At 39.4% G+C, this 89,511-nt stretch carries 104 protein-coding genes, 1 tRNA gene, 1 other RNA gene and 1 pseudogene; 13 read left to right on the top strand and 94 right to left on the bottom strand.

Translation table 11 applies throughout. The features are described from left to right. Positions 1–12: 12 nt before the first annotated feature. Positions 13–492, bottom strand: coding sequence for an RNA polymerase sigma factor FliA (locus HMPREF9180_RS02355; RefSeq protein ID WP_006144748.1), 480 nt, complete (start codon positions 490–492; stop codon positions 13–15). Positions 493–675: 183 nt separating this feature from the next. Then, positions 676–2,901, bottom strand: a complete 2,226-nt coding sequence (gene pbp2a, locus HMPREF9180_RS02350; RefSeq protein ID WP_006144747.1) for a penicillin-binding protein PBP2A — start codon at positions 2,899–2,901, stop codon at positions 676–678. Positions 2,902–2,989: 88 nt separating this feature from the next. On the opposite strand from pbp2a, the gene HMPREF9180_RS02345 reads away from it, so the two are divergent. After that, positions 2,990–3,865: an RluA family pseudouridine synthase gene (locus HMPREF9180_RS02345; protein WP_006144744.1), complete on the top strand. Its 876-nt coding sequence runs from the start codon at positions 2,990–2,992 to the stop codon at positions 3,863–3,865. 68 nt (positions 3,866–3,933) lie between these two features. Here HMPREF9180_RS02345 and gap read toward each other — a convergent pair whose 3' ends face one another. The 55 genes and pseudogenes from gap to apf form a co-directional block, all read right to left on the bottom strand. Further along, entirely contained in the window at positions 3,934–4,944 is a 1,011-nt protein-coding gene (gene gap / locus HMPREF9180_RS02340; RefSeq protein ID WP_000260673.1) for a type I glyceraldehyde-3-phosphate dehydrogenase, read from the bottom strand. Between the two features lie 154 nt (positions 4,945–5,098). Continuing rightward, positions 5,099–6,400: an ABC transporter permease gene (locus HMPREF9180_RS0101650; protein ID WP_006144741.1), complete on the bottom strand. Its 1,302-nt coding sequence runs from the start codon at positions 6,398–6,400 to the stop codon at positions 5,099–5,101. Then, on the bottom strand, positions 6,369–7,052 hold the full coding sequence (locus HMPREF9180_RS02335) for an ABC transporter ATP-binding protein (RefSeq protein ID WP_006144740.1): 684 nt from the start codon (positions 7,050–7,052) through the stop codon (positions 6,369–6,371). The genes HMPREF9180_RS0101650 and HMPREF9180_RS02335 overlap by 32 nt, the downstream gene beginning before the upstream one ends. A 177-nt stretch (positions 7,053–7,229) precedes the next feature. Beyond that, entirely contained in the window at positions 7,230–8,150 is a 921-nt protein-coding gene (locus tag HMPREF9180_RS02330) for a helix-turn-helix domain-containing protein (RefSeq protein WP_006144735.1), read from the bottom strand. Positions 8,151–8,274: 124 nt separating this feature from the next. Next, complete coding sequence (gene adhE / locus HMPREF9180_RS02325) at positions 8,275–10,926, bottom strand: bifunctional acetaldehyde-CoA/alcohol dehydrogenase (protein WP_025168565.1); 2,652 nt, start codon at positions 10,924–10,926, stop codon at positions 8,275–8,277. Positions 10,927–11,213: 287 nt separating this feature from the next. Then, positions 11,214–11,627, bottom strand: coding sequence for an MORN repeat-containing protein (locus tag HMPREF9180_RS02320; RefSeq protein ID WP_025168564.1), 414 nt, complete (start codon positions 11,625–11,627; stop codon positions 11,214–11,216). After that, positions 11,620–12,057, bottom strand: coding sequence for a low molecular weight protein-tyrosine-phosphatase (locus tag HMPREF9180_RS02315; RefSeq protein WP_025168563.1), 438 nt, complete (start codon positions 12,055–12,057; stop codon positions 11,620–11,622). Before HMPREF9180_RS02315 ends, HMPREF9180_RS02320 begins: the two co-directional genes overlap by 8 nt. Positions 12,058–12,105: 48 nt before the next feature. Then, positions 12,106–12,426 (bottom strand): preprotein translocase subunit YajC, encoded by a 321-nt coding sequence (gene yajC, locus HMPREF9180_RS02310; RefSeq protein WP_006144731.1) that lies wholly within the window; start codon positions 12,424–12,426, stop codon positions 12,106–12,108. A gap of 115 nt (positions 12,427–12,541) precedes the next feature. Continuing rightward, a complete protein-coding gene (tkt, locus tag HMPREF9180_RS02305) occupies positions 12,542–14,518 on the bottom strand; it encodes a transketolase (RefSeq protein WP_006144729.1) in 1,977 nt (658 codons plus the stop codon). 118 nt (positions 14,519–14,636) lie between these two features. Then, complete coding sequence (locus tag HMPREF9180_RS02300) at positions 14,637–15,257, bottom strand: hypothetical protein (protein WP_006144728.1); 621 nt, start codon at positions 15,255–15,257, stop codon at positions 14,637–14,639. Between the two features lie 54 nt (positions 15,258–15,311). Beyond that, positions 15,312–16,268: an RNA-binding cell elongation regulator Jag/EloR gene (gene jag, locus HMPREF9180_RS02295; RefSeq protein WP_006144727.1), complete on the bottom strand. Its 957-nt coding sequence runs from the start codon at positions 16,266–16,268 to the stop codon at positions 15,312–15,314. Positions 16,269–16,282: 14 nt separating this feature from the next. Further along, the gene (locus HMPREF9180_RS02290; protein WP_006144726.1) at positions 16,283–17,098 is read right to left on the bottom strand and encodes a YidC/Oxa1 family membrane protein insertase; all 816 of its coding nucleotides are present in this window, start codon (positions 17,096–17,098) and stop codon (positions 16,283–16,285) included. Continuing rightward, on the bottom strand, positions 17,073–17,444 hold the full coding sequence (gene rnpA / locus HMPREF9180_RS02285; RefSeq protein ID WP_006144724.1) for a ribonuclease P protein component: 372 nt from the start codon (positions 17,442–17,444) through the stop codon (positions 17,073–17,075). The genes HMPREF9180_RS02290 and rnpA overlap by 26 nt, the downstream gene beginning before the upstream one ends. Before the next feature lie 299 nt (positions 17,445–17,743). Next, the gene (locus HMPREF9180_RS02280) at positions 17,744–19,081 is read right to left on the bottom strand and encodes a PFL family protein (RefSeq protein ID WP_006144722.1); all 1,338 of its coding nucleotides are present in this window, start codon (positions 19,079–19,081) and stop codon (positions 17,744–17,746) included. Between the two features lie 9 nt (positions 19,082–19,090). After that, positions 19,091–19,357, bottom strand: coding sequence for an ACT domain-containing protein (locus HMPREF9180_RS02275; RefSeq protein WP_006144721.1), 267 nt, complete (start codon positions 19,355–19,357; stop codon positions 19,091–19,093). A 261-nt stretch (positions 19,358–19,618) separates the two neighbouring features. Further along, entirely contained in the window at positions 19,619–20,005 is a 387-nt protein-coding gene (gene rplQ, locus HMPREF9180_RS02270; protein WP_004251124.1) for a 50S ribosomal protein L17, read from the bottom strand. An 11-nt stretch (positions 20,006–20,016) separates the two neighbouring features. Then, positions 20,017–20,952, bottom strand: a complete 936-nt coding sequence (locus HMPREF9180_RS02265; RefSeq protein WP_006144719.1) for a DNA-directed RNA polymerase subunit alpha — start codon at positions 20,950–20,952, stop codon at positions 20,017–20,019. Between the two features lie 43 nt (positions 20,953–20,995). Continuing rightward, entirely contained in the window at positions 20,996–21,379 is a 384-nt protein-coding gene (gene rpsK / locus HMPREF9180_RS02260; RefSeq protein WP_001118385.1) for a 30S ribosomal protein S11, read from the bottom strand. Positions 21,380–21,396: 17 nt separating this feature from the next. Further along, entirely contained in the window at positions 21,397–21,762 is a 366-nt protein-coding gene (gene rpsM / locus HMPREF9180_RS02255; protein WP_004251117.1) for a 30S ribosomal protein S13, read from the bottom strand. A gap of 17 nt (positions 21,763–21,779) precedes the next feature. Then, positions 21,780–21,896: a 50S ribosomal protein L36 gene (rpmJ, locus tag HMPREF9180_RS10070; protein ID WP_001808836.1), complete on the bottom strand. Its 117-nt coding sequence runs from the start codon at positions 21,894–21,896 to the stop codon at positions 21,780–21,782. A 24-nt stretch (positions 21,897–21,920) separates the two neighbouring features. Next, a complete protein-coding gene (infA, locus tag HMPREF9180_RS02250; RefSeq protein ID WP_001029883.1) occupies positions 21,921–22,139 on the bottom strand; it encodes a translation initiation factor IF-1 in 219 nt (72 codons plus the stop codon). 117 nt (positions 22,140–22,256) lie between these two features. Further along, on the bottom strand, positions 22,257–22,895 hold the full coding sequence (locus HMPREF9180_RS02245) for an adenylate kinase (protein WP_025168562.1): 639 nt from the start codon (positions 22,893–22,895) through the stop codon (positions 22,257–22,259). A 155-nt stretch (positions 22,896–23,050) separates the two neighbouring features. After that, positions 23,051–24,361, bottom strand: coding sequence for a preprotein translocase subunit SecY (secY, locus tag HMPREF9180_RS02240; RefSeq protein WP_006144715.1), 1,311 nt, complete (start codon positions 24,359–24,361; stop codon positions 23,051–23,053). Positions 24,362–24,373: 12 nt separating this feature from the next. Continuing rightward, complete coding sequence (rplO, locus tag HMPREF9180_RS02235) at positions 24,374–24,814, bottom strand: 50S ribosomal protein L15 (protein ID WP_025168561.1); 441 nt, start codon at positions 24,812–24,814, stop codon at positions 24,374–24,376. A 145-nt stretch (positions 24,815–24,959) separates the two neighbouring features. Beyond that, positions 24,960–25,142, bottom strand: a complete 183-nt coding sequence (gene rpmD, locus HMPREF9180_RS02230) for a 50S ribosomal protein L30 (protein WP_000057241.1) — start codon at positions 25,140–25,142, stop codon at positions 24,960–24,962. 13 nt (positions 25,143–25,155) lie between these two features. Further along, entirely contained in the window at positions 25,156–25,650 is a 495-nt protein-coding gene (rpsE, locus tag HMPREF9180_RS02225; protein ID WP_004251100.1) for a 30S ribosomal protein S5, read from the bottom strand. Positions 25,651–25,667: 17 nt separating this feature from the next. Then, positions 25,668–26,024, bottom strand: coding sequence for a 50S ribosomal protein L18 (gene rplR, locus HMPREF9180_RS02220; RefSeq protein WP_025168560.1), 357 nt, complete (start codon positions 26,022–26,024; stop codon positions 25,668–25,670). A gap of 83 nt (positions 26,025–26,107) precedes the next feature. Then, on the bottom strand, positions 26,108–26,644 hold the full coding sequence (rplF, locus tag HMPREF9180_RS02215) for a 50S ribosomal protein L6 (RefSeq protein WP_006144712.1): 537 nt from the start codon (positions 26,642–26,644) through the stop codon (positions 26,108–26,110). Between the two features lie 188 nt (positions 26,645–26,832). Next, on the bottom strand, positions 26,833–27,231 hold the full coding sequence (gene rpsH, locus HMPREF9180_RS02210) for a 30S ribosomal protein S8 (protein ID WP_006144711.1): 399 nt from the start codon (positions 27,229–27,231) through the stop codon (positions 26,833–26,835). Between the two features lie 213 nt (positions 27,232–27,444). Further along, positions 27,445–27,630 (bottom strand): type Z 30S ribosomal protein S14, encoded by a 186-nt coding sequence (locus tag HMPREF9180_RS02205; protein ID WP_001085699.1) that lies wholly within the window; start codon positions 27,628–27,630, stop codon positions 27,445–27,447. 17 nt (positions 27,631–27,647) lie between these two features. Next, positions 27,648–28,190 carry a 50S ribosomal protein L5 gene (gene rplE, locus HMPREF9180_RS02200; RefSeq protein ID WP_000013542.1) on the bottom strand — a complete coding sequence of 181 codons (543 nt, stop codon included), beginning with the start codon at positions 28,188–28,190 and terminating at the stop codon, positions 27,648–27,650. Between the two features lie 23 nt (positions 28,191–28,213). Next, complete coding sequence (rplX, locus tag HMPREF9180_RS02195; protein ID WP_000497691.1) at positions 28,214–28,519, bottom strand: 50S ribosomal protein L24; 306 nt, start codon at positions 28,517–28,519, stop codon at positions 28,214–28,216. A 71-nt stretch (positions 28,520–28,590) separates the two neighbouring features. Next, positions 28,591–28,959, bottom strand: coding sequence for a 50S ribosomal protein L14 (rplN, locus tag HMPREF9180_RS02190; RefSeq protein ID WP_000616547.1), 369 nt, complete (start codon positions 28,957–28,959; stop codon positions 28,591–28,593). 25 nt (positions 28,960–28,984) lie between these two features. After that, positions 28,985–29,245 (bottom strand): 30S ribosomal protein S17, encoded by a 261-nt coding sequence (gene rpsQ / locus HMPREF9180_RS02185; protein WP_000440801.1) that lies wholly within the window; start codon positions 29,243–29,245, stop codon positions 28,985–28,987. A 23-nt stretch (positions 29,246–29,268) separates the two neighbouring features. Then, a complete protein-coding gene (gene rpmC, locus HMPREF9180_RS02180) occupies positions 29,269–29,475 on the bottom strand; it encodes a 50S ribosomal protein L29 (RefSeq protein ID WP_000772918.1) in 207 nt (68 codons plus the stop codon). A 9-nt stretch (positions 29,476–29,484) separates the two neighbouring features. Further along, the gene (gene rplP / locus HMPREF9180_RS02175) at positions 29,485–29,898 is read right to left on the bottom strand and encodes a 50S ribosomal protein L16 (RefSeq protein WP_000960948.1); all 414 of its coding nucleotides are present in this window, start codon (positions 29,896–29,898) and stop codon (positions 29,485–29,487) included. 3 nt (positions 29,899–29,901) lie between these two features. Further along, on the bottom strand, positions 29,902–30,555 hold the full coding sequence (rpsC, locus tag HMPREF9180_RS02170) for a 30S ribosomal protein S3 (protein WP_000529936.1): 654 nt from the start codon (positions 30,553–30,555) through the stop codon (positions 29,902–29,904). Positions 30,556–30,567: 12 nt separating this feature from the next. Then, positions 30,568–30,912 (bottom strand): 50S ribosomal protein L22, encoded by a 345-nt coding sequence (gene rplV, locus HMPREF9180_RS02165; RefSeq protein ID WP_000818137.1) that lies wholly within the window; start codon positions 30,910–30,912, stop codon positions 30,568–30,570. A gap of 11 nt (positions 30,913–30,923) precedes the next feature. Further along, on the bottom strand, positions 30,924–31,205 hold the full coding sequence (gene rpsS / locus HMPREF9180_RS02160; protein WP_000533766.1) for a 30S ribosomal protein S19: 282 nt from the start codon (positions 31,203–31,205) through the stop codon (positions 30,924–30,926). Positions 31,206–31,307: 102 nt separating this feature from the next. After that, entirely contained in the window at positions 31,308–32,141 is an 834-nt protein-coding gene (rplB, locus tag HMPREF9180_RS02155; protein ID WP_006144707.1) for a 50S ribosomal protein L2, read from the bottom strand. A 17-nt stretch (positions 32,142–32,158) separates the two neighbouring features. Then, positions 32,159–32,455 carry a 50S ribosomal protein L23 gene (locus HMPREF9180_RS02150; protein ID WP_001055347.1) on the bottom strand — a complete coding sequence of 99 codons (297 nt, stop codon included), beginning with the start codon at positions 32,453–32,455 and terminating at the stop codon, positions 32,159–32,161. Further along, entirely contained in the window at positions 32,455–33,078 is a 624-nt protein-coding gene (gene rplD, locus HMPREF9180_RS02145; protein ID WP_006144704.1) for a 50S ribosomal protein L4, read from the bottom strand. Before rplD ends, HMPREF9180_RS02150 begins: the two co-directional genes overlap by 1 nt. Before the next feature lie 24 nt (positions 33,079–33,102). Then, on the bottom strand, positions 33,103–33,729 hold the full coding sequence (gene rplC / locus HMPREF9180_RS02140) for a 50S ribosomal protein L3 (protein ID WP_000160197.1): 627 nt from the start codon (positions 33,727–33,729) through the stop codon (positions 33,103–33,105). An 82-nt stretch (positions 33,730–33,811) separates the two neighbouring features. Continuing rightward, on the bottom strand, positions 33,812–34,120 hold the full coding sequence (gene rpsJ / locus HMPREF9180_RS02135; protein WP_001284513.1) for a 30S ribosomal protein S10: 309 nt from the start codon (positions 34,118–34,120) through the stop codon (positions 33,812–33,814). A gap of 249 nt (positions 34,121–34,369) precedes the next feature. Next, a complete protein-coding gene (locus HMPREF9180_RS02130; protein WP_006144661.1) occupies positions 34,370–35,008 on the bottom strand; it encodes a uridine kinase family protein in 639 nt (212 codons plus the stop codon). Then, positions 35,005–35,601: an anaerobic ribonucleoside-triphosphate reductase activating protein gene (nrdG, locus tag HMPREF9180_RS02125; protein WP_006144660.1), complete on the bottom strand. Its 597-nt coding sequence runs from the start codon at positions 35,599–35,601 to the stop codon at positions 35,005–35,007. The genes HMPREF9180_RS02130 and nrdG overlap by 4 nt, the downstream gene beginning before the upstream one ends. Positions 35,602–35,605: 4 nt before the next feature. After that, positions 35,606–36,106: pseudogene (locus tag HMPREF9180_RS09970) on the bottom strand (GNAT family N-acetyltransferase). 38 nt (positions 36,107–36,144) lie between these two features. Beyond that, positions 36,145–36,285, bottom strand: coding sequence for a hypothetical protein (locus HMPREF9180_RS10255; RefSeq protein WP_000521625.1), 141 nt, complete (start codon positions 36,283–36,285; stop codon positions 36,145–36,147). Between the two features lie 15 nt (positions 36,286–36,300). After that, a complete protein-coding gene (gene nrdD / locus HMPREF9180_RS02115) occupies positions 36,301–38,502 on the bottom strand; it encodes an anaerobic ribonucleoside-triphosphate reductase (protein ID WP_006144658.1) in 2,202 nt (733 codons plus the stop codon). Between the two features lie 125 nt (positions 38,503–38,627). Beyond that, positions 38,628–40,181: a hypothetical protein gene (locus tag HMPREF9180_RS02110; RefSeq protein WP_006144657.1), complete on the bottom strand. Its 1,554-nt coding sequence runs from the start codon at positions 40,179–40,181 to the stop codon at positions 38,628–38,630. Between the two features lie 44 nt (positions 40,182–40,225). After that, positions 40,226–40,360, bottom strand: a complete 135-nt coding sequence (locus HMPREF9180_RS10475) for a hypothetical protein (RefSeq protein WP_257364500.1) — start codon at positions 40,358–40,360, stop codon at positions 40,226–40,228. Positions 40,361–40,447: 87 nt separating this feature from the next. Continuing rightward, on the bottom strand, positions 40,448–42,364 hold the full coding sequence (mnmG, locus tag HMPREF9180_RS02105; RefSeq protein ID WP_006144655.1) for a tRNA uridine-5-carboxymethylaminomethyl(34) synthesis enzyme MnmG: 1,917 nt from the start codon (positions 42,362–42,364) through the stop codon (positions 40,448–40,450). Positions 42,365–42,373: 9 nt separating this feature from the next. Further along, positions 42,374–42,829, bottom strand: coding sequence for an NUDIX hydrolase (locus tag HMPREF9180_RS02100; protein WP_006144654.1), 456 nt, complete (start codon positions 42,827–42,829; stop codon positions 42,374–42,376). Positions 42,830–42,968: 139 nt separating this feature from the next. Continuing rightward, positions 42,969–44,090 carry a tRNA 2-thiouridine(34) synthase MnmA gene (gene mnmA / locus HMPREF9180_RS02095; protein ID WP_025168559.1) on the bottom strand — a complete coding sequence of 374 codons (1,122 nt, stop codon included), beginning with the start codon at positions 44,088–44,090 and terminating at the stop codon, positions 42,969–42,971. 350 nt (positions 44,091–44,440) lie between these two features. After that, positions 44,441–45,073: an aggregation-promoting factor gene (gene apf / locus HMPREF9180_RS02090; protein WP_006144652.1), complete on the bottom strand. Its 633-nt coding sequence runs from the start codon at positions 45,071–45,073 to the stop codon at positions 44,441–44,443. A gap of 242 nt (positions 45,074–45,315) precedes the next feature. On the opposite strand from apf, the gene sdaAB reads away from it, so the two are divergent. From sdaAB to HMPREF9180_RS02075, 3 genes are read left to right on the top strand one after another with little or no spacing between them, the layout of a single operon-like run. Next, positions 45,316–45,987 carry an L-serine ammonia-lyase, iron-sulfur-dependent subunit beta gene (sdaAB, locus tag HMPREF9180_RS02085; RefSeq protein ID WP_006144651.1) on the top strand — a complete coding sequence of 224 codons (672 nt, stop codon included), beginning with the start codon at positions 45,316–45,318 and terminating at the stop codon, positions 45,985–45,987. An 8-nt stretch (positions 45,988–45,995) separates the two neighbouring features. Further along, the gene (gene sdaAA / locus HMPREF9180_RS02080) at positions 45,996–46,868 is read left to right on the top strand and encodes an L-serine ammonia-lyase, iron-sulfur-dependent, subunit alpha (RefSeq protein ID WP_006144650.1); all 873 of its coding nucleotides are present in this window, start codon (positions 45,996–45,998) and stop codon (positions 46,866–46,868) included. 23 nt (positions 46,869–46,891) lie between these two features. Beyond that, positions 46,892–47,524: an HAD-IA family hydrolase gene (locus tag HMPREF9180_RS02075; protein WP_006144649.1), complete on the top strand. Its 633-nt coding sequence runs from the start codon at positions 46,892–46,894 to the stop codon at positions 47,522–47,524. A 105-nt stretch (positions 47,525–47,629) separates the two neighbouring features. On the opposite strand, the gene HMPREF9180_RS02070 is transcribed toward HMPREF9180_RS02075, so the two are convergent. The 4 genes from HMPREF9180_RS02070 to HMPREF9180_RS02055 form a co-directional block, all read right to left on the bottom strand. Beyond that, positions 47,630–48,070: a DUF805 domain-containing protein gene (locus HMPREF9180_RS02070; protein ID WP_006144648.1), complete on the bottom strand. Its 441-nt coding sequence runs from the start codon at positions 48,068–48,070 to the stop codon at positions 47,630–47,632. 177 nt (positions 48,071–48,247) lie between these two features. Beyond that, positions 48,248–48,601, bottom strand: coding sequence for a DUF805 domain-containing protein (locus HMPREF9180_RS02065; protein ID WP_006144647.1), 354 nt, complete (start codon positions 48,599–48,601; stop codon positions 48,248–48,250). A gap of 154 nt (positions 48,602–48,755) precedes the next feature. After that, positions 48,756–50,606 carry a polysaccharide biosynthesis protein gene (locus HMPREF9180_RS02060; RefSeq protein WP_006144646.1) on the bottom strand — a complete coding sequence of 617 codons (1,851 nt, stop codon included), beginning with the start codon at positions 50,604–50,606 and terminating at the stop codon, positions 48,756–48,758. Positions 50,607–50,654: 48 nt separating this feature from the next. Continuing rightward, positions 50,655–51,689: a glycosyltransferase family 2 protein gene (locus HMPREF9180_RS02055; RefSeq protein WP_006144645.1), complete on the bottom strand. Its 1,035-nt coding sequence runs from the start codon at positions 51,687–51,689 to the stop codon at positions 50,655–50,657. 212 nt (positions 51,690–51,901) lie between these two features. Here HMPREF9180_RS02055 and HMPREF9180_RS02050 point away from each other — a divergent pair, with 212 nt between their 5' ends. From HMPREF9180_RS02050 to HMPREF9180_RS02030, 5 genes are all read left to right on the top strand, one after another. Then, entirely contained in the window at positions 51,902–53,068 is a 1,167-nt protein-coding gene (locus HMPREF9180_RS02050; RefSeq protein WP_006144644.1) for a CynX/NimT family MFS transporter, read from the top strand. A gap of 137 nt (positions 53,069–53,205) precedes the next feature. Continuing rightward, positions 53,206–53,532 carry a PadR family transcriptional regulator gene (locus tag HMPREF9180_RS02045; protein WP_006144643.1) on the top strand — a complete coding sequence of 109 codons (327 nt, stop codon included), beginning with the start codon at positions 53,206–53,208 and terminating at the stop codon, positions 53,530–53,532. Further along, positions 53,519–54,112, top strand: coding sequence for a DUF1700 domain-containing protein (locus tag HMPREF9180_RS02040; RefSeq protein WP_006144642.1), 594 nt, complete (start codon positions 53,519–53,521; stop codon positions 54,110–54,112). The genes HMPREF9180_RS02045 and HMPREF9180_RS02040 overlap by 14 nt, the downstream gene beginning before the upstream one ends. After that, positions 54,105–55,013, top strand: a complete 909-nt coding sequence (locus tag HMPREF9180_RS02035; RefSeq protein WP_025168558.1) for a DUF4097 family beta strand repeat-containing protein — start codon at positions 54,105–54,107, stop codon at positions 55,011–55,013. Before HMPREF9180_RS02040 ends, HMPREF9180_RS02035 begins: the two co-directional genes overlap by 8 nt. A gap of 88 nt (positions 55,014–55,101) precedes the next feature. Continuing rightward, on the top strand, positions 55,102–56,058 hold the full coding sequence (locus HMPREF9180_RS02030) for a DUF6574 domain-containing protein (protein WP_006144640.1): 957 nt from the start codon (positions 55,102–55,104) through the stop codon (positions 56,056–56,058). 85 nt (positions 56,059–56,143) lie between these two features. Here HMPREF9180_RS02030 and HMPREF9180_RS10250 read toward each other — a convergent pair whose 3' ends face one another. From HMPREF9180_RS10250 to HMPREF9180_RS01965, 14 genes are all read right to left on the bottom strand, one after another. Further along, entirely contained in the window at positions 56,144–56,362 is a 219-nt protein-coding gene (locus HMPREF9180_RS10250; RefSeq protein ID WP_006144639.1) for a hypothetical protein, read from the bottom strand. A 90-nt stretch (positions 56,363–56,452) separates the two neighbouring features. After that, positions 56,453–56,824 (bottom strand): TM2 domain-containing protein, encoded by a 372-nt coding sequence (locus HMPREF9180_RS02025; RefSeq protein WP_025168557.1) that lies wholly within the window; start codon positions 56,822–56,824, stop codon positions 56,453–56,455. A gap of 205 nt (positions 56,825–57,029) precedes the next feature. Further along, the gene (locus HMPREF9180_RS02020) at positions 57,030–57,488 is read right to left on the bottom strand and encodes a TM2 domain-containing protein (RefSeq protein ID WP_006144637.1); all 459 of its coding nucleotides are present in this window, start codon (positions 57,486–57,488) and stop codon (positions 57,030–57,032) included. Between the two features lie 159 nt (positions 57,489–57,647). Beyond that, positions 57,648–58,634 (bottom strand): oxygen-dependent tRNA uridine(34) hydroxylase TrhO, encoded by a 987-nt coding sequence (gene trhO / locus HMPREF9180_RS02015; RefSeq protein ID WP_006144636.1) that lies wholly within the window; start codon positions 58,632–58,634, stop codon positions 57,648–57,650. 217 nt (positions 58,635–58,851) lie between these two features. Continuing rightward, positions 58,852–60,246 (bottom strand): hypothetical protein, encoded by a 1,395-nt coding sequence (locus tag HMPREF9180_RS02010; protein WP_006144635.1) that lies wholly within the window; start codon positions 60,244–60,246, stop codon positions 58,852–58,854. A 534-nt stretch (positions 60,247–60,780) separates the two neighbouring features. Continuing rightward, on the bottom strand, positions 60,781–63,414 hold the full coding sequence (gene polA, locus HMPREF9180_RS02005; RefSeq protein WP_025168556.1) for a DNA polymerase I: 2,634 nt from the start codon (positions 63,412–63,414) through the stop codon (positions 60,781–60,783). A gap of 64 nt (positions 63,415–63,478) precedes the next feature. Then, complete coding sequence (locus HMPREF9180_RS02000; RefSeq protein ID WP_006144633.1) at positions 63,479–64,600, bottom strand: SH3 domain-containing protein; 1,122 nt, start codon at positions 64,598–64,600, stop codon at positions 63,479–63,481. Between the two features lie 95 nt (positions 64,601–64,695). Continuing rightward, on the bottom strand, positions 64,696–64,962 hold the full coding sequence (locus HMPREF9180_RS01995) for a Veg family protein (RefSeq protein ID WP_006144632.1): 267 nt from the start codon (positions 64,960–64,962) through the stop codon (positions 64,696–64,698). Beyond that, positions 64,959–66,317 carry a replicative DNA helicase gene (gene dnaB / locus HMPREF9180_RS01990; protein ID WP_006144631.1) on the bottom strand — a complete coding sequence of 453 codons (1,359 nt, stop codon included), beginning with the start codon at positions 66,315–66,317 and terminating at the stop codon, positions 64,959–64,961. Before dnaB ends, HMPREF9180_RS01995 begins: the two co-directional genes overlap by 4 nt. A gap of 42 nt (positions 66,318–66,359) precedes the next feature. Continuing rightward, positions 66,360–66,812 (bottom strand): 50S ribosomal protein L9, encoded by a 453-nt coding sequence (gene rplI, locus HMPREF9180_RS01985; RefSeq protein ID WP_006144630.1) that lies wholly within the window; start codon positions 66,810–66,812, stop codon positions 66,360–66,362. Then, positions 66,809–68,782 (bottom strand): DHH family phosphoesterase, encoded by a 1,974-nt coding sequence (locus HMPREF9180_RS01980; RefSeq protein ID WP_025168555.1) that lies wholly within the window; start codon positions 68,780–68,782, stop codon positions 66,809–66,811. The genes rplI and HMPREF9180_RS01980 overlap by 4 nt, the downstream gene beginning before the upstream one ends. Before the next feature lie 151 nt (positions 68,783–68,933). Continuing rightward, positions 68,934–69,482 (bottom strand): ribosome hibernation-promoting factor, HPF/YfiA family, encoded by a 549-nt coding sequence (hpf, locus tag HMPREF9180_RS01975; protein WP_006144626.1) that lies wholly within the window; start codon positions 69,480–69,482, stop codon positions 68,934–68,936. Positions 69,483–69,560: 78 nt separating this feature from the next. Next, entirely contained in the window at positions 69,561–70,223 is a 663-nt protein-coding gene (locus HMPREF9180_RS01970) for a ComF family protein (RefSeq protein WP_006144624.1), read from the bottom strand. Continuing rightward, positions 70,220–71,518: an ATP-dependent helicase ComFA gene (locus HMPREF9180_RS01965; RefSeq protein WP_006144623.1), complete on the bottom strand. Its 1,299-nt coding sequence runs from the start codon at positions 71,516–71,518 to the stop codon at positions 70,220–70,222. The genes HMPREF9180_RS01970 and HMPREF9180_RS01965 overlap by 4 nt, the downstream gene beginning before the upstream one ends. Positions 71,519–71,573: 55 nt before the next feature. On the opposite strand from HMPREF9180_RS01965, the gene HMPREF9180_RS01960 reads away from it, so the two are divergent. Continuing rightward, on the top strand, positions 71,574–72,209 hold the full coding sequence (locus HMPREF9180_RS01960; protein ID WP_006144619.1) for a YigZ family protein: 636 nt from the start codon (positions 71,574–71,576) through the stop codon (positions 72,207–72,209). A 109-nt stretch (positions 72,210–72,318) separates the two neighbouring features. Beyond that, on the top strand, positions 72,319–73,245 hold the full coding sequence (gene cysK / locus HMPREF9180_RS01955) for a cysteine synthase A (RefSeq protein WP_006144618.1): 927 nt from the start codon (positions 72,319–72,321) through the stop codon (positions 73,243–73,245). 51 nt (positions 73,246–73,296) lie between these two features. Here cysK and HMPREF9180_RS01950 read toward each other — a convergent pair whose 3' ends face one another. Genes HMPREF9180_RS01950 through HMPREF9180_RS01935 form a run of 4 tightly spaced genes read right to left on the bottom strand, consistent with a single transcriptional unit; the run spans position 73,297 to position 76,470 of the window. After that, positions 73,297–73,533 (bottom strand): acyl carrier protein, encoded by a 237-nt coding sequence (locus HMPREF9180_RS01950; protein WP_006144617.1) that lies wholly within the window; start codon positions 73,531–73,533, stop codon positions 73,297–73,299. An 11-nt stretch (positions 73,534–73,544) separates the two neighbouring features. Next, positions 73,545–74,537, bottom strand: a complete 993-nt coding sequence (gene plsX / locus HMPREF9180_RS01945; protein WP_006144616.1) for a phosphate acyltransferase PlsX — start codon at positions 74,535–74,537, stop codon at positions 73,545–73,547. Further along, positions 74,534–75,304 (bottom strand): DNA repair protein RecO, encoded by a 771-nt coding sequence (gene recO, locus HMPREF9180_RS01940; protein WP_006144614.1) that lies wholly within the window; start codon positions 75,302–75,304, stop codon positions 74,534–74,536. Before recO ends, plsX begins: the two co-directional genes overlap by 4 nt. Next, on the bottom strand, positions 75,301–76,470 hold the full coding sequence (locus HMPREF9180_RS01935; protein ID WP_006144613.1) for a pyridoxal phosphate-dependent aminotransferase: 1,170 nt from the start codon (positions 76,468–76,470) through the stop codon (positions 75,301–75,303). The genes recO and HMPREF9180_RS01935 overlap by 4 nt, the downstream gene beginning before the upstream one ends. 154 nt (positions 76,471–76,624) lie before the next feature. Between HMPREF9180_RS01935 and HMPREF9180_RS01930 the strand changes: the two genes are divergently transcribed. Further along, positions 76,625–77,635, top strand: a complete 1,011-nt coding sequence (locus tag HMPREF9180_RS01930; protein WP_006144612.1) for a YeiH family protein — start codon at positions 76,625–76,627, stop codon at positions 77,633–77,635. Positions 77,636–77,769: 134 nt separating this feature from the next. Here HMPREF9180_RS01930 and HMPREF9180_RS01925 read toward each other — a convergent pair whose 3' ends face one another. The 12 genes from HMPREF9180_RS01925 to tadA form a co-directional block, all read right to left on the bottom strand. Next, entirely contained in the window at positions 77,770–78,207 is a 438-nt protein-coding gene (locus tag HMPREF9180_RS01925) for a CoA-binding protein (protein ID WP_006144611.1), read from the bottom strand. Between the two features lie 133 nt (positions 78,208–78,340). Then, a complete protein-coding gene (srtB, locus tag HMPREF9180_RS01920; RefSeq protein WP_025168554.1) occupies positions 78,341–79,186 on the bottom strand; it encodes a class B sortase, LPKTxAVK-specific in 846 nt (281 codons plus the stop codon). 78 nt (positions 79,187–79,264) lie between these two features. Beyond that, on the bottom strand, positions 79,265–79,690 hold the full coding sequence (locus HMPREF9180_RS01915) for an LPKTxAVK-anchored surface protein (protein WP_006144608.1): 426 nt from the start codon (positions 79,688–79,690) through the stop codon (positions 79,265–79,267). 323 nt (positions 79,691–80,013) lie between these two features. Next, positions 80,014–80,982, bottom strand: coding sequence for a ribose-phosphate diphosphokinase (locus HMPREF9180_RS01910; RefSeq protein WP_006144606.1), 969 nt, complete (start codon positions 80,980–80,982; stop codon positions 80,014–80,016). A 205-nt stretch (positions 80,983–81,187) separates the two neighbouring features. After that, positions 81,188–81,682 carry a beta-class carbonic anhydrase gene (locus HMPREF9180_RS01905; RefSeq protein WP_006144605.1) on the bottom strand — a complete coding sequence of 165 codons (495 nt, stop codon included), beginning with the start codon at positions 81,680–81,682 and terminating at the stop codon, positions 81,188–81,190. A gap of 161 nt (positions 81,683–81,843) precedes the next feature. After that, on the bottom strand, positions 81,844–82,539 hold the full coding sequence (locus tag HMPREF9180_RS01900; RefSeq protein WP_006144603.1) for a TIGR00266 family protein: 696 nt from the start codon (positions 82,537–82,539) through the stop codon (positions 81,844–81,846). A gap of 68 nt (positions 82,540–82,607) precedes the next feature. Beyond that, positions 82,608–83,972, bottom strand: a complete 1,365-nt coding sequence (gene radA / locus HMPREF9180_RS01895) for a DNA repair protein RadA (RefSeq protein WP_154645136.1) — start codon at positions 83,970–83,972, stop codon at positions 82,608–82,610. Between the two features lie 42 nt (positions 83,973–84,014). After that, on the bottom strand, positions 84,015–84,503 hold the full coding sequence (locus HMPREF9180_RS01890; protein WP_006144600.1) for a hypothetical protein: 489 nt from the start codon (positions 84,501–84,503) through the stop codon (positions 84,015–84,017). Positions 84,504–84,519: 16 nt separating this feature from the next. Continuing rightward, positions 84,520–85,059: a histidine phosphatase family protein gene (locus tag HMPREF9180_RS01885; protein WP_025168553.1), complete on the bottom strand. Its 540-nt coding sequence runs from the start codon at positions 85,057–85,059 to the stop codon at positions 84,520–84,522. Position 85,060: 1 nt separating this feature from the next. Then, positions 85,061–85,504 (bottom strand): dUTP diphosphatase, encoded by a 444-nt coding sequence (locus HMPREF9180_RS01880; RefSeq protein WP_006144598.1) that lies wholly within the window; start codon positions 85,502–85,504, stop codon positions 85,061–85,063. 54 nt (positions 85,505–85,558) lie between these two features. Continuing rightward, positions 85,559–85,657: signal recognition particle sRNA small type (ffs, locus tag HMPREF9180_RS10060), an RNA gene on the bottom strand. Positions 85,658–85,689: 32 nt separating this feature from the next. Further along, entirely contained in the window at positions 85,690–86,157 is a 468-nt protein-coding gene (gene tadA / locus HMPREF9180_RS01875) for a tRNA adenosine(34) deaminase TadA (RefSeq protein WP_025168552.1), read from the bottom strand. Between the two features lie 301 nt (positions 86,158–86,458). On the opposite strand from tadA, the gene HMPREF9180_RS01870 reads away from it, so the two are divergent. Then, entirely contained in the window at positions 86,459–86,998 is a 540-nt protein-coding gene (locus tag HMPREF9180_RS01870) for a hypothetical protein (RefSeq protein ID WP_006144596.1), read from the top strand. Positions 86,999–87,478: 480 nt separating this feature from the next. Here HMPREF9180_RS01870 and HMPREF9180_RS01865 read toward each other — a convergent pair whose 3' ends face one another. The 3 genes from HMPREF9180_RS01865 to HMPREF9180_RS01860 all read right to left on the bottom strand — a co-directional run bounded on the left by HMPREF9180_RS01865 (position 87,479) and on the right by HMPREF9180_RS01860 (position 89,507). Next, on the bottom strand, positions 87,479–88,765 hold the full coding sequence (locus HMPREF9180_RS01865; protein ID WP_025168551.1) for an adenylosuccinate synthase: 1,287 nt from the start codon (positions 88,763–88,765) through the stop codon (positions 87,479–87,481). A gap of 239 nt (positions 88,766–89,004) precedes the next feature. Then, entirely contained in the window at positions 89,005–89,238 is a 234-nt protein-coding gene (gene comW, locus HMPREF9180_RS10405) for a sigma(X)-activator ComW (RefSeq protein WP_025168550.1), read from the bottom strand. A 195-nt stretch (positions 89,239–89,433) separates the two neighbouring features. After that, positions 89,434–89,507 (bottom strand) — tRNA-Asn (locus tag HMPREF9180_RS01860). Positions 89,508–89,511 lie beyond the last annotated feature (4 nt).

Genomic DNA, 89,511 nt, shown 5'->3' with positions numbered 1-89,511 from the left:
GGAATGTTTTTGCTACTTTGGTTCGAAATCTTTTAGAATAAATCGCAGTTCTTTAAGCATTGCTTTTCTACCTTTAAAGCGTTCATCTGCTAACAATCGCTCGAAATGCTCCAGTTTCTCTTTTCCTAATCCAGCTTGATAGCTCTTCAGCATATCTTGGAGGGCGTAGGAATCATCCAACAATAGCCCCCCTTCACCTAACCGGTGACTAATCTCACTCACTTCTTCATAAACTTGCCGATCCAATTTTCTTTTATGACTTTCTTGCTTTCGAATAGCATCTAAAATTCGATTTCGGAATTTTGTTTTAAAGTAGATATAGAATTGTTTATCTTTTTTCTTCTTGAATTCTGGATAGTTTTCCAATAATTCATGAAGACAAATCATTCCTTCCTGATCCCAATCTTCTATTTCCCATAAATGAAGATAGTACTCTTTTCGACACTTGTGTACGATAGCTTTTACTTCTTGGTAACTTTTTTCTAACATCATTACTCTCCTTTTCTACATACAGTATAGCAGAGTTATATATTGTAGAGATCTTTACTTTTATTTTGTTGTTTTACTTATCTAAGCTCAAACTTTTGGAATGGTTACATGCCTTTTAGATACATTTTCAGTCATTTCAGGATACAAAAAACGGCAAGATATTATTCTTGCCATTTCATATAAGGATTATTGGAACAAGTTTACTATTGTGTCCCAGATTGTTTGTGCTTTTTCTTTAATCTTAGCATCTGAAATTGCTCGTCCCGCCTCATCGATGAGATTCTGAGCCCGGCCTCGAATGTCAGCAATGTTATCACTTGATTGTGTATTACCTCTTTCATTTGCTTGATTTCGAACATTTTTAGGTGCAATACCATTTTGCTTATAAGCATTTTCAACAGTAAAAGTGCTTCCTGGGGTATAGGGGAGAAGTGTTTCAGCCATACTTCTAAAAATATGCGCCGCACCATCCGAAGTCGATCCTGCTAGATGATGGTTCTCGTCCGTAGTTGGGAAACCAAGCCAATGGCTAATTACTACATCAGGCGTATACCCTATTACCCATTGGTCACTTGTATACACTGGATTAAATGCTGCTTCCGTTGTCCCAGTCTTCCCAGCCATAACATAGCCATCAGGCGAAGAACTAACTCCTGTACCATTTGTAAAAGTTCCTAGCATCATACTGGTCATTTTGTCAGCTACTGACTTGTCAATTACTCGTTTTTGAGAATTTTTATGGGTAGCAATTACTTGCCCACTAGCATTTTCAATTCGAGTAATAAAATGCGCTTCAGGCATCAAACCTTCATTTGCGAATGCTGCATAAGCCTGTGCCATTTGTAGCGGGTTTGTTTCCACACCACCACCCAGAGCTACTCCTAACACACGATCAACATTTGCCAAGTCAAGCCCAAATCTTTCGCCTGATTCAAAAGCCTTATCGATACCAAGTTGCTTGACCGTTGCTACTGCAGGAAGGTTTAAAGATTGAGCTAAAGCTTGATACATTGGAACTTCTGGTGACGTTTTAATTCCTGCGTAGTTGTCAACTTTATAGTTCCCATATTCCATAGTATGATTATCCAACTCTTTATTTAAAGCCCACCCTGCTTCGACTGCTGGTGTGTATACAACTAAAGGTTTAATAGTGGAACCTGGACTTCTTTTGGATTGGGTTGCATAGTTGAAATTTCGGAAACCAGGTTTGTTAGCACCTGCCACACGGCCAACAACTCCACGTACTCCTCCTGTTTTTGGTTCCAAAGCTACACTACCAGACTCGGCATGAGTTCCATCTTCTGCCGTCGGAAAGAGAGAGGTGTTTTGATAGATGACCTGCATATTAGCTTGGTAATTTTGGTCCAATTCCGTATAAATTCGATAACCGTTATTAACGATTTCTTCTTCAGTTAGATTATACTTTTCAATTGCTTCATTAACGACTGCATCAAAATAGGAAGGATAACGGTAGTCTGAAATTTTCCCTTCATAAGCATCCTGAAGTTGAGATGCCATATCAACACCCGCAGCTTCTGCTTCTTTATTCTTATCAATATAGCCAGCTGCTACCATATTTTGCAAAACAGTATCCCTGCGATTAGTAGAGCCTTCAATTGAATTCAAAGGGTTGTATAGCTCTGGTCCTTTAAGCATACCTGCTAAAGTGGCGGCTTCATCAAGCGTTAATTGAGAAGCTGAAACTCCAAAGTACTTTTTACTAGCATCTTCAACACCCCAAACTCCATTTCCAAAGTAGGCGTTGTTCAAATACATGGTTAGAATTTCTTTTTTACTGTATTTTTTGGTTAATTCTAAAGCAAGAAAGAATTCTTTGGCCTTTCTCTGCACAGTTTGATCTTGTGAAAGATAGGCATTCTTTGCCAACTGCTGAGTAATTGTAGAACCACCACCTGAACGACCACCTGTTAGAATAGCTAGGAAAAAACGGCCATAGTTTATTCCACTATTTTTATAGAAGCTTCTATCTTCTGTCGCAATAACAGCATTCTGCAAATCTTCACTAATTTCAGGAAGTTCGACATAGGTCCCTTTTTGCCCTGACAGGGCTCCTGCCTCTTTTTCTTCTCTGTCAAAAATCAGAGTACGAGTTTTTAAAGCGTTTTGTAAGTCTGTAACATTTGTCGATTTTGCTAGGGCAAATAAATAGACTCCAACAAACAGGCTTGCACTGAGCCCAAGAATCAAAAAGATTTTTGTCAAATGATATCGGCGCCAGAATTTTCGAATAGGACCAACCGAACCACCTTTCTTGCGTCCTGCTCTTGAACGTCGTAAATTACCAGACTCACTATCTTCATATTCAACATCATCAATCTCTGTTTCTTCAATTTCGGATTCTTCTTTTTTAAATAAAGAAAGAAATTTTTCAAATAATGTATCTAATTTCATGCGTTTATTTTATCATCTTCCCCATAGGAAGACAAGAATTTAGCTAATTCCCCTGTCCAAATAAACTAATTTTTGTTACAATATCTGTATGAAATTTACCTTTACTATACCTGATGCTTTGCCTGAAATGACAGTCAAATTTTTTCTGGAAGAGCAATTGTTAATCCCTCGAAAAATACGTCATTTTTTGAGGGTTAAAAAAAACATCCTCGTCAATCAAGAAGAAGTTCACTGGCACCAAACCATTAAAGCAGGAGACGAATGTCAATTGATTTTTGACGAGGAAGATTATCCTGTAAAAGAAATTACTCCGGGAGACCCCAAACTTGTAAAAGAAATCTATCAAGACCAACATTTAATTGTCGTCAATAAACCCGAAGGTATGAAAACACATGGAAATCAACCTGATGAGATTGCCCTTCTTAATCATGTCTCCGCCTATGTCGGGCAAACCTGCTATGTTATTCATCGGCTAGATAAGGAAACGAGTGGTCTCGTACTATTTGCTAAAAATCCATTCATACTCCCCATCCTAAACCGATTATTAGAGAAAAAAGAAATTTCCCGAGAATACTGGGCTCTAGTGGATGGAAAAATAGAGGCTAAAGAACTTATCTTTCGAGACAAACTCGGTCGCAATCGCCATGATCGTAGAAAACGGATAGTTGACCCGAAAAACGGTCAATGCGCTGAAACCCAAGTAACTCGGTTAAAGCAATTCCAAAACAAAACCAGTCTCGTTCGCTGTAAATTGAAAACAGGACGAACTCATCAAATTCGAGTTCATCTATCTCACCACGGGCACCCAATCCTCGGAGACCCCCTCTACAACCCACATTCCAAAACTAGCAGACTGATGCTTCACGCATTTAAGCTATCCTTTATCCACCCTCTAACTTTAAAAAAATTAAGTTTTACTGCGCTATCAGATACATTTGAAAGAGAATTAAAACAAAATGGATGATTTCATCATCCATTTTTATTATAAGCAAAAAGCAAGGCCAGTCGGCCTTGCTTTAATTGACTCAGGAATTATTTAGCGATTTTAGCGAAGTATTCAAGAGTACGAACAAGTTGTGAAGTGTAAGACATTTCGTTGTCATACCATGAAACAACTTTAACCAATTGTTTACCGTCAACATCAAGGACTTTAGTTTGAGTTGCGTCAAACAATGAACCGAATGACATACCTACGATATCAGAAGATACGATTGGATCTTCAGTGTATCCGTATGATTCGTTAGAAGCTGCTTTCATAGCTGCGTTTACTTCATCAACAGTAACGTTTTTGTCAAGAACTGCTACCAATTCAGTTACTGAACCAGTTGGTACAGGAACACGTTGAGCAGCTCCGTCCAATTTACCGTTCAATTCAGGGATAACCAAACCGATTGCTTTAGCAGCACCAGTTGAGTTAGGAACGATGTTAGCTGCAGCAGCACGAGCACGGCGAAGGTCACCTTTACGGTGTGGTCCGTCAAGAACCATTTGGTCACCAGTGTAACCGTGGATAGTAGTCATCAAACCTTCAACGATACCGAAGTTGTCATGAAGAGCTTTAGCCATTGGAGCCAAACAGTTTGTAGTACATGAAGCACCTGAGATAACTGTTTCAGTACCATCAAGAATATCGTGGTTAGTGTTAAATACGACTGTTTTAACATCTGATCCACCAGGAGCAGTGATAACAACTTTCTTAGCACCACCAGCATGCAAGTGTTTTTCAGCAGCTGCTTTAGTAGCAAAGAAACCAGTTGCTTCAAGAACGATTTCTACACCGTCGTTAGCCCAGTCGATTTGTTCTGGATCGCGTTCAGCAGAAACTTTAACGAATTTGCCGTTAACTTCGAATCCACCTTCTTTAACTTCCACAGTACCGTCGAAACGACCTTGAGTTGTGTCGTATTTCAACAAGTGTGCAAGCATAACTGGATCTGTAAGGTCGTTGATGCGAGTAACTTCAACACCTTCTACGTTTTGGATACGACGGAAAGCAAGACGTCCGATACGACCGAAACCGTTAATACCAACTTTAACTACCATTAGTGATTTCCTCCTTATGAAAATCATGAAAATTTTATTGTGAAAAGAGTAACTTGAATCACTACAAATCACCTTTCAACGTTTTTATTATATAACTATTTAAGCTAAATTGCAAGCGCTGGCCTTGATTTTCTATGTTAGTTTCTTTTTACACTTATTCATAGCGTAGAGATTCTACTGGATCCATTTTACTAATCTTACGGGCTGGAAAGTAAGCTGAAATATACCCAAGTAGTAAAGCAAAAACTAGTGTGCTAAAAATAGAGAGGAAGTTCAATTCAAAAACTTTAGAGATAGACGGATAGAAATGATTCACAACTACATTCGCTATACTTCCTAAACCTTGCGCAATCACAAATGCTATAAACAAGGCAATCATAACAATCCACAGTGCCTCATAGATAAAAATTCCTTTCACATCTCTATTTTGATAACCAACTGCCTTCATGACACCAATTTCTTTAGAACGTTGCATAATATTGATGTAAATAATGATCCCTATCATAACTGCAGCCACCACAATAGCTTGTGAAGAAAGTACAATCAAGAGCCCCTGAATAACACGAATAAAAGTAATCACAATATTAAGAACTGCCTGTTGAGAAAGAACTGTATACTTCTTATTTTTCTGCAATTCTTCTATTGCTGTTTTCGTACGAGAAGGATCTTTAAGTTCCAGAATAAAATAGGATACAGCCTTTGTAAATCCAGCTTCTTTTAAGATCGTTTCCATCTGGTTAGAAGCCATAAAACTATTGCTTTCCTCTGCATCATCTTCGTCATTGATGACACGCACAATATGAGTTTGAAAATCTGCCAACTTGCTACCTTCAGCAGCATTTTCTACAATGGTTGCTGAGACTGGCTTGCCAATAACATCACTAGCTGTTAGATTTTTCCCTGTTTGTTCATTCCAATTTTTGAGCAAACTCATCGGAATCGTCAATCCCTGCTCGTTAACATCCGTATAAAGAGTGCCTGCTAGCACTTTTTCTTTTTCATTGCTACTAACAGAAATACTTGTATCTTCATACAAACTCACGACTTGAGCATAAGAAGGCATGGATTGGCTAAAATCTACTTCGTGTCCGTCTATGCTAATCTTTGACATGGTCATGCTAAAAGGACTTTCTAGATATTTAATATTTTCTTTCCCAATCGTGTCTGTGATGTAGTTCTTATCATCTTGGTTTAGAAAACCTCTGCCAGCAACGCTGGAATTCAGTGCAATCTGAGCTTGGGAAGGGAGCTTGCCACCATTGGTATTTTCATCAATCATCGAAATCAAGGCATTTCCTAGACCAAAAGAAATCAACACGCCTACAAAACCAATCGAGGTTGCTACTGCAATCAACAAGTTACGCCACTTTCTTTCCATAAAGTTACTTAAAGAAAGTTTGAATTTGTTTTTAAAGGACAATCCTTTATTTTTTGACTTCTTCAACGATTTCACCATCCTTCATTTTGATAATCACATCTGCATATTCAGTAACCTCCGGGTTATGAGTAACAATCAGTACTGTTTTCCCAGCTTTGGCTAAACTTTTAAATACTTCTAATACCATTTCTTGGGATTGGGAATCCAGTGACCCAGTTGGCTCATCAGCTACAATCATATCTGGTTGGTTTACCAGAGCACGTGCAATGGCTACACGTTGCTTTTGCCCACCAGAAAGTTGTTTTACATTCTTGGCCATAAAAGGCTCCATCCCTAGACTGATAAGTTGTTCCTGAGCGATCCTTGTCATTTCTTTATCCGATAAATCTTTGACATAGAGAGGCAACTTAACATTGTCCAAAACAGACTGGTGGGGAATAAGATTGAAGTTTTGAAAGACAAATCCAATATTATCTTTGCGAAATTGAGTTAGTTCAATCTCTGATAGCTCACGGAGTGAGGCTCTTTTAAATTCTAAAACTCCCTCATACTCTCTATCAAGACCACTGATGATATTCAATAGACTGGTTTTTCCACAGCCTGACGGACCATAAATCGCAGTGATTTTCCCTTCAGCAATTTGCAGGTTAATATTCCTTAGAGCCTGTTCTTGATTATTACCATCCAAGGCGTAAAATTTTGAAATATTTTTAATGGATAAAATGGACATTATAATCTCCTTTAATCACTTGTGTTATCGTGTACCGATACAAACTAAAATAAACAATACTAATATAAATTAATCTAACAGAATCAGATTCAAAAAAATTCCTTCTTTTTTTCGAATTCATTGTAACAAAAAAGCGACATTTCTCCAATGACAGAAATGTCACTCTTATTAACCTATTTAACGATATTTTTCTAGATCCTCCGTCCATTCATTATCTAAACTAACGATTAACTTCTCATTGTCAAACATTTTCGCCATCATTTTTGCTTCTTCATACTTTTGTTTGGCTGTTTCATAATCCGTCTGAATATAATATTTCCACTCCACCATCAAGACAATCGGTTGTTTTTGAAAATCTCGTGTTTTTTGCCCTATTTTATTTAACGTTTCAACTGCCCTCTTAAAATAATGAAACAGTCCCATAATTTCTATACAAGCTAAAGAAGCTAACAAGGAATCTCTAAGCAAGTCCAAACAATCGAACTCTATCTTATCAACCTGAGAACTTAGTTTGTCATGAAAACAAAGAATGGTTTCATGCTCAGATTCTTTTATCTCACCCACATTTAAACCATCCATTAACTGACAGTTGAAATACAGTCTCAATTTCAAAAGGTCCTCAACTTTATATACATCTCTGGATAGTAAGTCTTGAAGACCGTCTTCCATCACACTGCTTCCGTATAAGGAATTACTAGTCGCTCTCACTTCATCTATAGCTTGAAGACAATCCACTAGTACTTTCTCATCACGTGGCAAATCATCATAAAAACATTCAAAAATCTCATCAAAATATTCTTCCTTCTGTTCCTGTAACTCTTTGTCTCCATAGTCAGGATGATGAAGAAGAAAGTATTTTAATTCTTGGTAACGCTTGGGTAATTCCTTATAGTCTGGCATCAAGACATAAGATGGAATGCCTAGCCTATCCGCAATGTATTCTAGTGTTTTTATCGTAGGACGAAATTCTCCTTTTTCGATGCGGACCAACTGACGAACTGACAGTTCTGACTCATCTCCACAAAAAACTGGACGACTAAGTCCTTTCTCTTCTCTAAGTAGCCGTACCTTATCTCCTAATTCATTCACTGCTCGCACTTACCCTCACATCATTATAAAAACTTTGAAATTCAAATCAACTTACATGCTCATTCTAACATTTTTCAATTAATTTTACAAAAAATAGAGACAGGATTTCTCCTGTCTCTAGGCTGATAAACGATTATTTACGACGTCCTGGACGTTCTGCATAACCATAGTAAGCATCTGCCATGATTTCTTCCATATCAGCTACCATCGGTAAACGTGGGTTTGCTGGTGAACATTGGTCTTCGTAAGCAAGCAAGGCAATTTCATGCAAGCTGTCTTTCCAAGTTTTTTCATCAATTCCTTGATCCTTGAAGTTCATCTTGATTCCTACTGCAACACCAAGTTCGTAAACTGCTTTGGCATAAGCTTCAACTGCTTCTTCTGGAGTTGAGTGAGGCAAACCAAGCATTTTAGCGATATCTTGGAATTTTTCATCAGCTTTCCAGTAGTTGTATTTAGGCCATGTAGTCGTCTTAGATGGACGAGTTCCGTTGTAACGGATAACGTATGGAAGTAAGATTGCATTTGTACGGCCGTGAACAGTATGGTGAACACCACCAATCTTGTGAGCCATTGAGTGGCTCATACCAAGGAAGGCGTTGGCAAAGGCCATACCAGCCATTGTAGAAGCATTATGCATTTTTTCACGAGCTTCTGGGTCAGCTGTTTTAACAGATTTTTCTAACCATTCAAAGACAAGTTTGATTGTTTGAAGAGCGATACCATCTGTATAATCGTTAGCAAAGTTTGAAGTATAAGCTTCAGTCGCGTGTGTCAACACATCCATACCTGTATCTGCAGCGATAAAGTCAGGAACTGATTCAACCAAAGCTGGGTCAACAATCGCAATAGTTGGCGTCAATGAGTAGTCAGCCAATGGGTATTTGCGGTTGTTTTTCTTGTCAGAGATAACGGCAAACGGTGTTACTTCTGAACCTGTACCTGAAGTTGTTGGAATACCGATGTATTTCGCTTTCTTACCAAGTGATGGGAAGCGGAAGGCACGTTTACGGATATCCATGAATTTTTGAACCAAATCACGGAAGTCAATTTCTGGTTGTTCGTAGAAGAGCCACATTACTTTAGCAGCATCCATTGGAGAACCACCACCAAGCGCGATGATTGTGTCTGGTGCGAATGCTTTCATCACTTCGGCACCGCGTTCTACAGTTGTGATATCCGGATCTGGTTCAACATCTGAGAAAACTTCGATAGTTACACGGTTACTACGTTTGTTCAACTGATCAATAACACGTTGAACGAAACCGAGTCTTTCGATAGATTTATCTGTAACAATCATCACGCGCTCAATATCTTCACATGTTTGAAGGTATTGGATAGAATTGCGTTCGAAGTAAATTTTTGAAGGAACTTTAAACCATTGCATATTATTTCTACGTTTCCCTACTTTCTTGATGTTTAGAAGGTTGATTGCACTCACGTTATCACCAACTGAATTGTGACCATATGAACCACATCCAAGTGTCAATGAAGGAATGAAGGCATTGTATACGTCACCGATACCACCGAAAGTAGATGGAGAGTTCCAGATAATACGCATTGCTTTGATTTCTGTACCAAAGCGTTTAGCAAGAGCTTCATCTTTTGTATGGATAGCTGCTGAGTGGCCAAGCCCGTTGAACTCAACCATTTGACGTGCTTTTTTAAGACCATCTTCAGTATCTTTAGCTTTTAGAACTGCAATAACTGGTGACAATTTTTCACGAGTTAATGGTTCTTTTGGTCCTACTTCTGCACATTCTGCAGCCAAGATATTTGTTCCTTCTGGAACACTGAATCCAGCTTGTTCCGCAATCCATGCAGCTGGTTTACCAACGATGTTTGCGTTTAGTTTAGCACCCGCACAGTTTTTGCTGTTAGCTTTCACACCAAAACAGAATTCTTCAAGAAGAGCTTTCTCTTTCTTGTTTACAAAATAAGTGTGATATGACTTGAATTCTTTTACAAATTCATCGTAAACTTCTTTATCGATAATAACTGCTTGTTCTGACGCACAGACCATACCGTTATCAAATGATTTAGACATAACGATATCATGAGCAGCTTGACGGAGGTCAGCTGATTTTTCTACATAGGCTGGAACGTTCCCGGCACCTACCCCTAGAGCTGGTTTCCCACATGAGTATGCAGCTTTAACCATAGCATTCCCACCAGTTGCGAGAATAGTTGCAACACCTTCGTGGTTCATAAGTGCTCCAGTTGCTTCCATTGAAGGCTTTGTAATCCATTGAACACAGTTTTCAGGAGCACCAGCTGCAATTGCTGCATCACGAACGATTTGTGCTGCGTGAGCTGATGATTCTTGCGCTGATGGGTGGAAGGCAAAAACGATTGGGTTACGTGTTTTCAAAGCAATCAATGATTTGAAAATAGCTGTTGAAGTTGGGTTTGTTGTTGGAGTGATACCGCAGATAACACCTACAGGTTCAGCAATCTTAGTCAAACCTGTAACTGGATCATCTTCGATAACTCCAACTGTTTTGACACCACGCATATTGTTAACTACGTGTTCGCAGGCAAATAAATTTTTTGTTGCCTTATCTTCAAACACACCGCGTCCAGTTTCTTCTACTGCGTGCTGAGCAAGAATTCCGTGCGCATCAAGGGCAGCTACAGATGCTTTTGCTACGATGTAGTCAACTTGTTCTTGATTTAATTTACGCATTTCTTCTAGCGCAACTAAAGCTTTTTGTACTAAACCATCTACATGCTTTTCAGCAGCAAGTTTCTTTTCTTCAGGTGTTACGGTTTTTTTATCAGCCATATTTTCCTCCATTGTCTTTAAGGGAAAACCCTTTGTTAATTTTTTCACAAGTTCATTATAACAATTTTTTTATACTTTGTAAACAGTTTCATAGGTATTTCACAAAGAATTTTCATTTTATTGTGAATTTTTTATTAAGTTACTGTTTTTATGCACTCTTTTACTAATCTTTGTGAAAATGTTATTGAAATTATTTTATTTCACAAACTTTTTTAATGATGTTTCCAATAGCAAATTTGAGAAAACGTTTACTTTTCTTCTTAATAAAAAACCTCCGAGTTAGGAGGTTATTGTGCTTGTTGGAATAGTCCTTGCTTGAAGTCACCTTCATAAACAACTTCTTGCTCAGTAGTTAATTTCCCTTTACCTTCGGCTTGACCATTAACAAAGTGGCCTTCATAAACCCAACCATCCTTAGCTTGGTAGGTCCCCTGCCCGTTAAATGCTCCGTTTTTAAATTCCCCAGTGTAGGTATCGCCATTTGAGAAGGTCATTGTTCCTTGACCATTCATTTTCCCACGGACGATGCTCCCATCATATACAAGTGAATCACCATCTAGCTTTAAGACTCCTTGTTTTGGCATATTCCCTACAAATACAAAAATTGCACAAAGGACTATGACTACTACTGTCGCAATTTCTAAACGAGGACGTGTTATATAGACACTGTATTTATCATAGAGTTTCTTTAGATTATCCATTTTTTGCCTCATTTTCTAAACGAGTTAGCCATGCTCTGCAGCCATCTAAAACTCGATGATAAGTTTCATCAAAATCACCTGTATACCATGGATCTGGAACACTTTCAGAAGCAAATGCCTCTATCTTATGATGATGTTCCTGAGGACACATCTTTGTCAAGTCAAGAAGATTGGATTCATCCATTCCGATGATATAGTCAAAATATTCAAAATCAGCCTTAGAGATTTGTTGTGATGCTTTTGATGAATTATAAGGAATATCATGAGTTTTAAAGATTTCCTGAGTTCCTTTGTGAATTGGATTGCCGTGCTCCCAAGAAGAAGTTGCTCGACTTTCAATCTCATAATCATCAGTTAAAGATTTCATTACAAATTCTGCCATAGGGCTACGGCAAATATTACCAAGGCAAACAAAAACAACCTTTTTCATCATTGTTCCTCATCTTCATAGAAAAACGGGAATGAGATCCACCCCGTTTTATTCTTCAATCGCGCTTTCGCCGTCAACAACTGTACCTTCAGGTGTGACAGCTTCTTTCAGTGGCAAGACAGACTTGATTGCTCCAAGTTCAAAAGTCAAGTATACTCCGTCTACATCTAGTACGATCGTTTTATTTTCAGTATCAACTTCATCAACTGTACCGTATAAACCACCAATGGTAATGACTTCATAGCCTTTTTGAAGTTTGTTGAGACTCTCCATGCGTTTTTCAGCTTGTTTCTTTTGAGAACGTTGCATAAAGAACATCAATCCAAACATGACTACAAGCATAATCACAAATGTTAAATTGGGATTCATAGTATTTTCTCCTTTGTAATTCAGATAAAACTACTATATCAGATTTCACTATTTTTTACAAGATTGCACCTTAGTTTTAGGTCAATAAAAAACCAGAGCAAAGCTCTGATTTTTCTTATTTCAAGTTGTTTACAATTTTCACCAAGTTTTCAACTGTAAATCCATACTCTGCTAAAACTTTTGAAGCTGGGGCAGATGCTCCAAAGGTATCAATACCAAGAACTGCTCCATCAAGGCCAACGTATTTATACCAGTTTTGGGTTGCTCCCATTTCGACAGCTACACGGCGACGAACTGCATTTGGTAATATTTCTTCTTTGTAGGCTGCATCTTGTGCATCAAAGACATCTGTAGATGGCATGCTGACCACGCGGACTTTCCCACCTTGACTTGCTAATTCTTTAGCGGCTGCAACAGCTAAGTTCACTTCTGAACCTGTTGCAATCAAGATAGTGTCGAAGTCTGCTGCATTTTCATAGACAACATAAGCCCCTTTTGCAACCTTCTCAAAGTCTGTTCCTTCTTCAACAGTCAAGTTTTGACGAGTCAAGACAAGGGCAGTTGGTGTCTTTTCACTCTTCACTGCTAGGTACCAAGCTGCTTGAGTTTCACGCGCATCTGCTGGGCGGAAAACATTAAGGTTTGGAATCGCACGAAGTCCTGCCAAGTGTTCGACTGGTTCATGAGTTGGTCCATCCTCACCAACAGCGATTGAATCGTGGGTAAAGACATAAGTTACAGGAAGACCTTGCAGAGCTGACAATCGAACCGCTGCCTTAAGATAGTCTGAGAAGACGAAGAATGTTCCACCATAAACACGAAGTCCGCCATGAAGAGCCATTCCGTTCAAAACTGTACCCATTGCAAATTCACGAACACCAAATTGGATATTACGGTTCAAGCGATTTGCATCGTCCTGAAGTCCGTCAGTTTTGATGTAAGTCATATTTGAATGAGCAAGGTCAGCTGATCCACCCAAGAAGGTTGGCAATTTAGCAGCCACTACATTCAAGGCATCCTGACTTGAGTTACGAGTTGCTTGAGAGAAGCCATTTTCTAAAGCTGGGAAGTCTTCTGGAGTCAATTCAACTGGATCGCGTCCGTCGATGATTGCTTCCACTTCTGCAGCAAGTTCTGGGTGAGCTTTTTTATAATCTGCAACTAGTTTTGTCCATGCTTCATATGCTGATGCACCTCGGTCTGCCACATTTTCTTTGAAGTCAGCATAAACTTCCGCTGGGATTTCAAATGGTTCATAGTTCCAACCAAGTACTTGGCGAGTTGCTGCAGTTTCGTCTGCTCCAAGAGGGGCACCGTGTACGGCATTAGTTCCTTGTTTGTTTGGAGAACCATAACCAATGACAGTTTTCACTTCAATCAAAGATGGTTTCCCTGAAGCCTTAGCTTCTTCAATAGCCGCATGAATTGCTTCCAAGTCTGTTCCGTCTTCAACCAAGGCTGTATGCCAACCGTAGGCATTGTAACGGTCACGAACACTTTCTGTGAATGAATCTTTTGTCTCACCATCCAAGTTGATATCATTTGAATCATAAAGAACAACCAGCTTGTCAAGTTTTTGCAAACCTGCATAAGATGCAGCTTCACTTGAGACACCTTCCATCAAGTCACCATCTCCACAGATAACATATGTGTAGTGGTCAAAGATGTTATAACCTTCGCGGTTGTACTTAGCTGCAAGGAAACGTTCTGCTTGTGCAAAACCTGTCGCAGTCGCAATCCCTTGTCCTAGAGGACCTGTTGTTGCATCAACTCCTGCTGTATGACCAAATTCTGGATGACCTGGTGTTTTAGAACCCCATTGACGGAAGCTCTTCACTTCATCCATACTCACATCTTCAAATCCAGAGAGATGAAGAAGAGCATAGAGGAGCATTGAACCATGACCAGCTGAAAGAATAAAGCGGTCGCGGTTGATCCAGTTTGGTTGAGCTGGATTGATACGAAGTTCTTTAGTAAATAGGCTGTAAGCCATCGGTGCAGCCCCCATAACCACTCCTGGGTGACCTGAGTTCGCTTTATTGATAGCGTCAATACCTAAAAAACGAATCGCATTAACAGATTGATTTGACATAGAATTTCCTTTCTCTTTGATGTGATAAGTATACCACGTATCCTATTCTTCTATTATATGAAAAAATGGCTAGAATAGCAATATAACAATTTACTATAAAATGCCTCAGCCGATTAGGCTAATTTCTAGTTGCTAAGTAGTAAGGTAATAATGTTTCAAAAGCTCTATCTAGTCCTTCTAAGACTTTATCCATACTTTCCTCATCAGTTACTGAAACATCAGCTTTTATTAATACCTTGCGAATCTCCTGATTAGATAATTGTCGTCTCAACAGTTGTCTATTCTCCTCGGTAGCCTGCACTCTATAACTCTCATCGTTTTTCTGAACCCAATAATAGATTCCCTCAACCACTGGCACATCCAAAACTTTAGCCTGTTTTGATAAGGTAGCTTCATCTTTCTTTCTCTCTATAAAACTAACTTCTAAAGAGATTCCCCAATTATTCTGACTTCCATACAAACGAAGAGCCATCATGGGTTCCGTAATCTGCCCCTCTCTCTGTAAATAAGCCCAAAAGTGAGGCCGTAATCTCTGCGCTTGATTCATCCATTGGCTAGTTGGATGTAAATTCCAATCAGAATGCTTCGTTTGAAAACACTCAGCTAGATGAGTAAATCCCTTTCGTGCTTCCTGCCCTTTTTTACGCAAGGTTAGCATTTTATCCTTTTCATCTCCAGCTTTATCTGGATTTCGATACTGTTCCCCTTGATAAGCAAGATAATTCTTTATTTCGTTCATATGGCTCCTTTATTAGCTAGAAAAAAATCAGGAAAAACCTGATTTTTCATTTTTTTATTCTGTGTCAACGACAACGTAACGATTTGGTTCGTCACCTTCAGAGTAACTCGTTACCCCTTCCATTCGCGAAATGATACGATGGATAATTTTACGCTCGCTACTTGACATTGGGTCTGTCATCTGACTACGGCCTTCTTCCAATACACGTGTAGCTAATTTTTGCGCATAGCTCTGCAAAACTTCTGCACGGTGTTCCACATAGTCATTTACGTTGATAGTGATATAGAAAGTTTTTGAATAACGATTGTAAAGGTAATTTTGCGCTAGAAGTTGAAGAGATTTCAAAACCTTACCGTGGTAACCGATAATACGACCAGGTTCGTTAGTGTCAATTTGCATATTAATGGAGCGACGGTTAGATGTGCTAGAGATGGTTCCCTCAACATCCATATCATCAACGATTGCTTGAACATAGTTGGTTACTTCTTCAACAACCTTTTCAGTGTCATAAGTTGGTTCAACTTTCAAACCAAGATTATCTAAATCGCTACTTTGCTCTTCGTCAGTATTTTCTTGTGTTTCCTCAGGTTGCAATTCCTTTAAAACTGCAATATGCCCTGTTTCCTCTAAAATCGTGCTAGCTTCTTTATCATTCTTAAGAATTTCAGCCTTGACATCTTCAGAAATTTCTTGGCCTTCTTCTTCAATCTTCTTGATAGCTGCAACTACATGTCCCAAATCAACTGTTGCTTCGCTGACTGTTTTAACTGGATCATTTTGATCATTAATTTCTTTTGGGACACCTTTGATCGCTTGCTGATTTGCTTTTACAACTGTTGTCTCACTAATTGCTTCGATATCAACTTGAGCTGGTTTCTTACCAAAAAGTCCAAAGAAACCTTTTTTCTCTTTTGAAATAACCTTGATATGAGCTTTCATTCTTGAAATATTTAATTCATTCAATCCTTTTTGGATTGCTTCTTCAACTGTTGAACCTGTAAATAATACCATTATCAGATTCCTCCTTACTTTTTCTTTTTCTGTGCTTTCTTTAGAGCTTTTCTTTTCTTAGATTCCAGATCCTTCTTAGCTTGCAAATCTGCTTCACGCTCTGCAATGATTTTGAAAGGGTTGTTCAAAAGGTAAGTCTGCAATACTTGATAAGCATTTGAAACCGCCCAGTAAAGTGCAACACCACTTGGTGCAGAGATTGCAAAAAAGAAGATAATAACAGGCATTCCATACATCATTCCTGTCATGGCAGCATTTTTCTCAGGTAAGGCTTTGTTTGAAAGCCAACTACTAAAGAATGTGAACAAGGCAGCCAAAATAGGTAGTACAAAAGTTGTATCAGCTCCACCTAGATTGAACCACAAGAAATGTCCGGTCTTCAGAAAATCTACGTTTGACAAAGCTTGGAAAAGAGCCAACAGAATTGGCATTTGAATCAATAGTGGCCAAAATGTTGCAGATTGTTTAATCCCTAATTCTTTAAATAGTTTACGTGTTTCCTGATCTAACTTAGTGCGACTTTCCATATCACGACCTGGATAACGCTCGCGCAATTCTTTTATACGAGGTTGGGCTTCTTGCATTTTTCTGGATGCCACCATTTGTGTTTGAAAGACCGGTAAAAGTATTGTTCTAATCAAAACTGTGAAAAGGATAATTCCTAAACCAATGCTGATATCAAATGACAAAAAACGAATGGTTACGGCAAAAAAATAAACAAGTTTACTCCAAAAATCTGCTGAATCAGCAGAGACTTCACTAGTTGCACAAGCAGTCATTACCAACAAGGACAAACCTATCAAACTAGTCAATTGTAATTTTTTCTTCACTCCTATTTCCTTCCTGGAATATCTTTGCTAATTTCAAAACATGAAGTAAGTTTTGTTCGATTTCTGCATATTCTAAAGTTTCAACGCCTTTTCGAGCAATAACAACAAAGTCCACATTATCAACTATCTGGTTACTATTTTCAATCAAAACATGACGAATTCTTCTCTTGATTTGATTCCTTGTCACAGCATTTCCTAACTTCTTGCTAACTGACAAACCTACTCGAAAATGTTGTTGCTGGTTCTCTAATCGATAAATAACAAATTTTCGATTAGCTACACTTTCTCCCTCTTTAAATATGGCATCGAAATCTTTCTCTTTTTTTACACGAAAGCTTTTTCTCAAAAATCATACTCCATCTAATAAAACTACTACTATTATACCATAAATTTTCAAAAATCCAATTATAGCAAGGTTTTAAGCTATTTGTACTGTAAAAAAGTCATTAAAAAAATAAATAACCAAATTTTATGAAAATTTACTACTGTTCCCCAAATATAAAACAAAAGCCACTCATAAGAATGGCTTTTGTCGGAGATTATTATGAAAAAAGTTTAGGATTCTATTAAATAAAGTTAGGAGGTCTTTATTTAATGATTAGAGTATACACACTTATCCTTAAATTGAACTTAAATTATTTTTTATTAATTTTTAAAACTATGAATGGGAGCTGGAATCTGACCTCCACGAGCAATGAAATCAGCTGAAGAAGCACCATTGACTTTCATAACTGGAGCTGTTCCCAAAAGGCCACCAAACTCAATCATATCCCCCTCTTTGCCTTTAGGAATAATACGAACTGCAGTTGTTTTCATATTGATAACTCCTATAGCAGCCTCATCTGCAATCATAGCTGCAATCGTTTCAGCAGGGGTATCCTCAGGAATGGCAATCATATCTAAACCTACGGAACAGATAGCGGTCATAGCTTCTAATTTTTCAAGATTTAGAGAACCATTTTGCACGGCTGCAATCATCCCCTCATCTTCTGAAACTGGGATAAAAGCACCGGATAGACCACCAACTTGGTTACAAGCCATTACTCCACCCTTTTTCACCTGATCATTCAAAAGAGCTAGGGCTGCAGTCGTCCCGTGAGTACCAACAGTTTCTAGCCCCATTTCCTCAAGAACGCGAGCCACAGAATCTCCAACTGCAGGGGTTGGTGCCAAACTCAGATCTACAATCCCAAATTTCACACCAAGCCGTTCACTAGCCATTTGACCAACAAGTTGTCCGATACGAGTAATCTTAAATGCTGTCTTTTTGACGGTTTCTGCAACTACATCAAAACTTTCACCACGTACCTTTTCAAGGGCACGTTTGACGACGCCCGGACCAGAGACACCGACATTGATGATAACATCTGCTTCACCAACACCATGGAAGGCTCCCGCCATAAAAGGATTGTCTTCGACTGCATTCGCAAAAACAACTAACTTAGCTGCGCCAAGATCCGATAAAACAGCCGTCTCTTTAATAATACGTCCCATATCAGCTACAGCAGTCATGTTAATTCCTGACTTAGTCGAACCAATATTGACAGACGAACAAACCTTATCTGTCTCAGCCAAAGCGCGAGGAATAGAGTTGATCAAGATTTCATCTCCTTTTTGGTACCCTTTTTGTACCAAGGCAGAAAAACCTCCAATAAAATCCACACCAATTTCCTTGGCAGCCTTATCCAAAGCCTTTGCCAAAGGAAGATAATCTGTTGCATCAGTGGCTGCTCCAATCAGAGAAATCGGGGTTACAGACACCCGTTTATTCACAATAGGAATCCCAAGTTCCGCAGCAATTTCATCACCGACCGTTACTAAATTGGCAGCTTTGCTAGTTATTTTATTATAAATTTTATCCGCAGCCTTATTGATATCTGGGTCAATACAGTCTAAAAGAGAAATCCCCATAGTAATAGTTCTGATATCAAAGTTTTGCTCTTCAATCATGGCGATTGTTTCAGTAACTTGTCTAATATCCATAATCGCCTCCTAGATATTATACATAGCATCAAAAATAGCCGCACTCTGAATATTGATTTTAACATTCAAAGTCTGACCAAAATCCTCAAATTCATTTCTCAAATGAGTAAAATCTTGTTTTTCATCACTAGATACAATAGCCATCATTGTGAAGAACTCATCCAAAACTGTTTGCGAAATATCATCAATATTTAATCCTAATTCAGCAATCTTAGTTGCAACACCTGCAACAATTCCACCCTTATCTTTTCCAACTACAGTTATAATAGCTTTCATATTGGACCTCCATTCTTGAAATCATAAGAATTTCTAGTTTTATGATTTTCTTTTTTCTCAGTATAGCACATTTACAACAAAAAAACTAAAAAACGCCTGCTTACGAAATTGTTCTTAATAGAAAAACAATTTCGTAAACAAGCGTCTACCCTACCATCTTATGATGAGTGTTCCCGCTAGGACATGAGTCCTAGCGGTAGACCAGAGCTAGACTAAGAGCACAGGGCTCCATCATCATAACACTCAACAAAATTGATGATTTTATACTAATTCGATGATCGCCATTGGCGCTGCATCACCACGACGTGGTTCAGTTTTAAGGATACGAGTGTATCCACCGTTACGGTCTGCGTAACGAGGTGCAATTTCTGAGAACAATTTTTGAAGAGCTGTAGTAGAAGTGTACTTGTCAGTTGCTTCATCATAGTTTTCAGATGCGATTTCATTACGTACGAAAGCAGCAGCTTGACGACGTGCATGCAAATCACCACGTTTACCTAGAGTAATCATTTTTTCAACAGTTTTACGGATTTCTTTAGCACGAGCTTCAGTTGTCACGATTGATTCGTTGATCAAAAGATCAGTTGTCAAATCGCGAAGCATTGCTTTACGTTGTGAGCTAGTGCGTCCTAGTTTACGGTAAGCCATGTATTCCTCCTTTATTTATCTTTTAATCCAAGACCCAAATCAATGAGTTTGAGTTTCACTTCTTCCAAACTCTTGCGTCCAAGATTTCTTACTTTCATCATCTCTGCTTCAGATTTTTCTGTTAAATCATGCACAGTATTGATACCGGCACGTTTCAAACAGTTGTATGAGCGCACAGATAAATCCAGTTCTTCAATCGTACGTTCCAAAATGCGGTCGTCCGATTCAGTATCAGCTTCTTTCATTACTTCAGTTGACTTAGCAATCTCTGTAAGATTTGTAAACAAATCAAGATGTTCAGTCAAGATACGTGCTGAAAGCCCTAAAGCATCTTCTGGAATGATTGTTCCATTTGTCAAGATTTCAAGGGTTAATTTGTCGAAACCATCATTGCTTCCTACACGAGCAGGTTCAACTTGATAGTTAACTTTTGTAACTGGTGTATAAATAGAATCTACAGCAAGTGTTCCAACTGGGGCATTATCTTTTTTATTTTCATCTGCAGGTACATAACCACGACCAGTGTTTACAGTCATAGTTGCTTTAAATGAAGCACCTTCTCCGATTGTAAAAAGATAATGATCTGGATTTACGATTTCAATATCACTGTCCGTTAAAATATCTCCGGCTGTCACTTCAGCAGGACCTTCAACATCAAGTTCAATAGTCTTTTCGTCTTTTACATATGATTTAACTGCAATACCTTTAATGTTCAGAATGATTTGCATCACGTCTTCGCGAACACCAGGAATTGTATCAAATTCATGTAATACTCCATCGATATCGATAGATGTAACAGCTGCTCCTGGAAGAGAAGCAAGAAGTACACGACGAAGAGAGTTACCAAGTGTTGTACCGTATCCACGTTCTAGTGGTTCGATTACAAACTTGCCATAATCTTTATTTTCATCAATTTTTGTTATATTTGGTTTTTCAAACTCGATCATTTAGTTACTCCCTCTTAAACGAAAAGCAGTGTAAAGGTAATGATTATACACGGCGACGTTTTGGAGGACGAGCACCATTGTGTGGCACTGGAGTCACATCACGAATTGCTGTTACTTCAAGACCAGCGGCAGCAAGAGCACGAATAGCTGACTCACGACCAGAACCTGGACCTTTTACAGTAACTTCAACTGATTTAAGACCGTGTTCTTGTGCAGATTTAGCAGCAGCTTCTGAAGCCATTTGAGCAGCAAATGGTGTAGATTTACGAGAACCTTTGAAACCAAGAGCACCAGCTGATGACCAAGCGATTGCATTACCATGCACATCAGTAATCATAACAATAGTGTTATTAAATGTAGCGTGAATATGAGCAATACCAGATTCGATATTCTTTTTCACACGACGTTTACGTGTTGGTTTAGCCAAGACTTTTACCTCCTATATTATTTTTTCTTACCAGCAATCGCAACAGCTTTACCTTTACGAGTGCGAGCGTTGTTTTTAGTGTTTTGTCCACGGACAGGAAGTCCACGACGGTGACGGATACCACGGTATGAACCGATTTCCATCAAACGTTTGATGTTCAAGTTCACTTCACGACGAAGGTCACCTTCAACCTTAATTGCATCCACTTCACGACGGATAGCATCTTCTTGATCTGATGTAAGGTCACGAACACGAATATCTTCTGAAACTCCAGCAGCTGCCAAAATCTTTTGAGATGTTGCAAGTCCGATACCATAGACATAAGTCAATGAGATAACTACGCGTTTGTCATTGGGAATATCAACTCCAGCAATACGAGCCATGTTTTCTCCTTTCTATCTTATCCTTGACGTTGTTTGTGTTTTGGATTTGCTGGGCAAATTACCATAACACGACCATTACGACGAATTACTTTACAGTATTCGCAAATTGGTTTGACCGATGGTCTTACTTTCATTTCTTATCCCTCCAAGTTTTTCGATTATTTAAAGCGGTAAGTGATACGTCCACGTGTCAAGTCATATGGACTCATTTCAACAGTAACACGATCTCCCGCTAAAATACGAATATAGTTTTTACGAATTTTACCAGAAACTGTTGCTAAAATCTGATGTCCATTTTCAAGTTCAACCGTAAACATTGCATTCGGCATCGTATCGACTACTTTGCCTTCAACTTCAATCACATCGTCTTTTGCCACGCAAAAGTACCTCCCTAAATTTCGATTTGATGCCTCTAGACACAGAGACAACAATTATAAGTCAGACTAACTCAGTATAACATTTGTCAAGACATTTTGCAAGCCTGAAAAACGCTTTTATTTCAAATTTATCAATACCTTTTCGATATCTTTAAAGACATCATTGATATCTTGGTTGCCTTCGATATCATGTACTAGACCTTTAGCACGATAGTGAGCAATGATTGGTTCACCTTGAGCAATATTGACATCCAAACGACGCTTAACTGTTTCAGGTTTATCATCTTCACGTTGGTAATAATCTTCCTCTTTGTAATCAACTGGTGGGTTGAATACTTTATGGAAAGTTTCGCCAGTTTCACGATGAATGATACGACCACTCAAACGTTCAAGTAGGCAAGATGGATCTACTTCGATGTTGATAACACCTTCAAGTTTAATTCCAAGTTCAGCCAATGTTTTATCTAAGGCATGAGCTTGCTCAATTGTACGTGGGTATCCATCCAACAAGAAACCAGTTTCTTTAATATCATCTTGAGAAAGACGTTCTTTAACAATTCCATTTGTAACTTCATCTGGAACCAATTCGCCTTTGTCAATATACGACTTAGCTAACACACCCATTTCAGTTTGGTTAGCCATTGCTGCACGAAACATATCACCTGTTGAGATGTGGGCAACGTGAAATTCTTCAACAATTTTTGCTGCTTGTGTTCCCTTACCTGCTCCAGGCAAACCCATAATCAAAAGATTCATGATCCAATCTCCTTTTTTATTTTTAAATAGAAGCAAAAATTCATTTCAACTCCTATTTAAAAACAAAATAGAAGAGGGGAGTTAAAAATCTGACAAGGTCTTTGATTTTTACACTCCACTCTCTGAGCAATAGTGAATTTTATTTTCTATTACAATTATTCTGTTGTATCTAAGAAACCAACATACTTACGTTTCAATAGATAACCTTCCAATTGTTTTATTCCTTCAATACCTGTAGAGATAATGATTAGCAAACTTGTTCCCCCAAAAGCAACAACCTCTGAAAGCCCAAATAAATCTTTCGCTACAATAGGTAAAATAGAAATAACACCTAGGAAGAGGGATCCGACAGTTGCGAGACGACGAAGAAGTTTTGACATATATTCTTCTGTCCCTTTACCAGGACGGACACCATGGATATAAGCTCCACTCTTTTGTAAATTTTCTGCCGCTTTCTCTGGATTGATCTGTACAAATGTATAGAAGAATGTAAAGAGAATAATCAACAGAGCATACAAAGCAACACCTGAAGGCGTCGATGTAGATACCAACTCTTGAGCTGTTTTTACCCACTCCCAGTTAAGACCAGATGCACTTACAAATTGTAGAATTGCTGCCGGTGCTGCTGTAATGGAGCTGGCAAAGATAACCGGGATAACCCCAGCAGGGTTAATCTTCAACGGAAGATAAGAACTTGATGGTGCACCTTGAGCTACCTTTGTATACTGAATTGGAATCTTGTATTTAGCTTGTTCAACGTAAGTTGTAAAGTAAACAATCAACAAAACAGCGATGATTAAGATAGCAACAAAAATGAGAGACGATGTCAAGCGACTACTTGGAACGTTGACAAAGTAATCCACATAGATGCCTTTAACCATATCAGGAATTGAAGCAACAATCCCTGCAAAGATAATCATTGAAACACCATTCCCATATCCCTTATCTGTGATTTGCTCTCCAAGCCAGGTCACAATCATGCTTCCTGCTGTTAAGATGGCTCCAATCACAAGGAAAACTTGTGGTGTAAGTGGTACAGTCAAAAGTTTAGCTCCAGATAGAGCATTAAAACCGGCAGTAATCCCAACTGATTGCACAAATGCAAGCACTAATGCAATGTATCGAGTTGCTTGGTTTAACTTTCTACGACCAACTTCCCCTTGTTTGCCCCACTCTACAAATTTTGGTAATAAATCCATCTGCAAGAGTTGGACGACGATTGAGGCTGTAATGTAAGGACTAACTCCCAGAGCAAAAACTGAGAAGTTTTTCATGGCATTCCCTGACACTAAGCTCAACATATTTAAAAAGGATAGTCCACTCAAAGCGTTCAAGCTATTTGCATTTACCCATGGCACAGTGATACTAGTACCAATTCGAAATACAAATACGATAAAAATTGTAAATAAAATTTTTGATCGAACTTGTTTAACTTTGAATGCTTCTCTCAATAATTTAAAAAACATAGGTCACCTCTCTTAGATGACTTCAACAGAACCACCTTTAGCAGTGATAGCTTCTTCAGCTGATTTAGAGAATTTAGCAGCTTTAACAGTCAATTTCTTGGTTAACTCACCGTTACCAAGAATCTTGATACCTGATTTTTCAGCTTTAACAATTCCTGATTCTACAAGTACAACTGGAGTTACTTCTGCACCATCTTCAAAGATGTTCAATTGGTCAAGGTTTACAATAGCATATTCTTTAGCGTTGATGTTTGTAAATCCACGTTTTGGAAGACGACGGAACAATGGAGTTTGTCCACCTTCAAAACCAAGACGTACACCGCCACCACTACGAGCCTTTTGCCCTTTTTGACCACGTCCTGATGTTTTACCATTACCTGATGAAGTACCACGACCAACACGGTTACGAGTTTTACGAGAACCTTCTGCAGGTTTCAATTCATGAAGTTTCATTGTATATTTTCTCCTCTTTTGTAAAATGCTAGCGCCGATAAAGGAGAAAAGGTTGTCTCCTTTATCAACTCGCCTATACTGTGTCATCTATGATGACTATATCTAGTTTTAGGGGATGGTCATATGCACATCCCCTAAACAATCATTAGTTTACTTCTTCAACTGTTACCAAGTGAGATACTGCAGTAATCATACCACGGATAGCAGCGTTATCTTCTTTAATAACAGAGCTGTTCAATTTGCCAAGTCCAAGTGCTACAACAGTTTTACGTTGTGATGGAATGCGTCCGATTGGAGACTTAGTCAAAGTAATTTTAATTTGAGCCATTTTATCCCCTTTCTTATGCCAAATCAGAAACTGAAATACCACGAAGGGCAGCAACTTCTTCAGCGCGTTTCAATTGTTTCAAACCTTCAACAGTTGCGCGAACAATGTTGATTGGAGTGTTAGAGCCAAGTGATTTAGATGTAATATCTGCCACACCTGCCAATTCCACAACGGCACGAACTGCACCGCCAGCGGCAACTCCAGAACCTTCCACAGCAGGTTTCAACAATACTTTAGCTCCACCGAATTCTGAAAGTACTTCGTGTGGAATTGTTGTCCCAACCATAGGAACTTCGATCAAGTTTTTCTTAGCATCTTCTACTGCTTTGCGGATTGCTTCTGGAACTTCTTGAGCTTTACCAGTACCAAATCCTACACGACCATTGCGGTCACCAACAACTACAAGAGCTGCAAAACGAAGACGACGTCCACCTTTAACAACTTTTGTAACACGGTTAACGGCAACTACGCGTTCTTCAAGTTCTACTGCATTGTCTTTAAATGCCATTTTCTAGTGTCCTCCTATTAGAATTTCAATCCGTTTTCACGAGCTGCATCAGCCAAAGCTTTCACACGTCCGTGATATAGATATCCACCGCGGTCGAACACCACTTCTGAAATACCTTTAGCATTTGCACGTTCTGCAACGAGTTTACCGACAGCAACGGCTTGTTCAGTTTTAGTTCCTTTTGAAACTTCTTTGTCAAGAGTTGAAGCACTTGCGAGCGTTACACCCGCTACGTCATCAATCACTTGAGCGTAGATGCCTGTATTAGAACGATAAACGTTCAAACGTGGGCGATCAGCAGTTCCAGAGAGTTTTCCGCGAACGCGACGGTGGCGTTTTTGGCGGAGTTTGTTTTTATCTGGTTTAGAAATCACAGTTTTCACCTCTTTAATTTTTAATTATGTGCTATGCACAAAGTTGGTAATGAGTTTGTCGGTTGACAACCAACCACTCAACATTATTTACCAGTTTTACCTTCTTTACGGCGAACATATTCACCAACGTAACGGATACCCTTACCTTTATAAGGTTCTGGTGAACGAAGGCTACGTACATAAGCAGCTGTTTGACCAACTACTTCTTTTGAAATTCCGTGAACAACGATTGTTGTTGGGTTTGGTAGTTCAAAAGTAATTCCTTCTGGAGCTTCAACTTCGTCTGGATGAGATTTACCAACAGCCAAAACAAGTTTAGATCCTTGAAGTTGTGCACGGTATCCAACCCCGCGCATTTCAAGTTCTTTCTTAAATCCTTCAGATACTCCAACAACCATGTTGTGCAAAAGAGCACGAGTTGTTCCATGGATTGTTTTCATTTCTTTTGTATCGTTTGGACGGTGAAGCGTTACTTCAGTTCCTTCCACACGGATATCGATATCTTTTGAGAACGTACGAGTAAGTTCTCCTTTAGGTCCTTTTACAGTTACAACGTTATCCTTGTTAGTGATTTCAACACCAGCAGGCAACGGAATAACTTTATTACCAATACGTGACATGTTTTTATTCTCCTGTTAAATTGTCAGGCCGCAAGCGACCAGTTTTCACGGGGTTTAAATCTTTTTGATTTAAAAGTTAATGTTTAGGTCTCAATTTCTAAGTAAATCAAGGCATTGTCTCGTAGACATAACTTTGAGTTAGGCAAGAGACAATAACGAAGAGGCACAACGAAATTGGGAGCTAAATATTACCAAACGTAAGCGATAACCTCTCCACCAACGTTCTTTTGGCGTGCTTCTTTATCAGTAAGCAAACCTTCAGAAGTTGAAAGGATAGCAATTCCAAGACCGTTAAGTACTTTTGGAAGATCTTCACGTTTTTTGTAAACACGAAGTCCTGGTTTAGAAACACGTTTCAAGTTAGTGATAACTCGTTCACCGTTAGTTCCGTATTTAAGGAATACACGGATGATGCCTTGTTTGTCATCTTCGATGATTTCTACGTTCTTAACAAAACCTTCGCGTTTAAGGATTTCAGCAATCCCTTTTTTGATGTTTGATGCAGGTACTTCAAGTACTTCGTGTTTTGCTTGGTTAGCGTTACGAATACGAGTTAGGAAGTCTGCGATTGGGTCAGTCATAACCATTTTATTTTTCTCCTCTTACTAGTAGTTTGCAAGTTGCACTTGCTAGTTAATGATTGAGCTAGGCTCAGATAGTGTTGACACATTCAAACGAGATTATTCTCATTTGAACACGAGCTACAACCTGTGCAAAAAAGATAGATTTGTTTTGGAGCATCGCTCCTGTACCAAATCTCCTATTTTTGCTGGGGTTGTTACGCTCTTTGTATCATAATATTACCAAGATGCTTTTGTTACACCAGGGATTTGACCTTTGTATGCCAATTCACGGAAGCAAACACGGCAAAGTTTAAACTTGCGGTAAACTGAGTGTGGACGTCCACAACGTTCACAGCGAGTGTATGCTTGAGTAGAGAACTTCGCTGGGCGTTTGTTCTTAGCAATCATAGATTTTTTAGCCATTAGTTATACCTCCTATATTATTTTGCAAAAGGCATTCCAAGGCCTGTAAGCAATGCACGTGACTCTTCGTCAGTGTTAGCAGTAGTTACGATAACGATGTCAAGACCACGAGTTTTGTCAACGTCATCAAAGTTGATTTCTGGGAAAATCAATTGTTCCTTCACACCAAGTGTGTAGTTTCCGCGTCCGTCAAATGATTTTGTTGGAACACCATGGAAGTCACGCACACGTGGAAGTGAAACTGAAACCAATTTATCCAAGAATTCATACATACGTTCACCACGAAGGGTAACTTTTGCACCGATCGCAACACCTTCACGAAGACGGAAGCCGGCGATTGATTTTTTAGCTTTAGTGATAAGTGGTTTTTGACCTGAGATAAGTGCCAATTCTTCAGCAGCTTTTTCAAGGCTTTTAGCGTTTGATACAGCTTCACCAACACCCATGTTCAAAACGATCTTATCTACTTTAGGCACAGCCATCACTGATGAGTAGTTAAATTGTTCTGTCAAAGCAGGAACTACTTCATTAAGATATTTTTCTTTTAAACGATTTGCCATTATACTTCTCCTTTCCTTCGTGATTAATCAAGCACTTCGCCTGATTTTTTGTTGTAGCGAACTTTTTTACCGTCTACAAATTTGTAACCAACACGACCAGCTACACCATTTTTGTCCAAAACTTGAACGTTTGATACGTGGATAGCTGCTTCCTTCTCGATGATACCACCTTGAGGAAGTTCGTTAGTTGGACGTTGATGTTTCTTAACGATGTTAACACCTTCAACGATAACTTTGTTTACTTTTGGAAGGGCAGTAAGGACAACAGCTTCTGTTCCCTTATCTTTACCAGCGATTACGCGAACTTTGTCGCCTTTTTTTACAAACATTTATTTCTCCTTTTATTCTTACGCCCAAAGGGCACCCTGGCTAAGCCAGGGGACTGTGTTTGTTTTATTGATTAAAGTACTTCTGGAGCAAGTGACACGATCTTCATGAAGCCACCTTCACGCAATTCACGTGCAACAGGGCCAAAGATACGTGTTCCGCGAGGAGTTTTGTCGTCACGGATGATAACTGCTGCATTTTCGTCAAATTTGATGTAAGAACCATCAGCACGACGAGCACCTGATTTAGTACGAACGATAACTGCTTTAACAACGTCACCTTTTTTAACCGCACCACCAGGAGTAGCTTGTTTTACAGATGCCACAATAACATCACCGATGTTCGCGAATTTACGTTTAGAACCACCAAGAACTTTGATAGTCAAAATTTCACGTGCACCGCTATTGTCTGCGACTTTCAAACGAGTTTCTGTTTGAATCATTTCAGTTTTCTCCTTTCAGGTTTGATTAGATGATAACCGCTTCTTCAACAACTTCTACAAGACGGAAACGTTTTGTAGCTGAAAGCGGACGAGTTTCCATGATACGTACAATATCGCCTTCTTTGGCAACATTGTTTTCATCATGCGCTTTGTATTTTTTTGAGTAGTTAATACGTTTACCATAGACTGGGTGGTTACGTTTTGTTTCAACTACAACTGTGATTGTCTTGTCCATTTTGTCAGATACAACACGTCCAACAAGAACTTTACGATTATTGCGTTCCATTGAAATTCTCCTTCCCTAGTCTATTATTTCGCTTCAGATTGAACTGTTTTGATACGAGCGATTTGTTTTTTAACTTCTTTCAAGCGAGCTGTTTGTTCTAATTGACCAGTAGCAGCTTGGAAACGAAGTTCAAACAATTCTTTTTTCAATTCGTTTTCGCGCTTCGCGAGTTCTTCTTGAGAAAGACCACGAAGTTCTTTAACAAATTCTTTTACTTCATTAAGTTTCATGCCTTCTCCTTATTCTGCTTCACGTTTTACGAATTTACATTTAACTGGCAATTTGTGGCTTGCAAGACGAAGCGCTTCGCGAGCGATCTCTTCAGATACACCAGCAACTTCAAACATTACTTTACCACGTTTAACTGGTGCTACCCAACCTTCAGGTGCCCCTTTACCAGATCCCATACGAACCCCGATAGCTTTAGCTGTGTATGATTTGTGTGGGAAGATTTTAATCCAAACTTTACCACCACGTTTCATGTAACGAGTCATGGCGATACGAGCAGCTTCGATTTGGCGGTTAGTGATCCAGTGGCTAGTAGTAGCTTGAAGACCGTATTCACCGAATGCTACTTCTTTTCCACCTTTAGCTTCACCGCGCATTTTACCACGGAATTCACGACGGTGTTTAACACGTTTAGGTACTAACATTGGTTATTTACCTCCTTTAGTGTTTTTACGAGCTGGAAGAACTTCACCACGGTAGATCCATACTTTAACACCAAGTTTACCGTATGTAGTATCTGCTTCTTCCCAAGCGTAATCGATATCTGCGCGAAGTGTGTGAAGTGGAACTGTACCTTCAGAGTATCCTTCTGCACGGGCGATATCTGCACCGTTCAAACGACCTGATACTTGAGTTTTAATTCCTTTAGCTCCAGCACGCATAGCACGTTGGATTGCTTGTTTTTGTGCACGACGGAAAGCAACACGTTGCTCCAATTGACGAGCAATTCCTTCACCAACAAGGTGAGCATCCAAATCAGGTTGTTTGATTTCGATGATGTTGATGTGCACTTGTTTTCCAGTCAATTTGTTAAGTTTAGCACGAAGTGCATCAACGTTAGCACCACCTTTACCGATAACCATACCTGGTTTAGCAGTGTGAAGTGAAACGTTAACTTTGTTTACTGCGCGTTCGATTTCAATAGTTGAAACTGCTGCGTCAGCAAGTTCTTTTTGAACGAATTTACGGATTGCAAGATCTTCATGAAGGTAATCCGCGTATTCTTTTTCAGCATACCATTTGGCATCCCAATCACGGATGATGCCGACACGCATACCAATTGGATGTACTTTTTGACCCACGATTTTACCTCCTTATTTTTCTGCAACAGCTACAGTGATGTGAGCTGTACGTTTGTTGATTGGTGAAGCTGAACCTTTCGCACGTGGACGGAAACGTTTCATAGTTGGTCCTTCGTTTGCGAATGCTTCAGATACTACCAAGTTAGCTTTATCCAAACCAAAGTTGTTTTCAGCGTTAGCTACAGCTGAGTTCAAAACTTTCAAGATGATTTCAGCAGCTTTGTTTGGAGTGAATGTCAAAATTGCGATTGCATCGGCTACGCTTTTACCACGGATATTGTCAAGAACAAGACGTGATTTACGAGGTGAAACACGTACTGTGCGAGCCATTGCTTTAGCTGAAGTAATTTCTGCCATTTATGTTCTCCTTATTTTCTACGTGTCTTCTTGTCGTCTGCGGCGTGACCTTTGTAAGTACGAGTTGGTGCAAATTCACCAAGCTTGTGACCTACCATGTCTTCTTGGATGTAAACAGGTACGTGTTTACGTCCATCATAAACTGCGATAGTGTAACCAATGAAACTTGGGAAAATCGTTGAACGACGTGACCAAGTTTTGATAACTTTTTTCTTTTCGTCGTTAGCTTGAGCTTCAACTTTTTTCATCAAATGCTCATCGACGAAAGGTCCTTTTTTAAGACTGCGTCCCATTTTAATATTTTCTCCTTTAAATATAGTACCACAGCGGCTTGCGCTCACGAGGAGCGCTACCGAGCTGGCGGATTATCTAGCACTTAAGCGACTAGTTTAAAATTATTTCTCGTTGCGACGACGAACGATAAGTTTGTCAGATTTCGCTTTCTTGTTACGAGTTTTAAGACCAAGAGCAGGTTTGCCCCATGGAGTTGATGGTGCTTTACGACCAACTGGTGCTTTACCTTCACCACCACCGTGTGGGTGATCGTTAGGGTTCATTACAGAACCACGAACTGTTGGGCGGATACCTTTCCAACGGCTACGTCCTGCTTTACCAAGGTTTACAAGTCCATGTTGTTCGTTTCCGACAACACCGACTGTTGCACGACAAGTTCCAAGAATCATACGAACTTCACCTGATTGAAGACGAACAAGAACGTATTTGCCTTCTTGACCCAATACTTGAGCAGAAGCTCCAGCAGCACGTACCAATTCTCCACCACGACCTGGTTTCAATTCGATGTTGTGGATCAAAGTACCAACTGGGATGTTAGCAAGCGGAAGAGCGTTTCCGACTTTGATATCTGCTTCAGGACCTGAAACGATACGTTGACCAACTTCAAGACCTTTTGGAGCGATGATGTAAGCTTTCACACCGTCAGTGTAGTGTACAAGAGCGATGTTTGCAGAACGGTTTGGATCGTACTCGATAGTTTTAACAACTGCTTCAACGTTGTCTTTGTTACGTTTGAAGTCAACCAAACGGTAGAAACGTTTGTGTCCACCACCTTGGTGACGAACAGTGATACGACCGTTGTTGTTACGACCAGCCTTGTTCTTCAAAGCAACAAGCAAAGTTTTTTCTGGTGTGCTTGTTGTGATTTCAGCGAAATCCAAAGAAGTCATATTACGGCGACCGTTTGTTGTTGGTTTATAAACACGAATTCCCACGATATTTCCTCCTTAGATTATTCAGCTTCAGCAGCAAACAACTCGATTGCTTTTGAATCAGCTGTAAGAGTGATGATAGCTTTTTTAGTTTTGTTAGTAAAACCAGTGTAACGTCCAACACGTTTAGCTTTAGGTTTTACGTTGATTGTGTTAACATTTGCAACTTTAACACCTTCAAAAGCAGCTTCAACAGCTTGCTTAATCAAAAGTTTGTGTGCGCGAGTGTCAACTTCAAATACATATTTTCCTGCTTCAAGTTGAGCCATTGAGCTTTCAGTGATAACAGGTTTTTTGATAACATCATACAAATTCATTATGCAAGAACCTCCTCGATTTTAGAGATAGCTGCTTGAGTAACAAGAAGTTTGTCACTATTTGCGATGTCAAGAACACTTGCAGTTGTAGCAGTCGCAACTTTCACATTTGGAAGGTTACGAGCTGAAAGAGCTGCGAATTCATTTCCTTCTTCAAGAATAACAAGGACTTTAGAATCGATGCTCAAAGCTGCAAGAACTTTTGCAAATTCAGCAGTTTTTGGAGCTGTAAATTCAAGAGAATCAACGGCTACAAATTTGTTTTCAGCAACTTTTTCTGAATAAACAGACTTAAGTGCAAGGCGACGAACTTTTTGAGGAAGTTTGTACGCATAGCTACGTGGAGTTGGTCCGAAGACGATTCCACCACCACGCCATTGTGGAGAGCGGATAGATCCTTGACGAGCACGTCCAGTTCCTTTTTGACGCCATGGTTTGCGTCCGCCACCTGAAACAGCAGAGCGGTTTTTAACTGCGTGAGTTCCTTGACGAAGGCTAGCACGTTGGCTAACGATGACATCAAACACAACTGATTCATTTGGTTCGATACCAAAGATTGCATCGTTAAGAACAACTTCGCCCGCTTGTTTACCAGTTTGGTCGAATAATGTTACATTTGCCATTTTGACTGTATTCCCCTTTCCTTATTATTTACCAGCTTTAACTGCTGACTTGATAGTGATAAGAGATTTCTTAGCACCTGGTACGTTACCTTTGATAAGGATAACGTTCTTTTCTGGAACAACTTGTACAACTTCAAGGTTTTGAATGGTTACACGATCGCCACCCATACGTCCTGCAAGGTTTTTACCTTTGAATACGCGGTTAGGTGCAACAGGTCCCATAGAACCTGGACGACGGTGGTAACGAGAACCGTGAGCCATAGGTCCACGTGATTGTCCGTGGCGTTTGATAACACCTTGGAAACCTTTACCTTTAGAAGTACCAGTTACGTCAACAACATCTCCAGCTGCGAAAGTTTCAACTGTGATTTCAGCACCAACTTCCAAGCCTTCAACGTTTTTGAATTCACGAATGAAGCGCTTAGGAGCCGTGTTAGCTTTTGCTACATGTCCTTTAGCAGGTTTGTTGCTCAATACTTCGCGTTTGTCATCGAAACCAACTTGGATAGCGTTGTAACCATCTGTTTCAACAGTTTTAACTTGAAGAACAACGTTTGGAGTTGCTTCGATAACTGTTACAGGGATCAATTCGCCAGCTTCAGTGAAGATTTGAGTCATTCCCACTTTTTTCCCTAAGATTCCTTTTGTCATGAGAAAATAGTTCCTTTTCTATATTTTTTATTCAAAAAGTTTTTAACGAGCGTTTTTCATGCTCAAGGTATCAAGCTTTAAATTAAAGTTTGATTTCTACGTTTACACCACTTGGAAGATCCAATTTCATCAAGGCATCAACTGTTTTTTGAGTTGGGTTAACGATATCGATCAAACGTTTGTGTGTACGCATTTCGAATTGTTCGCGAGAATCTTTATATTTATGAGTCGCACGAATGATTGTGTAGAGGCTACGTTCAGTTGGAAGTGGGATTGGACCCGCAACTTGTGCACCTGTACGAGTAGCTGATTCTACGATTTTTGCAGCCGCTGTGTCAAGTGTACGGTGTTCGTATGCTTTCAAACGGATACGGATTTTTTTGTTTGCCATCTTTTTCTCCTTTTCGTCTATTTAAGATAATAGGCTAGCTCCACAAGAAAACCGACGCGCGTTGCGTGGCAATGCAACCGAGCGTGTCGCAACCTCTTGCATCAAAGCTATAGCTGTTTTTACAGCACCATAATAGAATAACACAAACCCCTCGCGAATGCAAGGGGTTTGTAGCTGTTTTTTAAAATTTTTAGTATGAAAATGTTTTCGTATATTCCTGATCTAAAAAAGACAACCTATTCTCAATTTTTACATATCTTTTACTATTAAATTGTCTTTCTCTATTTGAAACTGATTTTGAGATTGATTAATTAACACATCCGCTTCTTTTTCTGTTTCTTGATAATATCGGCGATATTGTCCGCGTCGGATTTGATGAGTTTCACGAACAAACGAGGCCTCTCTTTTTCTCACAGTAGTGTCCCGAGCTAGACGACGTTCCAACTCAGTTTCATCATCCGTATAAAAACAAATGGTTAAATCAAATAAACGTTTAGGTAAATATGCAACGGACATTCCTTCTACAATCAACGTTGATTTCGAACCCGATAACACTTCACTTGCTTTCCACGGCTCTTCAATCGTCAATAAGTCCATGCCATTTTGTAGTGCTAGAATATCTCTTTCTAAACTTGCTAGTTCATGAGCTACAGGTAGGCAAGCCGTCACCTTCTGTTCTGTTGCTTCTTTCGGCACCACCAAATGTCTATAAGAGGTAATGTATGGATCTGTTTCTAACAGATTGACACTTTGCGGATCCAAAGCTTGGTACAGCTCTTTAGCAAAATAAGACTTTCCCGAAGCTCCATGCCCATAGATTCCAACCGTTTTTACTCTTCCTGATTCTATTTCTGATACTAGTCTTTCTATTAGCTCTTTTTTCTTCATTCTCTCTTCACCTGCTCATAGTTTTGCTTCCCATCGTTAAGCTTGTCCCAAATAACTACTTTTCCACTTTGTAGAGATTTTTGCACATCGATAATCCGCTGATTAGAAGAACCTCGGAACTGGAGCATGAGATTACGCTTGCTTTTGTCATACCGACCATCGACTAGGATATCAATCAGCGACAAGAGCTCCAGTTTATCAGGGGTTTCTAACATCATTTCTTCCCAAGTGTAGCCCGTCCAAGACCAGATATCTTTTTCTGGCAACTCTTTTCGAATACGTTTTACAAGGGGCAAAAGGATACCTGTATTTAGGAATGGTTCTCCTCCTAGCAAAGTCAATCCTTGAACATAGGGCTGGGCTAAGTCTGCCATGATTTGTTCTTCTAACTCTGGGGTATAAGGTATGCCTGCATTAAAGGACCAGGTTGCTACATTGTAACAACCTTCACAGTGAAACATGCAACCTGATACATAGAGAGAGTTGCGCACCCCTTCTCCATCCACAAAGTTAAAAGCCTTGTAATCGATGATGCGTCCTTTACTGAGCTCTTCACTCTTCCACTCGCCTGGTTTTGGTGTATTCCATGTCATACTTTTACCCCAACTCTATCCAATAACGCTCCGTTCCATTTCGAACATCCTCCAACTCTCCACCATTACCTAAGATAACCTCTCGACTGGCAGGATTTTCCGTACTACAAGTCACAAGCGCTCGTTTGATATTCTTTCCCTTAGCAACTTGTAGACCTTGTCGGAGGGACTCTTTGGCGTAGCCCTTGTCTCTTTAAGACGGGCGGATGGAATAGCCAATATGGCCCGCATGATTCAGCAACCCCTCATTCAGTCTCAACCGTAAATTTAAAAAACCTAAAGCATGACCTGATTCATCAAACAATACGAACTGAATTGATGGAACGCGATTTTCAGGCAAGTTTATTCCCATTTCTTTATTCAGGTTAGTTTCTAGCCAATTCTCGTAAGAAAAACCCTCAGCATCCCAAAAGCCGCCATCGTGGGCTGATTGGCTCTTTTCAAACTCTGCCATCATCTCTAAAACTGTTTCTTTATCTGCCAATCTTGGTCTGCGTAATTCCATATTCTCCTCCCCGCTATAAGAAAAGCGAGAGGCAACTCTCACTTTTTCTTATTTTTGTTTAAAAACTGTTCTCTAAGATTGAGCAAGCGTTCTTTTTTGCCCGTCCCACCTTTAGAATGTTTTTCATGATAACGAGTTACTTGAGCTCGTCCCTTATCGTCTAATTGATATTTTCCCATAATTCCTTTTCTTAGTTATACTTTATGACCAGGTGTCTTAATCGTTGAACCGTTCATGTGTTTCACACGCGCAGCAATTTCCTTATGACGCCCATTAACCATCGGACGAGCTTGTGGATTCCCAAGATAACCACAGGTCCGTTTAACAACATCTACTGTTTTAGGATCATTATTCCCACAGTTAGGGCAAGCAAATCCTCTCTCTGTCGGCTCAAAATCTCCTTCAAAATCACACTTGTAACAGCGGTCAATTGGAGTATTGGTTCCGAGATAACCTACACGGTCATAAGCATAATCCCAAACAGCTTCCAAGGCCTTTGGATTTTGCTGAAGAACTGGGTACTCACAGTAGTGAATAAAACCACCTGATGCACCCGCTTCTGGATAAACCTTCTCGAAGTCCAATTTTTCAAAAGGAGTTGGATTTTTACGGACATCATAATGGAAACTATTCGTATAATATTCCTTATCAGTTATGTCCGGAACCTTTCCAAATTTTTCCGTATCCAGGCGACAGAAACGGTCGGTCAGACTTTCAGACGGCGTTGAATAAATAGAGAAGTGATAGCCATATTGGTCTGACCACTCTTCTACTCGATGTTTCATGTCTCGAATGATATCAAGGGTGAATTCTTTAGCTTCAGGATTGGTTTCCCAATTGTTGCCAAAGAATACTGTCGCCACCTCATAGAGCCCAATATAACCAAGCGAAACAGTCGCACGACGATTCTTAAAGAGTTGGTCAACACTTTCTTCCTTCCCAAGGCGATGACCAAAAGCTCCATATTGATAGAGGATAGGCGCATTAGCTGGAGTTGCCTCTTTCGTACGTTCCACTCGATAAACAAGTGCATCTTCAGCAATATTCATTCGTTCATTAAAGATTTCCCAGAACTTATTCATATCGCCTTCAGATTCAAGGGCAATACGTGGAAGATTGACCGTTACAACACCTAAGTTCATACGGCCTGAATTAACTTCTACCCCGTTTTCATCCTTCCATCCTTGAAGGAAAGAACGGCATCCCATTGGAACCTTGAAAGAACCTGTCAGCTCGACAATTTTGTCGTAAGACAAGACATCTGGATACATCCGCTTGGTAGCGCACTCTAAAGCCAACTGCTTAATATCGTAGTTTGGAGTTCCTTCTTCTAAGTTTAATCCTCTTTTAAGGGTGAAGATTAGTTTAGGAAAGATAGCTGTACGGTGTTCTGAGCCAAGCCCTTTAATTCGAATATTCAAAATTGCCTTTTGAATTTCACGTTCAAAACGACTGGTTCCTAGACCAAAGCCAAGTGATGTAAAGGGTGTTTGACCATTTGATGTGAAGAGGGTATTAATCTCATACTCTAAGGATTGCATGGCATCATAGATGTCTTTCTTTGTCTTTTTCCATGCATAATCTTCACGTTTTTCTGGCAACACCCATTCCTCTGCATCTTTGAGGTGTTTTTGATAATTTTTTTCTGCATAAGGTGCCAGAACTTCATCGATGCGGTCAGCCGAGCAACCACCATATTGGCTGGAAGCAACATTTGCAATGATTTGTGAAATCTGTGCTGTTGCAGTTTGGATAGACTTAGGACTCTCTACCTCGGCATTTCCAATCTTGAAACCATTAGCAAGCATACCTTTGAAATCAATCAAACAACAGTTTGTCATCGGTGTGTAAGGGCTGTAGTCCAAATCGTGATAGTGGATGTCTCCTTTTTGATGAGCATTGGCTACATGCTTAGGCAACATTTGCAAACCGATTGACTTTCCTACAATCCCTGCTGTCAAGTCTCGCTGGGTATTAAAGACATCACTATCTTTATTGGCGTTTTCATTGACAACGGACTGATCTTTATCGAGAAGTTTATGAATGCTAAAGTTGATATCTGTCGCTTTTGAGCGCTCAAAATCCCTTTGAGTCCGATAAGTGATATACTCCTCAGCCAAGGCATACTCTTTAGCTTCCAACAACTCATGTTCTACGATGTTTTGGATTTCATAGATTTTTACACCTTGTGGGAAACGGCTATGAATCTCATCAACGATACGTTCAACCAGGGCACTAAGGCGCTTTTCGACCAAGGGAGTTACATCCATAACCTTTTCAGCAGCCTTATGGAGTGCTTTATCAATCTTGTCTACATCAAAAATGACACGTCTGCCATCACGCTTTTCAACGAATAAAGTTGGAGCAGGGACAGCCTTCTCTTCCAGTACAATCATATCCACACCCTTTTCTTAAATATAATATTGATTCTAAAAAGTATTATATCACTAAAAAAATAAAAATCAATATCTTGTGTAAGAAAATAAAAATTTTATTTTCTTACACAAGATATTGATAGTTTTTATTTTAGTTTGTAGAGTTTGAAATCTTTAAATTCACCTTGAACAGCTTGGTAATTTTCTGCTAAAAGCTGTTCAACTTCTGTCCATAGGGGTGTTTTTGTATTTACGACAATCATCTTTGGTTGATTATCTCGCAGATCATTTACAAGTTTGGTCCGATTTGCATCAAGTCCTGTATGCAATCTAGGTGAAAGCAACTGACTAGCCGCTAAGCGTTCACTAGCCTTATAACTGCCTGTAAGATTGTCCCAGACATAGATACGATCTGTAGCCTGTGTTTCGCCTTTAATCTTAGCTTCAATGCTTGTACGTTCTTGATATTGCTCTGCATGAAGCACATAGCGTGAGACTATAGGAGCTAAAAATAGGTAAACTAGGGCCAAAATTGGTAAATAGGCATTTCCTTTTACAAAAGTTCCCCATACTGATGTTTCTTCTCTGCGTCTTCTACGACGATTGGCTCCTTCTGGTTTCTCTGTACGAATTCGCGTTATTAGAAGAAGCGACAAGAAAGGTAGTAATTCAACCATACGGCTACCATGGATGAGATCTGTAGAAAAAATTTCTAGACCTAACGCTAAAACGACCGCTATTGCAGCAAACACTGATAAAACTGACTGCTTTAATGGTTTCGATTGGAAAAGGCCTATAAATGCCAGCGTCAAGGCTCCAAGAGCAATTGCCAACAATCCATAGAAGAGAAGGTTATCTAATAAACTTGGGTTAGATACAAAATTCAAACTATCTATTGGGTAGAGGATTTGACTAATCGCATTTCCGAAACTTCCCTTATAAACCGTATAGTAACCAATCGGATAAAAGAAAATTGAAAAACCAAGGCCCGCTGCAAAGAATTGATAAAGACCATGAGTTAAGTTGTTACGGCCAACATTAAAAGATGTTACAGCAAAAAATAAAACAAATGCAAACAAGATTGTAACTAAAGGTGCAAAGAAAAATGCTATAGCCAAGACAATTCCAATGAGGATGAAACCTTTATCATGATCTGGTTCTGCCAAATAGGCAGTCACTAAACTGAGGGCATAGAACAAGAATGGGAGGGCAAGAATAGTTGCATAGCCACCACCAAAGCTAAGAGCACTAGCCAGGACATAAAAGACCGTCAACACTTGTTGCGATTGCTGATTTTGTTCCGTCAGATTGTAAGCCGAACGAAAAAGAAAGAATCCTGCACCCATTAGAGCTAACCAATTAAAGGCTGCAAATAAAATACTACCCTTGGTTAGATACTGTAGAAAGTAATAGAGGAGACCACTAGTTCCAAAATAATCTGCGTAGATATCTCCGCTCTGATGCATAGCCCAGCCAATATAAGAATCCTGAGCCTGTTCTGGGCTTAGTAAGCCTAACAAAAAGGGTAGAACCACGGATACAAGCACTACTAACGTACTCAAAATTAGGATTTTTAAAAACGGTAAGTGGGCGGGTTGACGAGTTTCAATTTCTAGTTGCTCCTCGTTTTCCACTAGAATCTCCTGACTTTCCGCCAAATATGGATTCGATTCGTCTTCTAATCTACCATATACGTTCATTCATTCTCTCCTGTCGTTTAATTTGTTCTAGTATATCAAAAAGTCTAGTTCTTGTCAGCCTGTGGCGAACGCTTACGCAATTTTTCAGACAAAGAAACAAAACGTTCAACCTCATAAAAACGATGATAAGGAGACTTCTTATAATGGTCTAAAAAGGCTTTTTCTTCTACAGTTAACATCGTCATCCCTCCTTTTCTCTTCATTCGAAAAAAAGAGGAAAAATCTAAAAAACTGAATTCCCTAAAAGAGAATTCAGTGAGATGCAATTAGTCAGCATTTTTTTCTTGATTCTTAGAAATACTTCGATTTTTACCTTCCAGATACACCATAAGAATGGAAATATCTGCTGGATTTACCCCTGAAATCCGACTAGCTTGACCAATCGTTTCTGGATTGATGAGCTTGAACTTCTGGCGAGCTTCTGTTGCAATCGAGTCAATATCATCCCAATCGATGTTGGCTGGAATGCGTTTTTCTTCCATCCGTTTCATCTTGGCAACTTGATCCATGGCTTTTGAAATATAACCTTCGTACTTGATTTCTGTCTCAATCAATTCGATAATCTTGTCATCCAAATCCTCAGCAGCAGGTCCGATGAAGGCCACCACATCTTGGTAAGAAACTTCTGGACGACGAAGAAACTCCTTGGCAGTCACCGCATCTGTCAATGGTTTGAAGCCCATTGCAGCAACTTTCTCATTCGTTTCCTTTACAGGTTTTAACTTAATGCTTTCCAAGCGCTTCATTTCATTTTCAAATTGATTTTTCTTGATTTCAAAGCGCGTCCAGCGTTCATCGTCAACAAGGCCAATCTCACGTCCCATCTCTGTCAAGCGCATGTCCGCATTGTCATGACGGAGAATAAGACGGTATTCAGCACGACTAGTCAAGAGACGGTAAGGTTCAACAGTTCCCTTGGTTACCAAGTCATCAATCATGACCCCAATGTAACCATCACTTCGCTTCAAAATCAACTCAGGTTTCCCTTGGATTTTCAAAGCCGCATTAATTCCAGCGATAATCCCTTGGCCTGCTGCTTCTTCGTAACCAGACGTTCCGTTGGTCTGACCAGCTGTGAAAAGTCCTGAGATTTTCTTGGTTTCAAGTGTCGCTCGCAATTGATGAGGCAAGACCATATCATACTCGATTGCATAACCGGTACGCATCATCTCAGCATTTTCCAAGCCTTTGATAGAATGGACTAAATCACGTTGTACATCTTCAGGAAGACTCGTTGACAAGCCTTGCACGTAAACCTCTTCAGTATCTCGGCCTTCAGGCTCAAGGAAGAGTTGGTGACGTTCTTTGTCCGCAAAACGCACAATCTTGTCTTCAATAGATGGGCAATAGCGAGGACCTACTCCCTTTACAACCCCTGTAAACATCGGCGCACGGTAAAGATTATTTTGAATAATTTCATGGCTATGACCATTCGTATAGGTCAACCAACACGGCACTTGATCTTTTAGATAGTCTTCATCACGTGATGTGTAGGAGAAGTGGTTTGGTGTTTCATCTCCTGGCTGAATCTCTGTTTCGTCATAGTTGATAGAAGAAGCTTTGACACGAGGGGGTGTCCCTGTCTTGAAACGCCCAATTTCTAGGCCTAACTCTTTGAGATTATCTGCTAAATTAACAGATGCTAGACTGTGATTCGGACCTGACGAATACTTGAGATCCCCGATGATAATTTCTCCACGAAGGGCAGTCCCCGTGGTTACGATAACGGCCTTTGCACCGTATTCTTGATGAGTCGCTGTCCGAACACCGAAAACCTTGCCATCTTCTACCAAAATCTCGTCAATCATAGTTTGACGGAAAGTCAGATTTTCTTGATTTTCAACTGTTTTGCGCATTTCTTTAGAGTAGAGTTCCTTGTCAGCTTGCGCACGAAGGGCACGTACCGCAGGACCTTTACCAGTGTTGAGCATTTTCATTTGGATATAGGTCTTGTCTATGTTCTTAGCCATTTCGCCACCAAGTGCGTCTACTTCACGGACAACAATCCCCTTAGCAGAACCACCAATTGATGGATTACAAGGCATAAAGGCCAACATCTCGATATTAATGGTCGCAAGTAATACCTTACAGCCCATACGACTAGCAGCAAGTGAAGCCTCAACTCCCGCATGCCCAGCACCAATGACAATGATATCGTATTCTTCAATAAAATGATAAGCCATTTTTCTCTCCTATTCTTCAAGATGAATGTGTTGTAATTGGCCGTCCCATTCTGGTAAGGCTGTTTTTAAAAAGTCTGGTTTCAGGTCAACAGTCTGCAAATCATCTAAAGCAATCCAACGGCAAGGTAATCGCTTTGCATCTTCCTGCATCGTCAATGGAGCTCTTTCTAACAAATCAACCAAATAATGAAACTCAATATTATGATAGTGGACACCTGCTTGTTCAAAGCGATTTTCTACAATGAAAGCTAACTGAACAGCTTTAGATGCGACACCAAGTTCTTCTTTTACTTCTCGAGCCACAGCATCTTCAGTAGCTTCATCCACTTGAATGGCACCACCAATTGTATAAAAACCATCCCCATCTTCTACGACTAACAAGCGATTGTCTTTTACAATCAAAGCGGTCGCTCTCACACCGAAAACAGTATTTCCCACTTTTGTCCGAAAATCTTGTTGAATCATTTTTATCCTTTCCTTTAAACGACACAAAAACAGTCAAAACTCTGAGAAGTGCAGGACAAAAAAGCCTGCAACATCCATGAGCTTTGACCATCATTTCTATTGCTTTTATTATTGTAGCAGATTGAGAAAATTTGTCAATCTAAATGTACTGACAAACTTTACCATCACGGTAGGCATTATCAATCAAACCACCACCGAGACACTCTTCACCATCGTAAAAGACAACTGCCTGCCCTGGCGTGATAGCGCGTTGCGGTTCCGCAAAAATAACTTCCGCCTTATCTCCTTTGACATGAACAGTCACCTTGGAGTCAGGCTGGCGGTAGCGAAATTTAGCTATGCATTCTAAAGTAAATTCCTCTGGCATGTCACGAGTAAAGTGAACCTGACTGGCTTCTAAGCTAGTTGACATGAGCGCTTCATGGTAGAAACCTTGACCTACATACAGGATATTTTTGCTCAGGTCTTTCCCAACAACGAACCAAGGGGCATTGTCACCACCGTGTTGACCCCCAATACCAAGTCCTCCACGCTGACCAATTGTATAATACATAAGACCTGCATGTTCGCCCATATCGCGACCATCCACAGTCATCATGCGACCAGGTTGGGCTGGTAGGTAGTTACCGAGAAATTCTTTAAAGTTCTTTTCTCCGATAAAACAAATTCCTGTCGAATCTTTCTTCTTAGCAGTCGCAAGTCCTGCTTCTTCAGCTATTTTACGTACTTCAGGTTTTTCCAAATGTCCCAAAGGGAACATGGTTTTTTGGAGTTGTTCTTGTGAAAGTTGGCTGAGGAAATAGGTCTGGTCCTTGCCATTGTCCACACCACGAAGCATGTGAACGATGCCATCCTCATCACGCGCCACTCTAGCATAGTGCCCAGTCGCTACATAATCGGCTCCCAAGGTCATAGCATAGTCCAAAAAGGCCTTGAACTTGATTTCCTTATTACACATAACATCTGGATTTGGCGTGCGTCCTGCACGGTATTCCGCTAGGAAATACTCAAAAACGCGGTCCCAGTACTCTTTTTCAAAATTGACAGAGTAGTAAGGAATACCAATCTGATCTGCCACTGCAGCCACATCCTTGTAATCTTCGGTCGCCGTACAGACGCCGTTTTCATCTGTGTCATCCCAGTTTTTCATGAAGATTCCAATCACATCATAGCCCTGCTCCTTAAGTAAGAGAGCTGTCACTGACGAATCGACACCACCACTCATCCCCACGACAACACGTGTTTTAGAGTTATCACTCATGGTAAGTCTCCCATCTATTCGTTTATTCATACCCTTCAAAATTCTATTTATTATGACTTTCAATAGAATTTCTTTGAGTATAGTCTTTTCGTTTGCTTTTAGGACTAGGCAACGAGTCGCAGGCATAACTCGAGTTAGGTAAGACGAGTTAACAAAGTAATAAAAGATAAACGAAATGACTAGTTCACGATTGAAGGTCGTGTGTGCTTCACGATTGAAGGTCGCTTGAGCAGTATTCATTATAACATGCTTGGTGGGAGAAGACAAGAAAGTAGAAGACTTCTTTTAGATGGCGCAAAAAAAGTCGAGGAAATTCCTCGACTTTTGCATCTTATTTTATTCGTTAGTTCTTAGTACCAACCATTTGCAAGCCAGAAATCCTTGGCTGCAGACCATGATCCATAACGTCCTGCAACGTAAGCGTCTGCGACACGCTCTTGGTTTGCAGCTGAATAATCACCGTTCAAGTATGAATCTGTTAATTGGTAACGTCCAATGTATTGTCCGTTTGTTGCTGTATAGCTACCGCCTGATTCTTTTTGAGCAATCCATTCTTTAGCTTCTGCTTCAGATCCACTTACTGTTGCAGCAGGTGCTGGAGCGCTCTGCTCCACTACTGGTGCAGAAGTCTCTTCTACTGGTGCAGAAGTCTCTTCTACGACTGCTGGTGCTGCAACTGCAGTTTCAGTTGTTGCCGCTGTCTCAGCTGGAGCTGGAGTTACTGAAGTTGAAGCTTCAGTTGTAGCAGGTGCTTCACCATCGATAACCAATACTTGGTCAACATAGATGAGGTGAACATTTTTAATATTGTTTAATTTAGCCAATTTTTCAACTGTTGTATTGTGAGTTTCAGCAATCTCTGAAAGAGTATCCCCAGCTTTAACTGTGTAAGTTTTTGTTTCTTGTGCAAAAGCTAATGATGGTGCAAGGAAAGCAAGTACTACTGCAAATCCTGCAAATTTAGTTTTAATGTTTAATTTCATTTAAAAAAGTTCTCCTTTTCTCTTATATTACCATGATACCTTTCTAATGTTACTATTTGTTAACGAATTTATGTAGAAATGTTACAGAACTGTGTTTTATTTGCCCTTAAAAGCCATTTTTTGTCACAAAAGCCCCTGATTTACACTATTTAAAGTAGGAAAAAGATATTTTATGACAGATTCAAGCCAAGGAAAGTAATCTTTGCTATAATAGAAGTAAGAATCTTTTTAAGGGGAAACAGATGCAATCACTTCGTTTTCAATCTGTCTTTGATATCATTGGCCCTGTAATGATTGGGCCATCTAGTAGTCACACGGCAGGAGCTGTTCGTATCGGTAAAATCGTCTCTTCCATTTTTGATGACACTCCAACCGAAGTTGAATTTCAGCTTTTTAATTCTTTTGCAAAAACCTATCGAGGGCACGGAACCGACCTTGCTCTCGTAGCTGGTATTTTAGGAATGGATACTGATGATCCTGAAATTCCAAATAGTTTAGAAATCGCCCACAAACGTGGTATTAAAATCGTTTGGACTATCCAAAAGGACAGTAATGTTCCCCATCCAAACACCACTAAAATAACTATGAAGAATGAGAAAAAGACTATCAGTGTTACTGGAATTTCAATCGGCGGTGGTAATATTCAAGTGACAGAATTAAATGGCTTTGCCGTATCTCTCAACATGAATACTCCTACCATTATCATCGTTCATCAGGATGTACCTGGTATGATTGCTCATGTGACAGAGGCCTTATCTCGCTTTGACATTAACATCGCCCAAATGAATGTAACTCGTGAAAAAGCTGGTGAGAAAGCCATCATGATTATCGAAGTTGATAGTCGTAACTGTGAAGAATCTATCGAAGAAATTCGTAAAATTCCTCATCTACACAATGTCAATTTCTTTAAATAGGAGAAAATATGTTTTACTCTATCAAAGAATTAGTCCAACAAGCCGATCTAGACTTTCAAGGAAATGTGGCTGAGCTCATGATTAGGACTGAGTTTGAGCTAACTGGTCGTGAACGTGAAGAAGTTCTCCTCCTCATGGAGCGCAATCTTGAAGTCATGAAATCCTCTGTTAAGCTCGGGCTTAGTGAAAAGAAATCTCGTAGCGGTTTGACAGGTGGTGACGCAGCCAAGCTCGACCACTACATCAAAAAGGGAAAGACGCTATCAGACTTCACTGTCTTGTCTGCAGCCCGTAACGCCATCGCCGTTAACGAGCACAATGCCAAGATGGGACTGGTCTGTGCAACACCTACTGCAGGTAGTGCCGGTTGCCTCCCTGCGGTTCTCACAGCAGCTATCCAAAAGCTCAATCTAACTCATGAACAACAACTAGATTTTCTCTTTGCTGCTGGGGCTTTTGGTCTCGTCATTGCTAATAACGCTTCTATCTCTGGAGCTGAAGGAGGCTGCCAAGCCGAAGTTGGATCTGCCTCTGCCATGAGCGCTGCTGCCCTAACTTTAGCTGCAGGTGGAACTCCCTACCAAGCGAGCCAGGCCATCGCCTTCGTTATCAAAAATATGCTCGGTCTTATCTGTGACCCCGTTGCAGGTTTGGTTGAAGTTCCTTGTGTTAAACGTAATGCCATGGGGGCAAGTTTCGCTTTCATCGCAGCTGATATGGCCTTAGCTGGTATCGAATCAAAAATCCCGGTTGATGAAGTCATTGATGCCATGTACCAAGTAGGATCTAGCCTTCCAACTGCCTTTCGTGAAACTGCCGAGGGGGGTCTCGCTGCTACACCAACAGGTCGTCGCCTTCAAAGAGAAATCTTTGGCGAATAATTTCATCATTATCAGGAGAACCAATGTCATCTCTATCAGCTATCTTTTTTGATTTAGATGGGACTCTTGTGGATAGCTCAATCGGTATTCACAATGGTTTCACCTATACTTTTGAACAACTTGGAGTCCCTAGCCCCGATGCAAAAACCATTCGTAGTTTTATGGGACCTCCCTTGGAAACCAGTTTTTCTAGTTGTCTCCCAGCGAATCAAATCGAACTGGCTATACAGCTTTATCGCTCCTACTATAAGGAAAAGGGTATGTACGAAGCCCAGCTCTTTCCACAAATCAAAGATCTGCTCACTGAACTAGCTCAACAATATCCAGTCTATATCACGACAACTAAAAACACACCAACCGCAGTCCATATGACTAGCAATTTTGGAATTGACCACTTCTTTGATGGAATCCATGGTTCAAGTCCTCAAGCCCTGCACAAGGCAGATGTTATCCGTCAAGCTTTGACAGCTCATAATCTAGCCCCAGAAAATGTGGTTATCGTCGGAGATACAAAATATGATATGATTGGCGCCCAAGAAACTGGTATTAAAAAACTAGCGGTTACTTGGGGATTCGGTGATGTGGAAGATCTCATGACCTATCAACCTGACTGGGTTGCTCATCAGCCAACAGACATTTTACGTCAACTACAATAAAAGACTTAAACAAAAGCACTCCAATTAAATTGGAGTGCTTTTTTAGCTTGTTGATCATAAAATACAAGAAGTCCAAACCAGATTCACGTGTAAAATTAGAATCCCTTAGTCCTTATCTGATTCTTCGAACGGTGTCACCTCGATGACTTCTTCAACATTGACTGCTTGAGGTTCACTATAGTTTACCACTTCAGTTTCTTTTGTCGGCATAGCATGTAAAATCAAAAGGACAATCCTTCCCATTGGGGCGAAGCGAAGGAAGATAAAGGCCCAGTGGAATCCAGCATCACGCAAACGACGAACTGACAAAGCTAGAGTTGGCACTAAAATTGGTAGGTAGAAAACTGCATAAATAATGGTAAACATGAAAGTAGCTTCGCTTGCTGAATGGCTCGCTGAATACAGCACGGCACTAAGATATAATATTATCAATAAAGGAATAGAAATTACGAAGTTTCCTAGCCAAACCCACCAGTAATCTGGCCGCGTTGAACGTCCTGTGAACTCTGCATAATTCTTAAAAAAATTCTTATATGCGTTAATCATGAGATTCTCCCAATTTTTATTTTCACCAATATAACTAACTATTCAGTTATAGAACACTCCCAAATCTAGTAAGAGACTTGGGAGTGTTAGTAAATTATCCAACAAGACTCAAGAAACCCGATTCAAGATTGAATTTTCTTCGTTCCTGTATCTTTCTTCAGAAAGTTAAACTTATCGTTAGTCCTTTGTTGGCATAGCTAGAAGCACCAAAAGAGCGATACTTCCAACAAACGGAACAAAACCAACGAAAATAAGGGCCCAATGGAAACCAGCGTCACGCAGGCGACGAACTGTCAATGCAAGTCCAGGCAAGAAAAGTGCCAAACCAAAAATGAGATAAACAAATCCGGTTAAGCCAAAAGTCATAATAGCAGCTTCGCTATGTGGATTTGCTATTACACTAGCGTATGCCATGTAGAAAGGAATAGAAAGAATGATGTTTGCCAACCAAATCCACCAGTAATCTGGGCGTGTTGAACGTCCAGAGAAATCTACATAACCTTTAAAGAAATTTTTAATTGCGTTAATCATAAAATACTCCTATTTTCTTTTATTGTTATATTTTATCATAAGTATCGATACCTGACAAGGAAGCGCCTGATTCACGGAAGCTCACTCTAAGTTTTAAAAAAAGATACTATCTGCTCCTTCCCTAAAAGAAGTCGCGGATAATATCTTATCTATTTTAGTCAACATGTGTTGTTTCATTAGCAAAAGCTATGATTGCTCTCTTCAATTCAGAACCCTGCAAGGTACGAAACTCTTCAATTTTCTGGCTGATCATCTCTAGAGGCATCACATTTACTTTACCAACAAAGATTTTGTCCATTACTTGATTATCAACTAATTCAGTTGATACAAGCAACTCTTCGTATAGTTTTTCACCTGGGCGAATACCTACTTCTACGATTGGAATTTCATTTTCAGTATGACCACTGAGTAGAACCATTTTCTTAGCCAAATCGTAAATGCGTACAGGTTTACCCATATCAAGGATAAAGACTTCACCATCCTTGGCATAAGCTCCCGCATGAATCACCAAACGACTAGCTTCTGGAATGGTCATAAAGTAACGAGTCATTCGGAAATCTGTTACCGTTACAGGACCACCTTCAGCAATCTGACGTTCAAAGACAGGAATCACACTACCTCGACTACCGAGAACATTACCAAAACGCACCGCACAGTAGGTTGATTGGCTACGTTGGTTAAAGCCTGTAACAATCAACTCAGCCACACGTTTAGTTGCTCCCATCACATTTGGTGGATTAACGGCCTTATCTGTCGAAATCATGACCATTTTTGGTACTCTTGCAGCATCAACCGCTCTAGCGACATTATAAGTTCCAAGGATATTATTCTTAAAGGCTTCTTTGGGATTGCGTTCCATCATTGGAACATGTTTATGGGCTGCAGCATGATACACAATAGCTGGTTCGTATTGTTCGAAAACTTGAAGCAAACGATCGTAATCTTGAATATCGGCGATGACAGGCACAAAATCAATCTCCTGGAATTTACGAATCAATTCATGGTAAATCAGATAAATGGAGTTTTCTCCATGACCGAGCAAAATGACACGTTCAGGATTAAAGCGACTGACTTGGCGACAAATTTCAGATCCAATTGAACCTCCAGCACCAGTCACGAGTATTGTCTTACCAGTGATTTCAGAACCCAGATGCGATTCATCAAGTCGAATCTCTTTACGTCCTAAAAGGTCCGTAATATCAATTTTCTGGAAACCACCTGCTTGAGGCTGGATGCCTTGCACAACTGACTCAATCATCGGCATCTTATAGCATTTCAAGCCGGTATGATTACACATTTGTAGGATTCGTTCATATTCAGATGGATCTAAAGACGGAATCGCAACGACAACTTTTTCAACTCTATAACGCTTGGCCAATTCTGGTAGATCATTATAAGAACCTAAAACTGGGATTTTCCCAAGTTTTTGTCCCTTTTTCTTTTCATCATTATCTAGAATCCCAACCAATTCAAGGTCACTAGTAGGATGTTGGTAGCTGTTCATGAAGAGCGCACCACCATCACCAGCACCAATCAAGAAGGTACGTCGGTGTTCTCCTTCTCCATTTCCCTTTTTACGTCTTGAGTAAATCAACTGCCAAGTGATACGAGGAAATAGAATCAAGAAGGTTGTTAATAGGATAAAGAGTACGATAAAGCGAACAGAAAAGAGTGGTAAGAAAGCATAGCAAATAATATAAGATAAAATACTACTGATGGTCACTCCGAAGAAAATCTTCATGAAATCTGTAATCTTGCTGTATCGACTAATACTAGCATTAAGCCCCCAGAATCCAATCATAATCTGGTAGAAAAGAAATGTCAGACCTGTGTAAATAACATAATCTGCTGGGGTTGGATTAATCAACCCATAAAATAGAATATAGGAAACAATAATTGAGGAAACCATGCTGGCTATATCAAAAAATCCCCAAAAAATTTGTTTTTGTTGTTTATTTAATACTTCAACCAGATCAATTACATAATCTGTCATTTTTTTATTCATGTGAATGGTATCCTCCTACACAGAGAAATTTTTTGCATGTGAGCATTCTCAACTTAAATATTGAATGTCGTAGCTGTAACTTTTTTTCCATTTGAAACCTTTAATTAGCCCAACCAATGTTCCTATCCCGTAGGCAAAATGGATTGAAAATAACATAGCAGGCATTAACAATAATACTTCGTTTTTATGTTTCAATAAGGCAAGTATCGTCAAAGATGTTACAAGTAAACTATATACTGCAAACAGAAGCACTACAAACAATGGTGAAAAAGGTAGTAACATAGCACTTACCAAAATGCTTAGCACAAAAGCAAAGGGAACATAATGAAAGATTGATAGGCATCTTGGCTTTACATGAGTTGTCAAGCCAATCCATAGACCATTTGAATACTTTTGTTGGAGCATCTTTTTAAATGTTGGTCGAATATATTGATAAGATAAAACATTAGGACTAAATCTTATTTTATATCCGTAATTTCTGATACGGTAATGAAGTTCATTGTCTTCTGTTCTTCCAAGTTGTTCATCGACCAAGCCAACTTGTTCAAAAACTTCTCGACGGTACATACCATGAAAAATAGAAGAAACATATCTGTCTTGAGAACTATTGCGATAATCTGCGATACTGCTTCCAAACATATTTTCTTCAACTATATGTAAAGCTTCTGACCATTTCCCCTCACCTTCAACAAGCGTTGGTCTAGGCCCCCCACAGACATATTCACCCTGATTGATGAGCTCAACATTATTTTTCACAAAATCTTCTGTGACTTTGGAATGGGCATCAATCTTTAAAATAAGGTCTCCGTTAGAGTTCTTAATTCCTAAATTAAAACCACTTGCTTGATTCTTTTTAGGGTTATCATACAATCTAATTGACCTAAATTCAGAGTTCTCAGAAATAAATTTCTGAATAATATCGGTTGTCTTATCCGTAGACATTGCATTGATAAATAAAATTTCAATATTTTCTTTATTGTATGTCTGTCTTTTTAAATCTTCAATTAAGTCCGGTAAGTACTTCTCTTCATTATAAGCACTAATCACAATAGAGACAATTAAATTATCGATTTGTTGAATCACTTACAGTCTCCTAATTATTTTCTGTCACTATTTTATCACAAATTTCCTGACTTTCCTATTTTTATTTGAATACCAGAAAAAAAACTAGTAAATCTCGCAAACTTTTTTCAATGATTTTCCAACTAAGAAGCGAATCTTGTCACGCCATCTTGACATCTATAGGAAAAAAACTTAAAATAAGCTATTATCAAAGTTAGCTTGGAAAGGTTCACATGAAAAAACGTTCTCTCTTTTTTGTTTTAGGAATTGTCTTAATCGGAGCGGTCTTAAGAGCTCCTTTTACAGCTTTACCAACTGTTTTGGGAGATATTGCTCAAGGTTTAGGAGTTGAGGTCAGCTCGCTTGGAGTCTTGACCAGCCTTCCTCTATTGATGTTCGCCCTTTTCTCCTCTGTTGCAACTCGTTTTGCTCAAAAGATTGGGCTAGAACACCTTTTCACCTATAGTCTTCTCATCTTGACTGTAGGTTCAGTAATCCGTATCTTTAATCTTCCATTACTTTATCTAGGAACCTTACTCATCGGAGCAAGTGTTGCTATTTTTAACGTACTTCTTCCTAGCATGATTCAGGCTAACTACCCGCAAAAAATTAGCTTCCTGACAACGGTTTATGTGACAACCATGGGAATCGCGACTGCACTAGCTTCCTACCTCTCTGTACCCATTACTCAGGCAACATCTTGGAAAGGCTTGATTCTCTGCTTATCCTTGGTCTGCCTACTAACTTTATTTGTCTGGCTCCCTAACCAGAGCCACAATCATTTTCTAGAAGGGCAAAAGAAAAAGCAAAAAAAAGAGAATATCCTAAAAAGCAAGCAAGTTTGGGCAATCATTATTTTCGGTGGGCTTCAATCCTTACTCTTCTATACCAGCATGACCTGGTTACCAACAATGGCCATCAGTGCAGGCCTGTCTCATACGAACGCTGGCCTTCTGGCTTCTATCTTTTCATTGATTAGTATCCCCTTCTCCATGACTATTCCAAGTTTAACGACTCGTTTGTCTAATCGTCACCGTCAAATCATGTTAACAGTCATCTCCCTTGCTGGTATGCTTGGAATTGCTATGCTTCTATACTCAAGCAATAGTTTCTTGTACTGGTTAGTAGCGCAGCTCTTGATTGGTACTGCCTGTAGCGCACTTTTCCCTTATCTCATGGTTTGCTTCTCCATCAAAACCAGTTCTCCTGAAAAGACGGCCCAATTATCTGGCCTTGCCCAGACTGGTGGCTACATTCTAGCAGCCTTTGGACCAACTCTCTTTGGTTACAGTTTTGACTTTTTCCATTCTTGGATCCCAGCTGTACTGGCTCTTCTAATTATTGATATCATTATGACAATCGCCCTCTTTATGGTGGATAGAGCTGATAAAATCCTCTAATCTTCTAGTTTTTACTAGGAGATTTTTTATATGTAAAATTTTTATACATATGTCTTGACAGCGCTATCATTTAGTTGTATGATATATGTGTAGAATAATTATATATATAATTTTTATATATTAAAAGGAGGTGCCCCATGTATTTCCCAACATCATCGGCCTTGATTGAATTTCTCATCTTGGCTATCCTAGAGCAAGGGGATTCCTATGGTTATGAAATTAGTCAAACCATTAAACTCATTGCCAAAATCAAGGAATCTACCCTCTACCCCATCCTGAAAAAACTAGAAATCAACCGCTATCTGACTACATACTCTCGCGAATATCAAGGTCGGATGCGGAAGTACTACTCCTTGACAGAAATTGGAGAGGAACAACTGTTTGTCCTTCGAGAGGAATGGACACTCTACACTGACACTATCAACGGCATCATAGAAGGGAGTATTCGCCATGACAAGAACTGAATATTTGAATCAGCTTGAAACCTATCTTATGAAGCTTCCTCAAGCAGATCGCATCGAAGCCATGGACTACTTCAAAGAACTCTTTGATGATGCTGGCCCAGAAAGTGAGGAGGAGCTAATGGCTAGTCTGGGTAGCCCTAAAGAAGCTGCCCATGATATCCTGACTACACTACTTGATAAAAAAATCAATGAAGAGAGTCCCAACAAGAATAACCGTCAAGTTTTACAAATCGCAATCCTTGCACTTCTTGTGGCTCCTATTGGGATTCCTGTGGCAATTGGTCTTATTATGGCTATCATTGGGATTTTTATCGCAGCTGTCAGCGTACTTTTAGCCTTCTTTGCTGTATCTATCAGTGGACTTGTGCTCGGAGCTATTCTCCTATTTGAAAGTTTCTACGTTCTCACCGAGTCTACATCTGCTTTTGTGCTGGTTTTTGGTGGAGGTTTGCTAGCTATTGGAGCTTCATCCCTAGTCTTACTAGCCACTTCCTATGTAGCACGTTTCTTTGGATTACTAGTCCTTCGACTCATCCAATGGATTCTTAATAGAGGAAAGAGAGGTGAAAGACATGCGTAAATGGACAAAAGGATTTCTTATCTTTGGTGTTGTTACTAGTATCATTGGTTTTTCCATGATGATCATCGGGATCCAAACAGATGGTGTCAGAAGCCTCCTTGCAATGTCTCAAAATCCAGTATTTGAAAGTCGAATGGAAGAACTCGTTTTTGATCAAGATATTGAAAATCTAAACATCTCACTAACAGAACATTCGCTCGTCATTACGGAGTCAAACGATGATAAGATTCACCTTCAGTATCATCCAACCATCTCTGAAAAAGAAAATCTTCAACACTCTATCAAAGAGAAAAGTCTTGAAATAACTGACACCAAGTCAACTACACGTCGCTCTATAGGTTCTAGTATCGAGGGTATTCTCTTTATCGCAAGCGGAATTTCTAGCCGCAATGATGAAGTTGTTCTCTCATTACCAAGAGGAAAAGACTTAAAAAATCTAACTGCCCAGGTAAACCATCGTATCCTTTCAATTGCTAATGCAAAACTCAGCAATGCCAAGATTCTGTCAAATGGATATCTCCTTCGTATCACTGATAGCGAGATTAAAAATAGCCAACTAACCACAGTTGGAATTGTCAATGTATTTGAAACCAGTCTAACAGATAGCCGCATCCAAGCAGATCATGAACATATCAAGGCAGACGATATCCAAGTGCATGGTCGTGTGGAATTCGAGGCAAGAAAAGATATCTCACTCGAGTTATCTCAGAAGGAACTTGATCGAATCAATCTTGAATTTTCTGCTGAACATGGTGATATCTATCGTTGGCATCGAGACAGACGTGACATACCTAGGGGAGGTAGTAAAGGTGAAGCATTAGCGAACCCTTACAAAACAGAAAAAAAAGATACGCAAGATCTCCTCGTCGCAAAATCTAATCAAAATATCTATTTCCCATAATAAGATCGCTTGCTTTCTTATAGAAATCATGAATAAAGACAACTAGTAGTTACTACTCAAAAATTAATCAAAAAAAGGGAGGTCTATTATGACTCAAGAATGGTTTGAAAGTGCTGATTTCGAAAAAACAGCCAACAATGATAAAAAAGATAGCCCATCCGACTCAGTTCTCCTTGAAGAAGATTCAGAGACAAGAGACGAGGCGCCAGTAGTTGAGGAAAATCCTCAAGCCAATCCAGAAGATAAGGAAACTAGCGAAGAAACTGTAGAGACTGAAGAACTCGCTGAAAAATCAGAAAAGATAGACGAGTCAGAAGAACCTGTTAAAGAAGCTTCTCAGAAAAGTCAATCTTTGGAAAGCCCGTTTTTACCAGATTCTGTATCTACCAAAACAGCACTATTCGCAGTATTCAAAGAAGAACTGGCTGATCTTTGGTTTTGGCTACAAGGTGCCCTTAAAGAACCGACAACAAGCATTGATACAGATAAAAAACATAGTTATAATACCTTTGCCCTGCTGACTATCTTTTCTGCTCTTAGTTTCTTCTGCGCGATTTATCATATCAAGCATAACTACTACGGCCATATGGCGGCTATCAACTCTCATGTCAGCGAGCAGTTCCCTTCACTGAATCTCTTTTCTATCTTCTCCATCTTGGTAGCGACAAGTTTATTCTTCTTTTCTATCCTTATGGGTGGATTTGTAGTTAAACGTTTTGTCAATCAGGACAATGACTGGACGCTGGAAAAATCCTTGCAAGAGTACAGCAGACTCTTCGCCCTTCCTCTCCTGCTCACAGGTATTGCCAGTTTCTTTGCCTTCTTTAATAGTCTACGCTTTGCGGCTCTTCTTTGCCTCATTAGCATTGGTCTGGTACTTCTTGCCAACCTCTATACCATCTCAAGACCAAGTAAAGATAGCCAAACTGATCCCTTCTATCGCCTTCTTTTGGCATTTCTAGTTAACGGTGGTATCCTATTTCTCTTCTTCCTAGCAGAAATGACTCTAGTTTTTGAATATCTACGAATCCTAGCCTACTTATAAAAAAAGTCCCAGCTATCCCTAGATAGCTGGGATTTTATATCTTGCGGCAAGGTCATAGGAGCGGTCTTGAAATTTCACACAAGAATTATTTACCTGTTCGTTTAGATTTTTTGAAAACTCCTGTAATATTTGAAAATGCACTTTTGGCAAAATGTTCCACTTTACCTTCGACCTTCTGAATGGGCTTTGGAAGATAACTCTTGAAAACATCAAATTGAGCATTAAATAACTTGAAAAAAACCTGTATAGTCATCTTCTTTTGCTCAGATGTCAGACGAGTCATATTATTAACAATGTTAATCATTTGCTTTATTATTGTCAAAAAAAGATAAGTAGTGAGCGGGACTTTTCTCCCGGGTTTTATAACACTACTTATCTTTAAACGTTAATCTACTTATCCTTCGTTTGCTGAAGATACTGTCATTGTAGCAAGGGCGTTATTAAGGGCTGCCAAGTTTGCTTTCTTGGTAGCATTAATGATTAAGAACCAATCGATAATGGTCCAGATACCAAAAGTCAACCATGCCAAAAGCAGTTTTGCAACTCCCAATCCAACGTGACCAATGTAGAAACGATCAACACCAAGAGTTCCTAAGAAAATAGAAAGAATCAAAGCTGTTGTAGGGTTTTTGATGTTTGCAGCAGCGATAACTTGATTTGCTTGTGACTCATCTAGTTGACTTAAACGCTGACGAAGTGAAGGAAGTTGCTCAGATGGAAAGCTCCCAGTATTTGCTGACAAGAACGAATCTGTAAAGTTTGACATCATAATCTCCTCTTCATGTTTTCTTATATTTTAGAGATTTTTCACATCTTTGTCAAGCCTTCTCTATGGTCACCGCCAACTATGACTAGATTTCACTTCCTCTGTCATACTTCCTTTCACTTACATCTCTTTTGTTAGCAGTCTTCTCTAAAAAAATCCTGTCAATTCTTGACAGGATTCTTTCATATGCAAAAGATAAATATACTTAATCTTCCGTAGTTTCTGTTGGTTCTTCAGAAACTTCTACTTTTTCTTCAACGACTTTTGCAGTCGCTGGAGCAGCTGTCATTGTAGCAAGAGCAGTGTTGATAGCCTCAAGGTTTGCCGCTTTTGTAGCGTTCATGATAAGGAACCAGTCAACAACAATCCAAATCCAACTAAAGAAAAGCGAAATTCCCAATGTAACGATAGGTAAAAGCAAAGTAACCAATAACTTCCCAATTCCTAGACCAGTATGACCGATGTAAAAACGGTCAACTCCAAATCCACCTAAGAAGATAGAAAGGATCAAAGCTGTTGTAGGGTTTTTAACGTCTGCAGCTGCAATAACTTGGTTGGCTTGTGAATCATCTAGTTGCGCCAAGCGCTCACGGAGTGATGGAAGTTGTTCTGATGGGAAGTTTGCAGTGTTTGCTGACAAGAATGAGTCTGTAAAGTTTGACATAATAATCTCCTCTTTATGTTTTCTTATATTTTAGACATTTTTTCTCTTCTTGTCAAACTTTCTCTGTATTTTCCACATTTTTTCAATTATTTTCTTATTTTTTCAAGCTCTAATACACTTTGACTAAGAAAAAACAGCCCCTAGGGGCTGTCTATCATTTTAAACAACTTCAGAATGATCTAGGCTCTCACCAATCGCTGCTAGACGCTCGATAACTTGATCCTGCGTCAATTCATGCTCTAAAACGTAACGATTGCGTGGATGAACACGGCACTCGTGCGAGCAACCACGGAGGTACTTGTCTTCATTCTCTTCTGACGTCAAGATACGGCGGTTACAGAAAGGATTTCCACAGTTGACATAACGTTCACATGGTGTACCATCAAACCAATCTTTCCCTACAATGGTTGGATTGACATGGTTGACATCGACTGCAATACGTTCGTCAAAGACGTACATTTTTCCATCCCAAAGTTCCCCTTGAACTTCTGGATCTTTTCCGTAAGTCGCAATTCCTCCATGCAATTGACCGACATCTTTGTAGCCTTCACGAACCATCCAGCCAGAGAACTTCTCACAACGGACTCCACCTGTACAGTAAACTACGACACGTTTATCCATGAATTTTTCCTTGTTATCACGAACCCATTGTGGTAATTCACGGAAGTTGCGGATGTCAGGACGGATAGCACCACGGAAATGGCCAAGGTCGTACTCATAGTCATTACGAGTATCAAGGACCACTGTGTCTTCATCTAGGAGGGCTTCTTTAAATTCTTTTGGTGACAAGTAAGCACCTGTTGTTTCAAGAGGATTGATGTCGTTATCAAAGTTATCATCCTCTAAACCAAGGTGAACGATTTCCTTTTTGTAGCGAACAAACATCTTCTTGAAGGCTTGCTCACTTTCTTCGTCAATCTTGAACCAGAGGTCTTCCATACCTGGAAGGCTGTGAACGTAGTCCATGTATTTTTGCGTTGTTTCGTAGTCACCAGAAACAGTTCCGTTGATCCCTTCGTCAGCGACTAGGATACGGCCCTTGAGGCCAATAGACTTACAGAAAGCCAAGTGGTCTGCAGCAAATTGTTCCGCGTTTTCGATGGGAACATATTTATAGTAAAGTAAAACTCGAATATCTTTTGCCATAACATTCTCTTTTCTAAGATTAAATTATCAGAATTTTTTATTGAACTATACCAGTATACTTCCTCAATAAAGCGAATGCAATTTATTTGACCGAAAATTGAAAACAAGACCATTTTCAGATCTTGTTTCAGATAAATATTCGATGAAGAAAAGTTAACAAAAATGGTAAGGTTGCTACGATATTGTTAAAGGAAAAAAGTTGGGTAAGCCCAACTTTTTATTCACTTTTCTTATCGTCTTTTTTGTTATCGAATTCTTTATATCCCTTCGTCAACAATTCTGATTTCAAACCTTCGTAATCTTGGGTTCCCCAACTGTCAGATACTTTCGAAGCAGTATTCAAATCCAAGTTTCCATCCTTCAATAAGTAAGCATCATAACCGAAATATTTGTAACGGACAGTTGTTGAGTTTGAAGATCCAGAGCTTGCCTTTGTTACTTTATAGACAGTGATTAATGAAATTTTCGCACTTGATTTTTTATCTTCCCCAGGGATAACTTTCAAGTAGCTTCCTTGTGGTTCCAGAGTATAAGTGTTATATGAATCATTTTTGTGTTCTGACTTACTGAAGTCTTCATTTTTCTTCAACAAATCAGCAAAGTTCTTCACATCTTTCAAGTCTTTTAGACCTTCAACTGTCACTTCTACAGTCTTAGAATCTACCATTTTACCAGCCGATTTCAAAGAATTGATATAAGCTTCATTCACTTTCAAAGTGACTTTGTCACCATTTTTCAAATTTTTTGGACGTTCACCATTTTCAAACTCAAAGTATGTTTCGTTCTTAGAATTCTTAGCAATTGAAACTGTACCATAACCGTTAAGTCCAGCAAATGTTACAGGTGTTTCAGTCAACAAATCAGCAGCTGAAACTTTTTCATATTCTTTAAGATTTTCAACTTTAAAGGTTTTCTTTTCAGCCTTAACTGGTGCACTCTTAGAAGTGGTAACGACACTAAAAGTAACCTCGTCTCCATTTTTTAAGCCACTTGTTTTATCAAAGCTATATTGAACACTTCTAATCAAAGCGTCTGCCTTACTATATTTAGTAGCTAATTTTGGATCTCTAGTAACTTCTGAAAAAGTAACAGGATCTTTCTGTGCCAACCCTTCTGCTTGTTTGGAGCTAAAGCCGGCTTTCTTATAAGCTATTTCTTGAAGCTTAGCTGCAACATCCTCACTATTGTAGGTCAATGTTCCAGATTCCTCATAGCCTGAAAACTGTACCTGAACAACATTTAACAGACTCTTAGGTTGAGAATTATATATCTTAAATCCAACAAGTGCAACGATAAGAACAGCTACTGCTGCGAGAGCGCCGATAACAGCAATTTTTTTCTTCTGGAACAAATCTTTTGCTTTTTCCACAAGTTCATTTACATCAAAACCTTTAGTAACTGTATGTGCGGTCACTGTCTCTTTTGCTGGTTCCTCTGCTACAGGTTTAGAAGCTTCAGCAGAAGATGGTGCTTCTTCTTTCTCAACAGAAGGTTCTGGTGTTTCTGACGGTTGCACTTCTTCCTTTACAGTCTCTTCTGTTACTTCCGGAGACTGCAACTCCTCTTTTTCTACCAATTCTTCATTAGTAGAGTGTTCATCAATATTACTCATAATAATCCCCTTTCTTTACCTCATTCTAGCAAAAAAGAACATATTTGTAAATCTCCACCATATCTTTATACATTCTTTTAACTTTCAGGTAACATTTCTAAATTTAGCTAATGAACGGGTGGAGAAGGAACCTTTAGTAACTGTCTTATAAAATCTTATCAAAGTTTTCCACAAATTGTGAATAACTTTCAATTTTTTGAAAATGATTCTCAAACTTTTTCAGATAGTCTTTCCATTATGACTCTCTATAATTTACAATAGAAAAAAGCAAGATCCCTTGTTTTATCAAGATTTATACTAGCTTATTTCTCTCATGTAGTTCTTAAATTTATTGCTCCCTTCCAAAAAAGCTATTAATAAAGTTTCATTTTTTTATTAGCTAGTTATGCACAGGTTGTGAATAACACTTTTACAATTTCGGCCTTTAGTTTCTACCTGTTAGCTAGATAGTTCACTTTTGTCTTTCCCTAATAGAAAAATCCCCTTGAACAATATTATTCAAAGGGGATTTCTTTTTGTCTAATAGTCTATTTTCTATTTAGCTTCGTACCAAGTCACACCTTCATTCTCATCAGCAATCAGTGGCACACTGAGTTGAATGGCTTCTTCCATGGTTTGTTTGACGAGTTTTTTGATAGCGGCTAATTCTGACTTAGGCACTTCGAGAACAATTTCATCGTGTACTTGTAACAGCATCTTAGTCTGATAACCACCCTCTACCAATGCTTTATCCAGTTGTATCATAGCGATTTTGAGAATATCTGCAGCCGATCCTTGGATAGGTGAGTTGATGGCTGTACGTTCCGCAAAACCACGAATGTTAAAGTTACGTGAATTGATATCTGGCAACTCACGGCGACGTTTGAAGAGTGTCTCTACATAACCCTTATCACGCGCTTCACGCACTACTTCATCCATATAGTTTTTGATACCTGGAAAGCGTTCAAAGTAGGTATCAATGTAAGCCTTAGCATCTTTACGGCTGATGCCCAGATTATTCGATAAACCAAAGTCTGAAATTCCGTAAACCACTCCAAAGTTGACAGCCTTGGCATTGCGACGGTCATTTGGAGTCACATCCTCAGGACGTTCAATTCCAAAGACACGCATGGCTGTCGAGGTATGGATATCAGCTCCCTCTTGGAAAGCTTTGATCAAGTGCTCATCTTTAGAGATATGGGCCAAAACTCGCAACTCAATCTGTGAATAGTCAGAGCTGAGAAGGACACTATCCTCCCACTCTGGCACGAAAGCCTTACGAATGAGGCGACCTTGTTCCAAGCGAACAGGAATATTTTGCAAGTTTGGATCGACACTAGACAGGCGCCCTGTCTGAGTCAAATCCTGCATATAGCGCGTGTGAATCTTGCCATCCGCTAAAATCCAATCCTGCAAACCAATCACATAAGTCGATTGAATCTTAGCAATCTGACGATAATCTAAAATTTTCTTGACGATTGGGGCAATAGGAGCTAGGCGCTCTAACACATCCACTGCTGTTGAATAACCTGTCTTTGTTTTCTTGGTGTATTCTATAGGGAGACCTAGCTTTTCAAAAAGTAGTTCGCCCAACTGTTTAGGTGAGTTGATATTAAACTCCTCACCAGCCAATTCATAAATCTCTTGAGTTAGCTTTTCAATGACAAGCTCATTTTCAGCCTGCATTTCAAGTAGGGTCTCTTTTTTAACTTTAATCCCAGCGATTTCCATCTTGGCAAGAACAAAAGCCAGAGGTTGCTCCATCTCATAGAGAAGGTCCAATTGTCCGTTTTCGCATAATTTTTCAAGCAAGACAGGCTCTGTCTCAACCAATACAGCAACTTTACGAGCCAAGTGCTCCAAGAAAGTTTCTCTCTCTGGGATAGCTTTCTTAACACCCTTACCGTAGAAGGTTTCATCATCGACTAGGTAAGTTTGACCATAGAGATTAGCAATGGTTGAAATTTCATTATTCTCTACAGTAGAGAGAAGGTATTTGGCCAAGCGACTGTCAAAAGCAGGAGCCTGCAAGTCCAAACCAAAGCGATTTAAGAGAACTTTAGCTTTCTTAAAATCATAAACTTTCAGAGGTGTTTTTTCTAGAAAATCCTTAAGAATCGGATCCTGCAGAAGTTCCAACTTATCTGTAGCATAGAGCTTGTCTCCACAAGACCAAGCAAAACCAACCAAATCATCTGTATGGTAGTTTTCGCCAAAGAGTTCAAAGTGGAAGATAGAGTCTGCGCTCAGCATGTCTTGACTGACTTGGTCAACAATAGTGAAATTCAAGCTCTCTGGCGCATCCGTTGACGAAATATTTAGAGCTTGTTTGAGCTGTTTGAAACCCATCTCATCGTAGAATTTCCCGAGATTTTCCACATCAGGACCACTATAAACCAAATCATCCAGTCCAATCTCAATCGGTGCTTTCGTATCAATGGTAGCCAGTGTTTTAGACAGGAAGGCCTGTTCCTTGTCATTGACAAGATTTTCCTTCATCTTGGAAGCCTTCATGCTATCAATATTTTCATAAATGCCTTCAAGTGAGCCATGTTCAAGCAAAAGCTTAATACCTGTCTTTTCACCAATCTTAGTTACGCCAGGGATATTATCCGACTTATCTCCCATGAGAGCCTTAAGATCGATAAATTGAGTTGGTGTGATGCCCATCTTTTCCATGAGATAATCCGGTGTAAATGCCTCAAACTCAGCTACACCTTTCTTGGAAATCTCAACCACCGTATGTTCATCCGTCAACTGAATTAAATCCTTGTCTCCACTGACGATAGTTACATCAAAAGATTCCTTTTCAGCCAAGCGACCCAAGGTACCAATGATATCATCTGCTTCATACTGGGCCAACTCATAATGGCGAATCCCCAGATGGTCTAGCAACTCACGGATAAAAGGAAATTGCTCCCGAAACTCATCCGGAGTCTTGGCACGACCACCCTTATAATCTGCATACATCTCTGTACGGAAAGTCGTCTTCCCCGCATCAAAAGCAACCAATATATGACTCGGTTGAATACGCTCCAACAGATGATTTAGCATCAGGTGAAAACCGTAGATTGCATTGGTATGAAGTCCATTGTCATTTTTAAAACGATCCAGTTGCTGATAAAGCGCAAAGAATGCTCTGAAAGCAACTGAAGAACCGTCAATTAGTAATAATTTTTTCTTGTCCATACACCCATTATAAAGGAAAGCAGGGAAAAATACCATTGCTAAGAGTTAGATTATAGGAGAAGGCTTATTGAGTTGATTTTTCTACTCGCGCACCGTTACTGTCGACTTGGAAACCATCTATTGTCGTATCTACTGCCAATTCTCCAGATGCGTTTACGTAATAATATTTCCCTGAAACCTGGAACCACTGACTAGACTTCATAGCACCTGAGCTTTCGAGGTAATACCAAATGCCCTTATCCTTTAACCATCCCGTCTGCATTTCTCCAGATGATTTCAAGTAGTACCACTTAGATCCGTCTTTTAGCCATCCTGTTCTCATGGCACCACTTGTTTGGAAATAGTACCAACTTCCGTCTATTTTTTTCCAACCAAGAGCCACTTTGTCATTTTCATAGTAGTACCAAGTTGTTCCCTGTTTTTCCCATCCATTCTTAGAGATTGCAGTTTTGGTTAACGGGATATAGCGTCTATTCCCACTTCGTGAGATATAGCTAATCCATTTATACCCATCCTTTTCAAGAGTTTGATCATAATGAACACTCATTCCAGGCTCATAGTAGTCGATAATAGTAGATGTTAATGATGGCTGATCCATAATAGCGGCTTTTTCTGTAAAGTAATGAGTCCCACTAGAAGCTGGTGTCGATTGATAATTCTCAACGCTAGTGTTCCCCACATCTTTAAAATGAATGAAACCAGTCATAGAACTTGCTTTTACTGTTCTACGATGATACGTTTCTGTATAATCGTAATTGTACTCCTCAATTTCAACCATGTCTCCAATCACGTTAGAAACCCAAGCTACGTGACCATACGATCCCCTTGTGCTCCATGCAATAGATCCAATCGCTGGCTTCTGATCCACACGATATCCTTCTCTTTGAGCTCGGTAACCCCATTCCTTAGCATGCCCATAAGCAGCAGGTAGTTCAAATCCATTTACACTACTTAATCGAAAAGCAGCGAAAGATGTACATTGTCTAGAGTATAGACGCCACTTATCAATTTCCTGATTTCCATTTTTATAATAATAGGGATAATCATCTCCACGCGCCAATGATCCATTGTTTCCCTGATTGGCATGAACAGTGCCTCCGCCAAACAGTAAAGTACCTGCTAGCAATAGTGAAGCTGTTCCCACTGTCGTTCTCTTAAGAAAAGTTTTCTTTTTACTAAATGTCATTTATTCTCCTTCGAATAGATAAATTTCTGAGGTTGGCCTCACTTATCTTATTCGAAAGAAAAAGAAAAAAGCGAGAATATTTCCCACTTTCAATCTTAATCCAAATAGTGAATCAAATTCTTTTCTGTTAGAATATCTGAATACGTGAAGGATTCAACATAAACATTCGCTTGTTTGTCCCCCTCAATATTCCCAAATTCAACGATAAAGAGCGATGGATAAACTTCAATGAGTCTTCCCAAACGATTCTTTTGGCGTTTACGACCATTTTCTAAGGTCATCTCCACAACTTTTCCTTCATGCGCCTTGATTTCTTCCTTGATTTTTTTCATCTTGGCCACATCTGTAAATGCATCTGTCATCTTTGTTCCTCTCTCCTTGAAATACTTGAAAATTTATTATACTCTTTTTGGAAAATCAATTCTACCGTTCCACGTGCACCACTACGGTTTTTCTCGATAATAACTTCCACTTTATTCTTAGGAAGATTTCCCTCTTCTTCTCCGCCACGGTCATAATAGTCATCACGATAGAGAAAAGCTACAATATCTGCATCTTGCTCGATAGATCCAGACTCACGAATATCTGACAATACAGGCCTCTTATCTTGACGTTGTTCTACACTACGTGACAACTGACTAAGGGCAATCACAGGTACCTTGAGTTCCTTTGCTAAGATTTTCAACTGACGTGAAATTTCAGAAACTTCTTGTTGACGATTTTCACGACCTGTCCCGGTGATTAGCTGCAGGTAGTCAATTAAAATCAGACCTAAATTGCCAGTTTCCTGGGACAGCTTACGTGCGCGTGACCGAATCTCTGTAATTCGAATCCCTGGAGTATCGTCAATATAAATACTAGCGTTAGCGAGGTTTCCTTGAGCAATGGTATATTTACGCCATTCCTCTTCTGTTAGTTGACCTGTTCGGATTGAATGAGACTCCACCAGACCTTCAGCAGCTAGCATACGGTCGACTAGACTCTCAGCCCCCATCTCAAGAGAGAAAATGGCAACCGTCTTGTCTAACTTAGTTCCAATATTTTGGGCAATATTCAAGGCAAAAGCAGTCTTCCCTACCGCGGGACGAGCAGCAAGAATAATCAACTCCTCCTCGTGCAATCCAGTTGTCATATGATCCAAATCTTGATAACCAGTTGCAAGCCCTGTAATATCCGAAGTTTGTTGTGAACGAGCTTCTAAATTCCCAAAGTTAACGTTCAAAACATCTCGAATACTTCTAAAACCGTTCCGATTAACATTCTCACTAACATCAATCAAGCCTTTTTCTGCACTCGCAATAATTTCATCTACAGGGTTAGAAGCTTCGTAAGCTTGGTTTACCGATTCAGTTAACTTGGCAATCAAACGGCGTAACATAGCCTTCTCTGCTACAATCTTTGCATAATACTCAGCGTTAGCAGAGGTCGGTACAGAGTTGATAATCTCAACAAGGTAGGATAGCCCGCCAATATTTTGTAAATCACCTTGATTATCTAAAATCGTACGAACAGTTGTTGCATCAATGGCTTCTCCACGATCTGATAAATCAACCATAGCTTGAAAAATCAAACGGTGAGCATACTTAAAGAAGTCTCGAGAGTCTATATATTCTCGAACAAATACGAGTTTACTCTCATCGATAAATATAGCTCCCAATACAGATTGTTCTGCCAAAATATCCTGGGGCTGAACTCGTAGTTCCTCTACTTCTGCCATCAGATTTCCCTTCCTTTTACAAAAACTTTATTCAAACCTTGACTAGCCTTCTATTACACGAAGATTGATGACGCTAGTTACATCCTGATAAATTTTTACAGGAACATCAATCAAGCCTACTGCTCGAATTGGAGACTGAACTTGGATATGACGTTTATCAATTTTGATTCCAAATTGCTTTTGAAGTTCTTCTGCAATTTTCTTGCTAGTAATTGAACCAAAAGTTCTTCCATCTGGACCAACTTTTTCAACAAACTCAACGATTGTTTCTTCTGCTTCAAGTTTTTCCTTAATTTCTTGTGCTTCTGCAAGAAGTTGAGCATGCGCTTTTTCCTCAGATTTTTGTTTACCACGCAACTCGCCAATAGCTTGAGTTGTCGCTTCCTTAGCAAGATTTTTTTTAATCAAAAAGTTTTGCGCATAGCCTGTTGGTACTTCCTTGATTTCGCCTTTTTTCCCTTTACCTTTTACATCTGCTAAAAAGATTACTTTCATTCTTCGGTCTCCTTTGCTCTAAGTTCATTTGAAATAACGGTTTTCAATTTATCGCCCGCTTCTTGTAGACTCATATCTGTAAGTCGGGCAGCTGCCAAGTTGAAGTGGCCTCCGCCACCCAATTCTTCCATAATCCGTTGCACATTGATCTTACTTCGACTTCGTGCAGAAATGGAAATATCCCCTTGGCTGTTCTTTGCAATGACAAAACTAGCTTCAATCCCTGACATAGCCAGCATAGTGTCAGCTGCTTTACTAATCACTACAGTATCATACTCCTTATCATCCTTGGCCTGAGCCACAAGAATCGAAGGTTGTACAGCCTGTCCTTGCAAGATGAGTTCATTCACCAATCGATACTCTTCAAAGTCAGTCGCTGCAAGTTCCTGGATGACAACACTATCGCTACCACGTGTTCTTAGATAACTTGCAACGTCAAAGGTCCGACTTGTCACACGAGACGTGAAATTCTTGGTATCTAACATCATACCACCCATCAGAACACTTGCCTGAATACGACTTAAGCGTGATTTCTTAGAGTTTTGGAATTGAAGCAACTCTGTTACAAGCTCGCTCGCGCTACTAGCTCCACTCTCAATATAGGTAATAACAGCATTTTCTGGGAAATCCTGATCTCGTCTGTGGTGGTCAATAATAATGGTTTGTGTAAATAAATCATAAAAATTTTTTGACAAGGTCAAAGCCGTCTTAGAATGGTCCACCATCACTAGCAAGGAACGATTAGTGACCATTTCTATAGCCTGATTTAGAGGGAGGAGTTTTGTAACCCCCTCATTCTCTAGAAATTGAATGGCTCGATGAATGTCCGGAGACATTTGTTCAGCATCGTAGACTACATAACTTTCATCCAAGATGTTACTAGCGAATAATTGCATACCAACCGCGGAACCTAGAGCATCCATGTCTAAGTTTTTATGGCCAACAACGAATACACGATCAACACTCCTCAATTTCTCAGAGATCGCCGTCATCATCGCTCTAGTACGTGTTCTTGTACGCTTAATGGAGGCAGCAGAACCACCACCAAAATAAATTGGATTCTTCGTTTCGTCATTTTCTTTTACAACGACTTGGTCTCCACCACGTACTTCTGCAAGGTTGAGATTTGATAAGGCAACCTTACCAATACCCTCATGATCGCCATCACCGTATGATAATCCCATACTCATGGTCAATGGTAAATCTCTCTGTTTAGCTTCTTCACGGAAGGTATCAATTACAGAAAATTTGTCCTGCATCAATTGTTCCAATACCGTATAGTCAGTAAACAGGTAAAAACGATCCATGGTCACTCTACGAGAGAACATCTGATATTTTCCAGTAAATTTTGCGACAAAATTTGCAACAAAACTATTGATATGACTAATATCTGAATCAGATGTTTCATCTTCTAAATCATCATAATTATCAATGGAGATAACTCCAATGACCGGACGACTAGTAACCAATTCTACTGTAGCTTCGTACTCTCCAGAAACATCAAAAAAGTAGAGCACACCAGATTTATTATCTAGGTGCACCGCATAACGTTTCTCTCCCACATTAGCATAGATACCAGGCGAAGATATCGCCGTTTTAAAGATTTCTTGAACTTGAGAATGGTTGATTTCTCCATCTTCCGTTGTCAGCATTAACTCCGCATAAGGATTGAACCATTCAATCTCACTGCTTTCCATGTTTAGTTTCACAACTCCAACAGGCATCTGTTCTAAAAGTAAACTTAAACTATCCTCTGCCTGATGGTTTATGTACTGAATTTGTTCTATTTCTGTTTTTTGATAGCATTTCTTTTGGAAATAAAAAAGCAATAGAAAAGCAATCATCAATAAAAATAAGCATACAATTGTGACTAGATTATTTTGAAGAAAAACAACCACTATAGTCATGATTAAAAAGGTAATCACAACTAATAGGTATATAAAAAAGGGATTCATTTCATTTTTTTTCATTACAAACCTCTTGCACATTATTATACCATATTTGTACTTAAAAAGCGACCTTTAAAGAAGGAATAGCACTTGTACCCGTATGTAGCACCATCAACACAAAAGGTGGTTTACACTAGTGTAAACCACCTTTTTAGACTAACCAAACTGTTGATTATGATTCTTTCACTTCAAGAAGACCAATATCTCCATCTTCTCGTCGATAAATAACATTAGTTGTTTCATCTTCAACATCAATGTAAATAAAGAAGTCATGACCCAATAAGTCCATCTGAAGAAGCGCTTCTTCGAGGTCCATTGGTTTTAAATCAATTTGTTTTGAACGAACAACCTTAGGTTGAGCAACATCTGTCTCTTCTACCACGGCATCTGTAAACAATTGGCTAGTAGAAACTTTGTTTCTGTTCTTACGTTCAATTTTTGTTTTATTTTTACGAATTTGACGTTCAATCTTATCTGTTACCAAATCAATTGATCCATACATATCTTGAGAAACATCTTCTGCACGAAGAGTAATAGAGCCGAGTGGAATTGTTACTTCAACTTTAGCGGTTTTTCCGCGGTATACTTTCAAATTCACACGCGCATCTAATTCTTGTCCTTCTTGGAAATACTTTTCGATTTTTTCGAGTTTAGAAACTACATAATCACGAATTGCTTCAGTTACTTCTAGGTTTTCACCACGGATACTATATTTAATCATATCAGTACCTTCTTTCTAAGCATATTTGTTTTTCTATTCTATTATAACGCTTTCAAATGGTTATTGCAATCTTTTTCCTCATCTTACGAGGGAAAATGTCCTAACCTCCTCGGCCCCTCTATCTTCAAATAGTTTTTTTACACGGTTAATAGTCGCCCCAGTAGTATAAATATCATCAACCAATAGAATCTTCTTTGGAATCGTAACTCCATCTTTAATAAAAAATGGAAGTTCGGTTGTCAACCGTTCTGAACGGTTTTTTGAAGAGCTTGCTAACTCTTCATTTTTTCCTAATAAATCCCAATAGGAGAGCCCTGCCGCTTCTACCAAGCCCTCGACCTGATTGAACCCTCTTTTGGAGAACCTTCCAGGACTCAAAGGTATTATAATCATTTGAAATTCTTTGTACTTTCTCAATTTTTCCCTTAAAATCGATGCGAAAATTTTTCTAAGAATATAGTCTCCATCAAACTTATAACGACTAAAGTAATCCTTCATGGCTTGATTATAAGTAAAAATTGCTTCATGGCTTACGTCAATCCCTGCTTTACACCAAAATTGACAGTCTTGACACATAGTTGACACTCCTACCTTATGACAATTTGGGCAATGTTCCTCCCCAATCTTTTCAAAACTTGAAGAACAAGTAAAACAGAGTGAGGTCTCCTCCTTTTTCAATAAAAGAAGATTTCTAAAGGTTTGATTGTTTTTTAAATGTTGCCCACATAGTAAACAAGTCATAGTCCCGCCTCCTTGTTCATCAGCTTAATTTCCTTTATAGCCTTCTTAATCGAACCATTTAATCCATCATGAAAGAAAATTAAATCTCCAGTTGGTCTATCTATACTACGCCCAACTCGCCCTCCAATTTGAATTAAACTCGATTTTGTAAAGAGACGATGATTGGCTTCAACGACACATACATCCACACAAGGAAAGGTAACTCCTCGTTCCAATATAGTTGTACTTATTAAAATCGTTAATTTCCTATCCCTAAAAGCTTGAACTTGTTCTAATCGATCTTCTGTTACCGAAGAAACGAAGCCAATTTTCTCCTTTGGAAATTGCTCCTGCAAGATCTCTTTTAATTTTTCTCCTTTCTTAATCTCCGATGCAAACACGAGTAAGGGATAACCGGTTTTTCGTTGTTTTTCAATATAGTTTTTTAATCTGGGAGGTAAACGATGTTTATCCAAGTAGCTATTCAATGCGGATAACCAGACCGGTTTGGGAATAATTAAGGGGTTGCCATGAAATCGCCTTGGTAGGCTTAACCTTTTCAACTCTCCTAAGCGAACCTTTTTGTCCAACTCGTCTGTAGAAGTTGCTGTAAGAAATATACTGAGGCCATCCTCCTTTACACAATTCTTTACAGCTTTGTAAAGCATTTTATTGTCAACATAGGGGAAAGCATCTACCTCATCTACTATTAATAAATCAAAAGCCTGGTAGAACTTTAACAGCTGGTGAGTCGTTGCAATAACTAGGGGTGTCCTAAAATATGGCTCAGACTCACCATGTAAAAGTGCGATGTCACAGGTAAAATCATTCTGTAGTCGCTTATATAACTCTAAACAAACATCTATCCGTGGACTCGCCAAGCAAACTGCACCACCATCATTAATGACTTTCGCCACAACTTGATAAATCATCTCTGTCTTTCCTGCGCCAGTCACAGCATGAACTAGAGTCGGTTGCTTACTTTCTAGAGCTTGAAGTAAACCTTCTGATACCTTCGCTTGAAATGGAGTTAATCGCCCCTGCCATTTTAGAACATCTTGCCTAGGAAATACTTCCTGCGGAAAATGATATAATGCTTGATCACTCCGAACTCGTTTCATCAATAAACATTCTCGACAGTAATAAGCATCAAGCGGCAAAAACCATTCCTCCTGAATCAAACTATCACAACGTTGACAAATAAGTTTCCCCTTCTCTTTTCTCATACTTGGTAGTTTGACTGCTAATTCACGTTCTTCTACACTTAATTCTTGTTCAGTAAAAAGTCGGCCTAAATAATTTGAATTTGTTTTCATACTTCTCTATTCGTAAAATCTAGAACTTTATCCTATTTTTTAGTACAATAAAATCATGGAATGTAAAACGATTAAAGAGGACGGACAAGTCCAAGAAGAAATCAAAAAATCGCGCTTTATTTGCCATGCAAAGCGTGTCTACAGTGAAGAAGAAGCTCGAGCTTTCATCACTGCTATTAAAAAAGAGCATTATAAAGCGACCCACAACTGCTCTGCTTTTATTATTGGAGAGCGTAGTGAAATCAAACGAACTAGTGACGATGGAGAACCAAGTGGTACTGCTGGTGTACCAATGCTAGGAGTTCTAGAAAATCACGATTTAACCAATGTCTGTGTAGTTGTTACTCGATATTTTGGTGGTATCAAACTTGGAGCCGGTGGTCTTATTCGCGCTTATGCAGGTAGTGTTGCTCTTGCTGTCAAGGAAATTGGAATTGTTGAAATTAAGGAACAAGCAGGAATTCAAATTCAAATGAGCTACGCTCAGTATCAAGAATATGGCAATTTCCTTAAAGAACATCATCTTATGGAACTTGAAACTAATTTTACCGATCAAGTTGAGACGACGATCTTTGTTGACAAAGAAGATAAAGAGAATACTAAAGCCTCCCTTATCGAATTTTACAATGGTAAAGTTACTTTAATAGACCAAGGTCTACGAGAAATCGAAGTTCCTATCCAAATAAACTAGGAAATACCAAAGATATAAAAAAATCCTATCACCTTGATAGGATTTCTATATTTTACAAATACTGTTGCTAGCGTTATACTAGTATCATCTTAGATAAAGAGGTAGAATTATGACTATTTATAACAATATCACAGAATTGATTGGACAAACACCAATTGTCAAATTAAACAACATCGTACCTGAAGGTGCAGCAGACGTCTACGTAAAACTAGAAGCGTTTAATCCTGGTTCTTCTGTCAAAGACCGTATCGCTCTTAGCATGATTGAAAAAGCAGAGCAAGACGGAAAACTCAAACCAGGTTCTACTATTGTAGAAGCAACTAGTGGAAATACCGGTATCGGTCTTTCATGGGTTGGTGCTGCTAAAGGTTACAAGGTTGTCATCGTTATGCCTGAAACTATGAGTGTTGAACGCCGTAAAATCATTCAAGCCTACGGTGCAGAACTAGTCCTCACTCCAGGTAGCGAAGGAATGAAAGGTGCTATTGCTAAGGCTCAAGAAATTGCAGCAGAACGTGATGGTTTCCTACCACTTCAATTTAACAATCCTGCTAATCCAGAGGTTCACGAAAGAACAACAGGTGCTGAAATTCTAGCAGCTTTCGGTGCAGATGGATTAGATGCCTTTGTTGGCGGTGTTGGTACTGGAGGAACAGTTTCAGGTGTTTCACACGCTCTAAAAAAAGCAAATCCAAATATTCAAGTATATGCCGTTGAAGCAGACGAATCTGCTATCCTATCTGGCGAAAAACCTGGACCACACAAGATTCAAGGAATTTCAGCTGGATTTATCCCAGACACACTCGATACAAAAGCCTATGATGGTATCGTCCGCGTAACATCTGCACAAGCTCTAGAACTTGGTCGTCACATCGGTGGTCAAGAAGGTTTCTTAGTAGGTATTTCTTCTGCCGCAGCTATCTATGCTGCCATTGAAGTTGCTAAAAAACTTGGAGCAGGTAAAAAAGTCCTTGCCCTCGCACCAGATAATGGAGAACGTTATTTATCTACAGCTCTTTATGAATTTGAAGTGTAGTCTCCTAAAACTCTAAATAAAAAAGCAACATGACTAGCATGTTGCTTTTTCTTATATTTTATTTTTAATGACTGCTAATACATCTGCAACACTATGGAGATTATCGATTTCCTCATCACTGATTTCAATTCCAAATTCTTCCTCAATCGTCAGGATAAATTCCATTAAATCTACAGAATCAGCATCCAAATCATCCTTCAAACTCAAGTTTTCGGTTACGATAAAATCTTCCCCTTTGCGTTCCTGGATAATCGTAACAACACGGTCAAAAATTTCTTTTTCTGTCATATTTATTCTCCTTATTCCTCTGAAAATTCACGCGCAGTCTGAGCAACTACATCTGTCTCAAGCATGGTATGAATCTGACGAATCGTACTGTATACAGCCTTGGCGTCACTTGAGCCATGAGTCTTGACTACTGGTGCCTTAACACCAAACAGAACCGCACCCCCAACATCTGAATAGTTGAGCTGTTTTTTCAAACCTCTGAGGTTGTCCTTAAGAAGGAAAGCCCCTAGTTTGGCTCTAAGGCCACCGCCTGCAATGGCATTTTTGAGTAAGCCCATAATTCCCATAGCCGTTCCTTCAATCGCTTTTAAAACAGCGTTTCCCGTGAAACCATCGGTTACGACAACATCAGCAACACCATCCATCAGGTCACGCGCTTCCACGTTTCCAACAAAGTTTAGATGTTCGTCCGCAGCTAGTAGGTCGTAGGCTTCCTTACGGAGTGGGTCTCCCTTGCTACTTTCTGTACCATTATTCAGTAACCCTACACGGGGATTTTCCACTCCACGAACATTGCTGGCATAGAAGGAACCTAAAATTGCATATTGATGGAGGTGATGAGCTGTATTTTCAGCATTAGCTCCGAGATCCAGCATATCAAATCCTTTACCATCAACTGTTGGTAGTGTTGACATAAGACCTGGTCGATCGATATTCTTGATACGACCAACGATGAAAAATCCTGCCGCTAACAAGGCACCGGTATTCCCTGCAGAAAGAACAGCATCTGCCTCTCCATCTTTGACAGCCTTAGCTGCCAATACCATGCTGGCATTTTTCTTCTTGCGGATAGCCTTTGTAGGTTCATCGTCAGAGTCGATTTTCTCATCCGTATGAATAATACTAACACGCTCTGTAGCTGTTAGATATTGCTTGATTTTACTTTCGTCTCCGTAAAGTTGAACTTCAATATCTGGAAAGTCAGCAAGAGCTTGATTGACACCCTCTACAATAGCTTGTGGTGCGTAGTCACCACCCATTGCATCTACTGCGATTTTTTTCATTTGTCTTCCTCTTTTAGTAATTGGCCCCAGTCTCCTAGGGAATCGATAAATTTCTTTGATTTTAAGTGAATTCCGACGTATTCCTCATAGAGTTGATCTATAAATTTCCGTAATTCTTGTTTGATTTCTGATTTGAGCGAAATGGTTTCGAGAGTTTCAAAGTCAATAGCCTGAAATTGATTGAGCAGATAAGGAATATTGGGATTTAAATGACATCGTTTCTCATCTTCATGGTAATGATCGGGACAAAGGCAACCCCCGTATTTGAAGGAGAAGTCAAAGGCTTGCCCCACACGATGACAAAAGGTACACTCATTAAAGTTGAGACTAATCCCAAAACGGGTCAAGAGTTGAATTTCAAAAATATTGGTCAAAACTTGATAGTCTAAGCCCTCTTCCATCAGCTCCAAAACCTTTTGCAAAAAAGCAAACAAGGGAGCATCCTCGTGATTATCTTGCAAACTTGCATCTGCCAAGGCTGCAACATAAGTCGCATAGGCCATAACAAAAAGATCACTATTAATCTTTGGAAATGTCATCACTTCACGATAGTCCTCGATATAGCTAAGACCATCATCGTTGACTTTCATGAGAAAGCGCGCTAACACCAAGGGCTGTATAACAGGAGCTAACTTTGTTTGCCCAGCATGTTTCACAAAAAACATGCGTTTCCCTGCCTGCTCTGTGAAGATTTTGACAAGCTTATCATCCTCTCGAAAATTTCGATTGTAGAGCACTAAACCTCGGCTCGTAATAGACTGGATCATACTTCTCTCATGTACTCTTCAAGTCGCTTCATAGCTTCTCTGATGGTTTCCATGCTAGCTGCATAAGAGATGCGAACATAGCCTTCTCCATAGCGCCCAAAAGCAGCACCCGGGATAAAGGCAACCGCCTTCTTCTGCGCAAAATCTTTCAGAAAAGCAAATGAATCTTGATTGTAGCCCGCTGGAATCTTGGCAAAGATATAAAAGGCACCATCAGGTTTGATAATCTCAAAACCAAGGTTCGTCATCTTCTCGATAATGTAGTCTCGACGTTGAATATATTCCTTCTTCATCGGTTCTGCATCATTCTTACCAGCTGTTAGTGCTTCTACTGCTGCATGCTGAGTCATCGTGTTTGCAGCAGTCACCAAATATTGATGACTCTTGATTAACTGGGCTGTAAAGTTTGCTGGTGCAAAGATAAAACCTAAACGCCAACCGGTCATGGCATGAGACTTAGATAGACCGTTGATGATAATAGCTTGATCTCTCAGCATAGTGCCCAGAGATACATGATTTTCACCAGTATAAGTCAATTCTGAGTAGACCTCATCACAGACAACGAAAATCTCATACTTGCGTAGTACTGCCGCTAAAGCCTCCAACTGCTCACGACTGTAGGTAATCCCTGTCGGATTGGCTGGATAGTTGAGAATGACAGCCTTAAGCTTGTCCCCTTGCTCCAGAATTGCTTTTTCAAGCATTTCCGGAGTCAATACAAAACCATTCTCAGTAGTGTCAATCTCAACAACCTCTGCACCAACTAGATTAACTATTGGCTCATAGCCAGGATAGGCAGGAGCTGGCAAGAGCACCTTATCTCCTTCCTCCAAAATAGCTGTCAGAGTAGCTGATAGAGCCTCTGTCGCACCAATTGTGACCAAAATCTCATTTTCAGGAGCATAGTCTAATTGGTATTTCTCTCTTACAAAATCACTAGCTGCCTGACGCAAAGTCAGCAAGCCACTCATTCCGGTATAGTAGGATTGATTCTGATCGATTGCTCTTTTTGCTGCTTCCTTGACATGTTCTGGAGTCGTAAAATCAGGTTCCCCTAAAGTCAATCGTAAGACTCCAGGAATTGTTGAAATAGCCTGATCAAACTGACGAATCAAAGAAACTTGAATCTTGTCTAACTGTTTGTTAAAGCGCTTAGTTAAGTCCATTGATACCTCCTACTTTCAAAACGTACTTCTATTATACTACAAAAGCTTCTTGACCGCAAAATTCCATCTAATACTATCCCCTCCCTGTCGCTTTCTATTTTACTTTTCTCCTAGATAAGGCTATAATAAGAAGTGCTTATTTTAGGAGGGTTTTATGTCATTTCTATCAAAAAATGGGGCTGGTCTCTCAGTCTGTCTTGTCATTTCTATCGTTTCTTGGTATTTAGGAAGTTTCTTTCCAGTCGTAGGAGCGCCTGTTTTTGCCATCTTTATAGGGATGATGCTTCACCACTTTCTCACTCCCTATAAACAACTGGATGCAGGCTTGACTTACAGCTCCAAAAAACTGCTTCAATATGCGGTTGTCTTACTCGGTTTCGGACTCAATATTTCACAAGTTTTTGCAGTTGGGAAATCTTCTCTTCCCGTGATTCTTTCAACCATTTCTATCGCCTTGATTGTAGCTTATCTCTTCCAGAGATTTTTTGACTTAGATACAAAGCTAGCTACCTTGATTGGTGTTGGTTCCTCTATTTGCGGAGGCTCTGCTATTGCTGCGACAGCTCCTGTCATTCATGCCAAAGAAAAAGAAGTAGCTCAAGCCATCTCTGTCATCTTTTTCTTCAATGTCATAGCTGCTCTTATCTTTCCAACCCTAGGAACCTGGCTACATCTCTCTAATGAAGGATTTTCCCTCTTTGCAGGTACGGCAGTCAACGATACCTCTTCTGTAACAGCTACTGCTAGCGCCTGGGACAGTCTTTATCAGTCTAATACTCTCGAAGCTGCAACCATTGTCAAACTCACTCGAACGCTAGCTATTATCCCTATCACTCTTTTCCTTTCATACTGGCAAAGTCGTCAAGAAAGCCATAAACAAAGCTTTCAAATCAAAAAAGTGTTCCCACTTTTTATTCTCTACTTTATCCTAGCTTCCCTACTAACTACTCTTCTTACCTCTTTAGGTATCAGTAGTAGCTTCTTCGCGCCTCTCAAACAACTCTCTAAATTTCTCATCATCATGGCAATGAGTGCTATCGGACTCAAAACCAATCTTATCACGATGGTTAAATCCAGTGGAAAATCTATTCTCCTGGGAGCCCTTTGTTGGATTGCCATTATCCTAACCAGTCTTGGGATGCAAACCCTTATCGGTATTTTCTAATACTCTTCGAAAATCAAATTCAAACCACGTCAACTTCATCTTGCCGTACTCAAGTACAGCCTGCGGCTAGTTTCCTAGTTTGCTCTTTGATTTTCATTGAGTATAACACAAAAGGTAGCCTGTAGGCTACCTTTTTATTGTTCAAGAATTAAGCGTGTATGCTCTCTCTTGATGCAACGATTCATGACGATATCATCGCATCCTCCAGCACGCAAAATTTCTGCTGCTTCCAAGCTTTCAAGTCCTAATTGAGCCCAGAAAATCCTTGCATCAGCCTTGAGAAAATCACGCGCAACATCCGGCAAGAATTCACTACGACGATAAACATTGACTATATCAACTGGAAAAGGAATCTCAGCTAGGCTAGCATAAGCCTTTTCTCCCAAAACTTCACTACCAGCTAATTTGGGGTTGACAGGAACAATTGTATAACCACGAGCTTGCATTTCCTTGGTCACTCGATTACTAGTTGTTTCCTCACGGTCAGACAAACCCACTACAGCAATTGTTTTGCTGGTCGCAAGGTATTGACGCACAACACCATCACTTGGATTGATAAATTCTTGAGTCATAATATTCCTCCTTTTTCATCAGTATACCACATTTTGAAAGGGTTTGCAGGGTTGCGCTCAAAAAGAAAATCAAAAATCCTCCCAGAATGAAAATATTACATTTTAGGAGGATTCATATAGTTTTTTAATTTTATTATCTTGTTGGTTTATACTGAAGTTCTTCACCATGTTGTTTGACAAAGTCAGTCATCTCTGAATCAGGAATTTGTCGAAGGTAAAGATTTGTACGAATCGTATCATCTTCTTCAAGGCAAGTTGAAAGAACCATATATTTATCTTTTGGAGACACTTTAACATTTGGTTTCTTAACTTTTGCCTCGTCATAAATAGCTGTCAATTGTTTTTCAAAATCCGCGTCATCTGCAAAAGAAGTACGATAAAAGGCTGTTGTTTCTGGAACTATAACCACTGCAATGGCTTCATAATAGTACTTTCTTTCCGGTGTTTCAATGACGACATAAGGATGTTTCTCGAAATAATCTTGACTACTGAAGTAATTCACATCCTTAAACATACGATGGTCAGGTACTTTACTTCCTCTAGCGTGACCAAATAACCATGTTAAACGATCACTAAAGTCTTTTTTGTTATCAGCATCCATAAAGACTGTTCCCATTAGAGGTTGATGCACACCTTCAAACGTTTTATCTAGATAAGTTGCGTTATCCGTTGTTTGAACGACCGGTTCATCTAACTGTGTGCCAGGAATATATACATAACCAACCGTTTCAGAGTTTGTTGCGAGCAAGCCTTTAAATTTATTAGCCAGATATTCTTTTTCTTCTGCACTAACAGTATAGGTCTGCTTAGGTGCTTCTTGAGCAACTTTTACATCAGTAACATTATTTTGTTTATCTGACTTTGGAGCTAGGAAGCTATTATAAACAAAGAAACCTCCAAAAACAATGACGACGAATGTAAGAATGGAAGCAATTATTTTACCGATAGGTGATTTTTTTATTCTAGAATGTTCACTCATCATTTTCTCCCTCATTATTTACCAAAAAAATCACTGAAACGAAGTTTCAGTGATTGGTTACTTCATTAAACAAATGAATTATTTAACTGCACTTGTTTTAGGAAGAGCTTTTTGACCTGCAGCTGCTGCAGCTTTTTTAGCGTCTTTAGCGTCAGCTTTCTTGTCAGCTTTCACGTCAGCTTTAGCGTCTTTAGCGTCAGCTTTAGGTGCATCTTTAACTACAAATTCACCTGGAATTGCTTTACCATTTTCATCCAATTTAGGTTCAACAGTTTCACCAGCTGCTTTAAATTTGTCTTTAGTTGATTCAGCATCAACATTGTTAAGACCGTCTTTACCGTATTGAGTAAGACCATATTCATCGCCTGTGAACACATCTGCACCTGTAAGTGATGTAGCATTGTCGTCTGCTGAGTTGTGTTGACCAGTGTTATCGGCAAATACTGGCGCTGCTGCTGTGAATACAGCAAGTGCTGCTACTGATGATAATAAAACTTTTTTCATTGTTTTATCTCCTCTTTTTTTAATTTTATTTCATGGGGGGCTACCCCACTACTCAGATTATATCACATATATTTAAGTTGTCAAGCTTTTTTAAATTTTTTTTATAATTTTTAAAAAAATAAGCAACATTCATTTTATTCTCGAAAATCAAGCTAAATTCTTGAAATTTTAGACTCAAAGGCAAGCAAAATCCGAACAATCTGTCTTGTAATTCCATTGTAACTCTGGATTTATCAGTTCTTCTTTGCGCTTTGCCACTAGTGATTCTAAAATAGTTTCTCGCTATTATTTTAAAAACAACTCAATCTGTTTGACGATACTTTTTAAATGGTCTTTTCCATATTAAACAATGGAGAAAGTGGGCGTTTTTCGTGGATACGGACAATGGCATCCGCCAAAAGGTGGGCGATAGAGATTTGTTCAATCTTGTCAATCAAACGGTCTTCTGGGAGGTAAATCGTATCAAGCACCACTAATTTTTTAATCGCAGACTTCTGGATATTATCCATAGCAGGCCCTGAAAGAACTGGGTGCGTACAGCTTGCGTAAACTTCAACAGCACCTGCTTCAGCAAGTGCATCTGCCGCATGACAAATAGTTCCAGCTGTATCAATCATATCGTCGATCAAGATACAAGTCTTGCCTTCTACCTTACCAATGATGTTCATCACTTCACTAGTATTCATCTTATCCACGCTACGACGTTTGTCAATAATGGCAATTGGAGTTTTTAAGAACTCTGCTAATTTACGAGCACGAGTCACCCCACCATGGTCTGGACTAACAACTACATAGTCAGAGCCAACCATCCCACGACGTTCAAAATAGTCCGCAATCAACGGAGCACCCATCAAGTGATCTACAGGAATATCAAAGAAGCCTTGAATCTGTGCAGCGTGTAAGTCAATGGTCAACAAGCGATCCACTCCAGCAACTTCAAGCATATTTGCAACAAGTTTTGAAGTAATCGGCTCACGAGCTCTCGCCTTTCTATCCTGACGTGCATAGCCATAGTAAGGCATGACTACATTAACAGACTCTGCACTAGCACGCTTCAAAGCATCCACCATGATTAAGATTTCAAGCAAATTGTCATTGACTGGTGAACTAGTTGATTGCAGGATAAAGACGTGTTTTCCACGGATAGATTCTTCAATATTGACCTGAATCTCTCCGTCTGAAAATTGGCGAACACTTGATTTTCCCAATTCCATTCCAATTTCTTGTGCCACACGCTCTGCCAATTCCCTATTTGAGGAGAGGGCAAATAGCTTTAAGTCAGAAAAAGACATGATTTCCTCCAGTATTTATGTATCGCTTGTGTTTTCCACAACACTTTTCCAACTACCATTGTAGCGCTTTTTTTTCAATTTTTCAATAAAAAATAAGACAAGAGTAGACTTTTATACCCTTGTCTTATGCTATTTTATATTAGTGATATCCAAGCGAAAATCTACTACCTTATCATCTGTATGATATACACTTTCAAATGGAACATTAGTATACTTCAATCATTCTTCCTGTGTCCACATCATAAACAGCCCCCGAAATAATGACATCATCTGGAATTAACGGACATTCTCGAAGCAATTTAATATCCTCGCGAACACTTTCCTCAACGTCTTGGAAAGGAAGAAAATCTTGACCAGATACATCAACTCCCAGTTCGCATTTTAAGTGCTCTTGAAAATCCTCATTATTGAAAGTTTGAGCACCACAGTCTGTATGATGGAGAACCACAATTTCTCTTGTTCCCATTTGTTGTTGGGAAATCACGAGGGAACGGATCATGTCATCTGTCACACGGCCACCCGCATTCCGTAAAATATGGGCATCACCCAGTGCAAGCCCCAAAGCTTGGGCAACATGTAAACGAGAATCCATACAAGTGACAATCGCTACTCTTGTTTTAGGTTTGATTGGAAGATTGAGTTCTCCGTGTAAGGCCACATAAGCCTGATTAGCCTGCATAAATTGTTCGAAATAGGACATGACAACACACTTTCTTACTTTCAAGATAATTTGAACACCAAATTATTTATTTTCTATCTTACCATCTTTTACCTCGTTTGTCAGCTTTCAGACTATATATAGAAAACTAGGACAGAGACATCCAGCAACTAACTTGGGGCCCTGTCCTAGTTTTTTTATTGTTATGAACCTTTTTGGATATACTTGTTAAGAGATCCTGCAAAGCTCTGAAGATTGAGGCTTTGTACATAAACCTCACCCGTACCTCGGAAGGTATTAACGACTCCTTCACCTGTACCGATAGATTGCCAGAAGCCATTTTCTAGATGGATATTATAGTCCAAAGACTGGTCCCAAGCAACCACATGGGCATTGTCGATCGTCATTTCTTGGTTTTGCAGTTCAATTTTCTTAATAGAACCAAAAGCATTGGCCAAGAGAGTCCCCTGACCTTGGGTTGTCATCACAAAGAGACCGCCTTGCCCTCCAAACAGAGCCTTCCCGATAGACTGGCGTTCCATGGTATAGAAGGCCGTACCATCAAGAGCTAGAAAAGCCCCATCATTCAATCGGTACTGCTTTTCACCTAGCTCAAGAGCAATCACTTGACCAGGAGTATCTGGTGCTAGAGCAAGGTTGCCGTTATCTGACTCTGCAACAGCTTGAGTAATGAAGGTGCTTTCGCCAGAAACCATCGAACGCCCCACAGCTTTGACAAAACGTCCCAAACCAGAACCGCTTGCATTGAGCTGGGTATTTAGACTTACATTGGGTGTATGGTAAACCATACTACCTCGCTGGATAAAGAGCGTTTCTCCCTGATTGAGCGACAACTCTACCAAAGGAAATTGCATGTGACTATCCATAGAAAATTTCATCAGAAATTCCTCCTTTTTTATAAATATTGGCTACAAAATGTTTTGCAATCTAAAACTAAGTTTAACTATTAGGAGAATACTTTTTTCAAGACTTCCTGAATAGTTGTCACCCCAATCACCTGAATTTCCTTAGGTGGCTTTATACCTGTTAGGGAATTTTTTGGTACATAGATTTTTGTAAATCCAAGCTTAGCAGCTTCATTGACCCGTTGTTCGATACGATTTACGCGCCGAATCTCTCCCGTCAAACCCAACTCTCCTACAAAACATTCCTGGGGATTGGTTGGCTTGTCCTTGTAGCTCGAAGCAATAGCAACTGCAACAGCCAGGTCAATGGCAGGCTCATCTAATTTGACACCACCAGCTGATTTGAGATAGGCATCCTGATTTTGAAGGAGTAAGCCTGCCCGTTTCTCCAAGACAGCCATAATCAGACTAGCGCGATTGAAATCAAGCCCTGTCGTCGTACGCTTAGCATTTCCAAACATGGTCGGCGTCACCAAGGCCTGCACTTCCGCAAGAATTGGACGTGTTCCTTCCATAGTCACAACGATGGACGAGCCGGTGGCTCCATCCAAACGTTCTTCCAGAAATACCTGACTAGGATTAAGAACTTCAACCAATCCACCTGACTGCATCTCAAAGATTCCAATTTCATTAGTGGAACCAAAACGGTTTTTGACTGCTCTCAGAATTCGGAAGGTATGGTGGCGTTCGCCCTCAAAGTAGAGGACCGTATCCACCATGTGTTCTAGCATACGCGGGCCCGCCAAGGTTCCTTCCTTAGTCACATGGCCGACGATGAAGATGGCGATGTTATTGGTTTTGGCCAACTGCATGAGCTCAGCCGTCACCTCACGTACCTGAGAAACTGACCCCTGCACCCCTGAAATCTCAGGAGACATGATAGTTTGGATAGAGTCGATGATGAGAAAGTCAGGTTGGATGCGCTCCACCTCAGATCGAACACTCTGCATATTGGTCTCGGCATAGAGATAAAATTCGCTATCAATATCACCTAAACGCTCTGCACGGAGTTTAATCTGTTGGGCCGACTCCTCTCCACTGACATAGAGAACCGTTCCCACATGAGATAACTGGGTTGATACTTGTAAGAGAAGGGTTGATTTCCCAATCCCTGGATCCCCACCGATAAGGACAAGACTCCCTGGTACCACACCTCCACCGAGTACACGGTTGAATTCCTCCATCTCAGTCTTGGTTCGATTGACATTAATAGAAGTTACTTCAGCCAATTTCATAGGCTTGGTTTTCTCACCTGTCAAGGACACACGCGCATTTTTGACTTCTGCAACCTCAACTTCCTCCACAAAAGAAGACCAAGACCCACAGTTTGGACAGCGTCCTAAATACTTAGGTGAGTTATATTCACAATTTTGACACACAAATGTCGCCTTTTTCTTTGCTATAATTCTAATCCTCTCATTATAAAATCTCTTATTGCTTTTACGTTACTAACTATCTCTTTTCAGCACAGTCAGTCCACCGTCATCCGCATGGACATAATACCGACCATCCGGACTAAATCCAAAAATATAGGGTAAATAACCTTTATAAATTTGAGTCCTAGTTTCTTTGTTCTCTTCCCAATAAATAGTTAAAATTGGATATTCCTCAGATTGGTCTTTATTCATTGTCACTCTGATATCTTTACCATTATCCAGAGGGAGACTTCCACCATATTGACCAGCGATAGGAATAGGATAATCATATCCCTCACACATGGCTACTAACTCTACCTCATCGTAATCTCCGTCTATCGGTGTTACTTGCCCATTTTCGCTGTCAATGATTGACATGTAGTCTGAAGAAATACACAGAATTTTATGATAGGCATCAGGGAGAAATGCTAGGTAAAGAAATCCTCCAATACTGATCTCATGCACCTTCTTATACCCTTGACAATTCTCTGCGGTAAAAGCTTGAAAATCCTTATAGCTCATTTCATTGTGCTTCTTTCTATATCTCTATCTCACACTCAATCACTTGGCAAAAATCAATCTTCTCGTCTGGTACAAATTGGCGCATGAGCATTCCGTGAGTTACAATGATAATAGTTTTATAATTTTTATATTTTTCCAAAGCTCTTAAAAAACGATGACGCATCTCTAGATCAGTTTCATAGCGATAAGGAGAATCTTCAGATAAACCTCCTTGATGTTTTAGATAATATTCATGAGCTACCAATACACTAGTTAAATCAGAGTTAGTGCCATCTAAGTCTGGACGCCACTCATGAAAAAACGGCTCTACAAATAAGTCCAATCCTGTTTCAACCGCTATATAATGGGCTGTTTCTAAGGCCCTCGTCACAGACGATGAAATAATAATCTCTGCCTTTCCAAAACATGCAGTTTTAGCAACTTCTTTTGCCAGACTGCGACCTTTTCTTGTCAATGGTGCTAAATCACGACCAAAACCACTATAGAGTTGCGGGTTTTCAAGTTTATCAAGCATACTATAATCTGGCTCTCCATGACGTACAAAGATAATCTTCATCTTAGTGCCCAGTTGATCCAAACCCACCAGTACGAACTCCCTCTGCCTCATCTCCATCTGCGATTAAAAATGGTGCAAAGACAGCCTGAACTACACGTTCTCCAACTTCAAGAACAACTTCTTGATCTGTGATATTCTTCATCTGAGCAAAGATATGTCCTTCATTTCCTGGGTTGCCATAATAGTCTCCATCAATGACACCAACTGAGTTAATCAAAACCAAGCCCTTTTTACGAGGATTTGAAGAACGGTCATAAAGATAAAGCACTTCAGTCGGTTGCATATAAGCCTTAACACCCGTTGGGACGAGAACAATCTCTCCTGGAGCAATCACAGTACGTTCTGCAACCTTTAAATCGTAACCAGCTGCATGAGCTGTCTCACGCTTTGGCAACAAATTTTCATCCGTAAAACTAGAAACTAATTCAAAACCACGAATTTTCATATTTTCCCTCTTTTTTAATCTTATATTCTAGGCTATTTTATCTTATTTATTCGAAAAAAGCACGAAAAAAGAGCACACAATTCACACTCGCTTAGGGCTGCTGGATTCCTCCCCTGACCCGCTTCACGCAGAACTGTTGCTCCACTAGTTATTATACCACATTCCCCTCTGTTTTTAAAGAGAAATTATTTTTTACGTCGATTTCGGAAAAAGTCTTGCATAATCGCTGCACACTCACTCTCTAAAACACCTGTCTCAACGTCCACACGATGATTGAGTCTCTCATCCGTCAAAATATCGTACAAACTTCCAGCAGCACCAAATTTCTGGTTTTTAGCCCCGTAGACCACGTTTGGAATCCGTGCGAGACCAATTGCCCCACTACACATAACACAAGGCTCAATGGTCACAAAAAGCGTACAATCCAGCAAGCGCCAACTCTCTTCGCTCAGATTAGCATCCTCTATAGCCATAATTTCTGCATGCATGACTGCTCGTTGCAATTCCTCGCGCGCATTATGGCCTCTCCCGATGATTTTTCCGTCCTTGACAATCACACAACCAATCGGGATTTCATCATGTTCTAAAGCAATCTCTGCCTCTTTTAAGGCCTCTCTCATAAAAGCTTCTTTTTCTTCAAGCGTGTAATTCATCTCTTCTCTCTTCCTAGCTATCAATTCTATCATTATAGCATGTTTTCCTAGACAAAAAAAGAGCTCTATAATATTTGCAGAAACCAACTTTAGATAGTATTCAATCTCTGGTTTGTAGAAATAATGTTATAAAAAGAGTATAATGGTAGCAAAATTTAGAGAAACACTAGAAATCATGAACTGAGAGTAATGGAGACAACTGATACAGAATGTCCAGATCTGTCGGAAGATTTTTAACTATAAGTCTCCAAGAGATGATTATCCTGAGATTTAAATAATAAACAAGATGAAAGGGTAAATAATGAAATTAGAATTCTTACAGGATGAACCAAAACTTACCTTGATATTTCCATATAAAGATACATTTAATAGAGTAGGGGGACCATCCATGATATCTATATCTGTTATGATTCTCTGGATTCTGAAGCGTCTGATGACTTACAATACTGATTTTGCAGACAAGATTGTTATGGCGGTAGCGCTGATTTATGCTCTCCTCCTTATATGGTTTATGGGGTATTATCTCTTCATAAATGGAGTAAAATTAGAAATTTATAAAAACAATATTGTTCAGTATTATACCTATAGCAGTAGAGGCCACAGCCTATTACATTATCAATTTGGACTTCAAGATATCGAACAAATAACCATTAAAAAGCGTCCTTTTAATTGCGTAAAGTTAAGCATAAAAATTAGAAATCCTATTTTTTTGGAAGGACATGAAAAAAAACTAAATAAGCTAGTCAGAGTCAGTATCATCACAAACAAACTAAAAGCAGATGCTTTTATGCACGAAATGAAGCGATTTCAAAGTGATAAATCAGATAATCAAGTAAGCTGATTCAGAAAAAACTCAAGTTTGTCTAACTTACAAATTCTCAAGAAAATAGTTCACTGAAGAGGCTGGGATCAGAAATCCCAACCTCATTTTTTCTTAGTTATGCGCCTTTGATGTGATGGCAAATTGAACGATTTGTTGGTATTTGAGAATTCAAAAAGCTTCTTTTACCAAAACTTCTTTTCTCAATTCACAACTTTAACCAATTTACCCAAATGTTAAAACCTCGCAGATCTGGGTGTACCAAATCGAGAGTTGGTCTAAAGATTTCTGTCCCACTGTTTTTTTCTTTGTCTTAAAAGTAAAGAAGCCACCTAAATATGACTTAAAAGCTGACAAAAAAAGCCACCGAATGCGGTGACTTTATAGGGAGATTATTATGAAAAAGAAAAGTTTAGGAAATTTGTTACAACAAGTTAGGAGGTCTTCTTGTAACTATCTATAGTATATCCGACCTGTCTTAAACAAATCTTAAAAAATCTCCTATGACCAAACACTTTCTAAAATATTTGTTTGATCACGATCAGGACCTACTGAGAAGGTTGAAATACGAACACCCACCAATTCGCTAACACGGCGAACATAGTTACGTGCATTTTCAGGAAGATCTTCCAAAGTACGTACTCCAGTGATATCTTTAGACCAACCAGGCAATTCTTCGTAGATTGGTTTACAACGTTTCAATTGTTCGAGACTAGCTGGGTAGTAATCAATACGTTGACCATCAAGATCATAAGCTACACAGATTTTTACTGTATCCAATCCACTCAAAACATCGATAGAGTTCAAAGAGAGATTTGTGATACCAGAAACACGACGGCTATGACGCATAACAACTGAGTCGAACCAACCCACACGACGAGGACGCCCAGTAGTTGTTCCATACTCATGCCCAACTTCACGGATACGATGTCCAACTTCATCAAATAGTTCAGTTGGGAAAGGACCGTCTCCTACACGACTAGTATAGGCCTTACATACACCGACAACCTTATCGATTTTACTTGGGCCCACACCAGAACCGATAGTAACACCACCAGCAACAGGGTTTGATGAAGTAACAAATGGATAAGTACCTTGGTCGATGTCTAACATAACACCTTGTGCACCTTCAAAGAGAACACGTTTACCATTATCAAGTGCATCGTTCAAGATTACGGAAGTATCAGTCACATATTGCTTGATTTGTTGGCCATACTCATAGTATTCTTCAAAAATATCATCAATTGAAATAGGTTCACTATCATACAATTTTACAAATTGACGATTTTTCTCAGCAAGGTTACGTTCTAAACGTTCACGGAAAATTTCTTTATCCAAAAGATCCGCAATACGAATTCCAACACGAGCTGCCTTGTCCATATAGGCTGGGCCAATTCCTTTAATTGTCGTCCCAATCTTGTTATCGCCCTTAGCTTCTTCTTGAAGACGGTCTAACTCAATATGATAAGGCAAAATTACATGTGCACGATCAGAAATACGTAGGTTATCCGTTGTAACTCCCTCTGCATGAAGGTATGCCAATTCATTGACAAGAGACTTAGGATTTACAACCATACCATTCCCAATTACAGAGATTTTTTCAGGGAAGAAAATACCAGATGGAATCAAGTGCAATTTAAATTTTTTCCCATCAATAACGATAGTGTGCCCTGCATTGTCACCACCTTGGTAACGAGCAATCACTTCCGCATTAGCTGAAAGAAAATCTGTAATTTTTCCTTTACCTTCATCACCCCATTGGGTACCTACAACAACAACTGAAGTCATATTTTCGTCTGAGCCAAAAGGCTCGTCCTTTCTCATATACATGGTGGGACTTTCACCCACAATTATATCTTACAATTTATTATAAGAAAAAAACACCATTTAATCAAGAATAAACAATAGAAAAGATTAGGGTTTTCCTTCAATTTATAATTAAAAAAAGGCCAATTTAAAGCTTATTCTATATATTTTTTTCTAACCATAAACTAACGTTCGTAATAAATGGAAATTAACTATGCTTACTAGCAATATGTAAATCGATGTCCCAGTAAACGATTTAGGTAGATACGATAAGCAGCCCTAAAATGGCAGAGAATAAAATCCTTCTCATCTTTTATCCTAAAGCGAATTAAGTAATAAAGAAGAAATTTTAAATGAAGCGACTCCCAATCGTCACTTGTCTGAACTAAAAACGAATATTCCTTTTCAACCTGTTTTAGGAAATGGAAACAATAGTCATAATAATTTTGAAGCATATAAAAAACCTTTCTTATTGATAAAACAAGTTTATCAGAAAGGTTAACAAAAGAAATAAAAAATCCTGTATCGTAAAAAATAAAAGCTAAAATAACTTAAAACAAAAAAATGAAGTAAAAATAGATGTGAAAATGATACAAAACTATTATACCTATTTCAACAAAATAAAAAAACGTTCCGTAGAACGTTTAGTACTCCGCCAGTAGGACTCGAACCTACGACATCATGATTAACAGTCATGCGCTACTACCAACTGAGCTATGGCGGATAAG

The organism is Streptococcus peroris ATCC 700780, assembly GCF_000187585.1.
GTDB classification, from domain to species: domain Bacteria; phylum Bacillota; class Bacilli; order Lactobacillales; family Streptococcaceae; genus Streptococcus; species Streptococcus peroris.
This window is presented reverse-complemented; position numbering and strand designations above follow the sequence as displayed.

Excerpts from the sequence above, each read along its gene's own strand:
- HMPREF9180_RS02355 (WP_006144748.1), bottom strand. The coding sequence starts at position 492 with ATGATGTTAGAAAAAAGTTACCAAGAAGTAAAAGCTATCGTACACAAG.
- pbp2a (WP_006144747.1), bottom strand. The coding sequence starts at position 2,901 with ATGAAATTAGATACATTATTTGAAAAATTTCTTTCTTTATTTAAAAAA.
- HMPREF9180_RS02345 (WP_006144744.1), top strand. The coding sequence starts at position 2,990 with ATGAAATTTACCTTTACTATACCTGATGCTTTGCCTGAAATGACAGTC.
- gap (WP_000260673.1), bottom strand. The coding sequence starts at position 4,944 with ATGGTAGTTAAAGTTGGTATTAACGGTTTCGGTCGTATCGGACGTCTT.
- HMPREF9180_RS0101650 (WP_006144741.1), bottom strand. The coding sequence starts at position 6,400 with ATGGTGAAATCGTTGAAGAAGTCAAAAAATAAAGGATTGTCCTTTAAA.
- HMPREF9180_RS02335 (WP_006144740.1), bottom strand. The coding sequence starts at position 7,052 with ATGTCCATTTTATCCATTAAAAATATTTCAAAATTTTACGCCTTGGAT.
- adhE (WP_025168565.1), bottom strand. The coding sequence starts at position 10,926 with ATGGCTGATAAAAAAACCGTAACACCTGAAGAAAAGAAACTTGCTGCT.
- HMPREF9180_RS02320 (WP_025168564.1), bottom strand. The coding sequence starts at position 11,627 with ATGGATAATCTAAAGAAACTCTATGATAAATACAGTGTCTATATAACA.
- HMPREF9180_RS02315 (WP_025168563.1), bottom strand. The coding sequence starts at position 12,057 with ATGAAAAAGGTTGTTTTTGTTTGCCTTGGTAATATTTGCCGTAGCCCT.
- yajC (WP_006144731.1), bottom strand. The coding sequence starts at position 12,426 with ATGAATCCCAATTTAACATTTGTGATTATGCTTGTAGTCATGTTTGGA.
- tkt (WP_006144729.1), bottom strand. The coding sequence starts at position 14,518 with ATGTCAAATCAATCTGTTAATGCGATTCGTTTTTTAGGTATTGACGCT.
- HMPREF9180_RS02300 (WP_006144728.1), bottom strand. The coding sequence starts at position 15,257 with ATGAACGAAATAAAGAATTATCTTGCTTATCAAGGGGAACAGTATCGA.
- jag (WP_006144727.1), bottom strand. The coding sequence starts at position 16,268 with ATGGTATTATTTACAGGTTCAACAGTTGAAGAAGCAATCCAAAAAGGA.
- HMPREF9180_RS02280 (WP_006144722.1), bottom strand. The coding sequence starts at position 19,081 with ATGGATATTAGACAAGTTACTGAAACAATCGCCATGATTGAAGAGCAA.
- HMPREF9180_RS02275 (WP_006144721.1), bottom strand. The coding sequence starts at position 19,357 with ATGAAAGCTATTATAACTGTAGTTGGAAAAGATAAGGGTGGAATTGTT.
- rplQ (WP_004251124.1), bottom strand. The coding sequence starts at position 20,005 with ATGGCTTACCGTAAACTAGGACGCACTAGCTCACAACGTAAAGCAATG.
- HMPREF9180_RS02265 (WP_006144719.1), bottom strand. The coding sequence starts at position 20,952 with ATGATCGAGTTTGAAAAACCAAATATAACAAAAATTGATGAAAATAAA.
- rpsM (WP_004251117.1), bottom strand. The coding sequence starts at position 21,762 with ATGGCTCGTATTGCTGGAGTTGATATTCCCAATGACAAACGCGTAGTT.
- rpmJ (WP_001808836.1), bottom strand. The coding sequence starts at position 21,896 with ATGAAAGTAAGACCATCGGTCAAACCAATTTGCGAATACTGTAAAGTA.
- HMPREF9180_RS02245 (WP_025168562.1), bottom strand. The coding sequence starts at position 22,895 with ATGAATCTTTTGATTATGGGTTTGCCTGGAGCAGGTAAGGGAACACAA.
- secY (WP_006144715.1), bottom strand. The coding sequence starts at position 24,361 with ATGTTTTTTAAATTATTGAGAGAAGCATTCAAAGTTAAACAAGTTCGA.
- rplO (WP_025168561.1), bottom strand. The coding sequence starts at position 24,814 with ATGAAACTTCATGAATTGAAACCTGCAGAAGGTTCTCGTAAAACTCGT.
- rpmD (WP_000057241.1), bottom strand. The coding sequence starts at position 25,142 with ATGGCTCAAATTAAAATTACTTTGACTAAGTCTCCAATCGGACGCATT.
- rpsE (WP_004251100.1), bottom strand. The coding sequence starts at position 25,650 with ATGGCATTTAAAGACAATGCAGTAGAACTTGAAGAACGCGTAGTTGCC.
- rplF (WP_006144712.1), bottom strand. The coding sequence starts at position 26,644 with ATGTCACGTATTGGTAATAAAGTTATTCCGTTGCCTGCTGGTGTTGAA.
- rpsH (WP_006144711.1), bottom strand. The coding sequence starts at position 27,231 with ATGGTTATGACTGACCCAATCGCAGACTTCCTAACTCGTATTCGTAAC.
- HMPREF9180_RS02205 (WP_001085699.1), bottom strand. The coding sequence starts at position 27,630 with ATGGCTAAAAAATCTATGATTGCTAAGAACAAACGCCCAGCGAAGTTC.
- rplE (WP_000013542.1), bottom strand. The coding sequence starts at position 28,190 with ATGGCAAATCGTTTAAAAGAAAAATATCTTAATGAAGTAGTTCCTGCT.
- rplX (WP_000497691.1), bottom strand. The coding sequence starts at position 28,519 with ATGTTTGTAAAAAAAGGCGACAAAGTTCGCGTAATCGCTGGTAAAGAT.
- rplN (WP_000616547.1), bottom strand. The coding sequence starts at position 28,959 with ATGATTCAAACAGAAACTCGTTTGAAAGTCGCAGACAATAGCGGTGCA.
- rpsQ (WP_000440801.1), bottom strand. The coding sequence starts at position 29,245 with ATGGAACGCAATAATCGTAAAGTTCTTGTTGGACGTGTTGTATCTGAC.
- rpmC (WP_000772918.1), bottom strand. The coding sequence starts at position 29,475 with ATGAAACTTAATGAAGTAAAAGAATTTGTTAAAGAACTTCGTGGTCTT.
- rplP (WP_000960948.1), bottom strand. The coding sequence starts at position 29,898 with ATGTTAGTACCTAAACGTGTTAAACACCGTCGTGAATTCCGTGGTAAA.
- rplV (WP_000818137.1), bottom strand. The coding sequence starts at position 30,912 with ATGGCAGAAATTACTTCAGCTAAAGCAATGGCTCGCACAGTACGTGTT.
- rpsS (WP_000533766.1), bottom strand. The coding sequence starts at position 31,205 with ATGGGACGCAGTCTTAAAAAAGGACCTTTCGTCGATGAGCATTTGATG.
- HMPREF9180_RS02150 (WP_001055347.1), bottom strand. The coding sequence starts at position 32,455 with ATGAATTTGTATGATGTTATCAAAAAACCTGTTATCACTGAAAGCTCA.
- rplD (WP_006144704.1), bottom strand. The coding sequence starts at position 33,078 with ATGGCAAATGTAACATTATTCGACCAAACTGGTAAACAAGCGGGCGAA.
- rplC (WP_000160197.1), bottom strand. The coding sequence starts at position 33,729 with ATGACAAAAGGAATCTTAGGGAAAAAAGTGGGAATGACTCAAATCTTC.
- rpsJ (WP_001284513.1), bottom strand. The coding sequence starts at position 34,120 with ATGGCAAACAAAAAAATCCGTATCCGTTTGAAAGCATACGAACACCGT.
- HMPREF9180_RS02130 (WP_006144661.1), bottom strand. The coding sequence starts at position 35,008 with ATGAAGAAAAAAGAGCTAATAGAAAGACTAGTATCAGAAATAGAATCA.
- nrdG (WP_006144660.1), bottom strand. The coding sequence starts at position 35,601 with ATGACATGGAATACACCAAAACCAGGCGAGTGGAAGAGTGAAGAGCTC.
- HMPREF9180_RS10255 (WP_000521625.1), bottom strand. The coding sequence starts at position 36,285 with ATGGGAAAATATCAATTAGACGATAAGGGACGAGCTCAAGTAACTCGT.
- nrdD (WP_006144658.1), bottom strand. The coding sequence starts at position 38,502 with ATGATTGTACTGGAAGAGAAGGCTGTCCCTGCTCCAACTTTATTCGTT.
- HMPREF9180_RS02110 (WP_006144657.1), bottom strand. The coding sequence starts at position 40,181 with ATGAACGTATATGGTAGATTAGAAGACGAATCGAATCCATATTTGGCG.
- HMPREF9180_RS10475 (WP_257364500.1), bottom strand. The coding sequence starts at position 40,360 with ATGTTAACTGTAGAAGAAAAAGCCTTTTTAGACCATTATAAGAAGTCT.
- mnmG (WP_006144655.1), bottom strand. The coding sequence starts at position 42,364 with ATGGCTTATCATTTTATTGAAGAATACGATATCATTGTCATTGGTGCT.
- HMPREF9180_RS02100 (WP_006144654.1), bottom strand. The coding sequence starts at position 42,829 with ATGATTCAACAAGATTTTCGGACAAAAGTGGGAAATACTGTTTTCGGT.
- mnmA (WP_025168559.1), bottom strand. The coding sequence starts at position 44,090 with ATGAGTGATAACTCTAAAACACGTGTTGTCGTGGGGATGAGTGGTGGT.
- apf (WP_006144652.1), bottom strand. The coding sequence starts at position 45,073 with ATGAAATTAAACATTAAAACTAAATTTGCAGGATTTGCAGTAGTACTT.
- sdaAB (WP_006144651.1), top strand. The coding sequence starts at position 45,316 with ATGCAATCACTTCGTTTTCAATCTGTCTTTGATATCATTGGCCCTGTA.
- sdaAA (WP_006144650.1), top strand. The coding sequence starts at position 45,996 with ATGTTTTACTCTATCAAAGAATTAGTCCAACAAGCCGATCTAGACTTT.
- HMPREF9180_RS02075 (WP_006144649.1), top strand. The coding sequence starts at position 46,892 with ATGTCATCTCTATCAGCTATCTTTTTTGATTTAGATGGGACTCTTGTG.
- HMPREF9180_RS02070 (WP_006144648.1), bottom strand. The coding sequence starts at position 48,070 with ATGATTAACGCATATAAGAATTTTTTTAAGAATTATGCAGAGTTCACA.
- HMPREF9180_RS02065 (WP_006144647.1), bottom strand. The coding sequence starts at position 48,601 with ATGATTAACGCAATTAAAAATTTCTTTAAAGGTTATGTAGATTTCTCT.
- HMPREF9180_RS02060 (WP_006144646.1), bottom strand. The coding sequence starts at position 50,606 with ATGAATAAAAAAATGACAGATTATGTAATTGATCTGGTTGAAGTATTA.
- HMPREF9180_RS02050 (WP_006144644.1), top strand. The coding sequence starts at position 51,902 with ATGAAAAAACGTTCTCTCTTTTTTGTTTTAGGAATTGTCTTAATCGGA.
- HMPREF9180_RS02045 (WP_006144643.1), top strand. The coding sequence starts at position 53,206 with ATGTATTTCCCAACATCATCGGCCTTGATTGAATTTCTCATCTTGGCT.
- HMPREF9180_RS02040 (WP_006144642.1), top strand. The coding sequence starts at position 53,519 with ATGACAAGAACTGAATATTTGAATCAGCTTGAAACCTATCTTATGAAG.
- HMPREF9180_RS02035 (WP_025168558.1), top strand. The coding sequence starts at position 54,105 with ATGCGTAAATGGACAAAAGGATTTCTTATCTTTGGTGTTGTTACTAGT.
- HMPREF9180_RS02030 (WP_006144640.1), top strand. The coding sequence starts at position 55,102 with ATGACTCAAGAATGGTTTGAAAGTGCTGATTTCGAAAAAACAGCCAAC.
- HMPREF9180_RS10250 (WP_006144639.1), bottom strand. The coding sequence starts at position 56,362 with ATGATTAACATTGTTAATAATATGACTCGTCTGACATCTGAGCAAAAG.
- HMPREF9180_RS02025 (WP_025168557.1), bottom strand. The coding sequence starts at position 56,824 with ATGTCAAACTTTACAGATTCGTTCTTGTCAGCAAATACTGGGAGCTTT.
- HMPREF9180_RS02020 (WP_006144637.1), bottom strand. The coding sequence starts at position 57,488 with ATGTCAAACTTTACAGACTCATTCTTGTCAGCAAACACTGCAAACTTC.
- trhO (WP_006144636.1), bottom strand. The coding sequence starts at position 58,634 with ATGGCAAAAGATATTCGAGTTTTACTTTACTATAAATATGTTCCCATC.
- HMPREF9180_RS02010 (WP_006144635.1), bottom strand. The coding sequence starts at position 60,246 with ATGAGTAATATTGATGAACACTCTACTAATGAAGAATTGGTAGAAAAA.
- polA (WP_025168556.1), bottom strand. The coding sequence starts at position 63,414 with ATGGACAAGAAAAAATTATTACTAATTGACGGTTCTTCAGTTGCTTTC.
- HMPREF9180_RS02000 (WP_006144633.1), bottom strand. The coding sequence starts at position 64,600 with ATGACATTTAGTAAAAAGAAAACTTTTCTTAAGAGAACGACAGTGGGA.
- HMPREF9180_RS01995 (WP_006144632.1), bottom strand. The coding sequence starts at position 64,962 with ATGACAGATGCATTTACAGATGTGGCCAAGATGAAAAAAATCAAGGAA.
- dnaB (WP_006144631.1), bottom strand. The coding sequence starts at position 66,317 with ATGGCAGAAGTAGAGGAACTACGAGTTCAGCCCCAGGATATTTTGGCA.
- rplI (WP_006144630.1), bottom strand. The coding sequence starts at position 66,812 with ATGAAAGTAATCTTTTTAGCAGATGTAAAAGGTAAAGGGAAAAAAGGC.
- HMPREF9180_RS01980 (WP_025168555.1), bottom strand. The coding sequence starts at position 68,782 with ATGAAAAAAAATGAAATGAATCCCTTTTTTATATACCTATTAGTTGTG.
- hpf (WP_006144626.1), bottom strand. The coding sequence starts at position 69,482 with ATGATTAAATATAGTATCCGTGGTGAAAACCTAGAAGTAACTGAAGCA.
- HMPREF9180_RS01970 (WP_006144624.1), bottom strand. The coding sequence starts at position 70,223 with ATGACTTGTTTACTATGTGGGCAACATTTAAAAAACAATCAAACCTTT.
- HMPREF9180_RS01965 (WP_006144623.1), bottom strand. The coding sequence starts at position 71,518 with ATGAAAACAAATTCAAATTATTTAGGCCGACTTTTTACTGAACAAGAA.
- HMPREF9180_RS01960 (WP_006144619.1), top strand. The coding sequence starts at position 71,574 with ATGGAATGTAAAACGATTAAAGAGGACGGACAAGTCCAAGAAGAAATC.
- cysK (WP_006144618.1), top strand. The coding sequence starts at position 72,319 with ATGACTATTTATAACAATATCACAGAATTGATTGGACAAACACCAATT.
- HMPREF9180_RS01950 (WP_006144617.1), bottom strand. The coding sequence starts at position 73,533 with ATGACAGAAAAAGAAATTTTTGACCGTGTTGTTACGATTATCCAGGAA.
- plsX (WP_006144616.1), bottom strand. The coding sequence starts at position 74,537 with ATGAAAAAAATCGCAGTAGATGCAATGGGTGGTGACTACGCACCACAA.
- recO (WP_006144614.1), bottom strand. The coding sequence starts at position 75,304 with ATGATCCAGTCTATTACGAGCCGAGGTTTAGTGCTCTACAATCGAAAT.
- HMPREF9180_RS01935 (WP_006144613.1), bottom strand. The coding sequence starts at position 76,470 with ATGGACTTAACTAAGCGCTTTAACAAACAGTTAGACAAGATTCAAGTT.
- HMPREF9180_RS01930 (WP_006144612.1), top strand. The coding sequence starts at position 76,625 with ATGTCATTTCTATCAAAAAATGGGGCTGGTCTCTCAGTCTGTCTTGTC.
- HMPREF9180_RS01925 (WP_006144611.1), bottom strand. The coding sequence starts at position 78,207 with ATGACTCAAGAATTTATCAATCCAAGTGATGGTGTTGTGCGTCAATAC.
- srtB (WP_025168554.1), bottom strand. The coding sequence starts at position 79,186 with ATGAGTGAACATTCTAGAATAAAAAAATCACCTATCGGTAAAATAATT.
- HMPREF9180_RS01915 (WP_006144608.1), bottom strand. The coding sequence starts at position 79,690 with ATGAAAAAAGTTTTATTATCATCAGTAGCAGCACTTGCTGTATTCACA.
- HMPREF9180_RS01910 (WP_006144606.1), bottom strand. The coding sequence starts at position 80,982 with ATGTCTTTTTCTGACTTAAAGCTATTTGCCCTCTCCTCAAATAGGGAA.
- HMPREF9180_RS01905 (WP_006144605.1), bottom strand. The coding sequence starts at position 81,682 with ATGTCCTATTTCGAACAATTTATGCAGGCTAATCAGGCTTATGTGGCC.
- HMPREF9180_RS01900 (WP_006144603.1), bottom strand. The coding sequence starts at position 82,539 with ATGAAATTTTCTATGGATAGTCACATGCAATTTCCTTTGGTAGAGTTG.
- HMPREF9180_RS01890 (WP_006144600.1), bottom strand. The coding sequence starts at position 84,503 with ATGAGCTATAAGGATTTTCAAGCTTTTACCGCAGAGAATTGTCAAGGG.
- HMPREF9180_RS01885 (WP_025168553.1), bottom strand. The coding sequence starts at position 85,059 with ATGAAGATTATCTTTGTACGTCATGGAGAGCCAGATTATAGTATGCTT.
- HMPREF9180_RS01880 (WP_006144598.1), bottom strand. The coding sequence starts at position 85,504 with ATGAAAATTCGTGGTTTTGAATTAGTTTCTAGTTTTACGGATGAAAAT.
- tadA (WP_025168552.1), bottom strand. The coding sequence starts at position 86,157 with ATGAATTACACGCTTGAAGAAAAAGAAGCTTTTATGAGAGAGGCCTTA.
- HMPREF9180_RS01870 (WP_006144596.1), top strand. The coding sequence starts at position 86,459 with ATGAAATTAGAATTCTTACAGGATGAACCAAAACTTACCTTGATATTT.
- HMPREF9180_RS01865 (WP_025168551.1), bottom strand. The coding sequence starts at position 88,765 with ATGACTTCAGTTGTTGTTGTAGGTACCCAATGGGGTGATGAAGGTAAA.
- comW (WP_025168550.1), bottom strand. The coding sequence starts at position 89,238 with ATGCTTCAAAATTATTATGACTATTGTTTCCATTTCCTAAAACAGGTT.